Annotated in this window: 100 protein-coding genes and 1 riboswitch (2 of these 101 running past the window's edge); of the genes, 33 read left to right on the forward strand and 67 right to left on the reverse strand. The window is 35.6% G+C overall.

Going from position 1 to position 115,343, the window contains the following annotated elements; genetic code table 11:
• A protein-coding gene (locus tag A1704_RS11000) for a hypothetical protein (protein ID WP_062673295.1) crosses the window boundary here: on the forward strand, window positions 1-976 show its 3' portion. It extends 827 nt beyond the left edge of the window; only the last 976 of its 1,803 coding nucleotides appear in the window; its start codon lies beyond the left edge, outside the window; the stop codon is at window positions 974-976.
• 49 nt (window positions 977-1,025) lie between these two features.
• Here the strand turns inward: A1704_RS11000 and A1704_RS11005 are convergent, their stop codons facing one another.
• The 4 genes from A1704_RS11005 to A1704_RS11020 form a co-directional block, all read right to left on the reverse strand.
• Window positions 1,026-1,373: a DUF1801 domain-containing protein gene (locus tag A1704_RS11005; protein WP_062673297.1), complete on the reverse strand. Its 348-nt coding sequence runs from the start codon at window positions 1,371-1,373 to the stop codon at window positions 1,026-1,028.
• A gap of 18 nt (window positions 1,374-1,391) precedes the next feature.
• A complete protein-coding gene (locus tag A1704_RS11010) occupies window positions 1,392-3,230 on the reverse strand; it encodes an ABC transporter ATP-binding protein (protein WP_062673299.1) in 1,839 nt (612 codons plus the stop codon).
• Between the two features lie 235 nt (window positions 3,231-3,465).
• Window positions 3,466-4,386, reverse strand: a complete 921-nt coding sequence (locus A1704_RS11015) for a M28 family peptidase (protein WP_062673301.1) — start codon at window positions 4,384-4,386, stop codon at window positions 3,466-3,468.
• Window positions 4,387-4,528: 142 nt separating this feature from the next.
• Window positions 4,529-4,918, reverse strand: a complete 390-nt coding sequence (locus A1704_RS11020) for a DUF4293 family protein (RefSeq protein WP_062673303.1) — start codon at window positions 4,916-4,918, stop codon at window positions 4,529-4,531.
• Window positions 4,919-5,062: 144 nt separating this feature from the next.
• Here A1704_RS11020 and rho point away from each other — a divergent pair, with 144 nt between their 5' ends.
• Together rho and A1704_RS11030 are read left to right on the forward strand one after the other, a co-directional pair.
• Window positions 5,063-6,898 carry a transcription termination factor Rho gene (gene rho / locus A1704_RS11025; protein WP_062673305.1) on the forward strand — a complete coding sequence of 612 codons (1,836 nt, stop codon included), beginning with the start codon at window positions 5,063-5,065 and terminating at the stop codon, window positions 6,896-6,898.
• A 195-nt stretch (window positions 6,899-7,093) separates the two neighbouring features.
• Complete coding sequence (locus A1704_RS11030; protein ID WP_062673307.1) at window positions 7,094-7,690, forward strand: superoxide dismutase; 597 nt, start codon at window positions 7,094-7,096, stop codon at window positions 7,688-7,690.
• 133 nt (window positions 7,691-7,823) lie between these two features.
• Here the strand turns inward: A1704_RS11030 and A1704_RS11035 are convergent, their stop codons facing one another.
• From A1704_RS11035 to A1704_RS11045, 3 genes are all read right to left on the reverse strand, one after another.
• Window positions 7,824-8,591 carry a GLPGLI family protein gene (locus tag A1704_RS11035; RefSeq protein ID WP_062673309.1) on the reverse strand — a complete coding sequence of 256 codons (768 nt, stop codon included), beginning with the start codon at window positions 8,589-8,591 and terminating at the stop codon, window positions 7,824-7,826.
• A gap of 571 nt (window positions 8,592-9,162) precedes the next feature.
• The gene (locus A1704_RS11040) at window positions 9,163-9,582 is read right to left on the reverse strand and encodes a DUF6146 family protein (protein WP_062673311.1); all 420 of its coding nucleotides are present in this window, start codon (window positions 9,580-9,582) and stop codon (window positions 9,163-9,165) included.
• Between the two features lie 51 nt (window positions 9,583-9,633).
• Window positions 9,634-10,824, reverse strand: a complete 1,191-nt coding sequence (locus A1704_RS11045; RefSeq protein ID WP_062673313.1) for an endonuclease/exonuclease/phosphatase family protein — start codon at window positions 10,822-10,824, stop codon at window positions 9,634-9,636.
• Window positions 10,825-11,070: 246 nt separating this feature from the next.
• Between A1704_RS11045 and A1704_RS11050 the strand changes: the two genes are divergently transcribed.
• The 3 genes from A1704_RS11050 (at window position 11,071) to A1704_RS24025 (ending at window position 16,019) form a co-directional block, all read left to right on the forward strand.
• Entirely contained in the window at window positions 11,071-13,950 is a 2,880-nt protein-coding gene (locus A1704_RS11050) for a carboxypeptidase-like regulatory domain-containing protein (protein WP_062673315.1), read from the forward strand.
• A gap of 25 nt (window positions 13,951-13,975) precedes the next feature.
• On the forward strand, window positions 13,976-15,382 hold the full coding sequence (locus A1704_RS11055; protein WP_062673317.1) for a DUF5689 domain-containing protein: 1,407 nt from the start codon (window positions 13,976-13,978) through the stop codon (window positions 15,380-15,382).
• A 139-nt stretch (window positions 15,383-15,521) separates the two neighbouring features.
• A complete protein-coding gene (locus A1704_RS24025; RefSeq protein ID WP_062673318.1) occupies window positions 15,522-16,019 on the forward strand; it encodes a DUF7336 domain-containing protein in 498 nt (165 codons plus the stop codon).
• A gap of 58 nt (window positions 16,020-16,077) precedes the next feature.
• On the opposite strand, the gene A1704_RS11065 is transcribed toward A1704_RS24025, so the two are convergent.
• The 6 genes from A1704_RS11065 to A1704_RS11090 form a co-directional block, all read right to left on the reverse strand.
• On the reverse strand, window positions 16,078-16,629 hold the full coding sequence (locus tag A1704_RS11065) for an inclusion body family protein (RefSeq protein WP_034691547.1): 552 nt from the start codon (window positions 16,627-16,629) through the stop codon (window positions 16,078-16,080).
• A 275-nt stretch (window positions 16,630-16,904) separates the two neighbouring features.
• Complete coding sequence (locus A1704_RS11070; RefSeq protein WP_226798727.1) at window positions 16,905-17,375, reverse strand: DUF6702 family protein; 471 nt, start codon at window positions 17,373-17,375, stop codon at window positions 16,905-16,907.
• A gap of 58 nt (window positions 17,376-17,433) precedes the next feature.
• Window positions 17,434-18,186 carry an LOG family protein gene (locus A1704_RS11075; RefSeq protein WP_062673320.1) on the reverse strand — a complete coding sequence of 251 codons (753 nt, stop codon included), beginning with the start codon at window positions 18,184-18,186 and terminating at the stop codon, window positions 17,434-17,436.
• Window positions 18,187-18,195: 9 nt separating this feature from the next.
• Complete coding sequence (locus A1704_RS11080; RefSeq protein WP_062673322.1) at window positions 18,196-18,909, reverse strand: nucleotidyltransferase family protein; 714 nt, start codon at window positions 18,907-18,909, stop codon at window positions 18,196-18,198.
• A 92-nt stretch (window positions 18,910-19,001) separates the two neighbouring features.
• Window positions 19,002-19,409 carry a RapZ C-terminal domain-containing protein gene (locus A1704_RS11085; RefSeq protein ID WP_062673324.1) on the reverse strand — a complete coding sequence of 136 codons (408 nt, stop codon included), beginning with the start codon at window positions 19,407-19,409 and terminating at the stop codon, window positions 19,002-19,004.
• 101 nt (window positions 19,410-19,510) lie between these two features.
• Window positions 19,511-20,530 (reverse strand): aminoglycoside phosphotransferase family protein, encoded by a 1,020-nt coding sequence (locus tag A1704_RS11090; RefSeq protein ID WP_062673326.1) that lies wholly within the window; start codon window positions 20,528-20,530, stop codon window positions 19,511-19,513.
• A 229-nt stretch (window positions 20,531-20,759) separates the two neighbouring features.
• Here A1704_RS11090 and xrtF point away from each other — a divergent pair, with 229 nt between their 5' ends.
• Window positions 20,760-21,290 carry an exosortase family protein XrtF gene (gene xrtF, locus A1704_RS11095; protein ID WP_062673329.1) on the forward strand — a complete coding sequence of 177 codons (531 nt, stop codon included), beginning with the start codon at window positions 20,760-20,762 and terminating at the stop codon, window positions 21,288-21,290.
• Complete coding sequence (locus A1704_RS11100) at window positions 21,277-21,714, forward strand: exosortase F system-associated membrane protein (protein WP_062673331.1); 438 nt, start codon at window positions 21,277-21,279, stop codon at window positions 21,712-21,714. Before xrtF ends, A1704_RS11100 begins: the two co-directional genes overlap by 14 nt.
• A gap of 18 nt (window positions 21,715-21,732) precedes the next feature.
• Here A1704_RS11100 and A1704_RS11105 read toward each other — a convergent pair whose 3' ends face one another.
• The 19 genes from A1704_RS11105 to A1704_RS11195 all read right to left on the reverse strand — a co-directional run bounded on the left by A1704_RS11105 (window position 21,733) and on the right by A1704_RS11195 (window position 47,193).
• Window positions 21,733-22,740, reverse strand: a complete 1,008-nt coding sequence (locus A1704_RS11105) for a cation diffusion facilitator family transporter (RefSeq protein WP_062673333.1) — start codon at window positions 22,738-22,740, stop codon at window positions 21,733-21,735.
• Window positions 22,741-22,798: 58 nt separating this feature from the next.
• Window positions 22,799-23,791 carry an aspartate-semialdehyde dehydrogenase gene (locus tag A1704_RS11110; RefSeq protein ID WP_062673335.1) on the reverse strand — a complete coding sequence of 331 codons (993 nt, stop codon included), beginning with the start codon at window positions 23,789-23,791 and terminating at the stop codon, window positions 22,799-22,801.
• A 67-nt stretch (window positions 23,792-23,858) separates the two neighbouring features.
• Window positions 23,859-24,290, reverse strand: a complete 432-nt coding sequence (locus tag A1704_RS11115) for a hypothetical protein (protein ID WP_034691532.1) — start codon at window positions 24,288-24,290, stop codon at window positions 23,859-23,861.
• Between the two features lie 86 nt (window positions 24,291-24,376).
• Window positions 24,377-26,968: a TonB-dependent receptor gene (locus tag A1704_RS11120; RefSeq protein ID WP_062673338.1), complete on the reverse strand. Its 2,592-nt coding sequence runs from the start codon at window positions 26,966-26,968 to the stop codon at window positions 24,377-24,379.
• Between the two features lie 208 nt (window positions 26,969-27,176).
• Window positions 27,177-28,037, reverse strand: coding sequence for a carboxylating nicotinate-nucleotide diphosphorylase (nadC, locus tag A1704_RS11125; RefSeq protein ID WP_062673339.1), 861 nt, complete (start codon window positions 28,035-28,037; stop codon window positions 27,177-27,179).
• A gap of 12 nt (window positions 28,038-28,049) precedes the next feature.
• The gene (gene nadB, locus A1704_RS11130; protein ID WP_062673341.1) at window positions 28,050-29,621 is read right to left on the reverse strand and encodes an L-aspartate oxidase; all 1,572 of its coding nucleotides are present in this window, start codon (window positions 29,619-29,621) and stop codon (window positions 28,050-28,052) included.
• A 29-nt stretch (window positions 29,622-29,650) separates the two neighbouring features.
• A complete protein-coding gene (locus A1704_RS11135; RefSeq protein ID WP_034691525.1) occupies window positions 29,651-30,277 on the reverse strand; it encodes an NAD(P)H-dependent oxidoreductase in 627 nt (208 codons plus the stop codon).
• Between the two features lie 123 nt (window positions 30,278-30,400).
• Window positions 30,401-32,659, reverse strand: a complete 2,259-nt coding sequence (locus tag A1704_RS11140; RefSeq protein WP_062673343.1) for a T9SS type B sorting domain-containing protein — start codon at window positions 32,657-32,659, stop codon at window positions 30,401-30,403.
• Between the two features lie 156 nt (window positions 32,660-32,815).
• Complete coding sequence (locus A1704_RS11145) at window positions 32,816-35,074, reverse strand: T9SS type B sorting domain-containing protein (RefSeq protein ID WP_062673345.1); 2,259 nt, start codon at window positions 35,072-35,074, stop codon at window positions 32,816-32,818.
• 165 nt (window positions 35,075-35,239) lie between these two features.
• Complete coding sequence (rnhA, locus tag A1704_RS11150) at window positions 35,240-35,716, reverse strand: ribonuclease HI (protein ID WP_062673348.1); 477 nt, start codon at window positions 35,714-35,716, stop codon at window positions 35,240-35,242.
• A gap of 69 nt (window positions 35,717-35,785) precedes the next feature.
• Window positions 35,786-37,375, reverse strand: a complete 1,590-nt coding sequence (gene dnaB, locus A1704_RS11155; RefSeq protein ID WP_062673350.1) for a replicative DNA helicase — start codon at window positions 37,373-37,375, stop codon at window positions 35,786-35,788.
• Window positions 37,376-37,529: 154 nt separating this feature from the next.
• Window positions 37,530-39,677 (reverse strand): T9SS type B sorting domain-containing protein, encoded by a 2,148-nt coding sequence (locus tag A1704_RS11160; protein ID WP_062673352.1) that lies wholly within the window; start codon window positions 39,675-39,677, stop codon window positions 37,530-37,532.
• Window positions 39,678-39,776: 99 nt separating this feature from the next.
• On the reverse strand, window positions 39,777-41,849 hold the full coding sequence (locus A1704_RS11165; RefSeq protein ID WP_062673354.1) for a T9SS type B sorting domain-containing protein: 2,073 nt from the start codon (window positions 41,847-41,849) through the stop codon (window positions 39,777-39,779).
• Between the two features lie 167 nt (window positions 41,850-42,016).
• Window positions 42,017-42,622, reverse strand: a complete 606-nt coding sequence (locus A1704_RS11170; protein ID WP_131797502.1) for a tetratricopeptide repeat protein — start codon at window positions 42,620-42,622, stop codon at window positions 42,017-42,019.
• 303 nt (window positions 42,623-42,925) lie between these two features.
• Window positions 42,926-44,161, reverse strand: coding sequence for an MFS transporter (locus A1704_RS11175; RefSeq protein WP_062673358.1), 1,236 nt, complete (start codon window positions 44,159-44,161; stop codon window positions 42,926-42,928).
• Between the two features lie 92 nt (window positions 44,162-44,253).
• Window positions 44,254-44,616 (reverse strand): hypothetical protein, encoded by a 363-nt coding sequence (locus tag A1704_RS11180; RefSeq protein ID WP_062673360.1) that lies wholly within the window; start codon window positions 44,614-44,616, stop codon window positions 44,254-44,256.
• A gap of 69 nt (window positions 44,617-44,685) precedes the next feature.
• Window positions 44,686-46,185, reverse strand: coding sequence for a GH3 auxin-responsive promoter family protein (locus tag A1704_RS11185; protein WP_062673362.1), 1,500 nt, complete (start codon window positions 46,183-46,185; stop codon window positions 44,686-44,688).
• A gap of 134 nt (window positions 46,186-46,319) precedes the next feature.
• Window positions 46,320-46,616 (reverse strand): hypothetical protein, encoded by a 297-nt coding sequence (locus A1704_RS11190; protein ID WP_034691510.1) that lies wholly within the window; start codon window positions 46,614-46,616, stop codon window positions 46,320-46,322.
• A 181-nt stretch (window positions 46,617-46,797) separates the two neighbouring features.
• Entirely contained in the window at window positions 46,798-47,193 is a 396-nt protein-coding gene (locus tag A1704_RS11195; protein ID WP_062673364.1) for a hypothetical protein, read from the reverse strand.
• Window positions 47,194-47,443: 250 nt separating this feature from the next.
• Here A1704_RS11195 and mfd point away from each other — a divergent pair, with 250 nt between their 5' ends.
• The 7 genes from mfd (at window position 47,444) to pth (ending at window position 56,289) form a co-directional block, all read left to right on the forward strand.
• A complete protein-coding gene (mfd, locus tag A1704_RS11200) occupies window positions 47,444-50,812 on the forward strand; it encodes a transcription-repair coupling factor (RefSeq protein ID WP_062673366.1) in 3,369 nt (1,122 codons plus the stop codon).
• Between the two features lie 371 nt (window positions 50,813-51,183).
• Window positions 51,184-52,005 (forward strand): hypothetical protein, encoded by an 822-nt coding sequence (locus A1704_RS11205; protein ID WP_062673368.1) that lies wholly within the window; start codon window positions 51,184-51,186, stop codon window positions 52,003-52,005.
• Entirely contained in the window at window positions 52,005-52,832 is an 828-nt protein-coding gene (locus tag A1704_RS11210) for a hypothetical protein (protein WP_062673370.1), read from the forward strand. The genes A1704_RS11205 and A1704_RS11210 overlap by 1 nt, the downstream gene beginning before the upstream one ends.
• Window positions 52,833-52,840: 8 nt before the next feature.
• On the forward strand, window positions 52,841-53,578 hold the full coding sequence (locus tag A1704_RS11215; RefSeq protein WP_062673372.1) for a hypothetical protein: 738 nt from the start codon (window positions 52,841-52,843) through the stop codon (window positions 53,576-53,578).
• A 152-nt stretch (window positions 53,579-53,730) separates the two neighbouring features.
• Window positions 53,731-54,606: a hypothetical protein gene (locus tag A1704_RS11220; protein WP_062673374.1), complete on the forward strand. Its 876-nt coding sequence runs from the start codon at window positions 53,731-53,733 to the stop codon at window positions 54,604-54,606.
• 99 nt (window positions 54,607-54,705) lie between these two features.
• Window positions 54,706-55,638: a hypothetical protein gene (locus tag A1704_RS11225; RefSeq protein ID WP_062673376.1), complete on the forward strand. Its 933-nt coding sequence runs from the start codon at window positions 54,706-54,708 to the stop codon at window positions 55,636-55,638.
• 87 nt (window positions 55,639-55,725) lie between these two features.
• The gene (gene pth, locus A1704_RS11230; RefSeq protein WP_062673378.1) at window positions 55,726-56,289 is read left to right on the forward strand and encodes an aminoacyl-tRNA hydrolase; all 564 of its coding nucleotides are present in this window, start codon (window positions 55,726-55,728) and stop codon (window positions 56,287-56,289) included.
• Window positions 56,290-56,385: 96 nt separating this feature from the next.
• Here the strand turns inward: pth and A1704_RS11235 are convergent, their stop codons facing one another.
• The 5 genes from A1704_RS11235 to A1704_RS11255 all read right to left on the reverse strand — a co-directional run bounded on the left by A1704_RS11235 (window position 56,386) and on the right by A1704_RS11255 (window position 60,976).
• A complete protein-coding gene (locus A1704_RS11235) occupies window positions 56,386-57,312 on the reverse strand; it encodes a hypothetical protein (RefSeq protein ID WP_062673380.1) in 927 nt (308 codons plus the stop codon).
• A 246-nt stretch (window positions 57,313-57,558) separates the two neighbouring features.
• A complete protein-coding gene (locus A1704_RS11240; RefSeq protein WP_034691487.1) occupies window positions 57,559-58,194 on the reverse strand; it encodes a carbonic anhydrase in 636 nt (211 codons plus the stop codon).
• A gap of 51 nt (window positions 58,195-58,245) precedes the next feature.
• Window positions 58,246-59,838: a SulP family inorganic anion transporter gene (locus A1704_RS11245; RefSeq protein ID WP_062673382.1), complete on the reverse strand. Its 1,593-nt coding sequence runs from the start codon at window positions 59,836-59,838 to the stop codon at window positions 58,246-58,248.
• 148 nt (window positions 59,839-59,986) lie between these two features.
• The gene (locus tag A1704_RS11250; protein ID WP_062673384.1) at window positions 59,987-60,286 is read right to left on the reverse strand and encodes a hypothetical protein; all 300 of its coding nucleotides are present in this window, start codon (window positions 60,284-60,286) and stop codon (window positions 59,987-59,989) included.
• 21 nt (window positions 60,287-60,307) lie between these two features.
• On the reverse strand, window positions 60,308-60,976 hold the full coding sequence (locus A1704_RS11255) for a carbonic anhydrase (RefSeq protein ID WP_062673386.1): 669 nt from the start codon (window positions 60,974-60,976) through the stop codon (window positions 60,308-60,310).
• 377 nt (window positions 60,977-61,353) lie between these two features.
• Here A1704_RS11255 and A1704_RS11260 point away from each other — a divergent pair, with 377 nt between their 5' ends.
• Both A1704_RS11260 and A1704_RS11265 read left to right on the forward strand, forming a co-directional pair.
• The gene (locus A1704_RS11260; protein ID WP_062673388.1) at window positions 61,354-62,478 is read left to right on the forward strand and encodes a helix-turn-helix domain-containing protein; all 1,125 of its coding nucleotides are present in this window, start codon (window positions 61,354-61,356) and stop codon (window positions 62,476-62,478) included.
• Between the two features lie 130 nt (window positions 62,479-62,608).
• Entirely contained in the window at window positions 62,609-63,214 is a 606-nt protein-coding gene (locus A1704_RS11265; protein WP_174525195.1) for a DUF2306 domain-containing protein, read from the forward strand.
• Between the two features lie 11 nt (window positions 63,215-63,225).
• On the opposite strand, the gene A1704_RS11270 is transcribed toward A1704_RS11265, so the two are convergent.
• The 4 genes from A1704_RS11270 to A1704_RS11285 all read right to left on the reverse strand — a co-directional run bounded on the left by A1704_RS11270 (window position 63,226) and on the right by A1704_RS11285 (window position 67,545).
• Complete coding sequence (locus tag A1704_RS11270; RefSeq protein ID WP_062673393.1) at window positions 63,226-64,719, reverse strand: phosphoethanolamine transferase; 1,494 nt, start codon at window positions 64,717-64,719, stop codon at window positions 63,226-63,228.
• Window positions 64,720-65,223: 504 nt separating this feature from the next.
• Window positions 65,224-65,778, reverse strand: coding sequence for a serine O-acetyltransferase (locus A1704_RS11275; protein WP_062673395.1), 555 nt, complete (start codon window positions 65,776-65,778; stop codon window positions 65,224-65,226).
• Between the two features lie 11 nt (window positions 65,779-65,789).
• Window positions 65,790-66,938, reverse strand: coding sequence for a glycosyltransferase (locus A1704_RS11280; RefSeq protein ID WP_062673397.1), 1,149 nt, complete (start codon window positions 66,936-66,938; stop codon window positions 65,790-65,792).
• Window positions 66,939-66,975: 37 nt separating this feature from the next.
• The gene (locus A1704_RS11285) at window positions 66,976-67,545 is read right to left on the reverse strand and encodes an acyltransferase (protein ID WP_062673399.1); all 570 of its coding nucleotides are present in this window, start codon (window positions 67,543-67,545) and stop codon (window positions 66,976-66,978) included.
• A gap of 53 nt (window positions 67,546-67,598) precedes the next feature.
• On the opposite strand from A1704_RS11285, the gene A1704_RS11290 reads away from it, so the two are divergent.
• From A1704_RS11290 to A1704_RS11300, 3 genes are read left to right on the forward strand one after another with little or no spacing between them, the layout of a single operon-like run.
• Window positions 67,599-68,570, forward strand: coding sequence for a 3-oxoacyl-ACP synthase III family protein (locus tag A1704_RS11290; protein WP_082798763.1), 972 nt, complete (start codon window positions 67,599-67,601; stop codon window positions 68,568-68,570).
• A gap of 28 nt (window positions 68,571-68,598) precedes the next feature.
• A complete protein-coding gene (locus A1704_RS11295; protein ID WP_047380387.1) occupies window positions 68,599-68,832 on the forward strand; it encodes a phosphopantetheine-binding protein in 234 nt (77 codons plus the stop codon).
• A complete protein-coding gene (locus A1704_RS11300) occupies window positions 68,832-69,590 on the forward strand; it encodes an SDR family NAD(P)-dependent oxidoreductase (protein WP_062673401.1) in 759 nt (252 codons plus the stop codon). Before A1704_RS11295 ends, A1704_RS11300 begins: the two co-directional genes overlap by 1 nt.
• A gap of 1 nt (window position 69,591) precedes the next feature.
• On the opposite strand, the gene A1704_RS11305 is transcribed toward A1704_RS11300, so the two are convergent.
• The 3 genes from A1704_RS11305 to A1704_RS11315 are packed head-to-tail and all read right to left on the reverse strand — an operon-like array spanning window position 69,592 to window position 72,145.
• Window positions 69,592-70,746 (reverse strand): glycosyltransferase, encoded by a 1,155-nt coding sequence (locus tag A1704_RS11305; protein WP_062673403.1) that lies wholly within the window; start codon window positions 70,744-70,746, stop codon window positions 69,592-69,594.
• Entirely contained in the window at window positions 70,746-71,585 is an 840-nt protein-coding gene (locus tag A1704_RS11310; RefSeq protein WP_062673405.1) for a glycosyltransferase family 2 protein, read from the reverse strand. The genes A1704_RS11305 and A1704_RS11310 overlap by 1 nt, the downstream gene beginning before the upstream one ends.
• Window positions 71,585-72,145, reverse strand: coding sequence for an acyltransferase (locus tag A1704_RS11315; protein WP_228432335.1), 561 nt, complete (start codon window positions 72,143-72,145; stop codon window positions 71,585-71,587). Before A1704_RS11315 ends, A1704_RS11310 begins: the two co-directional genes overlap by 1 nt.
• Window positions 72,146-72,293: 148 nt before the next feature.
• On the opposite strand from A1704_RS11315, the gene A1704_RS11320 reads away from it, so the two are divergent.
• Window positions 72,294-73,328 carry an acyltransferase family protein gene (locus tag A1704_RS11320; protein WP_131797503.1) on the forward strand — a complete coding sequence of 345 codons (1,035 nt, stop codon included), beginning with the start codon at window positions 72,294-72,296 and terminating at the stop codon, window positions 73,326-73,328.
• Between the two features lie 48 nt (window positions 73,329-73,376).
• On the opposite strand, the gene A1704_RS11325 is transcribed toward A1704_RS11320, so the two are convergent.
• The 21 genes from A1704_RS11325 to A1704_RS11425 all read right to left on the reverse strand — a co-directional run bounded on the left by A1704_RS11325 (window position 73,377) and on the right by A1704_RS11425 (window position 94,239).
• Window positions 73,377-74,315, reverse strand: coding sequence for a glycosyltransferase family 2 protein (locus A1704_RS11325; protein ID WP_062673411.1), 939 nt, complete (start codon window positions 74,313-74,315; stop codon window positions 73,377-73,379).
• 10 nt (window positions 74,316-74,325) lie between these two features.
• A complete protein-coding gene (locus A1704_RS11330; RefSeq protein WP_062673413.1) occupies window positions 74,326-75,324 on the reverse strand; it encodes an acyltransferase family protein in 999 nt (332 codons plus the stop codon).
• A 32-nt stretch (window positions 75,325-75,356) separates the two neighbouring features.
• Window positions 75,357-76,181 (reverse strand): glycosyltransferase family 2 protein, encoded by an 825-nt coding sequence (locus A1704_RS11335; RefSeq protein WP_062673415.1) that lies wholly within the window; start codon window positions 76,179-76,181, stop codon window positions 75,357-75,359.
• A 75-nt stretch (window positions 76,182-76,256) separates the two neighbouring features.
• A complete protein-coding gene (gmd, locus tag A1704_RS11340; RefSeq protein ID WP_062673796.1) occupies window positions 76,257-77,330 on the reverse strand; it encodes a GDP-mannose 4,6-dehydratase in 1,074 nt (357 codons plus the stop codon).
• Complete coding sequence (locus A1704_RS11345; RefSeq protein ID WP_062673417.1) at window positions 77,330-78,256, reverse strand: GDP-L-fucose synthase family protein; 927 nt, start codon at window positions 78,254-78,256, stop codon at window positions 77,330-77,332. The genes gmd and A1704_RS11345 overlap by 1 nt, the downstream gene beginning before the upstream one ends.
• Window positions 78,240-79,271 (reverse strand): hypothetical protein, encoded by a 1,032-nt coding sequence (locus tag A1704_RS11350; protein WP_062673419.1) that lies wholly within the window; start codon window positions 79,269-79,271, stop codon window positions 78,240-78,242. The genes A1704_RS11345 and A1704_RS11350 overlap by 17 nt, the downstream gene beginning before the upstream one ends.
• 113 nt (window positions 79,272-79,384) lie before the next feature.
• Entirely contained in the window at window positions 79,385-80,293 is a 909-nt protein-coding gene (locus A1704_RS11355; RefSeq protein ID WP_238590609.1) for a glycosyltransferase family 2 protein, read from the reverse strand.
• A 126-nt stretch (window positions 80,294-80,419) separates the two neighbouring features.
• Complete coding sequence (locus A1704_RS11360; protein WP_062673424.1) at window positions 80,420-81,088, reverse strand: NAD-dependent epimerase/dehydratase family protein; 669 nt, start codon at window positions 81,086-81,088, stop codon at window positions 80,420-80,422.
• Between the two features lie 66 nt (window positions 81,089-81,154).
• Entirely contained in the window at window positions 81,155-82,000 is an 846-nt protein-coding gene (locus A1704_RS11365) for a glycosyltransferase family 2 protein (protein WP_062673426.1), read from the reverse strand.
• Window positions 81,993-83,117: a glycosyltransferase WbsX family protein gene (locus A1704_RS11370; RefSeq protein ID WP_062673428.1), complete on the reverse strand. Its 1,125-nt coding sequence runs from the start codon at window positions 83,115-83,117 to the stop codon at window positions 81,993-81,995. The genes A1704_RS11365 and A1704_RS11370 overlap by 8 nt, the downstream gene beginning before the upstream one ends.
• Window position 83,118: 1 nt before the next feature.
• A complete protein-coding gene (locus A1704_RS11375) occupies window positions 83,119-83,733 on the reverse strand; it encodes a DapH/DapD/GlmU-related protein (RefSeq protein ID WP_062673430.1) in 615 nt (204 codons plus the stop codon).
• Window positions 83,730-85,241 (reverse strand): glycosyltransferase family 4 protein, encoded by a 1,512-nt coding sequence (locus A1704_RS11380; RefSeq protein ID WP_062673432.1) that lies wholly within the window; start codon window positions 85,239-85,241, stop codon window positions 83,730-83,732. The genes A1704_RS11375 and A1704_RS11380 overlap by 4 nt, the downstream gene beginning before the upstream one ends.
• Window positions 85,228-86,331, reverse strand: a complete 1,104-nt coding sequence (locus tag A1704_RS11385) for a DegT/DnrJ/EryC1/StrS family aminotransferase (protein WP_062673435.1) — start codon at window positions 86,329-86,331, stop codon at window positions 85,228-85,230. Before A1704_RS11385 ends, A1704_RS11380 begins: the two co-directional genes overlap by 14 nt.
• Before the next feature lie 3 nt (window positions 86,332-86,334).
• Window positions 86,335-87,267: a hypothetical protein gene (locus tag A1704_RS11390; RefSeq protein ID WP_062673437.1), complete on the reverse strand. Its 933-nt coding sequence runs from the start codon at window positions 87,265-87,267 to the stop codon at window positions 86,335-86,337.
• A gap of 1 nt (window position 87,268) precedes the next feature.
• Entirely contained in the window at window positions 87,269-88,135 is an 867-nt protein-coding gene (locus tag A1704_RS25045; RefSeq protein WP_082798764.1) for a GNAT family N-acetyltransferase, read from the reverse strand.
• Window positions 88,125-88,526, reverse strand: a complete 402-nt coding sequence (locus A1704_RS11400) for a sugar 3,4-ketoisomerase (protein ID WP_062673439.1) — start codon at window positions 88,524-88,526, stop codon at window positions 88,125-88,127. The genes A1704_RS25045 and A1704_RS11400 overlap by 11 nt, the downstream gene beginning before the upstream one ends.
• Window positions 88,523-89,782 (reverse strand): ABC transporter ATP-binding protein, encoded by a 1,260-nt coding sequence (locus tag A1704_RS11405; RefSeq protein ID WP_062673440.1) that lies wholly within the window; start codon window positions 89,780-89,782, stop codon window positions 88,523-88,525. The genes A1704_RS11400 and A1704_RS11405 overlap by 4 nt, the downstream gene beginning before the upstream one ends.
• Window positions 89,783-89,826: 44 nt before the next feature.
• Window positions 89,827-90,675, reverse strand: a complete 849-nt coding sequence (locus tag A1704_RS11410; RefSeq protein ID WP_062673443.1) for an ABC transporter permease — start codon at window positions 90,673-90,675, stop codon at window positions 89,827-89,829.
• Between the two features lie 174 nt (window positions 90,676-90,849).
• Window positions 90,850-91,713, reverse strand: a complete 864-nt coding sequence (gene rfbA, locus A1704_RS11415; protein WP_062673445.1) for a glucose-1-phosphate thymidylyltransferase RfbA — start codon at window positions 91,711-91,713, stop codon at window positions 90,850-90,852.
• A gap of 128 nt (window positions 91,714-91,841) precedes the next feature.
• Window positions 91,842-92,921, reverse strand: a complete 1,080-nt coding sequence (rfbB, locus tag A1704_RS11420) for a dTDP-glucose 4,6-dehydratase (protein ID WP_062673447.1) — start codon at window positions 92,919-92,921, stop codon at window positions 91,842-91,844.
• Between the two features lie 4 nt (window positions 92,922-92,925).
• Window positions 92,926-94,239: a UDP-glucose dehydrogenase family protein gene (locus A1704_RS11425; protein WP_062673448.1), complete on the reverse strand. Its 1,314-nt coding sequence runs from the start codon at window positions 94,237-94,239 to the stop codon at window positions 92,926-92,928.
• A 214-nt stretch (window positions 94,240-94,453) separates the two neighbouring features.
• Between A1704_RS11425 and rimP the strand changes: the two genes are divergently transcribed.
• From rimP to pckA, 11 genes are all read left to right on the forward strand, one after another.
• Window positions 94,454-94,921 (forward strand): ribosome assembly cofactor RimP, encoded by a 468-nt coding sequence (gene rimP, locus A1704_RS11430; RefSeq protein WP_034691441.1) that lies wholly within the window; start codon window positions 94,454-94,456, stop codon window positions 94,919-94,921.
• A 16-nt stretch (window positions 94,922-94,937) separates the two neighbouring features.
• Window positions 94,938-96,173: a transcription termination factor NusA gene (nusA, locus tag A1704_RS11435; RefSeq protein WP_002982960.1), complete on the forward strand. Its 1,236-nt coding sequence runs from the start codon at window positions 94,938-94,940 to the stop codon at window positions 96,171-96,173.
• 76 nt (window positions 96,174-96,249) lie between these two features.
• Window positions 96,250-99,237 (forward strand): translation initiation factor IF-2, encoded by a 2,988-nt coding sequence (gene infB, locus A1704_RS11440; RefSeq protein ID WP_062673450.1) that lies wholly within the window; start codon window positions 96,250-96,252, stop codon window positions 99,235-99,237.
• A 305-nt stretch (window positions 99,238-99,542) separates the two neighbouring features.
• Entirely contained in the window at window positions 99,543-102,377 is a 2,835-nt protein-coding gene (locus tag A1704_RS11445) for a SusC/RagA family TonB-linked outer membrane protein (RefSeq protein WP_062673452.1), read from the forward strand.
• A gap of 12 nt (window positions 102,378-102,389) precedes the next feature.
• Window positions 102,390-103,853, forward strand: coding sequence for a RagB/SusD family nutrient uptake outer membrane protein (locus A1704_RS11450; RefSeq protein WP_062673454.1), 1,464 nt, complete (start codon window positions 102,390-102,392; stop codon window positions 103,851-103,853).
• Between the two features lie 289 nt (window positions 103,854-104,142).
• A complete protein-coding gene (locus A1704_RS11455) occupies window positions 104,143-106,080 on the forward strand; it encodes a putative porin (protein WP_062673456.1) in 1,938 nt (645 codons plus the stop codon).
• 12 nt (window positions 106,081-106,092) lie between these two features.
• A complete protein-coding gene (gene bshC, locus A1704_RS11460) occupies window positions 106,093-107,679 on the forward strand; it encodes a bacillithiol biosynthesis cysteine-adding enzyme BshC (protein ID WP_062673458.1) in 1,587 nt (528 codons plus the stop codon).
• Window positions 107,680-107,717: 38 nt separating this feature from the next.
• Complete coding sequence (locus tag A1704_RS11465; protein ID WP_062673460.1) at window positions 107,718-109,685, forward strand: LysM peptidoglycan-binding domain-containing protein; 1,968 nt, start codon at window positions 107,718-107,720, stop codon at window positions 109,683-109,685.
• 70 nt (window positions 109,686-109,755) lie between these two features.
• Window positions 109,756-110,631, forward strand: a complete 876-nt coding sequence (fabD, locus tag A1704_RS11470) for an ACP S-malonyltransferase (RefSeq protein WP_062673461.1) — start codon at window positions 109,756-109,758, stop codon at window positions 110,629-110,631.
• Window positions 110,632-110,640: 9 nt separating this feature from the next.
• Complete coding sequence (locus tag A1704_RS11475) at window positions 110,641-111,546, forward strand: GYDIA family GHMP kinase (protein WP_062673463.1); 906 nt, start codon at window positions 110,641-110,643, stop codon at window positions 111,544-111,546.
• A gap of 127 nt (window positions 111,547-111,673) precedes the next feature.
• Window positions 111,674-113,290, forward strand: a complete 1,617-nt coding sequence (pckA, locus tag A1704_RS11480) for a phosphoenolpyruvate carboxykinase (ATP) (protein ID WP_062673465.1) — start codon at window positions 111,674-111,676, stop codon at window positions 113,288-113,290.
• A gap of 50 nt (window positions 113,291-113,340) precedes the next feature.
• Here pckA and A1704_RS11485 read toward each other — a convergent pair whose 3' ends face one another.
• Window positions 113,341-113,781 (reverse strand): hypothetical protein, encoded by a 441-nt coding sequence (locus tag A1704_RS11485; RefSeq protein ID WP_062673466.1) that lies wholly within the window; start codon window positions 113,779-113,781, stop codon window positions 113,341-113,343.
• A gap of 74 nt (window positions 113,782-113,855) precedes the next feature.
• Window positions 113,856-114,263, reverse strand: coding sequence for a type II 3-dehydroquinate dehydratase (locus A1704_RS11490; RefSeq protein ID WP_062673468.1), 408 nt, complete (start codon window positions 114,261-114,263; stop codon window positions 113,856-113,858).
• A gap of 243 nt (window positions 114,264-114,506) precedes the next feature.
• A riboswitch (SAM riboswitch) is annotated at window positions 114,507-114,605 on the forward strand.
• A gap of 83 nt (window positions 114,606-114,688) precedes the next feature.
• Between A1704_RS11490 and A1704_RS11495 the strand changes: the two genes are divergently transcribed.
• On the forward strand, window positions 114,689-115,343 hold the 5' portion of the coding sequence (locus A1704_RS11495) for a SusC/RagA family TonB-linked outer membrane protein (RefSeq protein ID WP_062673469.1). Its footprint extends 2,279 nt past the window's final position; the window shows 655 of its 2,934 coding nt (coding positions 1-655); the start codon lies at window positions 114,689-114,691; its stop codon lies off the right edge, out of view.

Below are 115,343 nucleotides of genomic sequence, written 5' to 3' on the forward strand. Positions count from 1 at the left end.
AGGAAATCAGAATATTACGTTAGGAGGAACGGGAACCCCAACTTCTACATCAGTGAAGACAATTACTATTACTTCTGACAGTCAAGGGGGAGTATCTACAACATGTTCTGTAAATGTAGTGGTTGTAATTCCTAAAAAAACAGTTCTCCATATCGGATTAGAAACAGCGTACGGTTATAGCGCCTATACCGGTCCCTCAAGAAGTCTGATGGATTCTCCCACAAATTTTGGTACTGCTGCTTCCAGTATTGTTAAATATGAAGGTTTTACCCATACTTCTTTGGGAAATTCCCCTTCATCAACAGCTCTTCAGACAGCGCTTAACAATAAGCCGGATATTGTTGTCATTGGCTACAACTACACACCTAATGCTACAGATGCAGGTTATATTGCTTCTTATCTTAATAAAAGAGGAGTTGTCATTGCGATGACGGATGATACGGGCACAGCACAGAATCTATTCAGAGGAATATTCTCTGATCCTACCATTTCAGCATCTTATGGAGGCGGTGCTGGATCTGTGTATGCTCTTACCAATAATGATGATCCTATCCTTAACGGGCCTTTTGGAGATGTAAGAGGGAAAAACTGGGGTGAAGATGCTTCTACCACAGTAAATATTTCAGGCCTGACAAGTGGATTTGTTCCATACAGTTATGCGCAGCCTATCAACAGCACAACTGCCAGAACAGGAATTTCAGGATTAAGAAATACAAGTTTAAACTTTGTATGGTTTGGGGATGGCGGCTTTCTAAGTAATGAAAATGCCAATGGAAATCAATATCCGAGTAATACAATAGAACCTTTTGTAGCACCAAGTACAGGAGGATATTTCCCAGTGCAGAAGTCTTCTTATGGCTATGCTGGAAACGGATATACAACTGGAGGAATGCAGGTTCAGAATTCAATCCTTTTTGCCAATATGATTGCCTGGGCAATAAAGCAGGCGGAATTTAACGGAATAAACACACAATGATAAAAGGTTTTTAAAGATGACTCCGGCACGATTATTCGTGCCGGAGTTTTTATTTTATATGTCTTTTAACTTCCTGTACAAGGTTTAATATGAATTCTACGGGAATATCGTCTTCCGTATCAATAAGAAGGATTTTAAACTTCTTTCTGCCGTCCTGGATCAGTTCTGGATAATCAAGTCTGTCACCATGATAAAAGCTCAGGTAGTGCTTTTTGTATTTTTTGCTGTAGTAGAAATAGCACAGCATTTTCTTTTTGTATTTGATAAACGGAAGACCGAAACTAAATGTTTCTGTAATGTTTTCCGGATCTGAAGCTAAGATCGTGTCACGTAAAAATAAAAGAGTACTTCTTTCAGGCTCTTCGATTCTGTAGAAATACTCTTGTATAGGGTTCATTTTAATTCAATTAAAAGATTAGTCGAAGTTTTGAAGTTCAACAAGTTTGTGATACATTCCTCTTTTTGCAATCAGGTCGTGGTGGGTTCCCTGTTCCACGATATCACCTTTTTCCATCACTACAATCCAATCTGCTTTCTGAATGGTGGAAAGACGGTGGGCAATGACTAAAGAAGTTCTGTTTTCCATCATTTTCTCCAGAGCATCCTGTACGAATCTTTCAGATTCCGTATCCAGTGCAGAGGTAGCTTCATCCAGAATCATGATAGGTGGGTTTTTCAATACTGCTCTGGCAATAGAAACCCTTTGTTTCTGACCACCGGAAAGTTTACCTCCGTCATCCCCGATATTGGAATCATATCCTTCAGGAAGTGTGTTGATAAATGCATCAGCATTGGCAATTTTAGCGGCTGCAATCACTTCTTCTCTGGTGGCATCAGGTTTACCCATCAGAATATTATTGTAAACGGAATCATTGAATAATACAGATTCCTGGGTTACCATTCCCAATAACTTACGGTATTCTTGTAGCTTTAAATGTTTGATATCTGTTCCGTCAATCAGAATTTCTCCTTCCGAAACATCATAAAATCTTGCTAAAAGATTAGCAATAGTTGTTTTACCACTTCCACTTTGCCCAACAAGAGCAACAGTTTTTCCTTTTGGAATAGAAAGGGAGAAGTTTTTAAGAATCGTATGATCTTTATCGTAATAAAAACCAATATTATTAAATTCGATAGAATGCTTTAATGTTGAGATAGAAACAGGATTGGGTACTTCGTCAATTTTCACATCAGCATCAAGAATAGCTAAAACTCTTTCAAGAGAAGCTTCACCCTTCTGAACATTCGAAATAGATTGAGATAAACTTTTCACAGGTGGTAAAATCTGGAAGAAAATACCCAGGAAAACCAAAAAATCTGCAGGTGAAATACTTTGTTCTACAATGATTTGCTTTCCACCGTACCAGGCGATAATCAAGAACGTCACCGATCCTAAAAATTCGCTCATAGGAGAGGCCAGTTCTTTTTTTCTTCCTAAATTTATGGAGCTGTTGATCCATTTCTGCATAGACTGCATAAAACGGTTGTCCATTATTTTTTCTGCGCTGAAAATCTTAATTACCTTTGTAGATTTTAGTGTTTCATCTACGATTGAGAAAATATTCCCCATCTCATTTTGAGCCTGATGAGAATCCTTTTTCAGACTTTTTCCTATTAAAGCAATCATGGTTCCCATGACAGGCAATACTAAAAGAGAAAAAAGCGTCATCTCTGTACTTAAAAAGAAAAGCGTTACCAGTGTACTGATCAGCATGAAAGGTGCATTGATTAATTCAACTAAACTTCCTAAAATATTCCCTTCAACTTCACCCACATCATTGGACATACGAGACATCAGATCTCCCTTTCTGCTTTCTGTAAAAAAGGAAACAGGTAAAGCAAGAATCTTTCTGTACATTGCTCCACGAAGGTCTTTAGTAACCCCTACACGGTAATTGATCAATAAAAATGAACCTAAATATCTGAAAAGGTTTCTCAGTAAAAACATAAACGCTGTTACCACACAAAGCCACGCCAAAACGTTAAGTGCTCCATACTGGATTACTAAACTCTGAACATAGTAATTGGCATATTCTTTTGCGTAGGAGAAAAAATCTAAAATTTCTCCCGAATACACAGGTGGATGGCTGTATTTTTTAGCCTCAATGGTTCCGAAAAGCATTCCCAAAACAGGTAGAATAGTCCCTAAGGAAGCAATCTGAAATACAGAATACATAAGATTGAAAAACAAACTTCCGTAGATGTATTTTTGGTGGGGTCTTGCGAACTTTAGTATTTTAATATATTGGTTCATTCAATGAAAAAATTGGATAGCAAAATTACGTAAAATTAAAAGATAAGACGTTCTTAATCCTGTTTTACTTTACTGGATAAGTTTCAAAAAGTGTCTTTTTGTTACAATTCAGCACTATTAAGCATTATTTTTTTGCGTAAATAAGCCTGAACTTGGCTTAAGAACAGGAGATCGGAAGGTCTTGCTGTATAATAAAAAAAACTGCTGAAAGAGCAGTTTTTTATAATGATTTTACTTAAAATTTCACCTGATCATTGTACTTCGGAGCAAAATTTTTAGGACTCAATTTGTCAAGTGTTTTTCCCAAATTATTGATGATCTGAGTCATATTATCAAAATCTACAACGTTGATGTCATCATTTTCATGGTGATAATGAAACGCTTTGGTCATATCAACAGTAGAAAATGAATGGGCAATGATTTTCTTTTTGACAAAGCTTACATTGTCTGAACGGTAGAATAGCTGCTGTTTTGCATAGGGATCAGCATTGATTTTTAATCCGTTTACTGCATTCTGATTGAAAAGCTCATCAAGATCTGAGAATCCGTCACCTGTCATATATAATGCATTTTTTCCCCATTGAGATTCTGTAGCAACCATTTCAAAATTGAAAAGAGCAGTCATTTTATTATAAATGTGATCCAGATTTTTATCTGTTGAAATCGCTCTTGAACCCAGCATTCCTTTTTCTTCTCCATTGAATGCCATGAACACCATAGAGAATTCCGGTTTTTTATTTTTAAAATAATCAGCAATACCTACCAGAGTAGTGATTCCACTGGCGTCATCATCTGCTCCGTTATAAATATTGTCTCCACTTTTATCACTGGTTCCGATATGATCAAAATGCCCTGAAAAACCCAGATACTGATCTGACTTTCCTTTTTTGATTCCGCAAACATTGTATACAGTCTTTCCATTGTAGTCAAAAGGCACCAGATACGATTTTCCGGTACAGTATTCCAGATTATTTTCTTTGAAAAGTTTCGCGATATAATTAGCTGCATTTTCATTTTCCTGAGTTCCGATTTCACGGCCTTTCATTTCATCTGAAGCGAGAGTGGAAAGAACTGTTTTTACTCTTTCTTTGGAAACTTCCTGTGCAAAGGAAAATATTGAGAACAGGGATAAAGTAAGATACGTTAGCTTTTTCATTGTCTTTTGTTAAAATTATATGATCTGTCGTGTTTTTAATCAAAAAGTTGCAATGAATTTACATAAATTAATTTAAGAATGGATAACAAAAAAAAACAGCTCCTAAAAAGAAGCTGTTCTCACTCAAAAAATCGTTGTAAGGCTATCGAAGTCTGTCTACAGATTTTACGAGCCTCTCATCTTTACGGATGTAAATGTTTGCCATAAGCAGACAGATTACCGCAATCAATGGGAAAATCGGCTCAATACCCTTCTCAGGAATCTGAATTCCTCCGGATAAGTTTAGTAACCAGTACGCCAATACACCAATCAACAAAGCGTTTATAATGATGCTGATGGTATTCAGCAAAATTTGTCTTTTTCTGTTTTTGAAACTGAAAATACTTAATGCTCCAATAATAACAAGTACTATACAGCTTATATTAAGTAAAGGAATACTGTCTGAAATGACAACATCCTGTCCTGTTATAAAAAGGAAAACAGCAGCTAAAACTGCTAATAAAGTCCATATGGTTTGTATTCTCTGTAGCATTGAATATTAAATTCTTGGCAAAAATAATATAAATTTTGCACAATTCAAAAATAAGTGTAGATTTGCATTATACAATGTACTTGAAAACAAAAGTCACCGGACTTACTTTTCTTACTCACAATTAATTACATTTTTACATTAAATATGTTTAACATAGAAACGTTAAGGTCAAAATCCGTAACGGAACTGACTAAAATCTTAAAAGATTTGGGCGTTAAAGTTGCAAGAACCAGCAATGAAAATGACAAGATCTTTGCTATTCTTGACTTTCAGGCTTCTAACCCTAAAGTTGCAAAAGATTATTTCAACGCCACAGAAACCGCCAGTGTAAATACTGAAGAGGCTCCAGCAGAAAAACCTGCCAAAGCCCCGGCAAAAAAAGCTGCCCCGAAAAAAACAGCAGCCAAGCCAAAAGCACCAGCAAAAGCTCCGGTAGAAACTAAAACAGAGGAAATAGTAGAAGAAAAGGTAGCTGCTTCTGAAGACATAAAACCGGAAGAACCAAAAGCTGAAACCACTGTAGCAACAGTAACAGAAGAATCAGCAGCAACTGCTCAGGCAAAAAAGAAAAGAAAAAGAGTTTCTACCAATTCAGGAAATGCAGAAGTATCTCAGGAAAGAACTGAAACTCCAAAAAACACAGAACCTCAAGAGCCTGTTCAGGCCGAAGAAAAGCCTACTAATCCTCAACAACCACAGGCTAACAGACCCCAAAAAGGACACAACCATCCACAGAACAGTGGAAACCAACATAAAAATCAAAACCAACAACATCAGCATCAGCAGCATCAAAACCAAAATCAGAATCAAAACAGACATTCTGAAAAGGCAGAGGAGCAGAACGAGCATAAAAAAGAATTCAATTTCGATGGATTGGTAAGTATTGAAGGTGTTTTGGAAATCTTACCGGATAACTACGGATTTTTACGTTCCTCAGATTTCAGCTATATCTCTTCTCCGGATGATGTGTATGTATCTACAGCACAGATCAGGAATTATGGGTTAAAAACCGGAGATACAGTGAAAGGAATTGTAAGACTTCCAAAAGAAGGAGAGAAATACTTTTCATTGTTAAAACCTACAGAAGTAAACGGACGTGATCTTGCATTCATCAAAGACCGTGTAGCTTTTGAATATCTTACTCCGCTTTTCCCGGAAGAAAAATTCAATTTGGCAGGAAGCAATTCTACCATTTCTACCAGAATTGTAGATTTATTTGCACCTATTGGAAAAGGTCAGAGAGCAATGATCGTTGCACAGCCTAAAACAGGTAAGACGATGTTGCTGAAAGATATTGCTAATTCTATTGCAGCCAATCACCCGGAAGTATATATGATGGTTCTTTTGATTGATGAACGTCCGGAAGAGGTTACTGATATGGAAAGAAGCGTAAATGCAGAAGTAATTGCCTCTACATTTGATGAAGCAGCAGAAAAACATGTGAAAGTAGCCAACCTTGTTCTTGCAAAAGCACAAAGAATGGTAGAATGCGGACATGATGTAGTGATCTTACTGGATTCTATTACAAGATTAGCAAGAGCTTACAACACCGTAACGCCTGCATCTGGTAAAGTACTTTCCGGTGGGGTAGATGCCAATGCTCTTCACAAGCCAAAAAGATTCTTTGGAGCGGCAAGAAAAATTGAAGGAGGAGGATCTCTGACAATCATTGCAACGGCATTAATTGATACAGGATCTAAAATGGATGAAGTTATCTTTGAAGAATTTAAAGGTACAGGTAACATGGAACTTCAGCTAGACAGAAAAATTGCGAACAGAAGAATTTATCCTGCTATTGACCTTATTTCTTCCAGCACCCGTAGAGATGATCTGCTTCTTGATGAAGTAACTTCTCAGAGAATGTGGATCTTCAGAAAATATCTTTCTGAAATGAATCCTGTAGAAGCTATGGAATTTGTTAATAAAAACATCAAAGGAACTCTGAATAATGAGGAATTCCTGATGTCTATGAATAAATAAATTTAATTTAATATTGTTAAATAGAAAGCACGGATCATTGGGGTTCGTGCTTTTTATTAATATGATAAAAAAATTAAAACTTAATTCATTCTAAATCAATATATCAATGTTAAAGATTTATTAAAGTAATCCACAATCCTTGATAATACCTTAAATATTGGCTAATTTTGAAGTATAACATTAAAAATAAAGATTATGTCATTTGAATTACCAAAACTAGGATATGCATATGATGCATTAGAGCCAACGATCGATGCAAGAACTATGGAAATCCACCATACAAAACACCACCAGGCATATATTGACAATTTAAATAAAGCAATTGAAGGAACTGAACTAGCAGGAAAAACTATTGAAGAAATCTGCCAGACAGGAACTGACAAGCCAGCAGTAAGAAATAACGGAGGAGGTCACTTCAACCACACTCTATTCTGGGAAATTTTAACTCCTGGAGGAAGCAAAGAGCCTGTAGGAAATGTAAAGGCAGCTATCGAAAATTACGGGGGTCTCGATAAATTCAAAACTGATTTTTCTGAGGCTGCTAAAACAAGATTCGGTTCAGGATGGGCTTGGTTAGTTAAAAATGCTGACGGTTCTGTATCTGTTTCTTCTACACCCAACCAGGACAACCCATTAATGCCTGTAGCAGACGTTAAAGGAACTCCGGTTTTAGGATTAGACGTTTGGGAGCACGCTTATTATTTAAACTACCAAAACAGAAGACCTGACTATGTTTCTGCATTCTTTGATGTAGTAAACTGGGATAAAGTAGAGGAATTATTCAATAAATAATTTTCAGCTATTATAAAAATTAAAAGGAGACTGTCTCAAAAGGTAGACCAACACTCTGAGAATTTCTTAAATGACAAAATTTGTCACACAAGAGTCTGAGAGAAAGGTGCTTTTAGACAGTCTCCTTTTTCTTTTAATCTATGAATAGATTATCTTTTTTAAATTTTTCGTTAATAACTTTTGGGTCTGCTAATTGAACACTATTCCCCATATACATTTTAGCTTTTCCAGCAGGATCAGCGTAAAAATCGTTTCTTTCTTTAATGAAATTTGCTTTTGTTGTTTCAATAAAATTTTTTGGTAAGGTTATATTCAAACTTTGTTTCTTAACACCAACCAAACTAAATGTAAAATAATGGTTTAAATCATACACTTCAACAATCAGTCCTGGGAGTCCTTTAAATCGAAATGGTCCATCATGAGATGGTATGTCAGAAGTAAACCAAGCAGTAAACTTTCTGTTTTCGAGCATACAAACTGCTTTCTGACAATTAAATTCACCTATTTTCTTTTTCTCATTTTCTATTGCCCAGTGTATTGTTTCGGCGGCATATCCGTAAAACTTATTGACAATTTTATCAAGTACTTTAATTTTTTTGTCTATACTGTAAAATACCTCATGATTTACCCTTGCTTGAGGCATGGAAGCAAAGTTTATAGTGTAATTTCCTTTGTCAAAGTTGCTTTGTACGATTGAATCTCTACGCATTTTTGAGAAGCTTTTATAGATAGATTCTTTACCATCTGAAAGTAGTACCATCGTCTCTTCAAATTTCCGGTCTTTATCTAAGGAATCACGCATGAACGTGTACTTATAATAAAATACTGTACTTGATTTCACTTCTTGTGCTTGAATGAAAGTTGTTATGCTAATAATAAATAGTAGTAATAATTTTTTCATTTTTTACATAATTATAAAACTCAGATAGTTTATTTACTATCTGAGTTATTTTTTTGATTACTGATGACAGTTAATTTGTTCAACGGCTTCTGCATCGCTCATTAAACACTCGGTTCCCCATTCGCTACACCATGTTGTGTATGAATTAAGTCCGCAAGATGTTTGAATAAAAACTTGCATACATCCAAATGCTTTTACTTTGTTTTCCTTTTCCTCTTCTTTGATTTCTGTAACCTTGGAATAACGATTTTATGCCACTGTGCTTTTAGCATTTACTAATCCAGCAACTCCGAAAGCTGCTAATAAAATAATTTTTTTCATAATGAGTTTTTTTAAATTCATTATTAAAATATAAAATAAAATCAATTTGTTGTGAACTATTTTTTTATGTTAAGTGTCTGTTTATTAGTTGTTTTTGCGTCGTTAAATTAAAGGGTTGTATTTTTACTACGGGAATTCGAAATACTATTAAGAAAGACTTTCTATTGAGTATTTCAATGGAATTTAAACAGCATTTATATAAAAAAGGTTCAAAATTACTTTGAACCTTTTTATTGAGGATGTTTTAAATTTACCTTATTGCATCGCTTCCGGATAATCCATTCAATCTTAGCTTATACTTCCAGTTTACATAGGCGAAAACCTGGTATAATTTATATTCAAACTTGATTCCGTAATTTTCCTTAGGATCATAATCGATTCCGGATTCAATAATATTTCTGTATCTGCCGGAATGATAATAGCTGTTCCACTCATTGACCAAAAATGTGTTTTTTGTCTTCAGATAAGATTCTGTGTACTGGCTGATAGGTCTGGCAACAGCGCTCAGAAAATAATCGAATTGGGTATCGATAACCGTAAGGTCCCATTCTCCGTCTTCATTTTTAGAAGGCTTCATTTCATGTTGCTCTTTATCTTTCTTTGGTGTTTCCTGAGAAAAACAGCTGAAAGGTACCAATGCAATCATTACTAATAAAATAATACTTTTCATGATATAGGTATTTATATAAAAAAAGCACTCCAATAAGAGTGCCTAACTTTTTTATGGTTCTTTCTGAAGAACTACAAATGCAGGAAAGTGGTCACTGTAGCCTCCTGTAAACTGATCTCCATTCCATGATCTGAAAGGATATCCTTTGTAATTTCCTTCTTTATTGACAAGATAAGCTGGAGCGAAAATTTCTGCTTTGTACACAGAATATTCTTTAGTTACCTGATCTGAAATTACGTTTTTAGAAACAATAATCTGGTCAAACAGGTTGGGAGCATCCTGATAAGCCAAAGAAGCAACTCCTTTCTTATATAAAGGATACATCAGGTTAAGATAAGGAGTTTCCTCGCTTAAATCTTTTGGATTGGCCTGGGCTTTCAAATGGTTTTTTAAACTTGGGCTTACAGGATCGTCGTTAAAGTCACCCATAGCAAAAAGTTTGGTAGTAGGGTCTGCAGTCCTTACGCTGTCCATCTGCTGTTTTAATAAGGCAGCCGCAGCATTTCTTTTAGGTAAAGAAATTGCTTCACCACCTCTTCTTGAAGGCCAGTGGTTCATAAAAAATGCTACTTTTTCATTGTCCAGAAATCCTGTTACGACAAGGATATCTCTTGTGTATTCTCTTTTTCCGTTGTCACCGTAAATTACCAGTTCTTTTTTTAATGAATTGGTAGGGGTGAACCTTCTTTTCTGATAGATCAATGCCACATCAATTCCTCTATAGTCATAAGAGTTGTAATGAATAATTCCGTAGTCATATTTCTTTAAAGCAGGTTCGTTCACAAGGTCCTGGATGACCTGTCTGTTTTCAACCTCGATTAAGCCTACTACTGCCGGAGCTGTTTTGGTATATTGTGCTCCCATTTCAGAAATCACCTTTGCTTCGTTAGCCAGTTTTGCCTTATAAATTTTAGATCCGTAGTTCTTAGCACTTTTAGGAGTAAATTCTTCAGAACCACTTTGAATTCTTACTGCTTTTTTCCCTTTTAATGCACCGTCACTCCAGGGTCCGTCGTATTTTTCTGCTTCCAGAAACTGAATAGAATCCATAGGGATACTTCTGTGGAAAGCAGGGTTTTTAATGTCTTTGGTTCCATCAATATAATCAGCTGAGCGGATAGTATCCCAAAGGTTTTCTACATTTAAGAAACCTATGGTTGCTACTTTTCTCAGTTTTCCTTGTTGTTGGGAGAATGCCACGATCGAAATAAACAGGGCAAACAGACTCGAAAATCTCTTCATCTCTTTGGAGTTTTATTATACTATTAATTACAAATTTACTTTTTTTTAACTTGCTGCGTTTTAAATATTTGTAAATTTAAAAGCAGTAATTTGAACCTCTCTTTTATAATGATTCTTAAAAGATTGCAATGTTAAGGAAAAATAACGTTAAAAAAGTTCTGAATTGCAAAATTTGATTAATTTTGTGCCCCCAACTTTTAAACTGTTGAAAATTAACAATAAAAGTATTAAAAAATAAATATACTCATGATTAAAAAATTATCATTGATCTCTTTATTTACTTTGCTGCCTGCGTCTTATTATTATGCGCAGACAACTGTGTTTGCGTATCTTAAGGATGCGGATGGCAAGCCTGTTGAGCAAGCAAGTGTAGATTTAAAAGGAGCAGGAAATGATGCAAAGGCAGACAAAATCGGATATTTCCAATTTAAAGATTTGATGCCTGGACATTATCAGATTATGGTTACAAAACCCAATTTTGAAACTAAAATTTTTGAATTTGACGTAACCAGTGATGAGAAAAGAAAAGATCTTGGAGTAATTACTCTTTATTCTGCACTGAATGGTGCTGATCAAGGGTTAGCTATCATAGAAGATTCTGGAGAAAGTGATGGCGGTGGTGCACAGCAAACGGCCACGGTAGGTTTATTACAATCTTCTCAGGATGTTTTCAGCAGAATTGCAAGTTTTGATTTAGGACCGTACTGGTTCCGTCCAAGAGGAATTGATAGCAGAACAGGTGAGAACATGATCAATGGGGTTTCTATGGCTGCAGCTGATAATGGAGATGTAGACTTCAGTACCTGGGGAGGGTTGAACGAAATTACCCGTTACCCGGAAATTGCAGCTAACCATGCCCCTTCAGAATATGCCTTCGGAGGAACTACGGGAGTATTTTATAAAAATACAAAAGCCAGCGAGTACAGAAAAGGGAGCCAGTTGACATACTCTCTGACCAACAGAAATTATACCAACAGATTATCCTACAGATTTTCATCCGGAATGAATAAGAACGGATGGGCATTTACAGGAATGATCGCAAGGAGATGGGCACAGGAAGGGATTCAGGATGGTACCGCTTATGATGCATACAGTGGATATGTCGGTATTGAGAAGAAATTCAGCGACAGCCATACCATGACCTTAAATGCCATTGGTTCTAAATATGCCAGAAGCTCTTCAAGTCCAAGTACTCAGGAAGTATATGACTTCAGAGGTGTTCATTACAACTCTTACTGGGGATGGCAAAACGGAGATAAAAGAAATGAAAGAGTGAAAAGAGGTTTCCAGCCGATGATCCAATTACAGGATTTCTGGAAAATCAATAAAAACTCTCAGTTATGGACGTCTGTTTCTTACCAGTTTGGGAAAGAATACAGTTCAAGATTGGATTGGTACAGAGCTAATAACCCGTCTCCAACTTATTACCGTAATCTGCCAAGCTATTGGTTAAACTATAAAGATCCGTCTCCGGAGCAGGCTGCCAACATCGGAATCACAAGAGACTGGTGGACCAATGATGACCAGTCACACACACAGATCAACTGGGATAATCTTTATAATGCCAACCGAAATGTAGAATACAATGCATTATTGGGCGGAAGAAGAGCCGCTTATTATCTTGTGGATGACGTAAAAGATGATAAAGTATGGAATGTATCTACCCACTATACTTATAACTTCACCGATACTTCCCGTTTTATTTTAAACTTATCTTACCAGAACTACAGATCTGAGCAGTACAGAGAAGTGAATGACCTATTAGGAGCTGATTTTGCCTTAAATATGGATCCATTTGCATCCAATACCACGGCAGGAAGTGTTTGGGGAAAATTCAATACAAGAGAAAGCGATACTGATGTTGCCAAAAGAGAAGGGGATAAAATCGGGTACAGCTATATTTTCAGAAGACAGGAATTCAAAATAAATCCTGCTTTCAAATTCTCCACCGGAAAATTTGATGTTTTTATTTCCGGATTATTTGGATATACATCAAACAGCAGAGAAGGATTATTCCAACACTACCTGTATGAGTCTTCTTACGGAAAAGGGGCAGACCAAAACTTTTGGAATGCTGGTGTTAAAGGACAGGTTACTTATAAAATCAATGGTAGAAACTTCCTGGTTTATAACGGAGCTTACTTCTCGCAGTCTCCTTTCCTGAATGATATTTACTTTAATACCAGAGTAAGTGGTGTTACCACTCCTGGTATCAAAAATGTTGTTGTTGATGCCAACGATCTGAGTTATGTAATCTCTACTCCGATTGTTAAACTTAGATTGACCGGTTACCTTGTTAATACTCAAAACGAAACAAGTGTACAAAGATATTTTGCACAGGGAGTTAAACTAACAAACCTTACTGAAAGTGGTGATCAGGCTCCGGTTCAGGATGGAGCTTTCATTACGCAGGTACTGGCAGGTGCAAATAAAAGAAATATGGGAATTGAGCTTGGTGGACAAGTGAAAGTAACTCCTAACTTAACTGCCAGTGGGTTATTAAGCTTAGGACAATACACTTATACTAATAATCCTACAGTTTATTTTGCATCTGACGCTGTTGGAACGTTCAGAGAGCTTGACGGAAATGGAAATATCGTATCAAGATCGTATACCAACATGGGTGAGGCTACTCTTAAAAATTACAGACAAGGGGGTACTCCTCAGGAAGCATATACACTAGGTCTTCGTTACAGCAGCACTAAAAACTACTGGTGGGTAGGAGCAACTTGGAACTATTTTGGGCATTCATTCTTAGACCCATCTCCGGTGACCAGAACAGACAGATTCTATACCAATCCTGGCACACCAGGAGTGCCTTATGACCAGGTAAATGATGAAGAACTAGCAAGAGTTCTTACGCCTACAAAGCTTCCTTCAGCATTCTTCTTCAATGTCAATGCAGGGAAGTCCTGGATGATTGGTAAGTATTATGTATTGGTGTCTGCATCGGTAAATAACATCCTTAACAACAGAAATTATATTACAGGAGGATTTGAACAGACCCGAAACGTTAACTATATTGATTACGCTAATGATTATGACAGTGGCAATATGGTATTTGCACCAAAGTATTGGTATAATCAGGGTAGATCTTATTTTGTTAATCTTCAATTCAGATTCTAAAAACTAAAATTAAAAATCGAAAACAATGAAAAATATATATTTTAAAGCGGCGATCTTTAGTGCTATTTCAATGCTTGCATTCTCGTCTTGTGTAAAAACCGATGATTATGAATTACCGGAAATTAAATGTACCAACAAATTTGCAGCAGCTAATCACCCGTTAACTGATCTTGTTACCATTGCAAAAGCAAAACCAACTGAAGCTGATATCATTAAAGAAGATTACATTGTTGAAGCTTATGTTTCTTCAAGTGATGAATCAGGAAATATCTATAAAATGATGTTCCTTCAGGATAAACCTGAAAACCCAACGCAAGGGATTGAAATTGACATCGATGGTGGAAATCAGTATCTTGATTATCCTACCGGATCTTTAGTAAGAATCAATCTTAAAGGATTGATCGTTCAAGGTATTAATGGGAATATTAAAGTAGGTTCTTTTGATCCTAATTATCCTATCGGTAGAATCAACCCAAATAAACTATCCAATTACATGGCAAGAGTTTGTGACGGACAAAAGGCTGTTGTAACTGCAATAAAGCCATTAGAGTTTAATTCTATCGCTGATGCTCTTAAAAATGGTGCTCACATCAATCAGCTTGTAAAAATTAAAAATGTTCAGTTCGAAGATCCTGAATTGACAAAAACTTTTGCTGATGAATCAGGAACAGGAGACCGTTATATCACTGATAAAAAGGCTGGTAGATTAGATCTTCGTTTCAGTAACTATGCAACTTTTGCGAAATCGCCGATCTCTCCTAAATATGCAAAAAGTGGTGATATCGTTCTTCTACTAAGCCGTTTTACCAGCTCAAGTAATGCAACGATTTTCACAGATCAGGCTTATATCAGAAATCTTGATGATATTAACTTCCCTAACGACAGATTCAATCCGGGTGAACCTGATGCTCCGTCTGCTTCTGCTGTAAACCTTTTCGCAGGTTCTGACTTTGAAAACTGGACATCTTTCTTATCAAGTGTAAATACTTTCGGTCTTAAGCCTTACGCTACACAAGGTGTTGGTCTTGGGTATAATGGTACAAATTCACTTCAGATCAAAGGTACTCCTACAGCTAACGATTATGTATTTACATCTGTGGCTACTACAGGAATCCCAGCGGTGCCAAAAAGAATTACAATATATATCAAAGGTACTGCAACAGGGAAAAGTCTTTCTTTCAACGTATATAAAGCAGGTGGAGGCTTCTACGTATTCAACTTAGGAACATTCTCTACTGGTGCTACTTTAGGAGTAGAAAGTGCTAACTCTTACAACGGTTCTATCAATACAAATGGACAGTGGAGATTAGTTGAGCTTACCCTTACAGGAATTGCAGATATTAACACTACAGCCGGAAAAGATATGTTTGCGATTAAAACAGGAAATGGTGGTATATATGATGTTCAGATCGATAACATCAAAATTGAGTAATTCATTAGGATAAAATATATTCTAATACACTTTATAAAAATCGGGCAGCTTGAAAGCTGCCCGATTTTATTTTAATAGTGGATATTAAATCAATTAAGGATTTAATACTTTTATCTCTAAAAACAGAAACTATATTAAGATGGAATATTTCATTTATGCATTAAATCATACTTACACCGATGAATCCCATACAGATACTAAATTTCTTGGATTTTCTAATAGTGTTGAAAACTTAGAAAAGTTGAAAGCCAAAGCAGTTGTTCTTCCTGGATTTAGAGATTATCCCGAATCATTTGTTGCCGATTGTTATATTCTGGATAAGATACATTGGAATGAAGGATTTCTGGAGGTCATTGGTGAAATTGGACGTGACTACATTGAAAAAGGTGACGACATAGATGCCAACTGTATTTCAATAAAAGAATTAGGCTTAAATACGGTTTTCAGTGTCAGCCATTATTATACAATACATACTTTTCTGGATGACGAAAGATATATCGGAGTATTTTCATCTTTAAAAAAAGCAGAAAAAGCTATTGAAGAACTGAAAGACAAGCCTGGTTTTAAAGATCATCAGAATGATTTTAATATAAGTGAGTTGGACCTTGATATTCTTTTATGGTCTACGGGATTTTGAGATATTAAAAAGCAAAAACCACTGCAGTCTATCTAAATGCAGTGGTTTTTATTTTCTTTTATTTAACCGTAATTGTTGGATCCCAGTAAAAGTAACCGTACAGAATCTGTTTGTTACTGTCATTCGGATCTAAAATATAAAGTCCAAACTGTACATAGAAATTCTCTGTTCCTGTAGCTTTTACTTTGGAGTCGATACTCGCAAAAGTGATATCAGCGCTGGCGGCAGGAAGGCCATTTTGAGAATTCAAATTGGGTACGGCAGCCTTCTTTCTTTCCACAGAATTGTATATAAAGCTGTTAAAAACCTGATCACCTGACCAGTACTTAATATTATAGATGATTACTGCATCATCGGAGTTTTGGTATATTGATGTTCCCCTGAAAGAAACAGTATCTCCGGCTCTTGCACTGAAATTCAGATCAGCTGTACCCTGTCCGGAAATAGCGTTGGCATTGGAAACAATCATATGTTGGCTGTTATGATCAATTCCGGTAGGATTATTAGGGTCTGTACTTGGATTTTTATACGTTCCTCTTACATAATCTGTGTCAATAACAATCAGGACATCAATTTCCTGACTGGATGATTTTAGTTCTATATCTTCCATGATATTTAGTTTTGTTTGGTGTTTTCTTACTCATTGGGCTTTTCAGATTCCGCCCCGTTATTAAAGTGATACGGCTTCACTGATTGAGTTGTAATTACAATACAAATGTACAGGGCTGAAAATGAAAATATTAGAGTGAAAATGCTGAAATTTTTGATTACGTATTTGTACTTAATTAATCTCTTTTTAGTGACTTTTTAAAGCTTCAAAAAAATACCCTGAAAAGTTCAACTTTACAGGGCACCCATTTTATAATGGTTAAATCTAATTTTCGTTTAAAAAGAAACCTCATTCACTTCTTTTCCTCTTTGGAAGTTCATTGTTTTCTGGCTGCCTTTGTAGGCAATGTTTACCAGGTTGATCTGCTTAGGAAAAGCGCTTAAAAGGATCGTATTTTTAATCTTTAAGGTATTGATATCCGAAACACCTCCGGTTTCAAAATATACCCATACAGTTTCTCCACTGACCTGACTTCCTGTGAAGGTAATCGTTTTGGGAGACCCATTGACAAAAACATCAAAATTATTGTTCACATATTTTTTTACCTCTGCTTCAAATCCTGCCGTGTTAGGGTTGATTTTAATAGCATCAGAGATATGGCTTGTATTCATTTTTGTGGTAAACTTCAATGTCTTGCTTCCATCAATATAGTCAACTTTGGTCATTGAAGAGAAAAAGTCTACATACATAAAACTCATTAACACAAAAAATGTTAAAATTCCTGATATATATAAAAGTTTTTTCATCTTAATTAATAGATTTACAATCATACTTGCTAGTTATAAGTCACAAATAATATGCCAATTAGAAATTTACATTTACAGAATATTTATCATAAAAGGCTTTAATATGCGCTACAGCCTCATCAGCCGTATCTACCACACGATAAAGATCAAGATCATCTTCCGCAATCATTCCCTCTTTTAACAGAGTTGCTTTAAACCAATCCAGTAATCCACCCCAGAATTCACTTCCTACCAAAACAATGGGGAATTTTCCAATTTTGTTGGTTTGAATCAAGGTCATCGCTTCAGTCAGCTCATCCAGTGTTCCGAATCCTCCAGGCATTACTACGAAACCTTGAGAGTATTTTACAAACATCACTTTTCTCACGAAAAAGTAATCAAAGTTCATAGAATAAGATTTGTTGATGTAAGGATTGAAATGCTGTTCAAAAGGAAGATCAATATTAAGTCCTATAGATTTCCCTTTGGCATTAAAAGCTCCTTTATTTCCTGCTTCCATGATCCCCGGGCCGCCTCCGGTAATAATTCCGAAACCTAGTTTGGTGATCTTTTCAGCGATATCTACCGCCATTTCATAATATTTGTTCTCCGGCTTCAGTCGGGCAGAGCCAAATATAGAAACGCATGGGCCAATTTTAGCCAGTTTTTCATAGCCGTCTACAAATTCAGCCATGACCTTGAAGACCATCCAGCTGTCTTTGGTGATTGTTTCGTCCCAGGTTTTCTGTCTGAAACTGTTATGCAGTTTTGTTTCGTTACTATCAAATTCTGGATTTACTAAACTTTCATCCCTGGTTCCATCAATTTCCATTGCAAAAATTTATTTAAAATGTTTTTCGGCTTCTATTATGGAGGATGGTCTTCCGACATCAATAAGAATACTGTCGTGTACAAAACCATGTATATGCTCGGTCTGCATCAGATCCAGATATTCTTCCATAACAGAGAATTTGCCTGTTCTTTTTATTTTTTCGAAGATGACAGGATTGATACAATGAATTCCGCTGAATGCAAGGGCTCTAAAACCTTTATTGAATTCTGCCAACCTTTGTTCACCAGTCTGTACATTCAGCCAGCCTCTCAAAACCATATCATCATTGAAAAGGAGTTTTCTCGAACTTTCTCTGTCCGAAACCGCTAAAGTAGCAAAATCTTTTATCTTTTTGTGGTATTCTACCAATGCATTGATGTTCAGGTCTGTTAGAATATCAGCGTTCAGGATTAAAAAATCTTCTCCATGATCTAGGAATTTTCTTGCAAATATCAAGCCGCCACCAGTTTCCAGAAGTTCATTGGTTTCATCAGAGATTTCAATCTTGCACCCGAAATTATTGTTTTTATTCAGGAAATCAACAATCTGTTCTCCAAAATGATGAATGTTGATAACAAAATCCTTTATTCCGAAACTTTTCAGGTAATTAATATTTCTTTCCAGAAGCGGAATTTCATTTACCTTGGCGAGTGCTTTTGGGTGATGATCTGTAAATGGCTTAAGCCTGGTACCTTTTCCAGCTGCGAAAATTAAAGCTTTCATTTTTTATAATTGATAAATGGTAATTGATGGATGATAATACTTTGTATCATCGATAAATGAAATTAAATCATTTATCAATGATCACTTATCATTTATTTATTCAGTTGCGGTTGTTCATCGTGGTGAAGAGTTACCTGAGTTCCTTCAGGATATTTTTCTCTGATAAATTCTGCAATTTTTATAGCGGAATATACTGATCTGTGCTGTCCGCCTGTACATCCGAAGTTGATTTGAAGATGTTCAAAGCCTCTTGCAAGATAATCGTCAATATTGATGGAAACCAGAGATTTTATAAGTTCTAAAAACTTTGGCATTTCTGTTTTGGTTTCCAGATATTCCTGAACTCCGATGTCATTTCCGGTCTGGATTTTATATTCTTCAATTCTTCCGGGATTTAAGATTCCACGGCAGTCAAAAGCGAAACCTCCGCCATTTCCGGAATTATCTTTGGGAATTCCTCCTTTTTTGTATGAAAAACTGTGTATCTCGATGTGTAGCATATTTTTTATTTTTAAACCATTAAGGTTTATTTAGTTATGTTGAAGTTGCTTTATGCTTGCTCAAATATTTTCAATCTATCAGTCTGAGCGGAGCCGAAGACTTATTTATTTATTATTTCTTCAATTTTTTGCTTTGCCTTATCAGACGTTAACTGCTGAATTACTTTTTTCAGTTCCGGATAATTATTCATCTGTTCCCATGAGTCTGCAAATTGGGTAATATTTTGTATCCCTTTCTCAAGGCTGGCCATGAAATGCTGCTTTCTCTGAATCAATCCTCGGAATCCATAGGCTCCCAAAACCTGTAAAAATCTCATCATCTGAATAGGCATTACTGCATTTTTCAGTTGGATTCTTGTTTCAGGATCTTCAAACTGTTGAATATAATATTCGAGCATTTCCTGTTTGAAATTTTCCGGGAAATTAGCTTTAGCCTGAAAAAGAAAAGAGATGACATCATACATCAACGGGCCTTTCATAGCCGATTGGTAATCGATGAAAGAGATTTCATTCTTTTCATTCACCATAATATTTCTTGCCTGAAAATCGCGGATCATAATTCCTTTAGGTTCAAGGTTCTCAATGAGCACTGCAATTTTTTTAAATTCTTTAAGAAGAGTAGACTTGTTGTATTCAAGTTCCAGAAAATCGGCGACAAAGTTTTTAAAATAATAAAGATCATGAATCACAGGAAGCTCATCATAACTTTCATATTCAAAGGTTTTTGAAAAATCAATTTTCCCCTGAGTCTGTAGCTGCAATTGGTAAAGCTTTTGTAAAGTCTGCTGAACCAAAGATTTTATATTGGGCGATAATTGTTCTTTTGTAATCACCTCGGAAAGTGTTTGTTGCCCTAAAAATTCCTGGATATACATCTTCCTGTCATCTGAAACAGCGAGGATGGAAGGAGTATTAAGACTCAGGTCAGAGAATACTTCGGAATAGTAAAGAAAACTTTCATTTTCCGGAATATTTTCATTGTACGTGATAATGTATTTCTCAGTACCGGCAGTGGCCAGAAAATTTACCCTCGCAGAGCCGCTTTGAGCTAATGTGACGAATTCGGAAGATTTTTTACCTATATGGTTTTCAAAAAATCGTTTTGCGTTTTCAGAAGTCATAATATGGAAACAAATATACTAAATTAACATGAGTTGGAAATGATAGATTTAAGAAGTGATGGATGAAGATCAAAGAGTTATTATCATGGAGATGTAGAATTTTGGTTTTATTAATTGTTTTTGTGAAAAATTTTCAATGTAAGTCTGGTAATTATATGGTTTGAACTCTTGTTTTTAACTTTTTTTATTCAAATTCAGGATATTACACACTAATTTTTATCTTTGTAGTATGCTGAAAGACTTTAAACCTGTTTTGGGTATCTTATTGCGTTTTATTATTATTTATCTGGTGCTACTCTTTGCCTATCAGTTCTATCTGAATAGTGGGAAAGACTCCGGATTGGATTCTTTTTCAAAGATGATAGCCAATCAGGTGACAGCTGTTCAGAATTCGATAGGTTACCCTACAGAACTTTATGACGATCTAAAGAACGAACAGGTTTGGTTTTATGTTAAACAGAATTATGTGACGAGAATGGTGGAGGGTTGTAATGCGATTTCTGTTATCATTTTATTTGTGTCTTTTGTTTTTGCTTTTTATAAAGGAACGAAAACTTTTGTTTTTGTGGGAGCGGGACTGGTATTATTGTATGTTATCAATCTTTTAAGAATTATAGGATTGAATATTGTCATGTCAGATCATAAAGAATACGGAAAGATGTTTCACGATTTTATTTTCCCTTCCATTATTTATGGAAGTGTGGTTGCCCTTTGGCTGATCTGGATTAAATTTTTTGCCTTAAAACATGAAAATTCTTAGCTGGTTTCTGGTTATCGCAGGTATATGCGGATTGATAGGGGTAAGAGCTTTGGAAGGTACTCTTTTTTATGACCCATTTTTAAACTACTTTCACGAAGCCAATAAACATATTGAGTTCCCTGCCTTTGAATGGGGAAAACTGATTGCAGGACATGTATTCAGGTTTATTTTAAATCTTCTTTTTTCCTGCCTGATTATTTACGGGTTATTCAAAAATAAGAACTGGACCATACAGGGAGCTGTAATGATGATTGTCGTTTTTGCTATTACATTCCCGATTTACCTGTACTGTATTCATAACAAATTTGAAATAGGATATCTTTTTTCTTTTTATATGAGAAGATTTGTCATCCAGCCTTTGATCATACTATTGATAGTACCGATGTTCTATTATAGGAAGAAGATGGGCGGTGAACAAGGCTAGAAAAGAGAATCCGAATTTTTATTCTCCCTCAACAATTGTGTGTTTATCCACACTCGTTACATTTTCCGGAGTCCATTCTACACGTTTAACGAATTTTTTTTCGCGGACAGGACATTCCTTGATCTGACAAACCGGACATGAAATTGGTTTACAGTCGTCCATATGGAAATTGAATTCAATATTGCGTTTTATATTTTTAGCAAGAAGGAGAATTACTTTTTCCATTTCATTGTGTGCATCGCGAAGGTCATAATACCAGGGAAGGGTAATATGCGCATCAATGTGAAGGGAAGCACCAAACTGCTGTATTTTCATATTGTGTACATCAATCCATTCTACATGTCTGCTGCCTTCAAGGATTTTAATCACCTGATTTAATATTTCAGGATCCTGTTCATCCATAATTCCGCTTAAAGATTTTCGGACGATTTTATAGCCTACAAATATGATATAAAGTCCAAAACTTAATGCTACTACAGAATCCAGCCAATAGATTTTGGTGAAATAAACAATGATTAAACTGACCACTACGCCAAGGGTGGTAATGGTATCGGACTGAAGGTGTTTACCGGACGAAATAAGAACCAGAGAATTCTCTCTTTCCCCTTTTTTTATAGAGATATATCCCAGCAGGTAATTAACAACTGCAGTGGCTGCAATAATCCATATCCCAAGATCAATTTTACTGAGTGTTTTTCCTACAATAAGGCTGTGAATTCCTTCGTAGATAATCATAACACCGGCTATGGCAATCAAAGCTCCTTCAATTCCGGAAGTCACGAATTCTACTTTCCCATGGCCATACGGGTGATCCTCATCTTTAGGTTTCGCTGCAAGATGAAGAGAATACAATCCCATAAATGCACTGATGACATTAACGATGCTTTCCATGGCATCAGAAAAAACAGCATCAGAATTAGTCAGTTTCCAGGCAATGATCTTTCCGATAAAAAGGATAATTCCAAATGCGGCAATAAGCTTTTGAAATCCTATTTTCTCTTTGTGGGTATTTTTCTGGGTATTCATATAAGTGTTTGATAAAAAAAAGAATCTCAATTCTGAGACTCTTTTTATTTTTGTTAGTTTATACTAAGTTGTTTGCTACCAGGTATTCTGCAATTTGTACAGCGTTTGTTGCTGCTCCTTTCCTCAGATTGTCTGCAACGATCCAGAGGTTGAGCGTTTTGGGCTGGGACAGATCCCTTCTGATCCTTCCAACGAAAACTTCATCTTTTCCTTCTGAATAAAGAGGCATCGGGTAGTGGTTGTTTTTTACATCATCCATTACGATTACTCCAGGAGTTTCAGATAAGATTTTTCTTACTTCGTCCAGTTCAAATTCATTTTCGAATTCGATGTTTACACTTTCAGAATGTCCTCCCTGAACCGGAACTCTTACAGCAGTTGCTGTTAAGTTAAAGGTATCGTCTCCTAAAATTTTCTTAGGTTCCTTCATCAGTTTGATCTCTTCTTTTGTGTAATCATCATCAGCAAATACATCACAGTGTGGCAATGCATTTTTGAAGATCTGATATGGATATACTTTTTCAGTAGTTTCATCTCCGCTGATTTCACCGTTTAACTGGTCTACAGCAGCTTTACCTGTTCCTGTTACAGACTGGTAAGTAGAAACGATTACTCTTTTTAAATCATATTTTTTGTTCAATGGCCCAAGAACCATTACCAATTGAATGGTAGAACAATTCGGATTTGCGATGATTTTATCTTCTTTTGTTAAAACATCAGCATTGATCTCAGGAACGACTAATTTTTTGTCAGGATCCATTCTCCATGCAGAAGAATTATCAATTACTGTTGTTCCTGCTTCTGCAAATAAAGGAGCGAATTCAAGAGAAGTAGATCCACCTGCAGAGAAAATAGCAATATCCGGTTTGGCAGCTATAGCGTCCTTCATGCTTACGATGGTAAATTCCTTCTGTTTATACTTCACCTTCTTGCCTACAGATCTTTCGGATGCTACCGGGATTAATTCTGTTACAGGGAAGTTTCTCTCCTCCAAAACTTTAAGCATAACTTGTCCAACCATTCCTGTTGAACCTACTACAGCTACTTTCATTGATTTAAATAAAAATTTAAGATTAAACTATTTATAAATTATAACGCATATAATTTTTTTGTCTGTTTTAAGCCCCGAAGACTCTTGTCCAAGGGAATGCAAATGCAAATAAACCTACTGCAATCAATCCCATAATTACTACTCCTAAAGAAATAGTATCATTGGATTTTACTTTTTTGTTGACAATAGTCATCAAAACTGCCGCAATAAGCATAGAGAATGGATGTTCAACATATTGGAATCTTAATGCTGCATTTTTCATTACTTCTCCCATGTTTAAACCTTTGCTGAAAGTGGTGATCAGCATAATGATCCCTAATAAAAACTGAACGTGGAAGAAAATCATTGTGAAAAGAGTTGTTTTCTTCAAAAATTTGTTCACTTTTCCACTGAAACCGAACATGGTAGCCAAAAGTGCAATGACAAATAATGTTACCAAAAGAATTTCAAGATACCCGAAACCTTTGTGGGCATTAAGTAAAATGTTGTAAAAATCCATAATCCTATTTTTTTGTACACAAAGATAACAAAAATCCCGGCTCAAAGCCGGGATTGATATTGAGAAAATCTAATATTATGATTTTATTAGAAGTTGAATGATAAGGTTGCTGCCCAAGTAGTTCCGAAACCGAAATAAGCACGGTTACCCGTTGCAATACCATTGTACATTCTACCAGCTTCTTCATAAGTTTTTCCTTTATCAGGATCATTGTTTGCTGTAATTTTATCCGTTCCAAATATACTTGTTGCAGAATCAGAAATATAAATTTTATCAAACAAGTTATAAACGTTAGCTCCGATTGTGAAGTACTGAGCTTCGTTTTGTAATCTGATTTTGTAAGAGAAACCTACATCAAATAAGTTGAAGTCAGGTAATTTCAATACTCCTCTGTCCTGAGCTGCAACATTGGTGAATGTTCCGGCGTCAATAGTAGAATAAAGTTTACCTACATATCTCCATGTTCCGAAAATATTAAGATCTTTTACTGGTTTTACAGTAAGTCCTAATGATGCAGTCATCTGAGGAATACTGTTGTTACTTGAACCTCCTACTTTTACTTTATCTAAGTATAGTTCGTTTCCTGCTGAACCTGCTAAAGTAACAGGATTATTATTATCGTCGAATGAAGCTACATTAGCATTTCCTTTATAATAGTAATCTCCCCAAGAGAACATCCCCTGAATTTCTAAGAAACGGTTTGGTTTGTAAACTCCATCGAATTCTACTCCCTGGTGAACTTCTGTAATACCATTGATTTCAGAATAACCTGTAGTCGTTGTACCATCAGCTAAAGTGAAAGTCTGGCTAGTTTTTCTCAACCATCTGTCTTTCCACTGTGTTCTGTACACGTTTACATTAGCAGTGAATTTTGCAGACCTGAACCCATAACCAACTTCTGCTGAAGAAATTTTCTCGTTCGTTAAATAAGGGTTAACAAGCTGTTGGTTACTTGGATAAACTGTGTTAAGGAATGGTTGCTTGCTATAATAACCTAAGTTAGCAAATACGTTATGCTGCTCATTAATGTTATAGTTAGCACCCCCTTTAATATTATATCCGAAAATATTTTTAAATCCTGTTTTCGTGTTGATGGTTTGACCTCTTAATGTGCTTCCGTCTACTACATAGTTATCAATTCTCTGGTAACCTTGATTAGATACGGAACCTTGTAAGAATGCAGATAGATTATTTTTAGTATATTCTACTTGTGCAAATCCACTATACCAAATAACTTCTCCGTCATTGCTATACCCTACCTGATCTTCAGCTGGAGCTAATTTTCCTCCGAAAGGATTCCACGAAAGTTTTTTGTAATCATAAAGTGCATTTACTATTCTAGGTGTAGCGATGTTTTTGTTAGCCGCATCTTTATATCCTTTAGCTCCGTAAAGGTCTGTAAGCACCTGATAATGGTAACCGTAGTAGTATCTGTCGTCAGTACCGATTGAGAAATTCCAGTTATCATTAACTTTATGTTGGAAGTTTGCTAAAATACCATACCAGTTGTGTGAATTGATACTTGATCGACGAACAATTGTGCTTCCTGCACCTGCAGTATTTAAATTAACCGCTGCGTTCGCTGCAAAAAGAGCATCATAGTTAATGTGTCCTGAAGCATCTGTAAAGCTGGCATCATTGATACTTTTATTTCCTAGTCGTCCTAAATCACCTGTTCCACCACCTCTACCGTTAGACATGTATAAAACTGTACTTAATTTAGACTTTTCATTCATTGTCCAGTCCCAGTTTAACATCATCACCGGCTTAGAATAGTAGTTGGCTCTGTTTGCTAAAGCTACTTTATTTCCGTTGGAATCTGTGTAATAACCAAAATCTGAATTATATCTTCTATATGGAGTCCCGTCATGATCTGGGTTATAGTTAATATAGTTTTGGATAGTCGGTGCAAAAGTTCTTTGATCGTGCCACTGAGGTGCAGAAGTAATTGAGAACTGTAAGTTATGTTTTTTGTTGATTTCATAACCTAATGCAAAGAAATATGCATAAGATTCATAATCAGTATTTTCAATATAAGTACCTCCGGCTTGTCTGCTCATTAAGAATGATGCGGAAACACCATCCTTAGATTTTCCGGTATTATAAGCAAAAGATGTTTTTAAATAGTCATTGTTACCAACTCCTAATCTAATAACCCCACCTCTTTTCATGTCTGCGGACTTGGTAATGAAGTTCATTGTACCTCCTACAGAAGCAATCGCTAATTTAGATGATCCTAAACCTCTTTGAACCTGCAATGTACTTGTTACGTCAGATAATCCAGTCCAGTTTGAGAAATAAACAGTACCGCCCTCCATATCGTTTACAGGCATACCATTTACCATTACTGCAATGTTTCTGGACTCAAACCCACGCATAACAATTTGAGAGTCTCCGAAACCACCACCTCCTTTTGTAGCATATACAGAAGGTGTTGTGTTTAGTATTTCGACAAGTTCTTGGTTTCCTTGTCTTTCTAAAATCTGTGCAGCTTTAATAGTAGATACTGCAACAGGCGTTTTTCTATCTTTAGCGATATCTGTAACACCTCTTAAGATTACCTCCTCAATGTCCTTAGATTTAGTTTTCGTAGAATCCTGAACTTCTTGAGCGTAATAAACACTAGCTGTAGATAATGTAATAACCGCAGTTAGTATCGATTTGTTGATTAATTTCATAATCGTTAGTAATAATTAGATTTAATTTTCTGCAAAATTCGCAAAATAAAATTTAACTATTATTAACTCAATGTTAATTTTTAATAAGTCTTAATAACGTTAAAGTGTTAAAAATCAATATTATGGCTAAAAATTGAATTTTTGTATGAAAAAAGTCATGTTATTGAATTTTTAACAAAGTGGGGGTGTTTTTGTTAAAAATTCAACGCTATTTCACTGCTTTGAGACTCAGATCTATATTCTCAGCAGAGTGTGTAAGGGCTCCTACAGAGATATAGGTAACACCTGTGGATGCAATTTCTTTCAGCATATCGCGGGTAATTCCTCCCGAGGCTTCAGATTCACAAGAGCCATTGATCATTTTTACAGCCTCCTTCATTGTTTTTACATCCATATTATCGAGCATGATTCTGTCGACCTTTGCGTTAATGGCTTCCTGAACTTCTTCAAGGTTTCTGGTTTCAACCTCTATTTTTAACTTTTTCTTATTCTTTTTAACGTAATCTTTTGCCATTGCCACGGCATTGGTAATGCTTCCGTTGTAATCAATATGATTATCTTTCAGCATAATCATATCATAAAGACCATATCTGTGATTGGTTCCGCCGCCAATAGCTACCGCCCATTTTTCGCACATTCTGAAGTTGGGAGTTGTTTTTCTTGTATCTAAAAGTTTAGTTTTTGTACCTACTAATCTGGAATCCCATTCATGGGTAAGGGTGGCAATACCACTCATTCTCTGCATGCAGTTAAGAACAAATCTTTCAGTAGAAAGGATGGATCTTGCACTTCCTGTAACAGTAAGGGCAACGTCTCCGAATTTACAGGGAGTTCCATCTTTAATGAAAACTTCCACTTTAAGATTTTTGTCAAATGTCTTGAAAATGATTTCTGCCAATTCAACACCTGCAAGAATACAGTCCTGTTTCACTAAAAGCTTAGCACTTTGTACAAGGTCCTGTGGAATAGTAGATAGGGTAGAGTGGTCTCCATCCTGAATATCTTCCTCAAGTGCGTTTTTTATGAATGTTTTTAATGCTTTATCTGTAACGTATGCTGGTCTTTTCATTATATTATGCTTTTAAGCTAAATCTTTATTATAAAACGCTCCTTTATTCTCTGTCATTTCCATAGACTGGGTAATGATGAGGTGCGCAACGGTTGTTAAGTTTCTTAATTCCGAAAGTTGTGGTGAAAGAATGGAATAGTGGTAGATTTCATCCACAGCGGCTGCAATTTCCTGGTGTTTTTGCAGTGCCATATTCAGACGTCTGTTACTTCTTACAATACCAACAAGATCACTCATCATTTCCTGAAGTTGTTTTCTCAGATAGCTGACGATAACCATTTCGTCCATGATCTTCATACCTTCTTCATTCCATTCCGGAACGGCTTTCAGATCATCAAAGTTGAAATTGTTTTCATTAAGAAGATCTACCGTTTTCATAGCTGCATTATGCCCGAAAACCAAGCCTTCAAGAAGTGAGTTTGAAGCAAGCCTGTTGGCGCCATGAAGTCCTGAGTTGGTACATTCTCCTACTGCAAAAAGATTTCTGATGGAAGACTGTCCGTCCCTGTCTACTTCAATCCCACCCATCAGATAATGGCAGGCTGGAACGACAGGAATCAATTGAGTGAAAGGATCAATTCCTTCGTCTTTGCATTTTTTATAAATATTCGGGAAATGTTCTAAGAATTTTTCATGGTTCATTTCCTTGCAATCCAAGCCAACAAATTCGTCTCCGGTAATTTTCATTTCGGCATCGATGGCTCTTGCAACAATATCTCTTGAGGCCAATTCTTCACGTTCATCATATTTATGCATGAATTTTTCACCTCTTTTGGTTCTTAATTTTGCTCCATCTCCACGAACGGCTTCTGAAATTAAAAACAACATTCCATCCATTTTGCTGTAAAGAGCGGTTGGGTGGAACTGGTAATATTGCATATTGGAAACCTTTCCTTTGGCACGGGCAACGAAAGCAATTCCGTCTCCGGTTGCAATTGTAGGATTGGTAGTATTTTTATAAACATGTCCGGCACCTCCTGTAGCAACCAGTGTTATTTTAGAAGTAATTTTTTTGATGGTTTTGGATTTCTCATCCAGAATATAAGCCCCGTAGCAGTGGATGTCTCCTTCATTAAGTTCTTTTCCCGGAACGTGGTGCTGAGTAATGATGTCAATGACATAATGATGATCAAGAATTTCAATATTAGGGCTGTTATTGGCTGTTTCCAGCAAAGCTCTTTCGATTTCAAAACCTGTGATATCTTTATGATGGACGATTCTGTTTTCAGTATGACCGCCTTCTCTTCCTAAAGCGAATTTGCCGTTCTTCATATCGAACTGTGCTCCCCATTCTACAATTTCATTGAATCGTGCAGGAGCTTCTCTTACCACCATCTCTACGACATCACGTTTATTTTCTCCGTCACCGGCACGCATCGTGTCGTCAATATGTTTTTGAAAATTGTCATTTTGAAAATCTGTAACGACAGCGAGACCGCCTTGTGCATATTTGGTATTGCTTTCGTCTTCGTCAGACTTGGTTACAATAATGATTTTGGCATCAGGGTGCTGTTCAGAAACTTTAATGGCATAGGAAAGTCCGGAAATGCCGGAACCAATTACTAATACATCCGCTTTTATCATATGCTGGCTTTAGGTACAATCGTTTAAGATTAAATAAATTTAAACAATTTTTCGTTTGGTTTTCTTACTTTTTTCATGTGCTGGAAGTGATCTTCTTCAGAACGGTAACCTAAAGCGAGGGTAACAGTTACTTTTTCTGTTTCAGGGTCGGTATTCAGAATTTCTTCTATAAGATCCTGACGGAAGCCTTCCATCGGACAGGAATCTATATTTTCAATAGCGGCGGCATACATAAGATTGGCCAATACTATATAAGACTGTTTTTCTGCCCAGTTGAAAATTTCATCATGTGTTTTCTGGTTGATATGCTGATTAATGCTGTTTCTGAAAGGGTCCAGTGTTTCCATAGGAGTATTTCTTACTTCAGAAATATGATTAAAATACCCTCGGATATAGTTCTCTTCTATCACTTTTTTTGAAATAATAACAATAAGATGAGAACAGGTGGAAATCTGAGATGGATTATAAAAAGCAGGAATTAATTTCTGTTTCATCTCTTCACTTTCAACAACCACAATTTTATAAGGCTGAAGTCCCAGCGAACTGGCAGACAGCTTTCCTGACTCAAGAATGTTGTGAAGAGTTTCCTGAGGAATAATCTGATGATTGAATTTTTTTACAGAATATCTTCTGCTTAAAGCTTCCAAATAATTCATACGACAAATTTAAGAATTGAATATGAATAAAGAGTCTTTAAAATGAAATATCTCCTGCCTGTTCATACAAAAAAAATCACCCCGACCGGCGGGGTGATTCTTTTGATGTGGTGGAACGTGTAATTATTCTCTGTTTTTTACAACAATCCAGCCTGAGAATTTTATCGGAGTACTGTTTTTATTATTTTCATTCCATGAAACAGAATACCAATAGTTTCCTGTAGGGACTTTTTTATGTCCATTGGTAGTTCCTGCCCATTTGTAGCCATTGGTTTTATCGGCCTGGAACATTTTATAACCATATCTGTCGAAGATGGCAATTTCCAGATTTTGTTTATTGGCTAATGCGGAGTAATCAACAAAATCATTGATTCCATCATCATTAGGTGTAATTATATTAATAAGATTCGGTACTGTAATATTAACTTCAACAGGAACGCAATTATAGGCATCTCTTACATATACTTTAGCTTCTCCTCTTGCAATATTGGTAAACACATTGGAATCCTGCCAGTTGATATTATCCATAGAATACTGGTAAGGAGGAGTTCCACCGTTAGCATATACTGTTACTGTACTTCCTGAAATGTCAACCGTGGTAATAACAGGATTGTCGGAAGGATATACTGTTACTTTTTGTGTGGCAATACAATCTCCGGTTTTCAGTTTAACCCAGTAAGTACCTACTCCTACATTCTTGATGGATTGAGTGGTTGCTCCTGTGCTCCATTCATAGCTTTTGAATCCGGCTCCCGCATCTAATGTTGTGGTGTTTTCAATACAAATTGTCTTGTCAAGTAAAGTTCTTGAATAAACAGGAGGTATTACAGTTAAAGTAACTTTAGCAATAGAATAGCATCCATTTCCATTAAAAACTTTAATATAAACAACTCCATTAGGAGCAATGTATGCTGCCGGAGTTGAGATGGCATTAGTTCCACTGATAGCATCTGTCAACGATGGATAATACTCTTTTGTCAGTCCGCCCTGGGAAACAACAGCTCCTGTAAGGTTAAAAGAAGCCATAGATGGATTGGTTTCAATGAAACATGATTTGAGTTCAACGTCATTAACAACTACTACTGGGTAAATATTCAGTGTAATTTTAGAAGTACTGACACAACCCTGAGGTGTGGTTACTTTTACATATATTGTCGCTGCAGCAGAAGCATAGGCAGAAGGATTTGTTATCTGGTTCGTACCGTTATTCAGGTCGTATAAAGTAGGATAGAATTCTTTGGTAACTCCGGCAACAGTTGTTACAGCAGCAGTATTGAGGTCAAAGGTTGCTGTTCCTGCATTGTTGTTATTACATCCGCTAAGAGTGGCATCTGTTGCTGCGAATGGTGTAGGGTTAAGCTGAATAACACCATCACCATTATCACAAAGAGTAGACGTAGGATCTTTTACCACCACCTTAATCGTTGTATTTCCGGAATACTGGAAACTTGTAGGATTGGCAATAGGAGTAGAACTTCCCAATACATAATAAGTGAAAATATAATTTCCGGGATTATTTACAAATTGAGAATTATAAGAAGTAAGGTCTACTGTACCATTTCCGGTAGCTGGATTTGTACAAACAAATGGAGTTATGGTATTGCTTAAAATAGGAACTTTATCTACATATACTTTAACGTCTTTAATAGAATGTCTTGCACTGGCACCTCCGGTTGCTGCAGAGAAACCAAAATATCCCTGTGACATTCCCACTGCTCCTCCGGAAGGAGCAAAAGACTGATCTACGATAAGAACTCCGTTTATTCTTACTTTGATAATCCAGTTTGTAGGGTTGGTAAGGTCTGTTTCGCCATTTACTTCAACGTGTCTGTAGGTGTCTCCTACAAACGGCTGGGTAGCAATAAGGTCCGGAGAGTGGAATGTGCTTCCCGGAGTGGTGTTGAACTCGATATTATTACCTGCTGTGTTATTGGTACCATAAAGAATGTGAACTTTACTCATCTGGCCTTCAGTGGTATTGTTGAAAATATCAAAACCAACCATGAGCCCTGAAGCATTGGCAGGAATTCCCAGACCTCCTCCTGATACAAATCCTGTTGGCGGATTGGCAAGATACCAGAAAGTAAAGCCGTCTCCTTTTCCAAACTGAGTGGTTCCGTTTCCGTCTATTCTGAAATCGAATTCTACTTTCCATTTATCACAATAGCTTAAGGTAATAGGAGTGGATAATTTTACAGCTCCATATCTGCTGGTTTGATCAGTGGTAAGTCTTACAAAGTCTCCGCTTACTATAGCGTCAGAGACCAGATCCCAGCCTGTCGTATTGACAGGATTTCCGGTAAGTTGATAGGTTTGCGAAAGAAATCTTCCCGGCAGGCATAATAAGATAGTCAGTAAAAAAATGAGTATATCTTTTTTCATAGTGGATGGATTATGATGTTATTGTTTTTTTTGATATAAAATTGTTTTTGTGTTTACATTATTGATGATAAGCAGCGTCCGGCCTCAATCTGGTTGGGCAAATCCTGTTTTTTAATACCGAAACTACCCCAAATGAGGTAGTTTCTGATAGTAATTTTATTCTCTGTTTTTAACCAATACCCAGCCTGAGTATTTAGTTTCAGTATTGTCTTTGTTGTTTTCGTTCCATGAAATGGTGTACCAGTAAGTTCCTGTAAGAACTTTTTTACCGGAAGCAGTTCCGTCCCATGTAAAGTTTCTCATTTTTCCGGCTTCGTACAATTTGTTGCCATATCTGTCGTAAACAATAAATATCAGATTTTTCTTGTAAGCCAGTGCTGAGTAATCAATGAAATCATTCACGTTGTCGCCGTTTGGAGTGATAGCATTAATCAGGTTAGGAACAGTAATCTGAACTTCAACAGGTGTGCAATTGTAATAATCTTTTACATAAACTCTTACTTCGCCCCTTGCTAAACCTGTGAATATGTTGCCAGGCTGCCAGTTCATTCCATCCAGAGAAAACTGATACGGAGGAGTTCCGCCTGCTACATTTACTGTTATGGTGTTGTTGTCAATATCAATGCTGGAAATCACCGGATTTGCAGATGCTTTTACATTGACAGTCTGCGTAGTGATACAGTTGCCGGTTTTCAATTTTACCCAATAACTACCAACGCCTACATCTTTGATAGATGAAGTTGTTGCTCCGGTGCTCCATTCATAGCCGTCAAATCCAGGTCCTGCATCCAGATCTGTTTTTTCTCCGATACAAATGATTTTGTCTTTCAGAACAGAAGAGGTTACAGGTGGTAATACAATAAGGTTGATTTTAGCAATATTAAAGCATCCGGTGGCGTCTGTTACTTTAGCGTACACTGCAGTACTTGTAGATAAATACTGGAGAGGATTCATAATTTCGTTGGTACCGTCTAAAGCATTGGCGATGGATGTGTAGTATTTTTTTGCAGTGCCTGCTCCTAAAGTAGTAACATCTGCGGTTGTCAAGTTAAAGATAGCACTCGTAATATTATTTTCAATGAAACATGATCTTAGAGTAGCTTCTTTCACAGGAGTGTCCGGATAGAATGCAAGGGTAATTTTTGCTGAACCTGTACATCCCTGAGGAGTTGTTACTTTTACATAAACAGCTCCGGGAGCAGATAGGTAATTGTCAGGATTTTGAATTTCATTCGTATCGGCGTTGAGGTCTGCTAAAGTTTTATAATATTTTTTTGTAACTCCCGGAACATTGGTCACCGCTGCTGTATTCAGATTGAAAGCTGCTGTTCCTGCTTTGTTATTATTACATACCGTAATCGTTTTGTCTTCCGCTTTGAAAGGAGCAAGAACCAATAAAATTTTACCATCCGGGTTATCACAAAGTAGTCCTGCATTATCTTTAATAACAACTGTTACTGTTGAGTTAGCATTGAATTGATAATTGGTGGGATTCGCAATAGGTGTAGAGCTTCCAAATGGATAATAGGTAAATGTATAATTGGAAGGATTGCTGACAAACTGTGAATTGAAAGAAGTAAGGTTTACTGATCCGTATCCGGTTGTAGGATTAGGACAGAATGACTGTGTTGCTGAATTCTGTAAAATCGGAACTTTATCCGTATAAATTTTTACATTTTTAATGGAATGTCTGGATCTTGCACCTCCTGTAGAAGCTGAAAAACCAAAATATCCTACAGTCATTGCAGCAGCAGCACCTGAAGGCGCAAAAGACTGATTGCAAATTACATTACCGTCTATTGTTATTTTTATAATCCAGCTGGTAGGAGCTGCAGGATCTACCTGTGCCGTTACTTCAACGTGTTTAAAAGTTGTTCCCTGAAAAGGCTGTGTCGTATTCAGATCCGGGGAATGGAAAGAACTTCCGGGAACATTAAAAAATTCGACATTATTGTTGTCAGTGGTGTTTTGAACCAGTCCATAACCAACGTGTACCTTACTCATGGTAGCAGTGGTGGTATTGTTATAAGTGTCAAGTCCTACAACAAGTCCTACAGCATTTTGAGACACTCCAAGTCCTGAGCCTAATACACTGGCTACCGGAGGGTTGGCAAGGTACCAGAAGGCAATTCCATCTCCATTGGAGGTTTGGTTGGAATCCATCCTGAAATCAAATTCCACTCTCCATTTGTCGCAATATTTTAAATTAATGGGGTCATTCAGCCTGATAGAACCGGATTGGTTGTTGGTATCCGGGGTCAGCTGAATAAAATCTGTGTTTACCTGAGTAGGGGAGACCATCGTCCATCCGGTAGTATTCACTGGATTTCCGATAAGCTGATAAGTTTGAGCGAAGGACTTTCCAGCTATACAGAGTAAGAAAACAGATAAATACAATAATAGATTTTTATTCATTTATAATGGGACTTAGATTAATATGTAAAGATATTAAATCCCAATTAAATAATATGTATTTAATGTTAATCTTGCTTAAATTTTAATAATATTTTAAAAAAATACTATAAATTATGATATAATGCTGAATATTGCAGTAGCTAATACGTATTTGTATTAATTAAATTAAAATAAGGAATTGTTATCTAAACTCTCAAAATAGGTATCAATTTCGAGATCTGAGGAACTGGCTGCTGCTACGGCTAATTTATCGCAAAGTTCGTTTTCAAAATGTCCGGCATGACCTTTTACCCAATGCATTTTCGGGTTGTGTTTGTTGTAGAGTTCAATGAATTTTTTCCAGAGATCAGGGTTTTTTACATTCTTCCAGCCTCTCTTGATCCATCCGGCAATCCAGTTTTGGTTGATAGCGTCAGATACATATTTACTGTCGGTATACACATGGATGTCATTTTCTGTAGATTTCAGTTTTTCCAATGCAGTGATGACCGCCAGAAGCTCCATTCTGTTGTTGGTGGTTTTTCTAAAACCTTTGGAAAATGTTTTCTGGTAATTTTTTTCAGGAACGCGCATAAGAATTCCATATCCGCCTTTTCCCGGGTTTCCGCTGCAAGCTCCGTCCGTATAAATTTCGATTCTCAAATCTGCTTTTTAATAATTGATGTATTGACTGTAAAATTAAACTGAATTGATCTGAATTTTAATCTTTGCTTAAAAAGGGAAGTCATCATCGTCATCAAAGTCATTCATTGAAGACCCTGAAAGTTTTGAACTATCCGGAAGATCAAATGCTGCTCCTGGCTGAATCGTTGTTTTGATCTTGTCAAATCCGCTTGGCTCTCCGAAGTTGGAAGGATATCCTCCTCCGGCACCACTGTCAAACGCTGCTTCAATATCACCGAATTTTGCAAAATGTTTCAGGAATGATAATCTTACATCTGCTGTAGCACCATTTCTGTGTTTTGCAATGATCAGTTCGGCCTGGTTTTCTGTAGAAGTTTCCTGTCCTTCTTCGTCATTATCCCAAACCGTAATTTTATAATACTCCGGTCTGAAGATGAAAGATACGATATCCGCATCCTGCTCAATTGCTCCGGATTCCCTCAGGTCTGAAAGCTGAGGTCTTTTTCCAGGTCGGGCTTCCACACTTCTTGAAAGCTGTGACAGGGCAATGACCGGTACGTTAAGTTCTTTTGCAATTGCTTTTAATGAACGTGAAATCATGGAAATCTCCTGTTCACGGTTTCCAACTCCTTTTCCGCTGCTACTACCTGCGGTCATCAGCTGAAGGTAGTCGACCATGATAAGTCTTACTCCATGCTGCATTACCAGTCTTCGGCATTTTGCACGGAAGTCGAATATGGAAAGGGAAGGTGTTTCATCAATATATAAAGGAGCGTTCTCCAATTCAGATACATTGGAGAATAGTCTTTGCCATTCTTCATCATCCAGGGTTCCTTTTCTTAATTTTTCTGATGAGATTCTTGTTTCGGAAGCAATCATTCTGGTAATAAGCTGTACCGAGGCCATCTCGAGAGAGAACAGAGCCATAGGAATTTTGTGCCCTACTGCAATATTTCTTGCCATGGAAAGCAGGAATGCTGTTTTACCCATCGCGGGACGGGCTGCAATAATGATAAGGTCAGAATTCTGCCAACCACCGGTTTCCTTATCCACATCTCTGAATCCTGAAGGAACTCCGGAAAGTCCTTGTTTATCTTTTAAAGATTTAATGGTATCAATGGCTTGTTTTACCAATGAGTTGGCAGTATCGAATCCTTTCTTAATCGTTCCGTTGGTAATCTCGAAGAAAGACTGCTCTGCCTTGTCCAGAAGTTCAAAAACATCTGTCGATTCCTTGTAAGAAGAATCAATAACATTAGCAGAAACATTAATAAGACTTCTTAAAATATACTTTTCAAGAATAACACGTACGTGATATTCGATATGGGCAGATGAACTTACTCCCATTGTAAGATCAATGATGTAGTGATCACCACCTGCCTGACTCAGTTTGTCTTCTTTTTTTAAATCCTGAATAATCGTCATTAAGTCTACCGGGTGGTTGCCTTCATACAATTTTAAGATAGTAGAAAAGATGACCTGATGTCTGGGATCATAAAACACCTCCGGAGTAAGAAGGTCAATGGAATGGTCAAGACCTTTTTTGTCAATCAAAAAAGTTCCGATAACCAGTCTTTCAAAGTCCACTGCATTGGGAGGCATTTTTCCATCCGCAATAGACAATTCTTTTGCAAAGTTTCCGTGTGTCAGGGATGATAATGTTTCTTTCTGCGCCATGATGCAAAGATAGTTTATTTAAAAAATAATAGAAAAATAGTATTCAACAAATTATTAGCAGTCTTTCGTAAAATGCTGTAAACAGGAGGTTGGACTTGTTGATAAAAAAAATCACCTCAGTCTGAGGTGATTTTTCAAAAAGATGAAGTAAAACTTATTCTTTATTTTTTACCAATACCCATCCTGAATATTTGGTTTCGGTATTGTCTTTATTGTTTTCGTTCCACGAGATCGTGTACCAGTAAGTTCCGGTTAGGATTTTCTTACCAAATGCTGTTCCGTCCCAAGTGAAGTTATTCATTTTGTTAGCTTCATGAAGTTTGTTTCCATATCTGTCATATACAATGAAGATAAGGTTTTTCTTGTAAGCTAATGCTGAGTAATCAATAACATCATTTACATTATCTCCGTTCGGAGTAATCGCGTTGATAAGATTAGGGACAGTCACGGTTACCTGAATAGGCGTACAGTTATAAGTATCTTTTACATATATCGTATTTTCTCCTCTAGGAAGTCCTGTGAATACATTGGAGTCCTGCCAGTTAACACCATCAATAGAATATTTGTAAGGAGGAACTCCCCCTGAAGCTGTTACTGTGATGTTGTTGTTGGTAATCTCGATTCCTGAAACCACTGGCTGAAGGCTTGGATGTACACGTACTTCCTGAAGTGTGAAGCATTTTCCGGTCTGAAGTTTTACCCAATAAACCCCAACTCCTACGTTGTTGATAGATTGTGTAGTTTCACCCGTGCTCCATTCGTAGCTTACAAATCCAGGTCCAGCGTCTAAAGAGGTTTTGGCTTCAGCACAAATTGTCTTATCTTTTAATACCGCTGATTTTACCGGAGGCAATACAATCAGTTCTATTTTAGCAATTGAATAACACTGTTTGTCATTATTTACTCTTGCATATACTGTTTTGCTTTCTGAAAGATAGTTTAATGCTGCTATAATAGGGTTTGTCTGTGCTTTAGCATCAGCTACAGTTGTATAATATTTAATGGTAGTTCCGGTAGGTGTTGGAACAGCTACTCCGATGTCAGCCTTGGAAAGATCAAATGTTGAACGGGTAACGTCATTATCAATATAACAGTTTTGAAGTACAGCATCTTTCAGTACAACTGATGGGTAGAATAATAATCTGATAGTAGTAGTTGCGATACATCCGAAAGAAGAAATTACTTTTACATATACGGTTGATTCAGCAGAAACGTAGTTGGTAGGATCTGTAATTTCATTAATTTCAGCATTCATATCCGCAACCGTAGCATAATACTTAATGGTTGCTCCGGCTCCTCCAAATACATTGGCTGTTGTTAAGTTATATTTTGCAGTACCTGCTCCGTTGTTGTTACAGGAGTATAAAGTAGCCGAATTGGCAGAAATACCCACATTCACAAACTTGAACTTTCCGGTTATGAAACATCCGTTGATAGGGTTGCTCGGATTGGTGGGATCCTGATACACAATTCTGTAATAATATGTTGTAACTCCGTCTACAGTGGCTACCGTAAGTGGATTTTGTCCTGTAAGGGCATCGTTGGTTGTTTTGTGATAAGTAACCTTGAAGTTGGGGCTGTTACCATTAATAATTGCTGCAGATAATGTTGTAAAATCAAACTGGGTAGGCAGCGCACAAACCATTACCTGATTAGGATCATTAGGAGCTGCTCCCGGTATTCCAGGCGCGATAAATGGGTTAGGCGAAAGAACAGGATCGTTAAATGCAGAACTTAAGCTTGCCGTTCCTGTCCATTCTAAAGAAAAACCATTAACGGATCTACTGAAGTTGTCAATAACCAGATAATAAGTCTGGCCAACCAATACATCCATATAGGGACTCCATTTACCATTGTTCATACTGGATGTAACACCTGGTGGATTGGTAGGGAATACGGCTGGTGGAGCAAGAGTCAGATCGAGACCTGTATCTCCTGAAGTGCCGCTATAGTTACATCTTATGGGTTGTATGAAAACGTGATCCGCATTCTGTAACGAAGCACAGCCGTTAGCTGTTGGTCCGTAAACTGCAAAATCATAATCATCATCCTGATCGTTAGGTTTTATTGTAAATGCCAGTGTTCCTGGTGTGGATACTGTAAAAGTGTACCAAACTGTATATCTTTCATTGGTACTGAGGCATCCACCGTTTTGGTTAAGAATTTCTATTATATTCCCCGGGCCCGAAGGGGTGTATGAAATGTCAGAATTACCACAGATGGGAATTGCTGTGACACAATCTGACTGTGAATAGGCCATTTGCGCTATCAATAAAATAAAAAGAAGTAATATTTTTTTCATTGTTAAAACTTTTTTGTTAAACAAACTTGAAATCAATAAATTTTTATCATTATTTGTAAAAGAAAAAGCCGCCAAAGCGGCTTTTTATATTGTGGTGTTTTATTCTCTGTTTTTTACAACAATCCAACCTGAAAACTTGAAAGGAGTATTCTTTTTGTCATTCTCGTTCCATGTTACAGAATACCAGTAGGTACCTGTTGGTATGTTCTTGCCACCAATTTTACCATCCCATTTATAACCATTGGATTTGTCTCCCTGGTGGATTTTTGTTCCATATCTGTCAAAGATACTCAAAATAAGATTCTGTTTATCAGCCATAGCAGAATAATCCACTACGTCATTCACACCATCTCCGTTTGGAGTAATCATATTGATAAGGTTAGGAACCACTACTGCAACTTCAATTGGCTCGCAGTCATAAGCATCTTTTACATAGACTTTGTAAGTTCCTCTTGCTACATTGGAGAATACATTAGAAGGCTGCCATAAAATCTTATCCATAGAATACTGATAATCCGGTGTTCCTCCAATAACATTGATTGTCAATGTAGTATTGTTAATGTCGATATTTGTTACAACTGGTTGCTCAGAAGGATAAACGGTTACCTTTTGAGTGGCAACACATTCACCTGTTTTTAATTTTACCCAGTAAACACCTACTCCCACATCTTTAATAGACTGTGTTGTTGCTCCTGTGCTCCATTCATAGCTTTTGAACCCAGGTCCGGCATCTAAAGTGGTCGTGTCTTCCATGCAGATAATTTTGTCTTTCAGAACACTGGATGTTACTGGAGCAATTACAGTTAAACCAATTTTTACCACTACATAACATCCTCTGGTGTCGGATACTCTTACATATACTAAGCCGCTTGGTGCAATATAATTAGCATTTAAAATTTGGTTGGTTTCATCTATTGCGTCTGTTAGTGAAGGGAAGTATTTTTTAGTGATCCCTGCCTGTGGTGTAATTACAGCAGCATTATCCAAGTTGAATAAAGCTGTTGAAGGATTGGCTTCAATAAAGCATGATCTCAATTCAGCATCTTTTGCAATGATTTGCGGATAGAATTTAAGGGTAATTTCTGCAATATCACTACATCCAAATGCAGAAGTTACTTTTACATATATTTTACCTTCAGCAGAAACAAACTGATAGATGTTGGTGATCTCATTGATTGAGTTATTCAGATCATATAATGTGTAATAGTATTTTTTAGTTGCCGTTGGATCAGCAAAAACTGCAGCAGTGGTAAGATCATACGTTGCCGTACCTGCATTGTTGTTGTTACAGCTTGTCAGCGTTACATCGGTAGCGGTGATTGTACCATCTTTAAATTTAAATTTACCAGTCTGTCTACATTTATTAATAGGGCTGTTGGGGTTAGTCGGGTCAGTATAGTTGATACTGTAGAAATAAACTCCAACAGGAGTAACTGTTTGAGGTCCAACAAGAGGGTTGTTACCTGTTAAAGCATCATTCTGACTTGTGTGGTAGCTAATGTTGAAGTTAGGGTTACCATTAAGAATTCCTGCGGATAATGATGCGAAATCAAAAGTCGCCGGATTTGAACAGATCACTACTTCTCTTGGGTCAGCAGGATTAGCTCCTGGAATTCCCGGTGGGATAAATGGATGAGGCTGTATATTCGGATCAGTGAACGGAGAAGACAAAGTAGCTGTTCCACCCCATGATAATTTGAATCCGTTAGCTGTTTCTCTGTGGTTATTTACAATGATATAGTAAGTCTGACCAGGCAGTACATCCATGTATTTTACCCATTTATCTCCTGTTGCATCCTCACTAAGGTCAGTAGCGGTCATATTAAGACCTGTATTTCCACTTAGTCCGGAATAAGAACAACGTATAGGAGTTCCTAGGTTTCCGCAAGATTTGTTGGGTCCATATACTCCAAAGTCATAATCATCTCCCTGGTCGTTAGGGATGATTTCGAAAGTAAGGGTTCCTCCTGTAGCGATGGTAAAAGAATACCATACGGAGTACTTCTCGTTAGAAGTTAAACATCCACCCAGGTTTTCTGCAATGTCTCCATGCCCGCCTGGTGTATATGAAATGTCAGAGTTACCGCAGACTGCCATTGCAGTGCCACAATCTGATTGTGCAAATAAAATATGTGAAAATATGAGTAATAAAACAAGTAATGTTTTTTTCATGAGAATTAATTTTTAAAACAAATATTAAATGTGTTTAATTATTAAAAAATGCTGTTTTATCTGATACAAAATACTGTTTATCAAAATATTCAATGAATTTTCAGGTTTTCGTATTAAAAAAAACTGATCGTCCCAATTTACTCGGGAGATCATACATTTTTTTACTGTTAATTTGTTCCGATCAGCTGTTTTCCCCAAGTAGGTGAACTTGATGAGGCGTCTGACATTTCAAATTCTTTGGCTGCTTTTTGATAGAACTTTATAGCTTCTGTCTTGTTCCCTTGCTTTTCAGCTATTTCCGCTTTTAAAAAAGAAAGTCTTGGATTGTTCTTTAAAGTTGTTTCCGCTTTAGCCATAAAGCCTGCAGCCGTTTTTAGTTCCTTTTGAGGATCTGCAGCTGTTTTTATTCTTATTTTCTGAAAATGAATAAGAGCAAGAAGAAGATTGACCTCTCCATTATTTTTTTCCGAAGCAAGAGCCTGCATTGCAAGTTTTCTGGCAGATTCATTAGGTTCTCCAAGAGGGCTGTTCGGACTATTCTTTAAAAGGAAATTGGTTTTAAGATACAATGCTGCTGCTGCATAGTAATTAGCCTGCCATTTTTCTGAAGTTTTAGCTTGTGAAAACTTAGAAAAAAGCATATCATAGTCATTTTCTGTTTTAGCATTATTGAATTGTAAAACAGATTGTTGTAAGGTTTGGTCTGAAAAGAATTGAGCATTCATCAGAGAACCTGTCATGAGAAAGCTCAAAATTAGTAAAAGTTTAGTCATAGGGGGATATTTTATGAAGCAAATATAAAAAATTATTAACGTTAAATTAAAGATTTTGAGATATATTTAATGAAAGTAACATATTGGTTTTAAATGTGGTATTTTATTCTGTTGATTAAATTATATGAAGATCGTAAAGATATATATAGTTTTGATGAATATTTCTGGTTTAATTATTTTATAAATTTTAAAAAAACAGCTATAAAACAAAAATCAGAATAGAAAACGTTCTATTCTGATTTTAAGTATTTCGAATTCTTATTTTTTTTGTATCAGATTTTAAATTATTTGATAAACAATAAGTTAATATTGCATCTTTCTCAATTTAGGATTGGTGCTTCCAACAACAAGGGCCACTAAAACGGTCATACAGCCTCCGAATACCACAGAGCGCACAACGCCCAGGAGTTTGGCCATAAGTCCACTTTCGAACTGTCCCATTTCATTGCTTGACATGATGAAAATTGAATTCACACTCAGAACACGACCTCTTATATGATCCGGTGTTTTTAACTGTACAATGGTGCCTCGGATAACCACGGAAATTCCATCCAGCATCCCGCTCATCACCAGGAACATAAAAGACAGCCAGTATAATTTTGAGAGTCCGAATCCAATAATGCATAGCCCGAATCCTGTAACCACAGCAAGAAGTATTTTCCCCTGATTTTTGCGAAGGGGAACAATAGATAAAATAGTAATAATACACATTGAACCAATGTCTGAAGCTGCATTCAGTAAACCGAAACCTTCAGCTCCTGAATTCAGGATGTCTGTTGCAAATACAGGGATCATAGCTACGGCTCCGCCAAAAAGTACTGCAAACATATCAAGACATAGAGCTCCCAGAATCTCCTTGGTCTTAAAAATATAAGAAATTCCTTCACGCATGCTTTCTACTACATTTACTGTTTCTTTTTTGTATTCTGAATGCTGTTTGTGCAGTTGCCAGAAAAATAATGAAGCAACAAATATGAGTGTTAAAATAGCAACGAGAGTCCATTTTACGCCGATAAATCCAATCAGAACACCTCCGATAGCATGTCCGCAAACAGAAGATATCAGGAAAGTAGCCTGGTTCAGCGTTACGGCATTCGGAAGATTTTCCTTCTTTACAATTTTAGGAATCATGGAAGGAACAATAGGACCGATAAAGGCTCTTGCTATCCCTGTGAAAAAGATAACACCATAAATATAATAGGTAATCTGATGACCCGTAAAGTGCATTTCCACATCAAGAAATGCGGGAATCAACAAAAGGCCAATCAGAAAAATATATGCATAATTACAAATGAGTAGCAGTCTCTTTTTTTCATTCATATCAATAACATGTCCCGCATACAGCGCGCAGCTTACCGCAGGAATCACCTCTGAAAGTCCGATAAGGCCTATTGAAAATGGATCTTTTGTTAATTGATATACCCACCATCCAAGTAAAGTGGCAAGCATTCTGAAAGCTAAAACAATAAAAAATCTCCCGGTGAGAAGATTTCTGAACTCAACATTTTGTAATGTTTGTAACGGGGTAAAGGAAATCATGAACAAAAATAGCCCTAAAAATTTATTTAGGGCTATCCATATGACAATTTTTAAAAGATATATTAAATATATCTCAAAAGATAAAATCTATTTTAGTCCGCTCTGGAAGAACTCAATACGATCGCTGCAACACCTGCTGCTCCAATAATCGTAGCTCCTGCGGCAATTCTTGCTTTTCTTCTGTCTTTCACAGCCGCTATATTGGATTTAGGAATAATCACTTCTGTACTATCTTTTTTACCGGCAGTCCCTACAATATTTTCCCCAACAACATTTCTGAATAAGATGGTCTGCTTCGGAGAGCCGTCTCTCATAGTTACTTTATATATTTTTCCGGCTTCAAGATTAGAGTAGTTGTTTTTTGAAATATCTTCGCTGTATTTTGTAGTAGCACAAGATGTAATAACAAATAAAGATGTTAGTAAAGACGATTTCAACAGTACAGATGCTTTCATTATTTTCTTTTAGTTTTTCAAATTTATAATTTTTTTCGAATATACGTTTTTGGAATTGAAAAAATATGATTAAAGTTTGTAAATTTCTAAGAGATTTGCAATCTTTCTGTCATTAGCCAATCTTGGAGTCTTGTTTTGACCTCCTAGTTTTCCCTGGGATTTCGCATATTCATGAAAGGCATTTTTTGCAAGCCTGGTGATTTGTAATTTCTGTAAAATATTTCCCGAAATCAAATCATCATAGTAAGTGTTTCTTGCCCGAAGCTGTTGATCCAATTCATCTCTGAATGCTTCTAAATGCTCAGGTTCTTTTTCAAATTCAATCAGCCATTCGTGATAAGGGAGTCCTTCAGCCGGATTTACCTGTGGAGCCAGATGGAATTCTATAATCTGTGCAGGATGCTTTTCAAGAGTCGCTTTCATAGCTTCTTCTACCTCGAATGCTATCACATGTTCTCCAAATGCAGAGGTGAAATGTTTGGTTCTCCCGCTTACCAAAACCCTGTATGGGTCTTTGCTGATGAATCTTACAACGTCCCCAATAGAATAAGCCCATAGCCCGGAATTGGTCGTAAGAATCAATGCATAATCTTTATGAAGTTCGATTTCTTTTAAAGTTAATCTTCTTGCTCCAGGCTTGCCATATTCTTCCAAAGGAATGAATTCGTAGAAAATTCCATGATTGGTCAATAGCAGTAGTCCTTCTTTGGTGTAATCATCCTGAAAAGCAAAAAAACCTTCAGAAGCAGGGAAAGTCTGAACAATGTCTACTTTGCCTCCCAATAACTCTTCCATTTTATCACGATAAGGTTCATAGTTGACACCTCCTGTTACAATAAGCTGAAGATTGGGGAACAGCTGTTTGATCTTTTTACCATGTTTTTCTGTCAGCTTCTCAAAATACATGATCAGCCATGGTGGAATGCCTGAGATCAGCGTCATATTTTCATGTTCTGTTTCCTCAATAATTTTATCTACTTTGGTTTCCCAGTCTTCCATAATATTGGTTTCCCAGCTCGGCAGACGGTTTTTCTGAAGATAATTAGGAATATGATGGGCTACAATACCGGAAAGCCTTCCTGTTTTTATCCCAAATACTTCTTCCAGTTCCGGGCTGCCCTGAAGGAAAATCATTTTTCCATTCACAAAATCAGCGTTATTCTTTTTACTGATATAATGAAATAAAGCACTTTGAGCTCCGGCAATCTGAAATGGCATTCCTTCTTTAGAGATCGGAATATACTTAGAACCGGAAGTGGTTCCTGAAGTTTTTGCAAAATACTCTGGCGTTTCCGTCCATAGAATATTGGACTGTCCTTTTTTTACCCTTTCAATATAAGGTTTCAGATCTTCATAATCGGCCACAGGAACTCTGTCCTGAAATTCCTTTACAGAATGAATGTTTTCAAAATCATGTTCCCTCCCAAAAAGTGTTTTTTGAGCTGTTTTCACTAGAGAAAGCAACAAGTCCTCCTGGTTTTTCTCAGCATTTTTTTTGAAATCCTCCGCTTTTTGAACATGTTTTTTTGCCCAGATCAGCGCTGCATTTTTCTTGAAGAAGTTTAACATGGGTCAAATTTATAAATAAGTAAAGAATCTGGAATCATTTTTACGAAGCTTCATAAAAAAAAACCGATGGAACTTGTTCCACCGGCTTTTCGAAATTTGATTATGAAAATAACAACTATATGTTAATGTTATGCTTATTTGTTTGCCTTATACCTTTTGTCGGGAGTACCGTCTTTTTTCAGGTGTTTGTTTTCTTTATATCTCTTATCCGGAGTGCCGTCTTTTTTCATTTTGGCAGCCGGTTGTGCAGGCTTCGCTGCTTTTGCATCCATTGCCGGTTTTGCAGCTTTTACTTCAGCTGGTTTAACAGCTTTTGCTGTAGTTGCTTTTACAGGCGGGTGCGCCGTAGCACCTGTAGCGGGAGCAGTCTGCTGAGCAGTGGCAAGTCCTAATCCAAGGATCAAAGACATTGCAGATAAGAATTTTTTCATAAGAATTATTGTTTGTTTTTTGTTGAATAAAGATATACAAAAAGCAGGCTAGAAAATTGAGATTTTTAAACTTAACTAAAGTTTATTACAGCTTAAAAAAAAATTAAAACACTTCATTTACAATGAAAAAGCCTGTCTTCAAAGATAAAGACAGGCTTGAATAATATATAAATAGACATGGCTAGCGCGTACAATTTGCTGTCCACGTTTTGCCATCCTTGACATACAGAATTTTTAAAACATTATTATCAATTCTGATATAAGAGGTTGCTGTAGAACCAATCATCACCAGAGTATGATCTCCTTCCTGATTAAACTCTATTCCGTTGAGATCCGGAATACTGTTGGAGAACGCGAAATTGTATTTGGTGCCGCTGGCAATCTTTGTTACAAATACACTTCCGTCATCTGTGCTGATGTTGGTAGAACCACCATCATTATAAGAAACCTTTCCTTTGTAGGTTCCTGCAAAAAATTCATTGTTTACAGGGTCGTCATCTTTGCTACATGACGAAAAAGATAATGCTGTGAATACCAACAGCATCATAACTCCTAAGATTTTAATTGCTTTTTTCATAATATTATTCTTAATGTTTGGTTAGTCTGGAAATCCCAAACACTATGCCATGGGTGAGTAGTTGAATTTTTTTAACAGGTTATTAGATAAAATTGTAAAAAATTAAGATTTATGAGGCTAAGTCCTTCATTTCAAACCTTCAGTCTTTCTCTTTTTCTAAGGAAGAGAAAAAATATCCGTACCTTTGTACATCATCAACGGTTTCGGAAAACTCCCGAAATCGCTTTTGTCGTTTATACCATTAGTATTTATGCAGTTAAAATCCATCAATGAAAAGTTCCTTCCAGACCTTATGCAGAAAGAGTTTGGGAAAGAAATTTTTACCCAGTTAGAAAACAGCCAGCATATAGCTGTAAAAGGAAGTGCAGGATCTTCAGTTTCTATTTTTGTGGCTGAGCTTTTTTTGGTTCAGAAGAAGAATATCCTTTATCTGGTAGATGATAAGGAAGATGCATTGTACGCCAATACAGAGATGGAAGATCTTCTGGGTAAGGATAAAGTGCTGTATTTTCCGGCTACCCATCTTGAACCTTATCAGGTGGAAAAGACTCAAAATGCCAACCTGGTGTTAAGGACTGAGGTTCTTAATAAAATTAATTCCGGAAGATCTCCAAAAGTGATTGTGGCTTATGCCGGTGCTTTATCTGAAAAGGTTTTGAAAAAAGAAGATTTTAAAGCAATTTCCCATCATATTAAAGTGGGAGATCAGCTGGATTTTGATTTTGTGGATGAACTGCTTAATCATTATCATTTCCAGCAGGCTGATTTCGTTTCCGAACCGGGAGAGTTTTCTGTGAGAGGAGGAATTGTAGACGTGTTTTCCTATTCACACGAAAAACCATATAGAATTACCTTCTTCGGTAATGAAGTGGAAAGTATTAAAACTTTTGATATCGAAACACAGCTTTCGGTAGATAAAGTAAAAGATTTCCAGCTGGTTTCCAATATGAATTTTTCTGTAACGGGAACAAGGGTATCTCTGTTGCAATTATTGCCTAAAGAAAGTTTTGTAGTTTCCAAAAACGGAATGGTGGGAATGCAGAAGATCAGAACATTCTACGAAAAGTCTTTGGAAAAATATGATACATTAAGTAAAGATATTGCCCACAGGACTCCGCAGGAACTTTTTATTTCTGATCAGGAGTTTCTGTTTGATTATAAAAAATTTAAAACAGTTGATTTTGGAGGAATAATTATTGAAGGATTGAAAGAAGTAACCGAAGTTAAAATGGAACAGCTTCCACAGCCTTCTTTTCATAAAAACTTTGAACTACTGATTGAAGATATTGAAGAAAAGCAGAATGGAGGATTTGATACCTGGATTTCTTTTTCAACAGAAAAACAGAAAGAAAGGCTGGAGTCTATCTTTGAAGAGCTTGAACATGAGCTTCCATTTAAAAGTTTTAAGTCTGAACTTCATGAAGGATTTGCAGATAATGGACACAAACTGCTGGTCTATACAGATCATCAGATCTTTGACCGTTATCAGAGATATAAAGCGAAAAATACTTTTGCAAAATCTGAGCAGCTTACCCTGAAAGACCTGATGTCTCTGAAAATAGGGGACTATATCGCTCACATTGACCATGGAATCGGGAAATTTATGGGATTGGTGAAAGTGAATAATGACGGAAAGATTCAGGAATGTTTCAAACTGACCTATAAAAACGGAGACTTATTATATGTAAGCATTCACTCTTTGCATAAGATTTCGAAATACAACGGTCCGGATGGAAGAGAGATCGTTTTGAGTAAACTTGGATCTCCAACATGGAAATCTTTAAAACAGAAAACCAAAGCGAAGGTTAAACAGATTGCTTTTGACCTTATTCAATTATATGCCCAGAGGAAAACGGCGAAAGGTTTTGCTTATACTCCAGATTCCTACCTGCAGAATGAGTTGGAGGCCAGCTTTATTTATGAAGATACTCCGGATCAGGAAAAAGCTACTGTAGATGTAAAGAGAGATATGGAAGCGGATACGGTAATGGACAGGCTTGTATGTGGTGACGTAGGTTTCGGTAAAACGGAAGTTGCAATCAGGGCTGCATTTAAAGCCGCTACAGATGGAAAGCAGGTTGCAGTATTAGTGCCTACAACCATTCTTGCTTTTCAGCATTACAGAAGTTTTAAAGAAAGGCTAAAAGATTTTCCGGTAAATGTTGCTTATGTCAACAGATTCAGAACAGCTAAGCAGAAATCAGAAACTTTAGAGGCTTTAAAGAACGGAAAAGTAGATATTATCATTGGAACGCATCAATTGGTAAGCAGTTCGGTGAAGTTTAAAGATCTTGGTTTATTGATTATTGATGAAGAACATAAGTTCGGGGTTTCAGTAAAGGATAAATTGAAAACCTTGAAGAATAATGTGGATACCCTGACGCTTACGGCGACTCCTATTCCGAGGACGTTACAATTCTCGTTAATGGCTGCAAGGGATTTATCCGTTATCAAAACGCCACCGCCGAACAGACAGCCTGTAGATACGCAGTTAATCGGATTCAATGAGGAAACGCTTCGTGATGCGGTTTCTTATGAGCTTCAAAGAGACGGTCAGGTATATTTTATCAATAACAGAATTGAAAACCTGAAGGATATTGCAGGGCTTATTCAGAGGCTGGTTCCGGATGCGAGAGTAATTACAGGACATGGGCAAATGGAAGGAAAACAGCTTGAAAAGAATGTACTGGATTTTATGGAAGGGAAATACGACGTTCTTGTGTCTACTACCATTGTAGAAAGTGGGGTAGATGTTCCGAATGCCAATACTATTTTTATCAATGATGCACATCGGTTTGGGATGGCGGATCTGCACCAGATGAGAGGAAGGGTAGGGAGAAGCAACAGAAAAGCATTCTGTTATCTGATCACTCCTCCTTATGACATGATGACCTCCGATGCCAGAAAACGTCTGGAAGCTATTGAACAGTTTTCAGATCTGGGAAGCGGTTTCCAGATTGCGATGAAAGATCTGGAGATCCGTGGTGCCGGAGATCTTTTGGGTGCTGAACAAAGTGGGTTTATCAATGAAATGGGTTTTGAAACGTATCAGAAACTAATGCAGGAAGCTTTGGAAGAACTAAAAGATGATGCTGATTTTGAAAGCCTTTTTGAAAATGAAGAAGACAGACAAAAACTTTTCAAATCTGTAAAGGATGTTAATATTGATACGGATTTAGAGCTGATGTTGCCGGATTCGTATATTTCGAACACAGAAGAAAGGTTGTTGCTCTACCAGAAAATTGCTGAAATCACTAATGAAGCAGATCTTCATCAGTTTGAGCTGGAGCTGATTGACCGTTTCGGAGCATTGCCGAAAGAAGCTGTCAATCTTTTGAAGAGTGTTTCTTTGAAGTGGCTTGCTTCTGATATAGGTTTTGAAAAGATTGTTATGAAAAACGGAGTGTTTTTAGGGTACTTCCCAGGGAATCCTCAGGATAAGTTTTACCAGACAGACAGATTCCGACATATTATTAATTATTTGACCCGAAATCCGACTGAAGCCCAGCTTAAGGAGAAGTCAGGAAAAGAAGGTAATCAGTTGATGATGAGAAAAGAAAGAGTAAAAAATGTAGATGAAGTCAATCTATTGTTGAAAGCAATTATCGAACATGACTAAATTTATTTTTCCTTTACTGGAAATAGCATCATAATATTATTAGAAACGTGTAAAAAGATTAATTTTTACACGTTTTTTTTGTGATTGTTATCATGTTTTTCTTTTGTAATATTCCTATTGAAGAGAATTAAGGCTGTTTTTGAGGGGGTGAAATCACTTTCCAATGATAAAAAAAATCCTGTAAATCCCCGTACAGTAAGGGTTTGAGATGTTGTCTTGCTGTTTTTATACATGGAAAGTAGAGTTATGTAGTAATAATTCTACTTTTTAGTATTATTAATTCTATGTTCTAATGTGTTTATTTCTATAGGTTTATAGATGTATAACTGGAATTTTTTGGACTTCGTTGCTTAACTTTGCAGTCCTTAATTATGAAAACAATTATACATTGCTGCGTGGCTGGACTTTTTTCGTTCTACGCTAACGCACAGGTGGGAATAGGTACTGCAAAACCCAAATCTGTTCTTGATGTGAACGGAAAAACCACCTTAAGAAAAGAACTTAGAGTAGGCGGTAGTTCAACTCAGGCTGGAGATGCCGGGTTGAATGGCCAGGTTTTGGTTTCTCAGGGTGAGGGTTTGCCTCCTGTGTGGAAATCTTTGAATGTTTCCTTTATGGAAGAGGGACAGTATAAGCTGATTAATTCTTATCTGTCATCGGATCAAACGGGTATTAATTCACTTACGGATGGTATCGCTGGTGATGGTGTCTACACCAACAATGTTGGAGATAACATTAATGATATCACGAAAGGCAACTGGAAAAAAATAGGCGGACTCGACAATACTTTTACCATCAAAAATGGAAAGAACAGACTTACCTATCAGTTCCAGACAGGTATTGAAATGAAAGCAGCCTCTTCTACAACAATACAGAATGTAAGATTTGCTTGTGGCGTTTTCAGAAACGGTGCATTGGTAGCGGTACGTCCGGATAGAATTGCTTCTAACAACAACAGTGGAAAAGCGGGTCTTCAGGATTATATCTTTACTCTTAATTATACGGAGCAGAACGTTCCTGTAGGGGTTCATAATATTGAAATTGCATGCAGAAAGATTGATACATCAAGTTCTACTTCACAATTTACAATTGGACGAAATGTAGAAGCCTCCAATGGTGCTTCCAGTGCTTTTACATTGGAATCAACCATGAAAATGGATGTTATCGAATACGTGAGTTATAAAAACAACTAATGATGAAAAAACTATTATCAACGCTGCTTCTTAGCATAGGTCTTTTGGCAACGGCTCAGGTAGGAATAAAAACAGAAGCCCCAAAAGCAACACTTGATGTAAACGGAGACGTTAATTTCAGAAATAAAATTGCTGTCCAGAATGCTACTGATAATTCATTATTTCAAGGAAATAATGATCAGCTGTTAGTTTCGCAGGGAGAAGGCTTTGCTCCTATCTGGAAATCACTCCGTATTCCTGAATACGAACCCAATAAATTTTACCTTATATACAATAATTCCTTTTCAGATAAAGTAGGGATTACTTTCTCTTCTTCAGAAAACTCTTCGGTAAGCATGGACTCAAGAGGAGGTACTTTTACGAAGGGAAAGCAGTATAGTACACTTACAAATTTTAAGAAAATAAACGGACTTTCACAAACCATCACCGTTTACAGCACACAAAGTAAGGCTTATTTTCAGTTTGAAACTGTGGTACAGGCAGATTTTGGGGGAGCAGGAAGTACAGACAATTCCATAGATTATGCATGCGGTATCTTTGTGGATGATAAACTGGTCAACCTGAGACAGAGAAACCTAAAGGCTATTACCACTTCATATCCTTTCCTTACTCATACCCAGATCGGAATTGTAGATAATCTTTCCCAGGGAAATCATTCGGTTTACGTTGCCTGTACAAGACTGGGTTCTTATGGTGCTTCGGGTGCGGGAAATACCCTTACTATAGGTACTAATGTGTATAGCAATATCAATAGCTTTATATCACAGTCTTCTCTTAAAGTTGACGTATATGAAGTTCCGGAAGTATTTAATACCATTATAAACTAAGACGGATTATGAAAAAAATATTATTTGTAACATCATTTTTATTAGCTGTTGCAACAAATGCCCAAGTGGGTATTAATACTCCTAATCCGACTAACATGCTGGATGTAAACGGAGATCTTAATATCAGAAAAGAATTAAGAACAGGAGGAACTGATGTATTAAAAGGGTCTGCCGGAGCGGCTGGTGATATATTTCACAATAATACTGATTTAGGTGCCAACGACTGGAAAGCCATTAAAATTGCAGATGGACAGGGTAGTATGTCTGTGTTTTCCATCAATACAGTTTCTGATAAAGTTGGAGTGAGTTTTTCTGGAAGTAGCGGGGCAACCAACCCTTATACTGACGGGGAAGCCCTGACTGGAGGCTGGACTGTAATTCCTGGAACTGTGGATACATTCTCCGTAACCAATGGTACGAATAAGGCTACCTTCTCATTTCAGACGACGATTCAGAAAACAGGAACAAATTCTGCGAGTTTTGCCTGTGGAGTTTTTGTTGATAACGCCCTTAGAGCAGTGAGAACAGATGTGTTATTGGGAGACAGCGGTGCTTATAAGATTTTTAATCTTAATGCTACTCTTACTAATCTTACTCCTAAGAATCAGTATTCTGTTAAAGTAGCCTGTATAAAAAGAGCTATTTCCGGAACAACTCTTGGGATAGGAAGAGCTGTTGATACTGCCTTTCTCAACAGCGATATGTCACAGTCTGTTTTGACAACATCTATATTGCAACCTTATTAATTTTCATCATCATACAATAATAGGAAATCTAAAAACGTTATGTTTTTAGATTTTTTTTGTTTATTAACTCTATTTCTTGTGAATTTGTTCGGATAAAGTAAAGTGTATTATCGAAAATTGAATTATATTTGGACAAGCTAAAAAAATTCTATATGGTAAAAAACTATTTTTTTAAAATATTTGCCGGTATTGCTTTTCTTGGGCTGCTGACAGCATGTAATACAACTTCAGACCCCACAGAATCCATCCCGAATCCTGATGAAGGAACTCCTCCTAAAAAGATTTTAACAAAGGTTAGCTCGAATAATGTTTCTCAGGAAGAATATGTTACAACAGCGGTAACCGGAGATCTGCAGACCGCAGTATCTAAAGATGAATCTTTTACAGGAAGTGCTTACTATACGGGAACAGTAACATATACCAACAAAAATATCACAAAAATTAAATATGTAAGTTCAGCAGCATCCAGCCTTACTTATGAATTTAATATTGTTCCTGACGCTACAGGTAAAAAGATTTATAATGCTACTTCTACAGCAACGGGGGCAACTCCATCTGCTTCTGTTGTAAGCGACTATAAATTTACCTATGATCCGGTTAACAGCAGACTTACTAAAATTCTTGAGAAGAGAAAAGAAGGAGGAATCAGTGCCTATAACAAATTTATTGATTATTCTTTTGTATATAATGGAGAAAATCTGATTCAGGTTGTTCGCTCCAAAGGTCTGTTGGATATCAACGGAAACCCGAATATGAGTACAGCAGTAATAAGCAAGTTTAGTTTTCAGAACTATGACGCTCAGAAAAGCCCGTATTATACACTGCCGTCCGTGTATTTCATCACGCGAAGTCTTATCGATCCTGCTCAATTCTATAAAATATCTCCGAACAATCCTACATCTATGTTTATAGAATTGCCATCACCAGCTACTCCTGTTAATACCTCTCAAAGTTATTCTTATGACAATCAAGGGTATGTAGTTGTTGAAAAAAATCAGAATGTAACTTTTACCTATAAAAACTTATAGAAGAAATATAGTTATTAATCTTACCAGAATATAAATAATAATATAATTTTTAGGCAAAAAAAAATTATATTTGTCAAAAAAATAATCAATTACAAGGAAATGAAGCAAATTTTCTATTTTATTTTACTCATCGCAGGTTTTTCCTCAATACATTCCTGCAAGGATATGCTGGATGAGGATGGAAATCCATTATTGGATCTTAACAATACAGGAGGCTTAAGCGGCCCCAGAGCATTATACAGAGAAATTACAGATAAAGATACGATCGCAGAATATCAGTACAGCGGACTTCTTGTGACTAAAGTTATCACAGACAGTGCTTCCATCACTGATATTATGTACAGTGGTGATAAAATCAGTCAGATTAATTTTAACGGTTTCCTTGATCTTGACGGAAACGGAAAACTAGATAAAGACAGTGTATCATACACTCAATTGTTCACTTATGCAAACAATAACAAACTTCAGCTGATTTCTGAAAACCGTTCAACCTTCAGAAGAACTCCGCCTGTAATACCTGGAGGACCTGTAGGACCACAGACATTATTGAAAAAAGAGAAAACTGCTTATCAGGTTAAATACAGTACTGCTACAGGAAAACTGGATTCAATTATTATGAGAAACGGACCGGATGTTCCGGGAGCTCCGCTTAACTTCACAGATTATTCTAAAACAGGTTATACTTATGTAGGAGACAACGTATCTAAAGTAGTAAGATACTACGGAACAATGACTGGTGGATCGTTTGGTGCTGTTACCGGAAAATACAGCTACGAATACTATGCCTATGATGAGCAGGTAAGCCCATTCACATTGCTGCCACACGTATATAAAATTTCAAGATTATTATCTACGATAATCAATGATAAAGAAAGTCTCATCTTATCTCCAAACAACCCTAAGAGATGGTCTGTAACAGATCTTACGCCACCGATTCCAACACCGATTGTGAAGAGTACCAATTACGTTTACGATCCTCAGACTTACATGACAAAAGGATATGGCGTTAATTACATCTATAAACCACAATAGAAGAATTTTTTTAACAATATTCAAACTCAATCTTTCTTAAGATTGAGTTTTTTATTTTTTATACCTTAATTTTGCAAAAAATTTCTGATGAAATATTTAATTGTCGGGCTTGGTAACAAAGGCTCTGAATATGAAAATACACGACATAATATAGGATTTAAAGTAGCTGAGAAAATAGCGGAAACCCTTGAAGTATCATTCAATACCTCCAACTTTGGCTGGCTGGCAGAAGGAAAGCACAAAGGCAGAAAAGTTTTTGTTCTGAAACCGGATACTTATATGAATCTTTCCGGTAATGCAGTGAAGTACTGGATGCAGAAAGAAAATATTCCTTTGGAAAATGTACTGATCATTACCGATGATCTGGCTTTGCCTTTTGGGACTTTAAGAATGAAAGGAAAAGGATCTGATGCCGGACATAATGGGCTTAAAAATATTAATGAAGTATTGCAGACTCAAAATTATGCAAGGCTGCGCTTCGGAATCTCTGCAGATTTTACGGCAGGAAGACAGGTAGATTATGTTTTAGGAACATGGAATGACGAAGAATCAGAAAAGCTTCAAGAGAGAATTGAAACCTTTTCTAAGGCTAGTCTTTCATTCGTATTTGCGGGATTGAATAATACAATGTCTGCATTTAACGGAAAATAATTCCAGAAAGTGATAAAAGAGAACTGAAATTAGAGTATAGCTTATAAAATTGAATGACTGGCTTGTTTGTAAGGCAGTCATTTGTTTATATGTTTTTTAAAATTTTTCTGCTGGTTTTATAATTAATTTATCTTCTTTCCTGATAAATAATACCCACATCCAAGGAATGAATGATAATAAAAAAGATACAATACTATTCTGCATAAATATTTCATTTGCTGAAGGGTTGTTTTGAAACTCAAATATCGCTTGATTAATGGTGAGCCCTTGTTTTACCAATAAAGCAATTACAGTAATAACATTGGCTATAAATATGCTTACAATATTTGTGAAGAAGATAATATATCTTGTCAGTTTTCCACGAAATCCTTTGAAATAATCATAGCCTAAAAAACCAAGAAGAGCAATAACAAATGCCATTCCTGAGGAAATTTCTCCTAAATATACAGCAAGTATGACCCAAAGTATAATGGCAGGAATTGAAAAAACAATGGCTCCTAAAAATCCTGTCAGATAATTTTTCTCTTTTGAAATTCTTGTCTTTTCTATTTCATAGAATTTATCATCTGTCTGTTGAAAACAATGATCACAAAGGAGTATACCAGTATGGTTAAGGTCGTAATAGCGAATACTTTCATTTGTTTCACAGCTATGACAATGGTTTTGCTCCGGCACATTGAGTTTTTTTAACAAACCAACCACAAAGTCAAACAAAGCATAAACAGTGCTGATTTTAGTAGGCATTATATTTTCTGTGAATTTGAAAAAAATAGTATTTTCTCTAATTTCAAAGAGGGTAAATCTTAATTTTTTTCTGTTTCCCGTTAACTCTGTTTTAATTTGTTGTCTTTGTTCCTCTGTTAAATTCCCAGTTGTTACTGAAACATATTTGTATTGAGGAGTATGTATTATACTTGCGTCTGAAACATTGAAAAAATAGCCTTTGTAAAGTCCGAATACCTTATGGCTTGTTTTATGCCATCCAAGGTCTCTGGCTATTTTTTTTGCTTTGGGAAAAATCATACTTTTTTGACTTGGTAGTAATGGTTTATTGAGGTGTTTTCTCGAGAGCACGAATATATAATTATTTTTAGATAATTAAAATAAACCCTTTTAAAAATGAAATATATTGCGGTTTAACCTAGTTTATTGAAAAAATAGGTTTATAATTATCTTATTTTATGATGATATATAATAAAACATAAATGCCACCGGATTCCGATGGCATTTTGTGTAAATTATAATTGAATTTTAAAGAGTTTTTACTTCTTATAACCAAGTTACTGCACCTGTTTCAACATCATAGTTGGCTCCAACGATTTTAATTTTACCCTCAGCTTCAAGGTTTTTAAGTGTTGAACTTTGCTTGCGGATATCTTCAATCGCACTTTTTACGTTTTGATGATTAAGCCTTTCAAGAAGTGAGCTGTTTTTTGATGAACGTTCTTCATTCTCTTCAATGATCTCATTGATGATAGGGTTGAAGTGATTGATCAGGTGGTTCAGGTTATCCATTCCCAGTCCTTCAATTTGTGCAGCGTCAAGACCTCCTTTTAAAGCCCCGCACTTGGTGTGTCCTAAGACTACAATAAGCTTAGAACCCGCAACATTACAACCGAATTCCATAGATCCCAGAATATCCTGGTTCACAAAGTTACCGGCAATTCTGATACTGAAAACATCTCCTAATCCCTGATCAAAGATAAGTTCTGCAGAAGTACGGCTGTCTATACAGCTTAAAACTACTGCAAAAGGCCATTGTCCTTCACGTGTTGCATTCACTTGCTCAAGAAGGTCTCTGTTTGCCTTAAGGTTGTTTACAAATCTCTGATTTCCCTCTTTTAAGAATTCTAATGCTTTCTCAGGAGTAATAGTTGACTGTGTTTCGTATGTATGTGCTTTCATATTTTTATTGTTTTCGAATTTAAAGTTAAAAAAATTAATTAATTATTGGGATTACATGGCTCTTTTGTGAGTAACCAAAATGTGGGAATCCTCACTTCTCTCGTAATCTCTGTATGAAGTTTTAAAGCCTATCAGTTCTACATTGATGTCTTGTTCCTTTGCACGGATATTGGCAAAGTCCTGAATCATTTCCAGTACATCGGTTGCAATGTAGGAAGTGCTCTTCGCATCAATAATAACTGTAGAGTTGGGTTTTATATTTTTAAGTGTTTTTTTGATGGCTGCCTTATTTAAAAATGATACTTCTTCAGCAAGTTTAATATTGATCCCATCTGCATCATCCAGTCTTTCTCTGCTTAAATAATAAGCTCTTTTCATATTTCCTTGCAGAATATAGAAAACGGAGATCATAAGACCAATTCCTACACCTTTTAACAGGTCTGTTGCCACTACTGCTACAACAGTTGCCACAAATGGAATAAACTGGAATTTTCCTAAGTGCCAGAAATGTTTGAATGTTGCCGGCTTTGCCAATTTATACCCTACTAGGATTAATACCGCAGCTAATGTTGCCAATGGAATTAAATTTAAAATAACAGGAATAGAAAGTACACAAATTAATAGGAATACCCCGTGGATAATAGTCGACATTTTAGAGGTTGCTCCCGCATTAGCATTGGCAGAACTTCTTACTACCACGGAAGTCATGGGAAGACCACCTATAAAAGAACTTACAAGGTTTCCGATTCCCTGAGCCTTGAGCTCAAGATTGGTATCTGTAATTCTTCTTTGTCTGTCTAATCGGTCCGAAGCCTCAATACAAAGTAAAGTTTCAATAGATGCTACAATGGCAATTGTTGCTCCTACGATCCATACTTTTGGATTAGTGAAACCATTAAAATCCGGAGTGGTGATCAGATTTTTAAAATCATCAAAAGACTGTGGAACCGGTAAAGAAACCAAATGTTGAGTTTCGATAGCCAGAGAACTTCCGGACATCTTAAAGAGCTGATTTAAAAGAATACTTACAATTACGGCAACCAATGCACCCGGAAGCATTTTCATCCTTTTCAGTACATGGATTTTGTCCCATGCGATAAGGATCGCTACAGAAATTAAAGTAATAACAATGGCACCCGGATGGATCGCTCCAAATAGTTCAGTAAAATATCCGAAGTTCAGACCATTATCAAAAATAGATTCATGGCCTTCATAATCTTTGTCAAATCCTAACGCATGTGGAATCTGTTTTAAAATAATAATGATTCCTATGGCAGCCAGCATTCCTTCAATGACGTTATTCGGGAAATAGTTGGAAATACTTCCGGCTCTTACAAACCCTAAAACCAATTGAATAAGTCCAGCAATAATCCCTGCGCAAAGGAAAAGCTCAAAGGCGCCAAGATCTGTTATTGCTGTTAAAACGATAGCTGTCAGACCTGCAGCAGGCCCTGAAACTGAAATATTTGAATTACTGATGATTCCTACTACCAGGCCGCCAACGATACCGGAAATAATACCGGATAATGGAGGAGCACCTGATGCTAAAGCAATTCCTAAACACAACGGAAGTGCTACTAAAAATACCACGAGTCCTGAAGGAAAATTTTCCTTGATTCCTCCTATTAATGATGTCTTTTTCATAATGTGAAGCTGTAAAGTATAACCGGCTTATTTGTTTTTAAATAAGTCAATTATAAAAAGTTGAGAAAAAATAATTTTTAAAGTACATGTGTATCCGATATCACAAAATGATATGGAAATGGTATCAAAAAAATCTAACTATAGGAGTTTACGCTTCCGGAGGAGGGGAAAATATAGTAAGTAAAGGAGAAAGATGAAAAGAATCATCAATCAGAACAAAAGACACACCCTGAACATCTGTTTCTGAAAACTTCAGATAATCGAATACATCTAAAGGTTTCGGAATGGTCTTTTCGTAAACAATGAATGAGGATGGGTGAGAATGAGGCTCTTCTTCATTGATTATTATATTCGTTCTCGCAATATCCCAGCCCGCAACAGCAGCAATGCTTGGCAGTGCTGTAAAATTCAGAAAAAACGTTAATACAATAATACTCCAGAATTTCATTTTACATTCTTTTTAGAAAAACTAATTAGTCTTTCTGCTCATCACCCAATCCGAACCTGTAAGATTATAGATCTTTTGGATGTCTTTTAAGATTTTCTCAAAATCAATCTCCAGATCAATGATTTTACCTGTTCTAAGGTCAAATACCCAGCCGTGAACAATAGGATACTCTTCTAAAATGTATCTTTCCTGTACACAGGCCATTTTAATTACGTTGATGCACTGCTCCTGAACATTAAGTTCTACAAGTCTGTCATAACGCTTGTTTTCGTCCTGAATAGAATCCAGTTCTGCCTGATGTAATCTGTAAACATCACGGATGGTTCTCAACCATGGATTCAATAATCCCAGATCCTGAGGAGTCATCGCTGCTTTTACACCACCACAGTTGTAATGTCCACAAACAATAATGTGTTTCACTTTCAGATGTTCTACAGCGTATTGAATAACTGCTGTGGAACTCATATCTAAAGTATTAACAACATTGGCAATGTTTCTGTAAACAAATACCTCTCCAGGTTTGGCTCCCATCAACTCTTCTGCGGTAGCTCTGCTATCTGAACATCCTATATAAAGATAATCCGGATGCTGAGTTTTAGCAAGTTCATGGAAGAAATTTGGATCTTCAGCTACTTTGGACTCTACCCATTTTTTATTGTTTTCGAAAATAACCTTGTACGATTGTGACATAATTTTAAAATGTATAATTATTTATTTCGTTTAAATTATTTCCAAAATCAATAGACTAAATCAATAATTATGCAAAAATATACTTTTTGTTAAATAATAAATCACTTTTAACAAAGTTTAATATTAAAATATGCTTAAAATCATATCTAATATTCCGATATGCTTTATCTTACAGCTATTGGGATCTATAAGGAAATCCAAACGTTTAAAAAACCAGGATAAAATTACGAAGTATAAATTAAAATTTATGGTTTGTGAATTAAAATATTCTTAATTATTTAGGTAGCCTCCATTGTTTCTTTTGAAATACTTAATAAAAAGACTTTGTGTATGCTAAAAAATGAATAATTTAAAGCTCTTATTAATCCCTCTATCTGATGCCTGATTTTGGTCTGCAATCTTTACCATCGGTATTCTATCTGGCAGGAGTCTTTATCGCCTGTTTCTCTTCATTTCTGATTGTTGGAAAACGTAAAAAGATAACAGCTGATTATGTTCTGGCAGCCTGGTTTTTGGTGATAGGAATACATCTTATCTTATTTATTCTATTTTTTTCCGGAGGCTATATAAAGTTTCCTTATTTTCTGGGCTATGAAGTTATTTTTCCCTTTATTCATGGCCCAATGTTATATATTTATGTTCTCTGTGTTACAGGGAAAGTACCGGGAAAAAAGACCTGGCTGCTACATTTTGTTCCTGTTCTGATTGTCTTTTTCATGCTATTTAAACTATTGATGTTGTCACCATGGGAAAGACTTGCCATTTATCAAAGCGGAGGCAAACAATATCAATTAATAAGCAATGTTATCAAATACATGATGATATTATCAGGAGTATTATATATTGCATTAAGTTTTTTTGCTGTCAGAAAATATACGCAAGAGATTTCTGACCAATATTCAAATACAGAGAAGATAAATCTCAGCTGGCTCTATTATCTTATTGCTGGATTAGCTTTGATATGGGTTGCAGTGATCATTAGAAATGATATACTTATTTTTTTCATAGTTGTTCTGTTTATCGTAGCTGCTGCATATTTTGGCATCAGTCGTGTTGGAATTCTGAACTTGCCTGTAGCAGAAGGTATAGTAAATGAAAAAGAAACAAACGAAGAAACGGTAAAATATCAGAAGAATTCTCCCGGAGAAGATGTTATCATGGCTGTTTACGAAAAGCTTGTGAAGAAGATGGAGAAAGAAAAATTATATAAAGATCCCGAACTGAATCTGAATTATACTGCTGCCTTACTGGAGGTTCATCCTAATATCCTTTCTCAGGCAATTAATTCCATTGAAAATAAAAATTTTTATGATTATATTAATCGTCAGAGGATTGAAGAGTTTAAAAGGATTGCAGTACTTCCTGACAACGGAAAGTATACTATTCTTTCACTAGCTTTTGAGAGTGGCTTTAATTCTAAAACGTCATTTAACCGTAATTTTAAAAAATATATGAACTGCTCACCCAGAGAATTTCTAAAAAGCCAAAGCATAGAGATTTAATATGGAATGATTTGCTGGTGAATTGGGCAAGATGTTTATTTATAATGATTTATAAACATGTTCCACCTTTCATTTTGGAACAATTGGACCTTTTATAATCCTCATTTTTACAGAAAAATAATCGGGTATTATGAAAAAAATATTATTTGTGATGATGGGAGTACTGGCATTACTGATTGGAGCTTATCCTCTTATTTATGCCTTCGTTGAATCTAAATATACTTTTCTGGGTTCGAAATCTCCTGAATTACTCCACAGTATAATCTGGAAAACAGCATTTTTCATCCATATTACTTTCGGAGGGCTGGCTCTTTTTGTAGGCTGGCGTCAGTTTGGTCGTTCATTTCGGACTCAATACATGAGAATCCACCGGAATATCGGAATGTTTTATGTAGTTGCCGTGACACTAAGTTCTGTTTCAGCTATTTATATGGGATTTTATGCCAATGGAGGGCTGGTTTCAGCGATGGGGTTTATCTGTTTAGGATTGATCTGGTTACTAACAACTCTTGCTGCCTTAGCAGAAATAAGGAAAGGAAATATTATCAGACATCAGCAACTGATGACTTATAGTTACGCCTGTACCTTTGCTGCAGTAACATTGAGATTATGGCTTCCCTTACTAAAAAATATTACAGGAGATCCCATGCTGTCTTATCTTGTCCTAGCATGGCTGTGCTGGATTCCAAATTTGTTAGTTGCTTATTTTATCAATAAAAAAACAGTTGCAATATAAGAAAATAGGCTTTACTCTGGCAGTGTGTTATACTCCATACTTTTCATTTCCAGGTTCAGGTATTTATTTCCTTCATTCTTATAATGTAGGGGCGTTTCAAGACCCATATATTTCATAATCAGAGGGTAGATATAAGTGGTTTGGGTCTGCTTGGTTTCATGTCCTGTAATTCTATAGTTGGCAGGTACTTTATCTCCAAACCAAACAAAAAACGGTACCTGAGTAGATTCCTTAGAGTCTACATGCAATAATTTGTCACCTTGTATCTTAAGCCCATGATCTGAAGCATAGATGACTACGGAATTGGTATTTTTCAGCGTACTGAATATATTTTTGAAAACGTAGTCCGTGTATTTGATAGAGCTGTCATAGCAATTCAGATCACCGGAGTTCCAGTTAGAAGGAAGTCTGTTGCATGGATTAGGGTGACTTCCCATAATATGAAGAACTACAAATTTATCTTCCTTCTTCTGAATAACTTTTTGAAGCTCAGGAACAATTACTTCATCATAGCCGTTTACCCACTTTTTATTTTTAGACATGGAAGCGATGGCTGTAATTCCTCTTGCGCTTGCCTGTGTACTCAGCCAGAAAGAATTGTATCCGCTTTGATTCGCCATATTAATGATATTATAGGATAGTTTATCATAACGATATCTGAATTCATCAGGATGGATACTGGACAACATCAGCGGGACACTCAGGTTGGTGATGCCGGCAGGAGAAATAGCATGGTCAAAAATCATCATATTTCCTGCCTGCTCATCCGTGTAAGGAGTTGTTTTCTTGTTATAGCCATATAATGACATGTTCTGCTTTCTCTCAGACTCTCCAATGATGAGAATTACATTTTCTATTCCTGGCTGTATTTTTTTGATATTAAAAACCGGAACATTCTTTTTTATTGCGTTGATATCTCTCTGTATATTCAAAGCGGTATTGAAATCAGATAAATGATAGTATACATTCTTAATCATCCTGCCTCCTCCTTTATTACTTATATAGGTATGTTTAAGGTGATATCCGAATGGTAAAACAAGCCACAGTAATGCTATAATGATAAATTTAGCATCAACCTTAACTATATTTTTTTTAAGATAATCCACCGAGTACATTACCATTCCCAGAAAAACGAAAAACAAAATGCCCGGAAGAATAAACATATAAGACATGCTCATCGCTTCATCCGGATTAGATTCCAGAATACTGATAGCCATTCCTACATTAAATCCGGAATGATAAATAAGAAAACAGGATACCGATATCAGAAAGTTAATGCTTAATAATAAACAGAGAATAAAAGCAATTACAGACGTATACTTATTCTTAAAAAGCAATGCATTAAATACCAGAAACGAACAAAACATAATTCCATACTCAAAAATATTCCGGATACTGTCCATTTTTTCAGCTCCGAAAAGATTATCAAAGATGTAAGGGAATGAGATCAAAAAACCTGTCAGGTATATTATAATGAGAAGAATGGGAACTATCTTTTTGAACATGGGTGTATATATGTTTCTGTGCAGTTAAAATAAATTTTTATATTATCTTCTTTAAAGTTTTTCTGAATACGAGCCTGCGGAATATCAGAATCATGGAGTGCATGAAAAGAATTAATATCAGATAATAATTCTTATATATTGCAGGTATTGTCAACTCAAAAAGAAACTTTTGAAGTTAAGTTGTTACAGTTTGTAGCGGTCGTTTTTCCGTATTATAGAGTTGACTGTATAGGTAGGAATGGAGAGAATTGAATTTGCATTTTTTTCATCAAAAATTATTTTTTTAATTAGTAATAAACTGGAGTTGTGTTTTTAATATTAAGCGATTTTTTTCAAAACAAGTTGTATCGAAGGATAGATGTCATCCGGATAATAAAATGGGATATTTTACATGAAATTGGATGATGGTGTATCCGTTTTATAATCAAACAATACAATTTTTTCAAATGTACACGAAATTACCGATAAATACAAGTAGAATTTTTATGATAACTGTTGGAGTTCCTATACTTTACGGTTGATATAATCCATCGTAGCATTGGCGGTAGGGATAATTTTAGCAGGGTTGCCTATGACAATAGAATTGGAAGGAACATCAAAATTGACATAAGAATTGGGAACAATCAGTACATTATTTCCAATAGTGATTCCTCCTACAATAACGGCATTGGTACCAATCCATACTTCATCACCAATAACCGGATATCCTTCATTTTTTCCACGGTTTTGTTGTCCTATCGTAACGCCATGGGCGATGTTGCAGTTTTTTCCGATCACTGTTTTAGGATTGATCACAAGGCTTCCAAAATGCCCCAAATAAAAACCTTCACCAATCTGAGTCTCAGGATAAATCTGAAAACCATATTTGATCTGATAATGTCTCAGGATAATCATCCAGAAAGTATTCAGAAGAGGGGTTTTCTGATACTTCTGTGCTTTTCTCAGAATGTAAACAAAGTGGAGATTGGGATTGATGCACTTTTTCCATATCTGAAAAGTGGAAAGCCATTTTCCGCTTTCCCGGTAAAAGTCTTTTTGAATGATTGAATAATCAGCCATCGTCAATATTTTTATACTTCGTCAATTATTTTCTGAAGATGTTCCACAGATTTTTCCAGAACAAACGGAAGCTCGGTTTCCGAAATTCGTTTTTTGTATTCTTCAGTGATATCTTTATCAATAAGAAACTTTTTCATTCCATCATAAATCCCTTCTTCGGAATTGGCAGTGATATTGCCCAGTTTTCCATCCTGCAGAAGATCCCTGATGCCGGAAATATCCGTTGCAGAAATAGGTTTATTGAGGATAAGTGCTTCAGCAATGATGGTGGGAAATCCTTCATGTCGTGAAGACATAATATAGAAATCCGCCTTTTTCATATAAGGGTAAGGATTACTGCTGAAACCAAGCATTTTTGCAGTATTCTGAAGACCAAGTTTATTGAGCTGATCCTGAATATTATTAAAATCATACCCGTCACCAATGATCAAAAGCTGATGTTTCAACCCTTCATCAATAAGTTTTTTATGCACATTAAGCAATCTGTCGTATCCTTTCTGAGGGTATACGGTTCCTACGGTTACAAAAGTGGGAAGATCATTGTTGAAAGGATAGTCATTTACTTCACTGTCTGCCTTTCTTAATGTATCATCTTTGTCAATCGGATTGAAAATTTTAATCACAGATGCTTTTTCAGCTTCGTTTTTAGCCAAATCATGCATTCCTTCCTGAAGTTTATTGGAAATGACCAGAATTCTGTCAAACCTGAAAAACTGTCTGATCACTTCCGGAGTGTATTCTTTTAAATTGAAAATATCATTCTGTACCCAGATAATCTTTTTCGAATCTTTTTGAGGGCTGGAGAGAATTTCCTGATGCATCGCATGGATGGCAGCAATCTCTACATCATATTTTTTATTCTTTAAAATAAATTTATAGAGAAGGGAAGGGAACCAAAGAAACATTTTCTGATAAAGAACCCTGTAGGCTTTCACAGGAATGTCCTGCAGCCTGTTGGTGGTAATCATTTCTCCTTTCGTCAAATAGTACAGTGTTACCCATGACGGAACTTCTTTAATGTATAATCCTGAATAGAGATTTACCAGAAGATCAACTTCATACTTATCGGCAGGCAGATTCTTCAAAAAGTTGATTAATACTTTCTCGGCACCACCATGACGCAATGAACCTATACGAATGAGGAGTTTTTTCTTTTTCAATTTGTTTTTTTCTATTTTATGATTTTACAAGATAAATTTATTTAATTTTTCTTGCTTTTTTATACTTGTGAGGAAGATTTTCTTTGATATAGGCATCCAGTTTTTTTCTGTCTTTCTCCAGTTCACGGGGATATTCCGGGTTATTTTTAAGAACAATATCACCATAATCTTCAATCGTGCATAAGAACTGGGCCGGGTTTCCAATAAAAACTGTGTTATCCGGCATCGATTGTGACAACACAGAGTTTGCCCCTAAAATACAGTTGTTTCCAATCTGGACATCCTGCATAATCACACAATTAAGCCCGATGGTGCAGTTGTTTCCTATTTTTATTCTTCCCAGTATTCTTGCATCTTCATACCCAGGAAGTTTTCTGAGCAGAGTAGTTGTTCCACCGTGGTTGACAAACCGTACATCTCCAGCGATGTTCACATTATCGCCAATTTCGATAAGGTACGGTTCAGTTCCGAAATACACTTTATCGGGCATATTAAAGTTTTTTCCTACTTTCATCCCTCTATATTTAGCCACTTCAAGACTGCCTCTGTTCAAAAAAGTATGATAGAGGGAGTCTATTTTTAATAGGATTCTGAATATAAAAATCATCACAAGTGTAAATTTGTTTTCGTTACTTTTGCAAAGAAAGAGAATTTATTAATATGATGAAAATTTCAAAAATAGAATATTATCTGCCTCAGCAGGTACTAACTAATGAGGACCTTGAAAAGCAGTTCCCTGAATGGAGCTCCGAACGTATCCAGGAGAAAGTAGGTATTTCCCAACGCCACATTTCTTCTGACAGCGAAACCGTACTGGATATGGCTGTGCAATCTTCAGAAAAAATTTTCGAGAACTATGACAGGAACAAAGTAGATTTTATTTTATTCTGTACCCAGAGTCCGGAGTATTTCCTTCCTACAACGGCCTGTATTTTGCAGGACAGATTGGGGCTTAGGAAAAATATCGGAGCTATAGATTTTAACCTTGGCTGTTCAGGATTCGTATATGGGTTAGCTTTTGCAAAAGGACTGATTGCCGGTGGAATTGCAAAGAGTATTCTTTTGGTTACTTCAGAAACGTATACCAAGCATATTCATCCTGATGATAAAGGAAACCGAAGTATATTTGGTGATGCCTCCGCCTCTGCTATTATTGAAAAATCTGAAGGTAACGATTATCAGTTCTGCCTGGGAACAGACGGAAGCGGTGCAGAAAATCTTATGGTGAAAAAAGGAGCTTTTAAAAAAGACTTCGAACTGAATCCAGAACACGAATTCGGCCCCGAAAATATTTATATGAATGGCCCTGAAATTTTTAATTTTACGATTGAAAATATTCCGGGACTGGTAAAAGAAACATTGGAAGTTAACAGTATGACCATGGATGATATCGATCATTTTGTTTTTCACCAGGCCAATTCCTTTATGCTGAATTATTTAAGAAAGAAAACAAAAATACCCGCAGAAAAGTTTTATATTGACATGGAAAAAACCGGGAATACTGTTTCTGCAACAATTCCTATTGCTATTAAAAATATGATGGATAAAGGAATGCTGAAACAAGGAGATAAGGTTTTAATGGCAGGATTTGGAGTTGGATATTCATGGGGAGCCACCATAATGGAAATTTAAAGAAAACAAACATTTAAAATTATAAAATATGAAAACATCCGTTTTTTTAGAAAAACTACAGGAGGAATTAGAAGAAGATGAAACATTGACTACTGAAACGAACCTGAAATCTTTAGAAAGCTATGATTCTATCAGTTTACTTTCTGTTATTGCGTTTGTAGACGAAAATTTCAGCAAAAAAATTGATACCAAGCATTTTAAAGATATTGAAACTGTTTCAGATCTGATGAATGTTATTGGAAAAGAAAATTTTGAAGATTAATGGATGCTTTCTCATTAAAAAATAAAATTATTCTCATTACAGGCGCTTCTTCCGGAATCGGGAGAAGCTGTTCTGTAGAATGCAGCAAAAGCGGTGCTGATCTGATTCTCTTAGGAAGAAACCAGGAAGAACTGATGAAAACCGTTTCTATGCTCAATCCGGAAACAAAAGTTGAAATTATCACTGAAGATATTACTCAATCTGAAAATCTTGAAGCAATTATTGCAGATAAAGTTTCAATTTTAGGTAAAATATCAGGATTTATACACTGTGCCGGTATCGAAAAAACGTTACCATTAAAAAAACACAATGCTCAGCTATATCAGGACATATTTGCTGTCAATGTCATTGCAGGACTTGAAATTGCAAAAATTTTATCTTTAAAAAAATACAAAGACGAAAACTCCAGTTTTGTATTTATTTCTTCTGTGGCAGGGATGATAGGAGAGGCAGGGAAGGCCGCTTATTCTGCCAGCAAAGGCGCTGTAATTTCCGGAGCCCGTTCTTTGGCTATGGAGCTTTCAAGAAGTAATATTAGGGTCAACAGTATAAGTCCGGCAATGGTCAATACTCCGATTTTAGAGAAAATGTTTGAAAATATCGGAGAAGAAGCTTCATCAGAAATTATAAAAAAGCATCCGCTTGGAATAGGTGAACCTAAAGATGTAGCGAATGCCTGTATTTTTCTGTTGTCTGATGCCTCAAGATGGGTCACAGGCAGTAACCTTGTGATAGACGGAGGATATTCAGCACAGTAACTTACTTTTTGTGTAGAGTTTCTATAATATTTTCTACGCTGTCAAATATTTTCTTATTGTCAAACTGACTTTCAATTGTTTTAAGGTTCTCTCTGATGTGGAGAACAAGATCGGGATCGGTAAGGAATGTTTTCATGGCTGAATACATTTCATCTACTTCATAACTGATGAGGTATCCTGTCTCACGGTCTTTGATCATCAATCCTACATCTCCTACTTCTGTTGCTATAATAGGTTTCTGAAGAATTAAAGCTTCAGCAATGACCAATGGCCATGCTTCAGATTCCGAAGGCAGAACAAAATAATCCGCTTTTTTGATATAAGGATAAGGATTCATTTGGTTGCCAACCAGAATAAATGTTTTTTCAACATTATTTTTAGCTACCTGTGCCTTGAGGTTATTCATTTCATCACCCTCACCAATAACAATGATGCTGTGATGAAACCCGTCATTGATAAGCTTCGTATGAGCGTCAATAAGTTTATGATATCCTTTTCTAGAATGAAGTCTTCCTATAGATGCGAAAACAGGTCCTTCAGGAAAATTTTCAAGCTTTCCTTCTGCCTTACGCTTAATTTCTTCGATAGGAATAGGATTGATGATCACACTTTCAGGAGGATAATTTAGATTAGGATAATGCTGGTGCATCATATCTTTGATCTTGTGGGAACAGTACACCATGTGGTCAAATTGCGGAAAGCTCTTTAAAATGTTTGGTACTAAAGGCTGAAATTTCGGAACATTAATTTCAGAGTGAAACCATCCTATTTTTTTTGAATTCTTATTGGTTGAGTTCAGAATGGCATCATAGTCTCTGTAATCCATCCCGATCTCAATATCAAAAGTATCATTGATAAGACGGTCTGCAATGGCCGGAGTATTTTTCAGTTTTCTCAGCTTTATTCTTCTTTTAACAAGCTGAAGTTTCTGTAAAATAGAATTGTTGGAAAAATCTTCTTTTCCGTCAGTAAGGTATATTTTTCTGATGTGCTTCGGAAGTTCATCACGCAGTTTTCCCTGGTTGAGGGTGAGGCATACCGTCATTTCAAATTTGTCAGGATTAAGATTGTTGAGAAGTCCCAGTAATACTTTTTCCACGCCTCCCATTTCCATGGAACGGTGCCTGAACAAAATTTTTATTTTTTTTTCTAACATTATCCGAAGATTGATTGTAACGTAATTTTTATTTTTTTCTTAATACGGAAAGGCAGCTGATGCTGATACTGAAGCAGACCGAATATTTCATCTGCACCGGTATAATGTTCAGGAACTTTCTTTCCATTGATAGAGCTGAGCCCTCTTCGTTTCATGGTATTAAAAATCACCTGGGCAAAATATTCGTGGGATTTCTTTTTATTGTCATTCTGTGAAATTCCGCCCTGATGCGTTCTGTAAAGATAGTTCGTTTCATTAATAAACTGAACGTTTCCTTTTTCATACATTTTAAGATATAAATCCTGATCTTCCCCTATTTTCAGATTGGGATTCATTTTTTCCGTCTGTTCATAAACTGCTTTTCTGAAGGTTACAAAATGAGCAATCTGAATCGGGAAATTGAAAAAATAAGGATCTCCACTCGGTACCTGCATCGCAGATCTGAACGGAGCTATTGGATTCAGGTTCTGGTCACATGTCATAAACCTTGAATAGGTAAGTACTGTATTTTTTTTAGTCTGAAAAATCTCCATACATTTTTGAATAGCGGTTGGAGCAATGGCATCATCAGGATCTACAAAGCCACAGATTTCACCTTCAGCCATTTCAATCAACTTACTTTTTGTTACACCTACACCGGAATTTTTTTCATTTTCAAAAAACCTGAATCTTTTGTCATCTGAAATCATTTCCCGGATTATTTTCTTCTCGTTTTCAGAAGAAGCATCATCTAAAATTACCGCTTCCCAGTCTGTATATGTTTGTTGAAGTATACTTTCAAAACAGTCTTTAAAAAAAATGGCATTGTTATAGTGTGCAATAAGAATAGAAAACTTCATTATTGTTCCTTGAATATTAAATCTTGATGATTAATTACAGTCGTATTTGATGGAATGTCTTTGTAAATAGTACATCCGGCTCCAATAATACAGTTATCTCCGATGGTAACTCCTTTTAAGACGGTTACATTACTTCCGAGCCAACAGTTACTACCGATCTTGATAGGAGCGGTGGTGAACTCAGATGAGAACAGCTTAAATTCCGGATGAGTCTGATAAGCATGATTGTGGTCGTAAAGCTTAACATTTTCCCCAAACAAAGTGTTGTCACCTATTGAAATGCTGTCAAGACAATTGATGGAACAAAAATTATTCATAAAAAAATGATCTCCGATTTCTAAAACGGCATTCTGCTGCACAAGAATATGTACATAATTTCTGAAACTCATGGAATTCCCGAGTGTAACATTTTTTAAATTGTCGTGCAGAACAAAATGATTACTGATCCCAAGCTTTATCCCTTTAAAAGAAACATTAGGGTGTTTTTTGAGACGAGAAATCTGGCTTTTCCGTTGAATTTTTGCTAAAATTTCATCAAGCATACCTGGATTTATTTTCACATTTGTAGTTTACAAATATAATTTGTTTTAAATAATTATAATAATAAATCTTATTTTTGTGCCTTAAAAATTAATACTTTATACCAAATAAAACAACTTTTCAGGTTGAGGTTGCTGAGTTTTGATAAAGTAAATCATTTGGTGTTCTGTGAAAATAAGTCAGATTACATTTACCCGATTTGTTGCCGCAATGGCAATTGTTATTTCTCATTTCAATAAAGATCTGTTCTTATACAAGATAGATTATATTTCCAATCTTTTTTTAAGGGCTAATGTAGGAGTAAGCTATTTTTTTATTCTTTCGGGGTTTATCATGATTATTGCTTATCACAGGAAAGATAAAATTGATTACCTGGAATTTTACAAAAACAGGTTTGCCAGGATCTATCCGCTTTATATGCTCGGACTTTTGCTCTATTTTATGACAAGATATGAGATGTTCGATTGGTATAAACTGATCTTATATGGTTTGGGTATCCAGAGCTGGATTCCGGGTGAGGCGATGATCCTGAATTTTCCGGGGTGGTCTATTTCCGTAGAGTTCTTCTTTTACCTGCTTTTTCCGTTTTTATATAATTATTTTTATGCAAGGAAAAACAAAATGATCTGGGTGTTTGCCATTGGTCTCTGGCTGATTACACAGGTGTTTTCTAATCTTTATCCGGTGTATGGAGCTTATGAAGGACCTCATACGAAAAGCCATGAGTTTCTTTACTATTTCCCTTTCTGGCATCTGAATGAATTCCTGATTGGAAATCTTGCAGGTATATATTTTGTGAAAAATTACAGGCAGAAAAATTATGATTACCACGTTATCGCAGTCTTTTTTCTGATTCTTCTGTCACTGATGTTTGTCCCGCTATTCTATCATAATGGTTTGATGGCTTTACTCTTTGTACCTGCCATTCTTTTGATTTCGGCAAATAACGGGAAAGTAAGCAGGATATTTTCATTAAAGCCGCTGGAGTATCTGGGGGAAATTAGTTATGGAATATACATCACTCATATTCCTGTGCTTTACCTTGTAAGGGAATTTTTACAATGGCAGAAGTGTACGCTCAGCATTGATATGGTATTTTTGATTTACATTATCGTTATGCTGTTGAGTTCCGCGGTCTTTTACCAGTTAATAGAAAAGCCGATGCGAAACCTGTTAAGAAAGATTCATTTTTCAAAGCGTTAGTTTTTAAATAATTTTTTTTTTTAACTAAATATTTAGTTAAATGTAGTGTCAGAACAAGTCATTTCTGAAATTGATATTGTACAGCCCTGAACGGATGCTTTTATAATCCGTAAACAAATACTTTGTGATCATCCCCCATTTTTTCAGAAGGGGAGCATTAGCAATCTGAAAGCTTCTGTAAACACGTTTGATATGAAGTTTAATATCTTCAGGAATGGTATTTTCATTTTCTGCCCACTGGTTCACTTCCTTCCATAATACAACGCGGGTTGAAGCCGGTTTTACTTCTCTGGAATCTACTTTGGTAATTCTGTTGTTCTCATGAACTCCTCTCACCGCTACAGCTTTGTCAAGAATTCCCGGATACAGATTCAGATAGTAGGAGAGTCGGAATAAAAATTCGGTGTCCTGATGAAGCTTTAAATGGGTTTTGAAAAAATACTCCATATTTTGTAGAGAACTTTTACGGATCGTCAGGGCATCAATACTGAAAAGTCCAAAAGTTCCTCTCATATTCAGTTGGCCCGGGAATACATCTTTAGGAGGATGTTCTTTATACACTGTAGTGAGGCGGTCTCCAAAAACCTTATAATACTGTTCTCTGGCTTTTTCAGAATAATAATGAACTCCTATAGCCCCATAAACTCCATCTACCTCGTGATTGAGAAAAAGCTTTTTTTCGGCATCAAAACGGTTAGGAAGATAGTAATCATCTGCATCAAGGAAAGCAATGAAATCTCCTTCTGCCTTTTCCATTCCTAAATTTCTGCTGGCACCTGCTCCATGGTTTCCTTTATCAGGATGCTGATAAAGTTTTACCCTGTCATATTTTTCAGCGAGTTCCCGGCAAACCTGCAGGGCATTGTCCGGAGACTTGTCTTCTACCAGTACCACTTCATATACCTCTTCGAACTGAAGCGCGGAATCTACAGCCTGAGCGACATATTTTTCAGCATTGTAAACGGGAATGATGACTGAAATTTTCATTTTTTTCGGATTATGCTTTTAATTTAATTTTTAAATAATGGGTAACCCTTTTCTCTACAAAATAGTACAGAAGAGAGGCTACAATAATAACTAAAACAATTTTAAGAAGAAAAAAAGCAATGTTTAGATAACCTTCAACTTTGAATCCTTTTAAAACAATTTCTACAAAAGGATGTGATAGGTATAATGAATAGGAAATATCTCCCAGAAATATTAAGAATTTGTTTCCTTCAAAATGGAAAATATAATCAAAAGTCAGGAAAGAAAAAACAAACGTGGAGATAATTGCCAGTTTTACCCAATCATTGCCAATAGGAATGATGCTGAGTAAAACGAGTATAAATGAGGTTATTCCTATTACAGAAACTATTGCTGCCCATTTCTTTGGAACTGTATATTGGTTCAGTAAGAGAGCAAAGAGAATTCCTACAACAAAATAAAGATTGAGAGAATGGGTTACCATTTTCAGATATGGACTGTCAAAATGTACACAATATCCCAACATAGTAGCCAGAATGAAAAATCCTACGATGAAATAATACCTTTTTTCTTTAAAAAATAATGATAGCCCGAATATGAGATAAAAAAACATCTCAAAATTTAAAGACCAACCCAGGAAAAGCACGGGAAATTCCTTCTTTGTGGGAAGGAATAACAATGAATGGATAAGCTCATAAAGTCCTGCGCCATGAAAATAGAGGAAAAAACTGCCTCCGGGTATCATTATAGCAAAGGTCAAAAGATAATATAAGGGGACAATTCTGATCACCCTTCTTTTGTAAAATAAAGTGATCTGCTGAAAAGAATCTCTACTGAAATTTATTCTTTGCGTTGTGAAAGCCATGATAAATCCACTGATAATAAAAAACACGGGAACACCGATACTTCCTTTATTAAAAAGAATATCACCAAGATTCAGCCCGGGTAAGTTTATCGTTTCACGGAAATGAAAGCAGCATACCAATAATGCTGAAATTCCTCTTAAAATCTGGATATTATTAAGCTTCATAACAGATGAAAACCTATCTTTTAAGAATTTTTTTAAAGGTATTTATAGTTTTTAAATAGGCCTATTTGATATAAAAATTTTAATAACCTTGATTTTTTCAATTTGTCTATTTTGTCTAAAGAGTTCTTTGCACTGAAATATAAATTAATTTTATCGATTAATTCTTCCGTCTGGAATTCAGAAAAATGAAAATTTTCTACAAGTGTTTTTCTTCTTTCTTCTTTTCTTAAAGACTGTGATTTGGGATCGGAGCTGATACCATCCTTATAAAAGCGGGATATAGATTGTTCAATAGGTCTATAAGTACAATTGTATTTGAAAATAGAAATTAAAAACCATTTCCAATCTGAACAAATTCTCAAATTTTCATCATAGAGACCTACTTTTTCAAAGGCACTTCTTTTTATAAATGTACTGGGATGCCAGATTGTTTCTTCAATTAAATCTAAAAACGAAATATTTTCTTTAGTAGGCCTAAGAACATCTTGATTTTCATCATCTACAATTAGATTACCGGAGATAATATCATCTGTGTGCAGTAATGGAGTTACTTTTTCTATAACTGATTCATTTAGCAGTTCGTCTCCACTGTTCAGAAAAAGAAGATACTCTCCAGTCGCTTTTGCAATTCCTTTGTTCATCGCATGATAAATCCCTTTATCAGGTTCACTTACCCAATAGTTTATTTTGGATTGATTACTTTCTATAAGTTCTTTGCTTCCGTCAGAACTTCCACCATCAATTACTATATATTGAAAATCTTTACCGGTTTGCCGAAATACACTATCCAGAGTTTTTTGTAAACCATTTCGGTTGTTGAAGTTTATCGTTATGATTGTAATGGATTTATTGAGCATATTTTTGAATGTTTTTTGTAAAATCTGTTTGTTATTGTGAAATAAAGGATTCTATATTGAATATGTTTTTTTAAATTATATTGTTTTTAAATCACATTCAATCATTTCTTTGCAAAGAGATTTTACGGTGTATTGTGGTTGCCAGCCGAGAATAGTTTTTGCTTTTGTAGGGTCACCAATCAGCAGGTCGACTTCTGTTGGACGATAATAATTAGGATCAACTTTTACAACTGTTTTACCTAATGGAAGTTGATAATTCGGGTTATTACAGCGTAATACCTTGGCAATTTCATTTTCCTGACTTCCTTCAAAAACCAGTTCTATTCCTACTTCTTCAAAAGCCATAATGAGAAAATCTCTTACCATGGTAGTTTCTCCTGTTGCTAAAACGAAATCGTCAGGTTTCTCCTGCTGCAACATTCTCCACATTCCTTCCACATAATCTTTAGCATGTCCCCAATCTCTTTGAGCATTTAAATTCCCCAGATATAAGCAATCCTGTTTGTTTTTTGCTATGTTAGCTACTGCCATAGTTATTTTTCTGGTAACAAAAGTTTCCCCTCTTCTGGGAGATTCATGATTAAATAAAATACCATTGCAGGCATACATTCCATAGGCCTCCCTGTAATTTTTTGTTATCCAAAAACCATAAATTTTTGCTGCACCATAGGGAGAACGTGGATAGAAAGGAGAGTTTTCATCATAAAAACCCTTTTCATTTTTATTGGATGGCATCCCGCCGTATAATTCTGAGGTAGAAGCCTGATAAATTTTCGTCTTATGGGTTAATCCTAAAATCCTGATTGCTTCTAATAAACGCAGTGTACCTAACCCATCTACGTTTGCAACATATTCGGGCATATCAAAACTTACTTTCACATGGCTCATGGCACCAAGATTATAGATTTCGTCCGGTTGTACCTCTTGTATGATTCTGATGATATTGGTAGAGTCTGTAAGATCTCCGTAATGTAATTTGAAATGCACGTTATTTTCATGCTGATCCAAATACAGATGATCAATTCTTTGAGTGTTAAAAGAGGAAGCTCTTCGTTTTACGCCATGAACTTCATAGCCTTTTTCTAATAGGAGTTCTGCCAGATAAGAACCATCTTGTCCTGTGATTCCTGTAATAAGTGCTTTTTTCATCATTTGTTTAAAAATTTTTCTTGATAAACTTGTTTTATTCCATCTTCCAGAGATATATCAGGAGACCAACCCATAGAATTAATTTTAGAGGAATCCATTAGCTTTCTGGGAGTACCATTGGGTTTCTCTGTATCCCAAACTATATTTCCTTCATATTGGGCAATATCTTTAATCTGCTTGGCCAGTTCTGATATAGAGATTTCCCTGGATGAACCTATATTCAGGTGACCGCTTTCATTGTAATTATTCATCAAAAATACACATGCTTTTGCAAGGTCATCTACATGTAAAAATTCTCTAAAAGGGCTTCCATCTCCCCACAAAACCACTTCCTTTACATTGTTTTGTTTGGCTTCAAAAAACTTTCTGAGCATAGCCGGCAAAACATGAGAATTATTTAGGTCATAGTTATCATTAGGCCCATAAAGATTAGTTGGCATTGCGGAAATGAAGTTACAATTATATTGATCCCTGTATGCATCACACATTTTTATTCCTGCAATTTTTGCTATGGCATAAGGTTCATTGGTTTGTTCTAAAAATCCACTTAATAGGTATTCCTCTTTTAAAGGTTGAGGTGCAAGCTTGGGGTATATACAACTGGAGCCTAAAAAAAGTAATTTCGTTACTCCATGTAAATAACTCTGATGAATTACATTAGACTCAATCATAAGGTTATCGTAAAGAAAATCAGCTCGGTACGTGTTGTTGGCGTGGATTCCTCCTACTTTGGCTGCAGCAAGAAAGACATATTCTGGCTTTTCGGTTTCAAAAAATGTTTGTACACTTTTTTGATCTGTAAGGTCTAATTCACTGGAAGTTTTGGTAATAATATTATTAAAACCGTTCGAAGTTAAGTTTCTTAAAATGGCACTTCCTACCATACCTCGGTGTCCGGCAATATATATTTTAGAGTTTGGGTTCATAATTGTAGTTGTAACGAATTTTATAATAAATTATTTTTAATAAATTATTGAAGCTTGATTTCAAAATTTCAGGAAAAGATTTATTTTTTTTAGGTAAACTATTTTTTAAAATTACATATTTACAATCTATTTTTGAGATTCTTTCAATATCGTTTTCAATGATTTTTTGATGATAATTTTGATATAGCTTTTTCAAGGAATCTGAATTTTCCAAAGAATATCTGTCATAGTATTTTGCTAAAGTTTCGGGATTTTTATATTTAAAATTTGAAAAATGATAAAATACCAGAGGAGAATTATCCGGCATGCGGTATTTATTGTCTTCTGTAGCTACCAATCCTATTCTTTCATGCAGATTCCATGGAGCGGCATTATACCCCATTTTACTGAGAATTTTTACATTTTTGAAGAAAACAGGTGAAAAATTCATCCAGATCTGATCTACAAATAACCCTTTTTCCGGTTGATTATAGCAAAGAGATAACAATCTTTCTTCCCACCAATCAAGAAGTTTTTTGGCATTTTCAGAATGGCCTCTTAATCCTATAAATCCCAGGTTATATATACCAAAATTAAGAAAAGTGTTTTCTACAGGTTTATAGCCATCTAAAGGAATAGAACTCAGAATATGAGGGGTGAGCAAGATATCTGCGTTATCTTCAAATTCTGCATTCAGGATTGATAACTGATCAAATATTTCAATATCCGGATCGAAGTAATATATAAATTCCGTATTGGGATTTTTTGCTAATAAGTACTTGAAAAATGATGCTTTTACAGAGGTGTTAAATTCTATAATGTCATATTTCATCCATAATTCATCAAAATTCTTTATTCCAATATCTTTCATTTCTACAATTTCACATTGGAAAGAATCATAATCTATTTCGCTAGATTTTTCATCGCATAATCCTATTACAAATTTGAAGTTTTCACCATATTTATTAATAGAATTTTTTAAAACTTTAGCTTGTGCTAAATAGTTATTGGAGCAGATTGTGAAAGCTATATTCATAGGATTTTGGAAGTAAAAGTTGTTGAAATGTCTTTGTATATTGTAAAAAATAATTTACTTTCTGGAGTTTGATATTTTTCTATTTTTAATTTTGTAAGACTTCTGAAATGAATTTATTTCCTAAGCTTCGATATTAAACGAAATAATTTTTTAGATAAATCTAATAGCCCCAGATCTTCAGTCATTTTTTTTAAAGCCAAAAGGAGTTTAAAAGTTTTTGATTCTTTTAAATTTCTTATTTCAATGGTTAATTCATTCACTTTGTTATAGTTAATGTCTAAGTGTTTTAAAAGTAATTTATTGAAGTCAGAGTTGGAAATCACTTTTTCAGCTTCATTATAGAAAAGCATCTGATATAAAATCATATGTTTCCTGTCCCGTGACATACTCGTTGCATGCTTCCTATACAAAGCCAGAGGAGCATTTAAAAAAATGAAATTGATGTTTTTTTGTGCAATTTGAATCCACAAAAGCCAATCTTCTTTCGCTTTTAGATTTTCATTAAAACGAATAGTTTCAAAAATAGACTTTGGAAACAAACCACAATGAATGGGAATTGTAAATGTGAAGTCCCATTGATACAGGATAGATTCAAAATTCAGTAAATCCTGAGATAGCTTGCAAAAGGGAGGCAATAATTCTTGCTTATTAGAATCGTCAAATAAACAAAAATTTGACACTATTATTGCTTCTTTGTCCTGTATCAGATTGAATGAATCTGAAAACTTGGTCTGAGCTAAGATATCATCTGCATCTAAAAACTGAATATAATCTCCGGTTGTGACTTCCAGAGCAGCATTTCTTGCAGAAGATAAACCTCCGTTTTCTTTGTGAAGATATTTAAAACGGCTATCTTTTTTTACCCATTTATCGGCTGTCTCTGCTGTATTATCAGGAGATCCGTCATCAACAATGATACATTCCCAATTTTCATAGGTCTGATCCTGAATAGACTGCAGGGATTCATCCAGAAAACGTGCTTGATTATAACAGGGGACAATGACAGATATTTTGGGATTCATTTTCATTTTTAATCAATTATTTTTTACAATGTGTTTTTTTAGATATATAGTGGTCACTATCTTTTTTGATAATGATTTCTGACACTTGGTACAAGGTACAAAATTATTTTTTCAGGAATAATCATGTTATAAGTAGGTTGAGTATAGCTTTTTCAAGTATTCCGTTGGAGATATTCCTGTAAAAAAGCTTTCAGTAAGTTCATTGAATTCAATAGTATAAAACGAACCTTCATCACTATCATCATACACAGCCTCTTTACCGAGATGACTCTCGAGCTGGCACAGTATTTCTGACAATGAATACTGATAAGGATAAGCAAGATTGATGATCGTATTGTTAAGATCCATCATATTACTTCCTACAAAAGAGCCAATATCATCTATTCCGATCAGGATTCTTCCTGCATTTCGATGAAGAGTAAATCTTTTTTCCGAGATAACAGCATTACTTAGAAAATTGATCAGTGTATTGGGATTACCACCATGTCCCACTGCATTTCCTACCCGGAAGATAATATAGCTGACACAGTTTTCTGCAATGATCTTTTCTGCATTAAGTTTATGCTTTACATAAGGACTTTCCGCTTTGGAGGGATCATAAACACTGCAGGTAGAAAAATAAATAAGTTTTTTATGTGGATTTTCCTCAATACAGGAATGGAGAAGGCGTATTTCTCTTTCGAATGCTGAGGGATCCTTTTCAAGAGAATTGGAAACTCCCGATGCGAAAAAGATAACCTCATCTTTGTCATAAAATCTTACGGCATTTGCCAGCATTCCGTTACCAATAATCATATGCTTCTTGTATACTTAAGATGTTAGTTGTATCTCTTTTAAATCTTTCATGTTGATCAATAGATTTTAGAGCTTTTTAAAGATTTTAAATAACCCAATTTTATTTCCCAGTTTTGCCCATCTTGAATTTTTTACATGGTTTAATTGGTTGAGTACCTGTTCATATTTATTTTTCGGAACATAGCTTTGAAGAAAAAGATCTTCAACACTGATGTTTCTTCTTTCTGCCATTTTTATCAGCGCTACCCAATGCCAGAACAGTGCTTTCTCAGCATTTTTAGTCGTAGAAATACCACTATCATGGATTCTGTATAAGTATAGATCTTCATCAATATATTTTACAGGAGCTGTTTCGCACATTTTCATGTACCAGTCTTTATCTTCAGCAATTTTTAGAAACGGATCAATGCCGGAAGTCTTTTCGTATATCTTTTTCTTAAAAGTAGCAAAATGTGAAATCTCACCGTTAAAATTATAGTAAGAGTAATTCAGCTCAGTAATCTGTTTCCCTTTATGGACCGATTTAGGATTAAGATGCTCATCGCAAAATACAAAATTGGAATATACCATACCCACTTCGGGATATTCAGAATATGCCTTTAAAATAACTTCCAAAGCATGAGTCGTTAACCCATCATCAGGATCTAGAAAACCACATATTTCAGATTCAGCAAGTTCTATTAATCTTCTTTTTGTATAACCGATTCCCTTGTTTTGGTCATTCTGATTGATTTTAAACCGGGAATCATCACCTATGATTTTTTGTATGACTTCAAGAGAATCATCAGTAGAGCCATCATCCAAAATTACCGCTTCCCAGTCTGTTTCTGTCTGAGCAACTAAGCTTTGGTAGCATTTTAAAAAAAAATGACCATTATTATAGTTGGCGATAAGTACACTGAATTTACTCATTTCGACTGTGTTTGTTCAAGATTTTTTTTAATGCATTCAAATACCCAAAACCGTTTTTTCTATCTGGTTCCAGGATGTTCCCTTCTGCCCATTCGTTCCAGGATTTTATAATTAAAAACTGTTCCGGATAATCCTTTTTATCTTCAAGATATCCTATAGCCTTTTCTACTTGCTGTTCAAACAGTTCCGGGGAATTGTTAGCCAAAATGATTCCTCTGTAGCCGCTTCTTGGAGTATTATCCCAATTGGGCAGGATACATGGATAGGTAGGAATATTGCTTTCTTCAAACTTTAAGTCGTTTACTACTGCCTTAGCATCCTGAATGTTAACTTTAGGCTGTTCTTTTTTCTTAATTCCTATTAATCCTTTTATCCTGTTTTTATAATATTGAGAGTGAGAAATATATTCTTTCTTCGCAATATGAGGTATCCAGGCCTTTTGAAATGCATTGGAGATCTTACTGTCATATCCCATAGATTTAAAATCCAGGTCATCACGGAGCTTATTGGATGCCATGATGTATAGATCATCAAATCCGTTTTTCCTGGCGAGCTCTCTGAATTTTGTAATATAGTGGGGATCCCCGTCATTTAAATGATTCGGATCATAGATAATGAAAAGAGGCTTTTTGTCTACTTTGATATATCTTTCATCTTTGAAGAAAGGCAGAAGATATTCGAAATGGGCAATTAAGTCTTTTTCATTAGGATAGATTTGTTCAGCAAGTATTTTTTCTGATAACCCATGCCATATTCCTGACCATGTTTCGTTGGCCCAGCAGAAACAAAAAGGGAAATCTGGTTTTCCTGATTGTAATACATCATTTGCCACGCGTTCCAGCAATTGTTTGCCGTTGCCAAACCAGTAGTGATAATAGATAAATCCATGTATTCCATAGTCTTTTGCCATCTGAGCCTGCTGTTCTCTTACTTCAGGAACACGCAGGTCATAATACCCCAGATCTCCAGGATATATAGGTTGTTCGTGTCCTTCAAATAGAGGCTTGGCTTTTCCTACATTCGTCCATTCTGTAAATCCTTTTCCCCACCATTCGTCATTTTCAGGAACGGGGTGATATTGAGGGAGATAAAATGCTAGAGGTTTTATTTTTTTCATTTCAGTTTTCTAATGTTTTTATTAATCTGGCGGGAATTCCTGCAATAACTGAATTTTTAGGGAAACTCTTATTCACTACAGAGTTGGCTCCTATGATACAGTTCTCACCAATGGTAACTCCCGGAAGGATGCATACACCTTCGCCAATCCATACGTTATCCTCAATAATTACCGGCCCTTTGGAGTATAGTGGCCTCATTGCAGGGACATGTTCCAGATCTTCAATACTTACATTTCCGTGGGAATGATCAGAAATGTATATTCTGCTGGCCATAAGTACATTATTTCCTATAATAATCTTATTGATAGCACCAATGTGGATATCGGAATTACAAATGACGTCATCTCCAATTATGATCTCAGGAGTAAAACTCTCCCCCTGAAAATGATCCCATGCTTCCAACCTGAGATGAAACAGGGAACTGAAGTTTTTACCTATGGAGATATATTTAGGATTTTCTATACAATGTTCTTCCGGCAAATTAGAATTCGTTCCAAAGTTTTTAAAACTTTTCCTAGCCCACTCATTAATTTTATTTTGAGTATGGGTTTTATAAGCATTCGAATTGAGAACATCGAACAAAAAATTAACAATATATTTTTTAAAAAAATTCATATTTTCCCTGTTAATTGATAATACAATGTTTTTAAAAATAGTATTTTGTTTTCTTTAAAAACTTTTTTATAATATCTTAATTTATAATCCTGAAACATTCTAAATCTTTCACCACTCGTTAAAAATTTATTAATGGTATTTTCAAAGACAGGATTATATAAGTTTTCAGCTTCAATCATTAAGCTATTAAATGTTTGATAAGATTCAAGTACATCATACTTCTTTTCCAAAAATGACATTGGGTTTTCTCCATTAAATATTTTTTCTAAATTCTCAGAAAATTCTTTTTCAGTAATCATCAGATTATTATAAAGTGATTTTGGAGTATTTTTTTTGTATTCAATGGAAAATTCCTTTACTAATGTATCTAAATTGTCAAAGCTTTTAAATCTATCAGATTTGTAAAATAAATCTTTTATATCACTTACCAAGTTTTTGGGATGTACATAAGCAAAAACAGGTAATCCTGAAGCAACAGCAATTTGTGTCATTAAGGCACCTATATAGGGAAAAGTAGAAATATAATAATCTACGTTTTTCATAATTTCATATAAATCATAACGGTCGCCAATTAAGAATATTCTGTTGTTTAATTTATGATCATCAATAAATTTATTAATGGATGTACCATTACCACTCCCAGCAAATACAAAAATTAAATTATCATCTAATTGTAAAATCTTATGTATTGTTTCAAGAAATTCTAAATTATTTCCCAGAATTTTATAAAATGTACTCCCAGAAAATAGTATTTTTTTGTTTTTAGTATCAAAATCAAAACCTTGAAATGGAGTTTCCGACAAAATAGGATAATATGGTAATATTTTGTTTTTATGACTAGGAATCTTTCTTAATTGCTCAGATAAATTTTGTCCAAATGAACGAAATTCAATATTTATATCTGTAATGTCCACCCCAAGCCAAAATGCATGATCCGTTAAATTTATTTGGTATCTTATAATTCCTTGTATTTTATAGAAAGCGATATAAGCAATAGTATCCCAAGGAACTAAATGCATTAAAATATGTTTTGGTTTTTCTGCTAAAATAATATTAATGAGACTTTTACATAGTTCTATTCTGTCGTTTCCTTCCAAATAATAAATTTCTTTATTATTATAATGCTCAATTTCTGCTAGAATTGCTTCATTTTTATAATGCCTGTTTTTACTTTCAAAGACAAGAATGATTCGCTTATTAAGTCTTAATAATGCCCTTAGATATTGCTGGGTTAAGCCTCTGTTATCATAACCAAAGTAATCATAGAATAAAACAACATCTTCGTTAGGGACTATCTTTTCTGATTTAAAAAGAGAGTTAGAAATTTGTTTCAATGAGTTTTCTAATTCTTCATCATATAGGGTGTCATCAAACGCATAATTGTATTTTAGATGTGCTGATAACTCTATTAATCGTAAAGCGAAGTCATAATTTTTTTTGTTTATGGCTTGTTTTAAATTCTTTTTCAGAATTTTATCAATATGAATAAGCTTTTTATTTGAAATCATTTAATTCTGAGATTATTTTTTCTATATCTTCGTTTGTCATTACAGGGCTTATGGGTAGGCTTAAAACTTCTTCATGAATCTTTTCACTAATGGGAAATGAAAGATGGTTCCATTCTTTATAAGCTTCCTGTTGATGAGGTGGTATAGGATAGTGTATAATTGTTTGTATACCTTTATTGCTTAGGTAATCTTGAAGGGCTTGTCTTTTTTTACTTCTTATAACAAAGACGTGCCATACATGTTCTTTTTCATTTTCAGGGTATTCGGGAAGTATAATCTCAGGGTTTGTGATGCTATTTATAAAATGTTTAGCAATAGTTCTTCTGATTTTGTTTTCAGTATCAATGTATTTTAATTTTATATCTAATACTGCAGCCTGAATTTCATCGAGCCTGGAATTTAGGCCTTTGTAAATATTGACATATTTTTGATTAGAACCGTAATTTGCTAAAGTTCTGATGGCTTTAGCAAGATCATCATTATTGGTAGTAATGGCTCCTGCATCTCCTAATGCACCTAGATTCTTTCCTGGATAAAAACTGAAGCCTGCGGAATCTCCGAGATTACCTGATTTTAAACCTTGCCATTCAGCCCCAATTGCTTGAGCATTGTCTTCAATGATTTTTAAGTTATGTCTTTCTGCCGTTTTCTTCAGTTCTTCAGAGAAAACCACTCTTCCCTGTAAGTGTACGATAAGAATTCCTTTTGTTTTAGGGGTAATTTTTTCTTCTATTTTACTAATATCAATATTGTAAGTATTAATATCAGGTTCTACTAGTACTGGAATTAATTTGTTATCCGAAATTGCAAGAATTGAGGCAATATATGTATTTGATGGAACAATTATTTCATCTCCCGGGCTCATAAATCCTAGTTCAATATAAGCACGGAGTATTAAACGCAGTGCATCCAGTCCATTAGCAACTCCAATAGCGTGTTTAGAGCCTATATAATTTGACAGGTTTTTTTCAAAACTAGACAATTCAGTTCCCATGAGATACCATCCAGAACGAAAAACTTCCAAAATTTTAGTTTCAATTTCTTCTTGGTACTGTAAATTGATTTTTTGTAAATCAAGAAATTTAATCATAATTTAAAGTTTTATAGAGTAAAAATCTAATGTGATCCCTCTTGCTCCCATGTTTTCTTTTTGCTGGATCAATCCTTCGTTTAATATTTTTCCTTGGTTTTCTGTTGAAATTCCGAAACTATAATATTTTTTGTTTTGAAATTCACTTATAAGAAAATAGTTTATAAAATCTAATGCCCCTATTTTTCTTCCTTCTTGTGATGCTGCCATATATTGTGTGTGAACGACATTTCCAAAATCAAAAATAACAATCCCTGCTAAAAGAAAATTATCTTTTCTTGCTTCAAATAGTCTGATGTTTTCAGGAAATTTTTTATTTAATAATTTGATTTCTTCTTCAGTATGTACAGGTTTTGTATCAAATTTTTTAAGAACATCTGAAAGTAAAGTCCAATATTCCTTAAAATTTTTATTTTCACTTATAGTGACTTCATTTCCTTCACATTTTCTCACTAATTGTCTTTTTGTTTCAGAGAAACGAATAGGGGATGAAAGATCAATTACAGATGATATATCTCTTCGGAAAAGTTTAGCTTGGTTACGAAAAAGAGCATATAAGTCTTCTTCTGAAGGATATTTGTGAAAAATATGAGGAACGGCTTTATAAATTATTTCATTAAAAGAATATTCTTGATAATATTTTTTTATTTCCTCAAAAATATTCAAAACTTCACTAGCCTTTACATGATAGGAGAGAATCAATGATCCAAAGGTAAGACCTCCATGAGAAATAATTTCTTTTCCTGATTCATTGGCTGGAAATACTGCTACAACTTTATTGTTTTTTAAAATAAACAGAGAATGATCTTTGAAGCGATCAGAATGATAATCCATAAAGTCTCTGTCATAAAAGAAAAGTCCATTTTTACTTTCTTTTATAAACAGATTCCAGTCAGTATAATCTTTTTGCGTATATTTTTTTATTTCAAAATTCATGTTATAGCCTTAAGGACATGGTTATATAGGAGTCTGAATTATCAGATATTGAAAAACCTGCTTTTTCATAAGCTTTTACAGCTCTGGTATTTCCAGGAATAACATTTAAATATAAACTTTCTAAATTCAACTGGTCTTTGGCAATTTTAAAAATAAGTTTAAATAAATCAGCGCTTAAACCCTTTCCCCAATATTCTTTTTCCCCGATGTAAACAAAATACTCTGCGGTTTTATTGGTGAGATCAATTTTTTTTAAGCCAACTACACCAATGATTTTATGATTATGCTGGATACCTTTAACCCAATACGTTTTATTGTTTTCTAAACCTGCGAACCATTTTTGCTGATCTTCTTTTGAGAAATCAGGTGTATTGGTAAGATATTTTATTTCCGGGTCATTTAACCAATTCCATGACTTTTCTAGAATATTTTTTGTATAATCAACTAATTGGAGTTTATTAAAATTCAAAAAATCTTCATAATTTCGGATATAATCATTTTCGTTATAAGTATGAGATGCAAGGACCAAACAAATTGCTCCTGAAGAAAAATTAATTTCAGAAGCCCATATCCCAGGAGGAATATGTAATCCTAAATCAGGACGATTCAAAAATACCTGTCTTTTGAACTTGCCATCATCCAGAGAAACTTCAAAACTGCCACTTGCTGCAATCAGAAATTGATGACATTCTTTATGTGAATGAGCACCTCTGCTTTCTCCTCCTGCAATATCATAAAGGTAGAAAATTCTTTTAACATTGAATGGAAATGCGGCGTTATTTTCAACTACTGTAAGGTTGCCTTCATCAAAACTGATTTTACCTAAATCAATAACATTACAGTCAAATACAGAAATATTATTTTTCATCAGCCAGTATTTTAAATTCTTCAAAATCTCTTATATAATCATTTTCATTGTACTGTCTATCAGAGACAATGAGTGCTAATGAATTGGTAGAAAAATTTTCTAATCTTCGCCAAAACATTCTGGGAATATATAATCCGTAATAGGACCTGTTTAAAGAAAACCTTTGTTCTTCTTTTCCATCATGGATTACAATATCAAAACTTCCTGAAAGGGCAATAATAAATTCTTGCTGTTCTTTGAAAGCATGGCTTCCTCTTACTTCTCCTCCAGGGACATCATATATCCAATATGTTCTTTGTATCTCAAAAGGAAGTTGATTAGGATATTCAAAAAAGGATAAGTTCCCTCTTTTATCATATATTTTGGGGAGTTCTATTATTTGTGGGATCATGGTGTTTGTACTTTGTATTCAAAAAATGGTCTGGTAACTCCTGGGTAAATGTGCATCATTGTTCCCACTTTTACATTTTCTACTTCAAATCCAATAAATTCATCAATTCCGTATAAAAGTATTTTTTGATCCTTCCCGAAGTAAAGTTTAAAATAGTAGTTTCCAGCATTCAAAAGCCCTGCAGGAATATCAAATTCTACAGTATATTCGCCTATTTTTGAATTGTTATTTTCGGAAACACATTTTCCAACATGGAAAATCACCAATTCTTCATAATTTTTTAGTTCAAAAGTTGTGTCAAGAGTGATATCCGGACAGAAATTATGAAAAACAAGTTTTACATGAGCTCCAGAATCAATATCTAATAAATCTCCATTAATAGGAGTTACTGAAAATTCTTTTATTCTGATATTTTCGTTACCTATAGCTTCGTTCAGATTACCATTATATTGGTAAGAGCTTTCTCTTGCGCTGCTTTTTTGATATTCTATGATCGTATTGAGAATGTCGCCTTGATAGCCAATTTGTCCTTGATTCAAAAGAATTCCTTTTGTGCAAAGCTCTTTAATAGCTGTCATATTATGGCTGACAAAAAGTATGGTTCGGCCTTCTCCTCTCGTTACATCATTCATTTTACCAAGACACTTTTTCTGAAATTCTGCATCTCCTACTGCGAGTACTTCATCTACAATAAGAATTTCAGATTCTAAATGGGCGGCTACAGCAAAAGCAAGGCGAACGTACATCCCCGAAGAATATCTCTTCACAGGAGTGTCTATATATCTTTCAACACCTGAGAAATCTACAATTTCATCAAATTTTCTTTTGATTTCCTTGCGGGTCATACCTAAAATGGCTCCATTAAGAAAGACATTCTCTCTTCCTGTCATTTCAGGGTGGAATCCTGTTCCTACCTCAAGCAGAGATGCTATTCTTCCGTTTGTAAATATTCTTCCTGTTGTAGGTTTTGTAACTTTACTTAAAACCTTAAGCAGAGTTGATTTTCCAGCACCGTTTCTGCCGATAATTCCAACAGCGTCTCCTTGTTCGATTTCAAAATTAATATCGCGAAGAGACCACACATAGTCGGATAATCCTTTTGTTGTTCTATCATTGGCTTCACCAATTTTCAGATAAGGATCTTCTTTTCCTCTCACTTTATGCCAAAACCTGTTAAGGTCATGAGATAGAGTCCCTGTCCCGACTTGTCCTAGACGATATTGTTTGGATATATTTTCTGCTTTTAAAGACAGCATATTCTTAAATGATTTAAATTAATAAAAAAGTTTACCAACAAAGGTTATACGGTATCCATAAAGGTTTTTTCAACCTTGTTGAAAACAACAATTCCTATCACTAAAAGGATAAGAATAATAATAGTACTCATTCCCAGCATGGCGGGAGAAAAGTCTCCAACACCTATCCAAGCATATTTAAAACATTCAAAAATACCGGTTAAAGGATTATAATAAGCCAGTTTTTTAAAAAATCCCGGTAATGAGGAAACAGGATAAATAACCGGAGTTGCATACATATATAAACTTACACCAAAGCCCAATAGCATTGCAAGATCTTTATACTTTGTAGTCAGTGAAGAAAAGATCATCCCAACTCCCAAGGCAAAAAGTGCCATTAAGAATATTAGGAAAGGAGTTGCAAGAATCCAGATATTAGGATGAACTTCTCCTTTACTGTAATAATATGCCCAGGCAAGAATGAATAAAATAAGCTGTACTCCAAACCGCATGAGATTAGAGATAACAATGGATAACGGAGTAACCAGTCTTGGAAAATAGACTTTTCCGAAGATGCCGGCATTCCCGGTAAAAGTAGAGGAGGTAGCCAGTAATGAGGAAGAAAAGTAATTCCAAAGAGTAACACCAGCCAGATAAAAAAGGAGCGGTGGAGCTCCATCTGTAGGTAATTTGGCAATTCTTCCAAAAATAACCAGATAGACAATGGTCGTTAAAATGGGATTGATAAAAAACCAGATAGGGCCTAAAATAGTCTGCTTAAAGCTGGATACAAAATCTCTTTTTACAAACATATAAACAAGATCTTTGTATCTCCAGACTTCCTTTAGCTTCAAGTCAAATAACGAATGATCGGCATCAATCGTTTCTGTCCACTTTTGTTGTGGTTCATTCATCTGTGTAAGTTTTTGCAAATTTATAATAATTAATTATTACCGTGTATATTAGTTTATAAATTTTCATAGTCAATAAAACTAAAAATCAACAACTAATATATTGATATTTGTTGGTATGAACAAAAACTACTGGCCGTAAAGCCAATAGTCTATGAATTTTATAAATTATATTTGTTATTTTCCGATAAGTTGTTTCAGGTATTCGCCGTATCCGCTTTTGCCATATTTGGTAGCCGTTTCAAGCAGTTTTTCTTCACCAATGAATTTATTTCTGAAGGCAATTTCTTCTATACAGCCAATTTTAAACCCTTGTCTTTTTTCGATGACACTTACAAATTCTGAAGCGTCGTGAAGAGAATCAAAAGTTCCTGTATCCAGCCATGCCGTTCCTCTGTTCAGAACAGCTACCTCAAGCTTTCCATTGCTTAAATAAACATTGTTGATATCTGTGATTTCCAGCTCACCTCTTGCTGAAGGTTTAATATTTTTAGCGATTTCCACTACATTGTTATCGTAAAAATAAAGACCTGGAACGGCATAGTTTGACTTAGGGTTTAAAGGCTTTTCTTCAATAGAAACCGCTTTCAGGTTTTTGTCGAATTCCACTACACCATATCTTTCCGGATCTGCTACGTGGTAGGCAAAAACAACTCCTCCTTCAGGATTGGTTTTATTTTTCAGTAAGGTTCCCATTTCAGAACCATAGAAGATATTATCTCCCAATACCAGCGCTGCAGGGTCGTTACCAATAAATTGCTCGCCCAGAATAAAAGCTTGTGCTAAACCGTCCGGGCTTGGCTGTACAACATATTCTATATTACAGCCGATTTGCGAACCGTCGCCTAAAAGTTTGATGAAACCTGCCTGGTCGTGTGGAGTTGTGATGATCAGAATATCTTTGATTCCTGCTAAAAGAAGTGTGGAAAGCGGATAGTAGATCATGGGTTTGTCGTAAACAGGCATCAGCTGCTTGCTTACGGCAATAGTTAGAGGGTAAAGTCTTGTTCCGGAGCCTCCGGCTAATATTATTCCTTTCATGTTTTTGGTGCGTATTACGCTATTTCTTTTGTGTTATAAATCGATTTATTTTGCTATTGCTGGTGTGTTATAAAAGACTGAAATGAATGATGTCAGATTCTATACCTGTTCCTTTAATAGCTGGAGATTTAGCTGTATTGCTTGCTGTAGTAATCCTGATAATTTCCTGAAGTCACATTTTCAAGCCATTCTTTATTTTCAAGATACCAGTCGATGGTTTTTGCTAATCCTTCTTCAAAGGTAACTGAAGGTTTCCAGCCTAAATCTTTATTCAGTTTTGTTGCATCAATAGCGTAACGTTTGTCGTGACCCGGTCTGTCTTTTACAAAAGTGATCAGTTTTTCTGAATAGCCTTCCGGTCTTTCCAACTTGGCATCCATTTGTTTGATCAGTTCTTTGACAAGATCAATATTCTGCCACTCGTTGAATCCTCCGATATTGTAAGTCTCACCGGTTTTTGCTTCTTTAAATATCTGATGAATCGCCTTGGCATGGTCAATGACAAACAACCAGTCTCTGGTATATTTTCCATCACCGTAAATAGGAAGCGGTTTCTCGTTGATGATATTCGAAATACAAAGAGGAATAAGCTTTTCAGGGAAATGATTCGGGCCGTAGTTGTTGGAACAGTTCGAAACGATGAAAGGCATTCCATAAGTATTTCCGTAAGCTCTTACCAAATGGTCAGAAGCTGCTTTGGATGCGGAATACGGAGATTGAGGGTCGTAGGATGTCGTTTCTAAAAAGAATCCTGTTTCGCCTAAACTTCCATATACTTCGTCGGTAGAAATATGATAGAAAAGATTATTTCTTTTTTCATCCGAGAATCTGCCGTGGGTATGATCAGGATTTAACGTCCAGAACTCTTTACAAAGATTCAGAAGATTAGCGGTCCCGTTTACATTCGTGTTGATAAATGCCATTGGATCTGTAATACTTCTGTCTACATGACTTTCTGCTGCTAAATGTACAACCGCATCCGGATTGTATTTTTTGAAAACTTTTCTAAGTTCTTCCGGTTTTGTAATATCTGCTTTTTCGAAAACATAATTAGGTTCATTTTCAATGTCCTTTAAGTTTTCCAGATTTCCGGCGTAGGTAAGAGCATCAAGGTTGATGATTGTAGTATCCGGATTGTTTTTTACAAATTCTCTTACAACATGGGAACCGATAAACCCGGCACCTCCTGTAATGATAATGTTTTTCATTGATTTATTTTGAGATGGTCTTTCTTCCTATACTTTTATAATAAAATCCGTTTTGCTCAGGGACTTCCAATGGATACATATTTCTGCCGTCAAAAATGACTTTGTTTTTCATTTTTTTAGCCATCAGTTCAAAATTAGGGTTTTTGAATTCAGGCCATTCTGTAGCAATAAATAGTGCGTCCACATCTTCCAGTGCATCATACATTCCTTTGGCGTATTGTATTTTGTTGCCAAGAAGTTTTTGAACATTGCTTTCTGCAACAGCATCATATGCTACAATTTCCGCGCCTTTCTCCAATAAAAGGGCAATATTGTCTAAAGATGAAGCTTCTCTGATGTCATCTGTATTTGCTTTAAAGGCAAGTCCCCACATGGCGATTTTCTTCCCTTCAATATTTCCTCCGAAGTATTTTTCAATTTCAGATACTAAAATAACTTTCTGGGTGGTATTTACATTTTCGGTAGCTTCCAGGATCTGGAAATTAAAATCTTCCTGTTTCCCGGATTTTATAAGTGCTTTTACGTCTTTAGGGAAGCAGCTTCCTCCATATCCGATTCCAGGGAATAAAAATCTGTGCCCGATTCTGTCATCACTACCCATTCCCAGTCTTACCTTATCCACATCTGCACCTACCTTTTCACAATAGTTGGCAATTTCATTCATGAAGGTAATTTTTACTGCTAAAAATGAATTCGCTGCATATTTGGTAAGTTCCGAAGACTTCTCATCCATAAAAATGATGGGAATTCCGGTATTGGTAAAAGGCTGATATATTTTAGACATAATATCTTTAGCTTTTTCTGAGCTTGCCCCTACAACGACTCTTGAGGGATTCATAGAGTCTTCAACAGCAAATCCTTCTCTCAGAAATTCGGGATTTGAAACTACATCAAAAGGAATGTCTGTTTTAGACGAAATTGTTTCTCTTACTCTGTCTGCAGTTCCTACGGGAACAGTACTTTTATTGACAATGACTTTGTATTCAGTCATCATCTCGCCAATATTATCGGCTACCTGAAGTACATAAGACAAATCTGCAGAACCGTCTTCTCCCGGAGGAGTAGGCAATGCCAGATATATAACTTCGCTTTTGTCTAAAGCTTCTTTAAGATTGGTAGTGAAAAATAATCTTTCGGACTGGATGTTTCTTAAAAACATTTCTTCAAGGTTCGGCTCATAGATGGGAACAATGCCGTTTTTCATACCTTCTACTTTTTTTTCATCAATATCAACACAGTATACTGAATTGCCAAGTTCTGCCAGAGTAGTTCCTGTAACCAAACCTACATAACCTGTTCCTACAATCGTTATATTCAAAATATCTGTTTTAAAATTCTAAAGACAAAAGTAATAAAAATCCTGTGACATACTCTTTTAATTTATTGTAAATGAATCTTACGCTATTTGCTTGATACTTAAGATAATTTTGCATTTTTAGAAAAAAAGCTTATATTTGCAATGGATTTACGGAAAAAATGGGAAGGCTTCGGAAGAAAGCCTTTTTTCGTACTGTAAATCAAGATAAAAATATATGGAGTTTAGAAAAAGAATTGAAGAATTATTAAATGAATTCCTTGAGACCAGAAAAGATCTGTTTCTTATTGATCTTAAAATTTCTGCAGGGGATGATATTACAGTGATTTTGGATGGTGATAACGGAGTTTCTTTGCAGGACTGCCTTGATGCAAGCCGTGCGATTGAATTTAATATGGATCGTGAAGAGCATGACTTCAGCCTTCAGGTGATGTCTGCGGGATTGAGCGAGCCATTATCCACACCAAGACAGTTCAGTAAAAACATTGGAAGAGAGATTGAGGTGATGCTGGAGGATTCTTCTAAAATTGAAGGAGAATTGTCAAAAGTAGACGATGAGAAGATCACACTTGTTCTACGTTACCGAAAGCCGAAAGATATCGGAAAAGGAAAAGTAGATGTGGAGGAGGAGAAAGAAATTTCTTATCCTGAGATCAAAAAAGCATTAGTAGTAATTAAATTTTAAAAAGAAAAAAGAATAGATGGATAATATAGCGTTGATTGAATCCTTTGGTGATTTTAAAGACGAAAAAGGGATCAGTAAGATTGATCTTATGGCAATTATTGAAGATTCACTGAAAACTCTTTTAAGAAAGAGATTTGATTCAGATGATCATTTTGATGTGATTGTAAACCCGGATAAAGGAGATTTTCAGATATTTTTGAATAAAACAATTGTAGAGGACGAAATGTCTGAAGATGATGATTTGGAGATAGAAATTTCTGAAGCAAAGAAGATTGACCCTACCTTCGAAGTAGGTGAGGACTTTACAATGGAAATTCCTGTTGCACAATTGGGAAGAAGAAATATTCTTACCCTTAAGCAAATCCTTGCTACAAAACTTCAGGAACACAATAATGCAATGCTGTACGAACAGTTTAGAGATAAAATTGGTGAAATCGTTGTAGGGGAAATCCACCACATCCGTCATAAGCACGTGATTTTGCTGGATGATGAAGGAAATGAATTTATTTTACCAAAAGAAAACCAGATCCCATCCGATTTCTTTAAAAAGGGTGAGAATATCAGAGCTATTGTTGAGACAGTAGATTTTAAAGGTTCTAAACCACAGATTATTATTTCCAGAACTGCACCTAAATTCCTTGAGAAGTTATTAGAGCTGGAAATTCCTGAAATCCAGGACGGAACAATTATCCTTAAAAAGGTAGTGAGAATTCCTGGTGAAAAGGCGAAGATTGCAGTAGATGCTTATGATGACAGAATTGATCCGGTAGGAGCTTGTGTTGGAGTGAAAGGATCCAGAATTCATGGCGTTGTGAGAGAGTTGAGAAATGAAAACATCGATGTTATTCAGTGGTCTAAAAACCCTGAGATTTTGGTGAAGAGAGCATTAGGAAACGTTACTATTAACAAAATTGAAATCAATGAAGAGACCAATTATGCATTGGTATATACTCCAGTTGAGGAAATTTCTAAAGTGATCGGAAAACAAGGTCAGAATATCAGACTGGCTTCTTGGTTGACAGGATATGAGATTGATGTATACAGAGAGTCCAGCGAGGATGATGATGTTGAATTGAAAGAATTTAACGATGATATCGAGCAATGGATTTTGGATGAGTTTAAGAAAGTAGGACTTACGACTGCAAAATCAGTATTGGATAAAGAAACTGAAAGTCTTTTAAATATGGTAGACCTTGAAGAAGAAACCATCGAAGAGGTTAAACGTATTCTGAGAGAAGAATTTGAAGATTAAGATTTTAAATAAATTTTAATAAACAGTAAAAAAGAAATACTTTAATTTTAAAAATTAAAAACAGTAAATAATATAAATGCCAAAAATTAGATTAAATAAAGCGGTTAAGGAATTCAACATTTCGATGTCCAGATTAGTAGAGTTTTTACAGTCAAGGGGTTTCGAGGTTGAAAGCAATCCTAACGCTCAATTGGAAGAAGCGGCATATTCTGCATTGGAGGCTGAGTTTGCTAAAGACGGCGAACAAAGAAAGGCTTCCCATGAGGTGGTGATCACTAAAGTTCCGGAAGAAAAACTGGAAATTGAAGAAAAGAAAACCCCTGAAGTGATAAGAGCTAAAGCAAATAAACCAGAAACTAGAATTTTAGGTAAAATAGATTTGGAACCTAAGAAGCCTGAAGCTGAAGAGATTCCTGCAGCTCCTGCAGTTCCTGTGGCTCCTGTTGCGACACCGGTTGAAGAAAAGAAAGAAGAAATCGTGAAAGAAGAACAACCGGAAGTTAAAGCAGCGCCTGAAAAACAGGAATTTAAAGTTTTGGATAAAATTGATTTGTCTCAAATAGAATCTAGAAACAGACCTGTGAAAAAAGACAAACCAAAAATGGAGGAGAAAAAAGAAGAAGTTAAACCTGTGGAAACAGTAAAGGAAACTCCAAAACCAGCGGTTGTAGAGGAGAAAAAAGTAGAAACTCCAAAAGTTGAAGCTGAACCTGAATCTCAGGAACCACAAAAAATTGAGACAGTATATCAGAAACTTGACGGTCCTAAGATCGTTGGGGAAAAGATTGACTTAACTCAGTTTGCACCAAAACCAGGTGCTGGAGCAAAAAAGAAAAGAAAGAGAATTGAAAAACCTGGTGGCCAGAATAACCAACAAGGTCAGGGGAATAATCAAAACTCAGGAAATAACAACAACCAAGGTGGACAAGGCCAAGGAAACCGTCAGCATAATAATAACGGTGGACAGGGACAAGGTGGAAACCGCCAGGGTGGTCAGGGAGGTCAGGGAAATCGTCCTCAAGGTCAAGGTGGCCAAGGTGGAAACCGTTTTGGAAATAACCAGGGTGGTGGAAATCGTCAAGGTCAAGGTGGTGGCTTCAAAAAAGGAGGTCAGAACAACAGACCTGGACAAAGAGTTATGCCAGTTGAGCTAACTGATGAGCAAGTTAAAAACCAGATCAAAGAAACATTAGAAAAACTTACTAATAAAGGAGGGAAATCTAAATCTGCAAAACACAGAAAAGACAAGAGAACTTTCCGTAGAGAGCAGGATGAGCGTCAGCAGGAGCTTGAAGCACAAGACAGAACTCTTAAAGTAACAGAATTCATCACAGTAGGTGAATTGGCAAGTTTGATGAATGTTTCCCCAACTGAAGTAATTTCTGCTTGTTTCTCATTAGGTGTAATGGTTACCATGAACCAAAGACTTGAAGCCGATACCTTATTATTAGTAGCAGATGAATTCGGTTATAAAATTGAATTCTCAGATGCTGATCTTGAAGATACGGATGCAGAAGATGAAGTAGATACCGAGGAAAGCCTATTACAAAGAGCTCCTGTAGTTACTGTAATGGGACACGTTGACCATGGTAAGACTTCATTGTTGGACTACATTAGAAAAACAAACGTAATTGCCGGTGAATCCGGAGGAATTACTCAGCACATTGGTGCTTATAACGTGAAACTGGAGAACGGTCAGAGAATTACTTTCTTAGATACACCAGGTCACGAAGCCTTTACTGCAATGAGAGCGAGAGGTGCACAGATTACGGATATTGCAATTATCGTAATTGCGGCCGATGATGATGTAATGCCACAAACAAAAGAAGCAATTGCTCACGCACAGGCTGCAGGAGTACCAATGATTATTGCTATCAACAAAGTAGATAAGCCGAATGCAAACCCGGACAACATCCGTCAGCAGTTATCAGGATTAAATCCACCGGTTTTAGTAGAAGAATGGGGTGGAAATGTTCAGGCACAGGAGATCTCGGCTAAATTCGGTAATAACGTAGATGTATTGTTGGAAAAAGTTTTATTACAGGCTGAAATGCTTGAGTTGAAAGCGAATCCTGACCGTGCAGCAAACGGAGTTGTTATTGAAGCATCTTTAGATAAAGGTAGAGGTTATGTAGCAACAATGTTGGTACAGACCGGAACTTTAAGAGTAGGTGATTATGTAGTAGCAGGTAAAAATCACGGGAAAGTAAAAGCTTTGCTTGATGAAAGAGGAAAAAATCTAAAAGAAGCTGGGCCATCAATTCCTGCAACAATCTTAGGTTTGGATGGAGCGCCTACTGCAGGTGATAAATTCCGTGTGTATGCTGATGAAAGTGAAGGTAAAGCAATTGCCAATAAGAGAGAGCAGCTGCAGAGAGAATTATCAATCAGAACCAAGAAGCATACAACCCTTGAAGAATTGGGTAGACGTATTGCTTTAGGAGAATTCAAAGAATTGAACATTATCCTTAAAGGAGACGTGGATGGTTCTGTAGAAGCTCTTTCTGATCAGTTACAAAGATTATCAACAGAAGAAATCAGTGTTAAAATTCTTCACTCAGGTGTTGGACAGATTACAGAATCTGATATCAACTTAGCTGCAGCATCCGATGCTATTATCATTGGATTTAACGTGAGAGCAGGTGCTAATGCTAAAGAACTTGCAGATCGTGAGGAAATTGAAATCAGAACGTATTCTGTAATCTATAAAGCAATTGATGAAGTAAAAGAAGCGATGGAGGGAATGCTTTCTCCGGAAATTCAAGAGCAGGTGATTGGTAATGTTGAAATCCGTGAGGTTTTCAAGATTTCTAAAGTAGGAACAATTGCAGGTTGTATGGTTCTTACCGGAAAAGTAACGAGACAGTCTAAAGTACGTTTATTAAGAGACGGTATTGTTAAATTCGATGGAGAACTTGAAAGTTTGAAACGTTTCAAAGATGATGTTAAAGAAGTAACGAAAGGTTACGAATGTGGTCTGAATCTGAAAGGTTATAATGACATCGAAATCGGAGATATCCTTGAAGTATACGAAGAAGTAGCGGTCAAGAAAAAACTAAAATAAATATATCCTAAATATGTGAAAACCACTTTTTTATAAAGTGGTTTTTTTATTTTTCAAACTCGTTTAATTTGTAATCATTCTAAATAATTTTTTTTGAATTATTAATAATTTGTTAAAATGAATAAGGTCTGTAAAAAAATTATTTTTTATTGAATAAAAACTGTCTATTATTATTGAATCTTATTTGTTTTGTGTAAATTTTAAATGAAACAGTAAAAAAAATAGTCGTTTAAACGTTAGTTTAATTTGTGGATGTTAATATTTATTAACATATTTGCCCATTAAATATATTAAAATTTGTTAATATGAATGTTAAACTACGTGTATTAAGCGCCGGAGCTCTGTTTTTCCTAGGACAAGTAGCTTATGCGCAAAAAGCAAAGAAGGATACAGCTAGAGCTACTGAGATTGATGAGGTAGTAATGGTCGGGTTCGGACAGAAAAAATCTGTTAAAGAAGTTACTGGTTCTGTGAGTACAGTTAAAGGTGACAAACTTAATGATCTGCCAGTTTCATCTCCTGATAAGGCCCTAATGGGTAGAGTTACCGGGGTACAGACTGGAGCTGCTTCAGGACAGCCAGGGGGAATTGTAAACATCCGTGTTAGAGGTAATACTTCTGTTAATGGAAATAATAGCCCGATCTTTATTGTTGATGGAGTAAGAATTGCTTCAGGAGATCTTACAAGCTTAAACACAACGTCAAATATCTTGGCGAATTTAAGTTCTGATGATATTGAATCAATGACTGTACTTAAGGATGCAGTTTCAACGTCATTATATGGAGCAGATGCTGGTGCCGGGGTAATCATTATTACTACAAAGTCTGGTAAATCTGGTAAACCAAGATTTCAGTTCTCAAGTAATTATGGGGTAAATAAAACAGCTTTTAAATTACCAAATTCATTGACAAAAGATCAATGGCATGGCTTAGCAGCTCAAACAATGGCCAATACACCATCTGTATTTGGTTATGGATCTTATCAGGAAGCTTATGATGCCTTATTTGATCCAGACCAGGATCCACTAGGATATGCAGCTTATGGGAATGTAAATACTAATTGGCAAAAGGAATTAACTAGAAATAGTGCTAACCAAAGTGAAACAAACTTCTCAGTTAGCGGAGGAAGTGATAAATTCAAATATTACTCTTCTATCGGTATGTTCAACCAGGAGAGTATCTATAAAGGGAGTGATTTCAAAAGAGTGAATGCTTCCACTAAAATTGAATATAAAGCAACTGATAGATTAACAATTAATACAGATTTCCAGTTTTCAAACAGTAAAATGCGTACTTTGAACAATGGTGGAGATTTTGCTAACCCATTGATCGCACAGTACTTTAACCTTCCTGTTGATCCGGTAAGAAACCCTGATGGTAGCTGGTATTATGGAGTTAATAACTCATTGCCTTCTGGGAACTTTAACGTAGCAGCACTACAGGATATTAACTCTAGAAAAGCAAACACAAGCAGAGTATTTGCCAACTTGGGAGTAAATTATAAAATTCTTGATGGGCTAGTTTATAGAATGAATTTCGCACCTGAATATATCAACGTAGAAGAAGATGTTTACTTATCTCCTCTTCATGGTGATGGATACTCAGCGAAAGGTGATTTGACATCCAATGCAAGAAGATTTTTTAACTTCAACATACAGAATATCTTAGAATATTCTTTCAGAATTGGAGATAAAAATAAATTCGTTGCAAGAGCAATTCAGGAAGCTTATAAGTCTGATATGAGAGCTGTTAATGCTGAAGGACAAGTTGTTGCTCTTTCTTCTCTTCAGACTTTAGATAGTTTTGTTAAGCCTGTTGCAGCTGGTGGAACAAAAACGATTACTTCAAGATCTGGTTATGCAGGACAGGTAAACTATAACTATGACAATATTGTTAACTTAGATTTATCTTACAGAAGAGATGCAATGTCAAACTTCTTCCCAGGTCAAAAAGGAGGTAACTTCTATTCTGCGGGAGCGAGTGTTGACTTAGCAAGAATCTTTATCCCTGATAATGATTATTTAACATTGTTGAAACTTAGATCTTCTTATGGTAAATTAGGAAATCAGATTTCAGCGTCTCCTTATGCTACATACAGCTACGGTATCAATTATAATAACAATGCTGGTGCAAGTTATGGAGGTTTTTATAATCCAGGACTTAAGTGGGAAACTGTTAAACCTTTCAACGTAGGATTTGATATAGGACTATTAAAAGATCGTATATCGTTAACAGCTGAATACTATAACAAACAAACTGAAGATCTGATCTTTACTGTTCCATTATCTCTTGCTCAAGGTATTTCAGGTTACACAGATAATATCGGTACATTGGTTAACAAAGGATTTGAATTCAGTATCAATGCAGATATCCTAAAACCTGAAAATCCAAAAGGTTTTGCTCTTAGCATGGATGCTAACTTATCAACGCTTAATAATGAGTTGACTAAAATCTATGGAGGAAAAGATATCATTTCAGGAGCTACAATCTTAAGAGAAGGAGAATCTATCAACAGCTGGTACATGAGAAAATGGGCTGGTGTAGATCCTAATAATGGAGATCCATTATGGTACCTAAATGGAGTTGATGGTGAAACAACCAACGACTACAACAAAGCTCAAAGAGCTATTCAAGGTAATCGTTTAGCGAAATACTTTGGAGGTGTTGGTATTAAAATGTCTTATCAGAACTTTACAGTATCTGCACAAGGAACATATAGCTTTGGAGGTAAAGTATATGATGACTGGGCAATCTATACAATGAGTGATGGTCAGTACAGTTTATTCTATCCTGGATATGAGGATCAGCTAGATTATTGGACTCCAAACAATACTAATGCATTGAACCCAAAACCAATTTATGGTGGAAATAAACTTGCAAACAGAACGTCAACAAGATTCTTATATAAAGCGGATTATTTGAGATTAGCTAACTTAAAAATAGCTTATACTTTTGATTCTAGCTTCTTAAAAGGTTCAAACCTTAATAAAGTAACAGTTTACGTTATGGGTAACAACCTTTGGACACATGCTTATGATAAAAATTTAAGATATGATCCGGATATTGCACTTGCAGGAACAACAAACCTGAACTTGCCTCCTTTGAAATCTTATTTAGTTGGATTTAATGTTGAATTTTAAAAATTGAAAAAAATGAAAAAATACTTAATAGCATTTTCAGTTATTGCCCTTACTTCTACTGCGGTTACTTCGTGTGGTGAGGACTTTGTAGATACTGAATTTTTCCAAAGTAAACCTCAGGAAGATATTAAAACAATAGAAGAACTTCAGTCTTTTGTATTCGGAGCTTATGGTACTATGAGAGGTGCTTCTTATTATGGATGTGATTTTGTAACAATTCCTGAATTAAGAAGTGATGCAATGTATTCTAATAACCGTTCAGGATATTATAGTACAGTTTCAAACTATACAATGCTTTCTGGTGATGCTTACGCTTCAGGACCATATACTGCGATGTATACAACAATTGCTAAAGCAAACATCATTCTTGGAACTTCAAATAACCTAACTTGGGGAGAAACAGTTGATCCAGCACAGATTGCGTTGAAAATAAAGCAACTTAAAGGACAGGCTTATGCAGTAAGAGCTCAGGCTTTGTTTGATGCTTTAAGATTATTTGGGCAGCAATATTCTGGTGGAACTACCGGAGTTGTTGTTCCTCTTCAGTATAATCCTTCTGCAAATATGGCTCGTTCATCTGTTCAACAGACTCAGGCTCAAATTGAAGCAGATTTTAATAGTGCATTAGCTAATCTTACGGGAAATGCTAATCAGGTTTATAGTGATAAAACTGTATTGAATGAATTCTCAGTTAAGGCTTTAATGTCCAGATATTATCTATATAAAGGAGATTATGCTAAGGTACGTTCGTTAGTAAACGATGTAGTAGCATCTGGAAAATATAGTGTAATTCCTCGTGATTCATATTTAACAAGCTGGACGCTTAATAATGCTTCTTCTAACTCAGTATTTGAATTAGCTGTTGGACCAATCGCTGCTTTAGGATCTACAAGTATTCATTACAAAATTGCTCCGGCTAATTCATATGTAAACATGCCAGTTAAGTCAACTGTTGTATCATCTATTTCTGCTCAGGATATCAGACGTTCTATATTTAGTGCAAGTCAGAACGCTGCTGGAACTTATATTGCAGCAAAGTATCCTAATGATAATGGAGAAGATAATATCAGAGTTTCTAGATATGAAGAGATCATCCTTAATGGTATTGAAGCAGAACTTAATGGTGGAGACATTGCTAAAGCTCAGACATATTGGGAAATGATTTTGAAAAATAGATTAGCTGATATTGTTGATGGTCAGGGTAATGTGATAAAAAGTATTGCTACTCAAATTCAAGAGCTAGGACCAATTGATATGACTAAGCTAAAATCTGAAAGAAGAAAAGAACTTGTTGGTGAAGGTTTCAGAATGTGGGATTTACTAAGATGGGGAGGACCTATTCCTAAAAATGCTACTAACGGTAACGTAACAGCTAACATTGCAATTGGAGATAACAAATTGGCATTCCCAATTCCTTTGGCAGAAACTAACGTTGCTGGAACTTTGGTAAAATCAAACCCTGGTTACGATAACTAATTATCAAATCAGATAAATAAATAAGAGCCGCCTTTTATAGGTGGCTTTTTTTATTGACAAAATCATTTTAGGATTTAAGTAAACTCTTTATAAAATTAATTATATTGATTTTTGGGCTGTATTATAGTTTTTGCACATCAATTCGAAAACTTTTAAGATTTTTTTCAGAAAGGTTGCTATCATCAATATAATATTCATTGGGAATGTTATTATGGTTTCAAATAGCTATGAAAGAATCAAACAATTTTATGTCCTTTTATTTCTTATTTTTGCTGTACAATAATGAATAATGAAGTACATCCTTTTCATACTCTTCTCTTTAGGTTTTGTAGCCAAGGCTCAGGTCGTTAATAAAGCAGAAACAAAACCTCAGCCTAAAAAAGAAGACACTCTTGTAATAGATTCCGGGAAAAAAGATTCCCTGAAAATTTTCAAACCTACTATAAATGATTATCAGTATCAGACCCAGTTTTCTGAAAAGAAAGTTTTTGATACGGTAATGACTTTTGATAAGACCTACATCTTTTCGCAACACAATAATAAAGATAACTTCGGAAGAGTACAGCCTGCCAACATTGGTTCAGGATTTAATCCTCTTATATTTGAAGTTAATAATGAACAAAATCTTTCTTTATTGCCATCCAACAAATCTTACATGATTATTGGAGCAAATGATGTGAAATATTATGACGTAAAAACACCTACAGCTACATTCTTATATCATAATGCTATGCGAAACGGGGCGGCTCTAAAATCCACCTATACTCAGAATATCGGAAAAAGATTCAATTTTGCGCTTGAATATATGGGGCTTCGTTCACAGGGACTTTACAGAAACTCCTTGTCAGCTAACAACAATACTTTATTTTCAGGACACTATGTTTCAAAAAATGGAAACTATGAGCTTTTTGCCCATTATCTTCACCAGAATGTAAATAATCAGGAAAGTGGAGGGATTACTGAAGATAACCTGTTTCAGAGTGGAGACAGCAATTACAGTAACAGACAAAACGCACAGGTAAATCTGGCCTCTTCAAGTTCACAGTTTTCTTACAGAAGATATTATCTGAGCCATCAGTTTACTCCATTCAATTCTGAGAAATTTCCTTTCAGCATAAGACATATTATTTCTCATCAGGGAAACAAATATTACTATAACCAAACTGCTTTGGAACCGTATTGGTATGACGCTCCTACAGATTTAGTAAATGGCTTTCCATTGACAACCAAAAAATATTCTGAGAATTTCAGCAATACAGTAAGTCTGATTTTTAACAATGAAAAATTCAAACTGGATGCCGGGGTACGTTATCAGATGATTAAATTCGGGATAAGAGATGTTGTTGCACTTAACAACGTGCCTTTTCCTGGTGAGCTGAAAGAAAACAGAATCGGAGCTGTAGGAAACCTGCAGGTAAAACTTTGGGACAAAATTCAGTTGAATTCGTTTCTGGAATTTTCAAACGGAAGCCAGTTTAAAAGTTATCTGAAGACAACCAATAATCTGAAGTTTGAACCTATCAAAGATTATTTCGTTAATGCCAAAGTAAACTTCCAGAGTGCCTATCCTTCATTCAATTATCTATTGAATACTTCTGTTTATAATAACTTCAATTATTATCTTGAAAATGCGAAGAATCAGTCTGTAATGGAAGTAGGAGGAAGCATCAATCTGAAATGGTTTAAAACAGAGATTTTCGCCAATTATTTCAGAATCGATAACTATACTTATTTTGACAGCAACGGAAGTCCGAAACAAAGTGACAATTCAGTAAATATATCTCAGATTGGAGGAGATGCTACTTTCAGCTTCAACAAATTCCACCTGAATACAAGAGTGCATTTCCAGAATACCTTAACGAATAAAGAACTGCTTCCAATGCCGGGCTTCATCGGTAGAGCCAATTTCTTCTATCAGACCCAGGCTTTCAAAAAAGCAGCAGAAATTCAGGCAGGGGTTAAAGTATATTACTTCTCTAAATTCGCTTCAAGAGAATATTTCCCTGTTCTTAATGAATATATTCTTCCAAGAGCAGATTCATTTTCAATTGGAGGGCAGCCTATCGCCGATATTTATATTAATATGAAAGTGAAAAAAATGTTCTTTTTCATAGAAGGACAGCAGATAGGAACTGTTATTTCCAATAACAAAGCATATGCATTTCCACATTATCCGGTGTATGATTTCAGATTGAATATCGGAATCGTGTGGTATTTGTTCAACTAAAAACGATACAGGTTGAAAACAATTAATAAAATATCATTTAACGATATAGAAAGTATTCCTCAGCTGGTAAAAGATTTTTTAATTCAGAAGATTGAGGGGTTTGAAAATAATACATTTTCCTTAGATCATTTCAGGCAGCAGATTCATCTGAAGAAAGATTCTTTCACTTCTGAAAAAAGAAGCATTTTAACTGACGTGTTTGAGGGGCAGTTAGAAACTCTTTCTCTATCTTCAGAGCAGAAAGAAAATCTTGAGAATCTTAAACAGCCCAACACGTTTACGATAACAACAGGGCATCAGTTGAACCTGTTTTCAGGACCTGTTTTCTTTGTGTATAAAATTCTTCAGACCATAAAAACATGTACTTATCTGAAAGAAAATTTCCCGGATTTTAATTTTGTTCCGGTGTATTGGATGGCTTCGGAGGATCATGATTTTGCAGAGATCAATCATTTTAAAACCGAAAATAATTATTACGAAACCAATGAGAAATCCGGAGGTCCGGTAGGAAGAATTGAAATCAGTAATACCTATTTTATTTCGGAATTTGAAAAAGAATTCAAAGATTCTGTTTTCGGGACAGAGTTGATTTTAATGATGAAGGAAGCTTATAAAGCAGGAAATACCTTAACGGAAGCCATTAAGATTCTTGTCAACCGTCTTTTTTCAGAATTCGGACTTTTGATTCTGGATGGAGATTCTGTAGAACTTAAGAATCAGATGAAAACGATTTTTAAAGATGAGCTTATGAACTTCAGTTTACAGAAAACTTCCAAAGACAAAGTAGATTTTCTTACTGAGAAATATGGAAAGGTTCAGGTAAATCCTCGTGAAATTAACCTTTTCTTTCTTTCTGACACCAGAGACAGAATTGAATTTAATGGTCAGAAGTATATCATTGTGGATAAGACCATCCAGTTTACAGAAGAAGAGATTCTGGCTGAACTGGAAAATCATCCTGAAAAATTCAGTCCGAATGCATTAATGCGTCCTGTTTATCAGGAAAACGTACTTCCCAACTTGGCTTATATCGGTGGAAATGCCGAAATCATGTACTGGCTGGAACTGAAAGATTATTTCTCAAAAATCAATATTCCTTTTCCTATCCTGATTCCAAGAAATTCTATGCTTTTCCTGAAAGAAAAAACCTTAGGGAAAATAAAAAAGCTTGATCTTAAAATAGAAGATTTTTTTCAGAACTTCTCGGTACTTACCAATCAGAAGATTTTAAAAGATAATTCTGTTCTACGATTGCTCGAAGAAAAAGAAGAAGTATTGATCAGCAATTTTTCTGCGTTGAAAGCATCTGCGGAAACTACGGAGAGATCTTTCGGTAATATGGTGAAGGCAGAAGAAGTACGACAGCTGAAATCATTTAAAAGAATGAAAAAACGCCTGCTTCATGCTGAAAAAATAAAACAGAATGAGTTGCTGGAAAGACTTGAAAATCTGTTTTTAGATGTTCATCCCGCAAAAACATGGCAGGAGAGAGTATATAACTTTAGTGTATTCTTTTCAGATTATGGCTATTCGTGGCTTGAAAATTGTTTGGAAGAAATGGTGGTTCAAGATTCAAAATTAATAATTGTTGCCATTTAATTTTAAAGAAGTATTTTTGTAAATTATAATTATCGAATATGATAAAGAGGTTTTTTATTCTATCCAGTTTATGTATGGTTTTGGGAGTTTCAGCCCAGAAATCACATACGGTTGTGCAAGGTGACAATCCTTACAACATTGCCAAAAAGTATGGAATGACTGTAGATGAATTGCTGAAGCTAAACCCAAAACATAAAGATGGCAAACTGGCGATCGGAGATGTTTTAACGATAAAATCAGAAAAAGCAGCCACTCCGGCTGTAACAAAAACAGCTCCTGCAGGAAAAGTAACTTCAAATACAGGTGCTTCTTCTCTGGGTAAAATTGTTTTACTGCCAAAACAAACGATTTATGGCATCACAAAACAATATAGAATTTCTGAAACTGATCTGAGAAAACTGAATCCTGAACTGGATTCTCACATGAAGATCGGAGATGAGATTACTTTGCCTCTTGCCAGTATTAAAAAGTATGGTGGTGCTCAACAGGCTGTAACACCGGAAAAACACGTTGAAACTCCTGTAGAAAAAGCAACCGCAACAGCTGCTACATCTGCTAGCACTCCAGCAGCAGAAGGAGAATCTTATGTGATTCAGGCTAAAGATAATTATTACAGAATTACAAAACAGTTTGGCATTAGCCAGCAGGACCTTTATGCTTTAAATCCAGGATTGGAAGAAAAAGGACTGAAACCTGGGGATACCATTAAAATAAAAAGAACAAATACGACTGCCAATACTGATATCGTTGCAGAAACTACAAATCCAAAAGCAAAAATGGATTCAGGGAACGAAAAATCAACAGCTGCTTCCAATGTTGCAGTTGGTGATGATTATGTAACCTATACAGTGCAGCAGGGAGATACAGTATTCTCTATCGTTAATAAATTCGGTGTTTCTATTGATGAGCTTATCGCTCTCAACCCGGATCTTTCACACGGTTTGAAAACCGGAATGGTTCTAAAGATCAAAAAGCAGGATGCAGCTTATATAAAGAAAAATGGTGATGCTTTAAGCGTTATCCTGATGCTTCCTTTCGGGTACAGTACCAATGAAACTCAGTATAGAGCAATGGCACTTGACTTTTTGACAGGAGCTAAGCTTGCTATTGAAAGAAATGCAAGAGGAGGACAAAAACTGGATATCAAAGTTGTAGATTCAGGAAATGAAGCTTCATTCAAAAACTCTTTGACACAGATTAATCCTGATAATACAGATCTTATTATCGGACCTTTCTTTAAGTCCAATGTAATTGATGTTCTTGATTTTACCAAAAATCAGAAAATCCCGGTTGTAGCACCATTTGCTAACTCACCGGAACTCTATAACTACAGCAACTTGATTATTGTCGAAACCAATAATCAGACCTATGCTGATAAAATTGTAGAAGAAGTAAAAGGTGTGTACTCAGATCAGAAGATATATATAGTGGCGGATGCTAAAAAAGAAGATGCCAACTATATCAAAGCAGGACTTGAAAAAGCAGTAAAAAATCCTAATATTATTATTGTTAATTCCCCGGCAGATATTCAGCCTGATCAGAATATGATGACAGGGCAGTCTGCACCGGTTATTGCCATTTTAGCGAATGATGATAATGCTGCAGGAGATGCTTTTGCCAACAGAATGATTGCTATTTCTAAAGAAGTACAGGGTATCAAAGCGTTCAGTATGTTCTATTCTCCTGTTTTTGAGAAGAAAGTGGATGAGCTGAGCCAGGCAAGTCTTGTATATCTGATGGATAGAAAGATTAACACAGACGGTAGCTTTGAGAAAGAAATTCTGGCAGCTTATAAAACTAAATACTGCAAAACCCCACCAAAATATGCTATTGTAGGGTTTGATGTGGTAAATGACATGTTGACCAGAGAGAATAAAAAAGGAGAAATCTTTAAGCAGATGAATAAAGTTCAGACTCAGCTTGCTACCAAATTTGAGTTTGTAAAATCTAAAGCTAACGGTGCATATGTAAATACGGGTTACAGAGTAATCAGGTTAGTACCATAAATGATTTATAGCACTTAGAACGAATATTGTTAACATTATAGTTATATTTGCATAATATTTAATTCAATACATGAAAGCACTTGTATTTCCAGGGCAGGGTTCTCAGTTCGTAGGAATGGGAAAAGAATTGTATGATTCTAGAAAAGATATTAAAGATCTGATGGAATCTGCCAATGAAATTTTAGGTTTCGACATTCTTTCCATTATGTTTAACGGTACGGATGCGGATCTTAAGAAAACAGAGGTTACCCAGCCTTCAATATTTATACATTCAGTAGCAGCATTAAAAGCAGTAAATGGTCTTGGTGCCGAAATGGTAGCAGGACACTCTTTAGGAGAGTTTTCAGCTTTGGTTGCCAACGGAGTTTTATCCTTCGATGATGGTTTGAAATTAGTTTCTGAAAGAGCGAAAGCAATGCAGGAAGCTTGTGATGCAAATCCAAGTTCTATGGCAGCTATCTTAGGATTAGACGATGCTAAGGTTGAAGAAATCTGTGCACAGATCAGCGGAATTGTTGTTCCTGCAAATTATAACTGCCCGGGGCAATTGGTTATTTCAGGAGAAACTCCTGCAGTAGAAGAAGCTTGCGCAAAACTGAAAGAAGCAGGAGCTAAAAGAGCGTTGCTATTGCCAGTAAACGGAGCTTTCCACTCACCATTGATGCAGCCTGCACAGGAAAGACTGGCCGCAGCTATCGAAAAGACAAAATTTAGAAAAGCAACTATTCCTGTATACCAGAATATCACGACAACAGCGGTAACCAATCCTGATGAGATCAGACAAAACCTGATCGCTCAGCTTACCGGTCCAGTAAAATGGACACAGTCTGTTCAGAATATGATTAAAGATGGTGCCTCTAACTTCGTGGAAGTAGGACCAGGAAAAACCCTTCAGGGATTGATCAAAAAAATTGACGGATCAGTAGAAGCTGCTTCTGCAATCTAAACAAAAAATATGAACGCGATATTTTCACCGGGCAAGCTTATGCTTACTTCAGAATATTTCGCAATAGATGGAGCTCTTGTCTTAGCGGTACCTACCAGGCTGGGACAAGAGTTTTTCTTTGAAGAAAAACAAGATGGAAAATCCCTTGTTCTTTGGGAAGCCTATCATCAGAATAAACTATGGTTGAAGGCTGTCATTGATTATAAAACCTGGCAGGTCTTAGAAACCAATATTCCATCAAGTGCTGAATTTATTACCAAAACATTACAGAATGTTCAGCTGCTTTCTAATAGTAAATTCAAAACTGATCTTACTTACCATTTAAAAACCAATCTTCAGTTTCCAGCGGATTATGGGCTTGGAAGCAGTTCTACGCTGATGAATAATCTTGCGGAATGGGCAGAGATTAATCCTTTCCATCTTAACTCTATCAGCTTGGGAGGAAGTGGATATGACATTGCAGTTGCAAAAGAAAAGTCCGCAGTGCTTTTCCAAAGTAAGCCTGAGATAAAATATGAGAAAGTAGATTTTAGTCCGTCCTTTAAAAATGAACTGATTTTTATTCATTTAAATCAGAAGCAGGATAGCAGAGAGGGAATCAATTTTTACAAGTCCAAAAAGAAGTCTCCGGAATTAGTTGACGAATTTTCAGATCTTACAAAAAAAATATTGTTATGCCATGAATTGGAAAATTTTTCCGAATTAATGATGACTCATGAACATAAAATTGCCGATTTTCTTGAAATTCTCACAGTTAAGGAAAGGTTATTCTCAGATTGCCCTTCATTTGTCAAAAGTTTAGGCGCATGGGGGGGAGATTTTGTAATGAGTGCCAAATTTGGGGACTATAAGAACTATTTTTGGGAGAAAGGTTTTACAACTATTTTTGAATGGGAAAATATAATTGATTTGTAATCAAGTAGTTATAATCCTGTTTTTTTATTTGCCATTCTGACTTATATCAGTATATTTAAACCACCTTTAACAAATAATTAATATTATTTTTGTTGAAAGCAATAAAGAAATAGAAAATATAAGTAAAATGAAAAACACTAAAATCATCCAGGATTTAGAGAAATTAGGGATTAAAGGAAACTATGAAGTAGTGTATAATCCTTCTTATGAAGAATTATATCAGGCTGAAGTTTCTCCTGAAAATCAGGGGTTTGAGAAAGCTGAGCTTACAGAATCAGGCGCAGTATCAGTAAAAACAGGAATTTTCACAGGTCGTTCACCTAAAGACAGATATATTGTTCAGGATGATGTTACAAGAGATACAATTTTCTGGGATGGTAAAGTAAACTTACCTACAACAGCAGAAATTTTCGGGTCTTGTAAAGAACTAGTGCTGAACCAGCTTGCTGAATCTAAAAAGATTTATGTAGTAGATACATTCTGCGGAACGAATGCGGATACGAGACTTAAAGTAAGATTTATCGTTGAAGTGGCATGGCAGGCGCATTTTGTTACTAATATGTTTATTCGTCCTTCTCATTACGAACTTGAAAACTTCGGTGAGCCGGATTTCACAGTAATCAACGGATCAAAGACTACCAACCCGAACTGGGAAGCTCAGGGATTAAACTCTGAAAACTTCATTATGTTCAACCTTACTGAAAAACTACAGATTATCGGAGGTACATGGTACGGAGGTGAAATGAAGAAAGGAATGTTTGCTATGATGAACTACTATCTTCCATTAAAAGGTATGGCTTCTATGCACTGTTCTGCTAACGTAGGAGAAAAAGGTGATGTAGCTTTATTCTTTGGTCTTTCAGGAACTGGTAAAACAACTTTGTCAGCAGATCCTAAAAGATACCTTATCGGTGACGATGAGCACGGATGGGATAACAACGGAGTATTCAACTATGAAGGTGGATGCTACGCTAAAGTTATCGACTTATCTGCAGAAAAAGAACCGGATATCTTCGCTGCCATCAAGAGAGATGCTCTTCTTGAAAACGTTGTTGTTAACAATGGAGTAGCAGATTATACAGACGGATCTATCACTGAGAACACAAGAGTTTCTTATCCAATCTATCATATCAACAAAATTGTATTGCCTTCTAAAGCAGGTCATGCCAAAAAGATTGTTTATCTTTCAGCAGATGCATTCGGAGTACTTCCTCCGGTTTCTATCCTGAATGAAGATCAGGCGCAGTACCACTTCCTTTGCGGTTATACCTCAAAATTGGCAGGAACTGAAAGAGGAATTACAGAACCTCAACCATCTTTCTCACCTGCATTTGGTGAAGCATTCCTTACCTTACACCCGACAATGTATTCTAAAACATTAATCGGCAAAATGAAAGAGCACGGAGCTAAGGCTTATTTGGTAAACACAGGTTGGAATGGTACCGGAAAGAGAATTTCTCTTAAAGATACCAGAGCAATCATTGATGCCATCATTGACGGTTCTATTGATAATGCTCCTAAAACTCAGGTTCCAATTATGAACCTTGAAATTCCTACTGAATTGCCAAACGTTTCTACAGGTATTCTAGATCCTAGAGATACTTATGAGAGCGCTTCAGAATGGGAAGAAAAAGCAAAAGATCTTGCTTCAAGATATATCAAGAACTTTGAGCAGTATTGTGATACTGAAGAAGGTAAAAAATTAGTAGCTTCAGGACCTCAATTGCAGGAACAAACTATCTAATAGTTATCAATCAACATACAAAAAGCCTCATCAGTGATGAGGCTTTTTTTTTATTCATATTTTTTACAGTTTTCAATCAGCTCGTTCTGTTCATCCAGTTTTAGAACGGTTGATTTGATTGATTCTTCAGTGAGGTATTTTATAATCATAAAGTGTTTTGAAGAAAAGTAAGACTCTTTGTCCAATATTTTATCTAAATACTGCGGGGTAGTGAAGGTCATCCAATATTTTGTTTTGTCGGAAAATTCAATGGTTACTTCTATAGCATCAGATTTAATATTTTCAATTTCATCATCAATATGAATAGAAGTTATTTCCGGTTCATTGTTTAAACTAAAATAAAAATCAGAATACCACCTCAGTCTTCCTTCGTCATTCCAGATTCTTATATTTTCAGCATTTTTTTCTTCAACGATATAGTTTTTTCTTTTCGTCAATTGCCCGGAATATATTCCAATGTCTTTGCAATAAACCTTATCTTTTATCTTCATAAATTACTCTGTTACTTATCCATAATTATCTGTAGAAATCTGTGCAATTCATGGGAAAAGGATAAGTAACAAAATTACTTCAAGCTTAATAAAGCCAGCCTATATCCATCCATTCCAAAGCCTGATAAAACGGCATCTGTATTGGCTGCCGTTACAGATTTCTGTCGGAATTCCTCTCTTTTATAAATGTTACTGATATGTACTTCTACTTTTGGCTTGCGAATGTTTTTCAAGCAATCAGCAATAGCATAAGAATAATGAGTAAAAGCTCCGGGGTTAATTACTAAGGCATCAAAATCATCCTCCTGAAGTCTGTTGATAAGTTCTCCTTCAATATTAGACTGGTAATATTTTAATTCATGGGTATGGAACTCGGATCTTAAATTTTCCAAATAGCTTTCCATAGAAACATTTCCATAGATTTCCGGTTCTCTTGTGCCTAACAGATTGAGGTTAGGGCCGTTGATGATCAAAACTTTCATACCATAAAATTAAAAACTTTTTTCAATTAAAGATCAAAAATTTCTGGACAGATTTAATTTGTTGTATTGAATTATTGATAATGATATTTGTCATGTTTAAGAAAGTGGCAAAGCTTGTAACTCTTTATTGTGATGGGTTTTATTAAAAAATTACGTTAATTTTTGAAAATTTATCATGAAAAATAAATAAGTCTACTTGTTTTGTAGACTAAAAGTTTTTAGCTTTGCAACCATATTTCGATCGGCTTATAAAGAAAGATGGAGGGAACTGACCCTGTGAAGTCTTGACAACCTACCCGTGGGGCAAGGTGTTACGTTCAGCCTTTTAAGGAAAAATAAGCATTTGGTTTATCGTATTTATCGATGTCCTTTGCTGATTTTTCTGCAAAGGGCTAAATTTTAATATATGATAACTAAAATTGATTATGATTAGCAAAAATTTATTCAATTCTAAAGCGTGGATACCTCCGGTTGCTGCTTTTTTTCTGGGAGTAACCAGTGTAAGTGCACAGAATTCCAGACCGAAAAAAGATAGCCTTCATGAAAAGGAGATTGATGAAGTAGTAGTGGTGGCTTACGGAAAAGCTAAAAGAAACAGCTATACCGGCTCTGTAGCGACCATTTCAAGTGATAAGATTAATAACAGACCTGTAACCAATATCACCAAAGCATTGGAAGGCCAGGTTGCGGGGATTCAGACCACCAGTGCATCAGGACAGCCAGGTGCGGTTTCTACCATCAGAGTCAGAGGTATTGGTTCCATCAGTGCTTCCAGTGATCCTTTATATGTAGTGGACGGAATTCCTTTTGATGGAAACCTGAACTCCATTAGCCCAAGCGATATTGAAACTATAAGTGTTTTAAAAGATGCTACAGCAAGTGCTTTGTATGGTTCAAGAGGAGCCAACGGGATTATTATCATCACTACAAAATCAGGGAAAAAAGGAGAAGCCAGAGTTAATTTTAATATCAGTCAGGGATTCTCAGGACGAGCTGTCAAAGATTATGAACAGGTAAACACGGATCAATACTTTCAATTATATTGGGAAGCATTAAGAAACGGATATCAGTCCGGTAAAG

Origin of the sequence: Chryseobacterium cucumeris (assembly GCF_001593385.1) — a bacterium.
Lineage (GTDB): Bacteria > Bacteroidota > Bacteroidia > Flavobacteriales > Weeksellaceae > Chryseobacterium > Chryseobacterium cucumeris.

Coding starts and splice junctions, on each gene's coding strand:
- mfd (WP_062673366.1), top strand. CDS start 47,444: ATGCAGTTAAAATCCATCAATGAAAAGTTCCTTCCAGACCTTATGCAG.
- A1704_RS11220 (WP_062673374.1), top strand. CDS start 53,731: ATGGTAAAAAACTATTTTTTTAAAATATTTGCCGGTATTGCTTTTCTT.
- A1704_RS11355 (WP_238590609.1), bottom strand. CDS start 80,293: ATGAATCCCAAAATATCTGTCATTGTCCCCTGTTATAATCAAGCACGT.
- A1704_RS11140 (WP_062673343.1), bottom strand. CDS start 32,659: ATGAAAAAAGATATACTCATTTTTTTACTGACTATCTTATTATGCCTG.
- A1704_RS11290 (WP_082798763.1), top strand. CDS start 67,599: ATGATGAAAATTTCAAAAATAGAATATTATCTGCCTCAGCAGGTACTA.
- A1704_RS11135 (WP_034691525.1), bottom strand. CDS start 30,277: ATGAATTATTTGGAAGCTTTAAGCAGAAGATATTCTGTAAAAAAATTC.
- infB (WP_062673450.1), top strand. CDS start 96,250: ATGCCAAAAATTAGATTAAATAAAGCGGTTAAGGAATTCAACATTTCG.
- nadC (WP_062673339.1), bottom strand. CDS start 28,037: ATGAAAAGACCAGCATACGTTACAGATAAAGCATTAAAAACATTCATA.
- A1704_RS11405 (WP_062673440.1), bottom strand. CDS start 89,782: ATGCTGTCTTTAAAAGCAGAAAATATATCCAAACAATATCGTCTAGGA.
- A1704_RS11020 (WP_062673303.1), bottom strand. CDS start 4,918: ATGCTACAGAGAATACAAACCATATGGACTTTATTAGCAGTTTTAGCT.
- A1704_RS11265 (WP_174525195.1), top strand. CDS start 62,609: ATGAAAAAAATATTATTTGTGATGATGGGAGTACTGGCATTACTGATT.
- A1704_RS11005 (WP_062673297.1), bottom strand. CDS start 1,373: ATGAACCCTATACAAGAGTATTTCTACAGAATCGAAGAGCCTGAAAGA.
- A1704_RS11285 (WP_062673399.1), bottom strand. CDS start 67,545: ATGATTTTTATATTCAGAATCCTATTAAAAATAGACTCCCTCTATCAT.
- A1704_RS11210 (WP_062673370.1), top strand. CDS start 52,005: ATGATGAAAAAACTATTATCAACGCTGCTTCTTAGCATAGGTCTTTTG.
- A1704_RS11245 (WP_062673382.1), bottom strand. CDS start 59,838: ATGAAAAAGACATCATTAATAGGAGGAATCAAGGAAAATTTTCCTTCA.
- A1704_RS11275 (WP_062673395.1), bottom strand. CDS start 65,778: ATGGCTGATTATTCAATCATTCAAAAAGACTTTTACCGGGAAAGCGGA.
- A1704_RS11445 (WP_062673452.1), top strand. CDS start 99,543: ATGAATGTTAAACTACGTGTATTAAGCGCCGGAGCTCTGTTTTTCCTA.
- A1704_RS11010 (WP_062673299.1), bottom strand. CDS start 3,230: ATGAACCAATATATTAAAATACTAAAGTTCGCAAGACCCCACCAAAAA.
- A1704_RS11160 (WP_062673352.1), bottom strand. CDS start 39,677: ATGAAAAAAATATTACTTCTTTTTATTTTATTGATAGCGCAAATGGCC.
- pckA (WP_062673465.1), top strand. CDS start 111,674: ATGAAAAACACTAAAATCATCCAGGATTTAGAGAAATTAGGGATTAAA.
- A1704_RS11045 (WP_062673313.1), bottom strand. CDS start 10,824: ATGAAGAGATTTTCGAGTCTGTTTGCCCTGTTTATTTCGATCGTGGCA.
- A1704_RS11040 (WP_062673311.1), bottom strand. CDS start 9,582: ATGAAAAGTATTATTTTATTAGTAATGATTGCATTGGTACCTTTCAGC.
- A1704_RS11185 (WP_062673362.1), bottom strand. CDS start 46,185: ATGTTAAACTTCTTCAAGAAAAATGCAGCGCTGATCTGGGCAAAAAAA.
- A1704_RS11170 (WP_131797502.1), bottom strand. CDS start 42,622: ATGACTAAACTTTTACTAATTTTGAGCTTTCTCATGACAGGTTCTCTG.
- A1704_RS11385 (WP_062673435.1), bottom strand. CDS start 86,331: ATGATTAAATTTCTTGATTTACAAAAAATCAATTTACAGTACCAAGAA.
- A1704_RS11100 (WP_062673331.1), top strand. CDS start 21,277: ATGAAAATTCTTAGCTGGTTTCTGGTTATCGCAGGTATATGCGGATTG.
- A1704_RS11090 (WP_062673326.1), bottom strand. CDS start 20,530: ATGACTTCTGAAAACGCAAAACGATTTTTTGAAAACCATATAGGTAAA.
- A1704_RS11075 (WP_062673320.1), bottom strand. CDS start 18,186: ATGGAAATTGATGGAACCAGGGATGAAAGTTTAGTAAATCCAGAATTT.
- A1704_RS11335 (WP_062673415.1), bottom strand. CDS start 76,181: ATGCTCAATAAATCCATTACAATCATAACGATAAACTTCAACAACCGA.
- A1704_RS11080 (WP_062673322.1), bottom strand. CDS start 18,909: ATGAAAGCTTTAATTTTCGCAGCTGGAAAAGGTACCAGGCTTAAGCCA.
- A1704_RS11205 (WP_062673368.1), top strand. CDS start 51,184: ATGAAAACAATTATACATTGCTGCGTGGCTGGACTTTTTTCGTTCTAC.
- gmd (WP_062673796.1), bottom strand. CDS start 77,330: ATGAAAAAAGCACTTATTACAGGAATCACAGGACAAGATGGTTCTTAT.
- A1704_RS11325 (WP_062673411.1), bottom strand. CDS start 74,315: ATGAAAATTTCAGTCATCATTCCCGTTTACAATGCTGAAAAATATGTC.
- A1704_RS11300 (WP_062673401.1), top strand. CDS start 68,832: ATGGATGCTTTCTCATTAAAAAATAAAATTATTCTCATTACAGGCGCT.
- A1704_RS11350 (WP_062673419.1), bottom strand. CDS start 79,271: ATGAATATAGCTTTCACAATCTGCTCCAATAACTATTTAGCACAAGCT.
- A1704_RS11400 (WP_062673439.1), bottom strand. CDS start 88,526: ATGATCCCACAAATAATAGAACTCCCCAAAATATATGATAAAAGAGGG.
- rfbB (WP_062673447.1), bottom strand. CDS start 92,921: ATGAAAAACATTATCATTACAGGAGGTGCCGGGTTTATCGGTTCCCAT.
- A1704_RS11180 (WP_062673360.1), bottom strand. CDS start 44,616: ATGAAAGCATCTGTACTGTTGAAATCGTCTTTACTAACATCTTTATTT.
- A1704_RS11035 (WP_062673309.1), bottom strand. CDS start 8,591: ATGAAAAAATTATTACTACTATTTATTATTAGCATAACAACTTTCATT.
- A1704_RS11380 (WP_062673432.1), bottom strand. CDS start 85,241: ATGATTTCAAATAAAAAGCTTATTCATATTGATAAAATTCTGAAAAAG.
- A1704_RS11145 (WP_062673345.1), bottom strand. CDS start 35,074: ATGAATAAAAATCTATTATTGTATTTATCTGTTTTCTTACTCTGTATA.
- pth (WP_062673378.1), top strand. CDS start 55,726: ATGAAATATTTAATTGTCGGGCTTGGTAACAAAGGCTCTGAATATGAA.
- A1704_RS11330 (WP_062673413.1), bottom strand. CDS start 75,324: ATGAAGCTTAATAATATCCAGATTTTAAGAGGAATTTCAGCATTATTG.
- A1704_RS11225 (WP_062673376.1), top strand. CDS start 54,706: ATGAAGCAAATTTTCTATTTTATTTTACTCATCGCAGGTTTTTCCTCA.
- A1704_RS11165 (WP_062673354.1), bottom strand. CDS start 41,849: ATGAAAAAAACATTACTTGTTTTATTACTCATATTTTCACATATTTTA.
- A1704_RS11255 (WP_062673386.1), bottom strand. CDS start 60,976: ATGTCACAATCGTACAAGGTTATTTTCGAAAACAATAAAAAATGGGTA.
- A1704_RS11055 (WP_062673317.1), top strand. CDS start 13,976: ATGAAAAATATATATTTTAAAGCGGCGATCTTTAGTGCTATTTCAATG.
- rimP (WP_034691441.1), top strand. CDS start 94,454: ATGGAGTTTAGAAAAAGAATTGAAGAATTATTAAATGAATTCCTTGAG.
- A1704_RS11070 (WP_226798727.1), bottom strand. CDS start 17,375: ATGAAAAAACTTTTATATATATCAGGAATTTTAACATTTTTTGTGTTA.
- A1704_RS11240 (WP_034691487.1), bottom strand. CDS start 58,194: ATGAAAGCACATACATACGAAACACAGTCAACTATTACTCCTGAGAAA.
- rho (WP_062673305.1), top strand. CDS start 5,063: ATGTTTAACATAGAAACGTTAAGGTCAAAATCCGTAACGGAACTGACT.
- A1704_RS11455 (WP_062673456.1), top strand. CDS start 104,143: ATGAAGTACATCCTTTTCATACTCTTCTCTTTAGGTTTTGTAGCCAAG.
- A1704_RS11050 (WP_062673315.1), top strand. CDS start 11,071: ATGATTAAAAAATTATCATTGATCTCTTTATTTACTTTGCTGCCTGCG.
- A1704_RS11065 (WP_034691547.1), bottom strand. CDS start 16,629: ATGGAAGATATAGAACTAAAATCATCCAGTCAGGAAATTGATGTCCTG.
- A1704_RS11105 (WP_062673333.1), bottom strand. CDS start 22,740: ATGAATACCCAGAAAAATACCCACAAAGAGAAAATAGGATTTCAAAAG.
- A1704_RS11195 (WP_062673364.1), bottom strand. CDS start 47,193: ATGAAAAAAGCAATTAAAATCTTAGGAGTTATGATGCTGTTGGTATTC.
- A1704_RS11310 (WP_062673405.1), bottom strand. CDS start 71,585: ATGAAGTTTTCTATTCTTATTGCACACTATAACAATGCCATTTTTTTT.
- A1704_RS11360 (WP_062673424.1), bottom strand. CDS start 81,088: ATGATTATTGGTAACGGAATGCTGGCAAATGCCGTAAGATTTTATGAC.
- xrtF (WP_062673329.1), top strand. CDS start 20,760: ATGCTGAAAGACTTTAAACCTGTTTTGGGTATCTTATTGCGTTTTATT.
- A1704_RS11490 (WP_062673468.1), bottom strand. CDS start 114,263: ATGAAAGTTTTGATCATCAACGGCCCTAACCTCAATCTGTTAGGCACA.
- A1704_RS11015 (WP_062673301.1), bottom strand. CDS start 4,386: ATGAAAAAGCTAACGTATCTTACTTTATCCCTGTTCTCAATATTTTCC.
- A1704_RS11305 (WP_062673403.1), bottom strand. CDS start 70,746: ATGTTAGAAAAAAAAATAAAAATTTTGTTCAGGCACCGTTCCATGGAA.
- A1704_RS11120 (WP_062673338.1), bottom strand. CDS start 26,968: ATGAAATTAATCAACAAATCGATACTAACTGCGGTTATTACATTATCT.
- nusA (WP_002982960.1), top strand. CDS start 94,938: ATGGATAATATAGCGTTGATTGAATCCTTTGGTGATTTTAAAGACGAA.
- A1704_RS11375 (WP_062673430.1), bottom strand. CDS start 83,733: ATGAATTTTTTTAAAAAATATATTGTTAATTTTTTGTTCGATGTTCTC.
- A1704_RS25045 (WP_082798764.1), bottom strand. CDS start 88,135: ATGAAAAATAATATTTCTGTATTTGACTGTAATGTTATTGATTTAGGT.
- A1704_RS11475 (WP_062673463.1), top strand. CDS start 110,641: ATGAACGCGATATTTTCACCGGGCAAGCTTATGCTTACTTCAGAATAT.
- A1704_RS11085 (WP_062673324.1), bottom strand. CDS start 19,409: ATGCTACACATCGAGATACACAGTTTTTCATACAAAAAAGGAGGAATT.
- A1704_RS11345 (WP_062673417.1), bottom strand. CDS start 78,256: ATGAACCCAAACTCTAAAATATATATTGCCGGACACCGAGGTATGGTA.
- A1704_RS11270 (WP_062673393.1), bottom strand. CDS start 64,719: ATGTTCAAAAAGATAGTTCCCATTCTTCTCATTATAATATACCTGACA.
- A1704_RS24025 (WP_062673318.1), top strand. CDS start 15,522: ATGGAATATTTCATTTATGCATTAAATCATACTTACACCGATGAATCC.
- A1704_RS11295 (WP_047380387.1), top strand. CDS start 68,599: ATGAAAACATCCGTTTTTTTAGAAAAACTACAGGAGGAATTAGAAGAA.
- nadB (WP_062673341.1), bottom strand. CDS start 29,621: ATGATAAAAGCGGATGTATTAGTAATTGGTTCCGGCATTTCCGGACTT.
- A1704_RS11260 (WP_062673388.1), top strand. CDS start 61,354: ATGCCTGATTTTGGTCTGCAATCTTTACCATCGGTATTCTATCTGGCA.
- A1704_RS11110 (WP_062673335.1), bottom strand. CDS start 23,791: ATGAAAGTAGCTGTAGTAGGTTCAACAGGAATGGTTGGACAAGTTATG.
- A1704_RS11370 (WP_062673428.1), bottom strand. CDS start 83,117: ATGAAAAAAATAAAACCTCTAGCATTTTATCTCCCTCAATATCACCCC.
- A1704_RS11410 (WP_062673443.1), bottom strand. CDS start 90,675: ATGAATGAACCACAACAAAAGTGGACAGAAACGATTGATGCCGATCAT.
- A1704_RS11450 (WP_062673454.1), top strand. CDS start 102,390: ATGAAAAAATACTTAATAGCATTTTCAGTTATTGCCCTTACTTCTACT.
- A1704_RS11115 (WP_034691532.1), bottom strand. CDS start 24,290: ATGGATTTTTACAACATTTTACTTAATGCCCACAAAGGTTTCGGGTAT.
- rfbA (WP_062673445.1), bottom strand. CDS start 91,713: ATGAAAGGAATAATATTAGCCGGAGGCTCCGGAACAAGACTTTACCCT.
- fabD (WP_062673461.1), top strand. CDS start 109,756: ATGAAAGCACTTGTATTTCCAGGGCAGGGTTCTCAGTTCGTAGGAATG.
- A1704_RS11175 (WP_062673358.1), bottom strand. CDS start 44,161: ATGATTTCCTTTACCCCGTTACAAACATTACAAAATGTTGAGTTCAGA.
- A1704_RS11465 (WP_062673460.1), top strand. CDS start 107,718: ATGATAAAGAGGTTTTTTATTCTATCCAGTTTATGTATGGTTTTGGGA.
- A1704_RS11030 (WP_062673307.1), top strand. CDS start 7,094: ATGTCATTTGAATTACCAAAACTAGGATATGCATATGATGCATTAGAG.
- A1704_RS11485 (WP_062673466.1), bottom strand. CDS start 113,781: ATGAAGATAAAAGATAAGGTTTATTGCAAAGACATTGGAATATATTCC.
- A1704_RS11190 (WP_034691510.1), bottom strand. CDS start 46,616: ATGAAAAAATTCTTATCTGCAATGTCTTTGATCCTTGGATTAGGACTT.
- A1704_RS11235 (WP_062673380.1), bottom strand. CDS start 57,312: ATGATTTTTCCCAAAGCAAAAAAAATAGCCAGAGACCTTGGATGGCAT.
- A1704_RS11365 (WP_062673426.1), bottom strand. CDS start 82,000: ATGAGTAAATTCAGTGTACTTATCGCCAACTATAATAATGGTCATTTT.
- A1704_RS11215 (WP_062673372.1), top strand. CDS start 52,841: ATGAAAAAAATATTATTTGTAACATCATTTTTATTAGCTGTTGCAACA.
- dnaB (WP_062673350.1), bottom strand. CDS start 37,375: ATGGCGCAGAAAGAAACATTATCATCCCTGACACACGGAAACTTTGCA.
- A1704_RS11390 (WP_062673437.1), bottom strand. CDS start 87,267: ATGAATTTTGAAATAAAAAAATATACGCAAAAAGATTATACTGACTGG.
- A1704_RS11250 (WP_062673384.1), bottom strand. CDS start 60,286: ATGAAATTCTGGAGTATTATTGTATTAACGTTTTTTCTGAATTTTACA.